General features: G+C 65.7%; 108 protein-coding genes and 1 riboswitch (2 of these 109 only partly in view). Of the genes, 45 read left to right on the top strand and 63 right to left on the bottom strand.

What is annotated here, in order from left to right:
• Positions 1-1,509, bottom strand: partial view of a discoidin domain-containing protein gene (locus FBY31_RS11750; protein WP_160142459.1) — the beginning only. It extends 2,001 nt beyond the left edge of the window; 1,509 of the gene's 3,510 nt are visible here — the first part of the coding sequence; the start codon lies at positions 1,507-1,509; the stop codon falls past the left edge of the window.
• A gap of 285 nt (positions 1,510-1,794) precedes the next feature.
• Here FBY31_RS11750 and FBY31_RS11745 point away from each other — a divergent pair, with 285 nt between their 5' ends.
• From FBY31_RS11745 to FBY31_RS11715, 7 genes are all read left to right on the top strand, one after another.
• Positions 1,795-2,382: a helix-turn-helix domain-containing protein gene (locus FBY31_RS11745; RefSeq protein ID WP_235013031.1), complete on the top strand. Its 588-nt coding sequence runs from the start codon at positions 1,795-1,797 to the stop codon at positions 2,380-2,382.
• A gap of 318 nt (positions 2,383-2,700) precedes the next feature.
• A complete protein-coding gene (gene glnT, locus FBY31_RS11740; RefSeq protein WP_235013030.1) occupies positions 2,701-4,041 on the top strand; it encodes a type III glutamate--ammonia ligase in 1,341 nt (446 codons plus the stop codon).
• A gap of 58 nt (positions 4,042-4,099) precedes the next feature.
• Complete coding sequence (locus FBY31_RS11735) at positions 4,100-5,008, top strand: glutamine amidotransferase (protein ID WP_142040937.1); 909 nt, start codon at positions 4,100-4,102, stop codon at positions 5,006-5,008.
• On the top strand, positions 4,996-5,721 hold the full coding sequence (locus FBY31_RS11730) for a protein glxC (RefSeq protein ID WP_142040934.1): 726 nt from the start codon (positions 4,996-4,998) through the stop codon (positions 5,719-5,721). The genes FBY31_RS11735 and FBY31_RS11730 overlap by 13 nt, the downstream gene beginning before the upstream one ends.
• Positions 5,722-5,729: 8 nt before the next feature.
• The gene (locus FBY31_RS11725) at positions 5,730-7,136 is read left to right on the top strand and encodes an FMN-binding glutamate synthase family protein (protein WP_200833356.1); all 1,407 of its coding nucleotides are present in this window, start codon (positions 5,730-5,732) and stop codon (positions 7,134-7,136) included.
• Positions 7,136-8,323, top strand: coding sequence for an FAD-dependent oxidoreductase (locus FBY31_RS11720; protein WP_142040932.1), 1,188 nt, complete (start codon positions 7,136-7,138; stop codon positions 8,321-8,323). Before FBY31_RS11725 ends, FBY31_RS11720 begins: the two co-directional genes overlap by 1 nt.
• Positions 8,324-8,334: 11 nt before the next feature.
• A complete protein-coding gene (locus tag FBY31_RS11715) occupies positions 8,335-9,621 on the top strand; it encodes an allantoate amidohydrolase (protein WP_142040929.1) in 1,287 nt (428 codons plus the stop codon).
• 71 nt (positions 9,622-9,692) lie between these two features.
• Here the strand turns inward: FBY31_RS11715 and FBY31_RS11710 are convergent, their stop codons facing one another.
• A complete protein-coding gene (locus tag FBY31_RS11710; RefSeq protein WP_142040926.1) occupies positions 9,693-10,238 on the bottom strand; it encodes a dihydrofolate reductase family protein in 546 nt (181 codons plus the stop codon).
• A gap of 326 nt (positions 10,239-10,564) precedes the next feature.
• Between FBY31_RS11710 and FBY31_RS11705 the strand changes: the two genes are divergently transcribed.
• Entirely contained in the window at positions 10,565-11,854 is a 1,290-nt protein-coding gene (locus tag FBY31_RS11705; protein ID WP_142040924.1) for an ammonium transporter, read from the top strand.
• Between the two features lie 134 nt (positions 11,855-11,988).
• Here the strand turns inward: FBY31_RS11705 and FBY31_RS11700 are convergent, their stop codons facing one another.
• The 7 genes from FBY31_RS11700 to FBY31_RS11670 all read right to left on the bottom strand — a co-directional run bounded on the left by FBY31_RS11700 (position 11,989) and on the right by FBY31_RS11670 (position 21,645).
• On the bottom strand, positions 11,989-13,002 hold the full coding sequence (locus tag FBY31_RS11700) for a glycoside hydrolase (protein ID WP_142040922.1): 1,014 nt from the start codon (positions 13,000-13,002) through the stop codon (positions 11,989-11,991).
• 172 nt (positions 13,003-13,174) lie between these two features.
• Positions 13,175-16,702, bottom strand: coding sequence for a DEAD/DEAH box helicase (locus tag FBY31_RS11695; RefSeq protein WP_142045287.1), 3,528 nt, complete (start codon positions 16,700-16,702; stop codon positions 13,175-13,177).
• A 204-nt stretch (positions 16,703-16,906) separates the two neighbouring features.
• The gene (locus tag FBY31_RS11690) at positions 16,907-18,043 is read right to left on the bottom strand and encodes an NAD(P)/FAD-dependent oxidoreductase (protein WP_142040920.1); all 1,137 of its coding nucleotides are present in this window, start codon (positions 18,041-18,043) and stop codon (positions 16,907-16,909) included.
• A 46-nt stretch (positions 18,044-18,089) separates the two neighbouring features.
• Positions 18,090-19,133, bottom strand: coding sequence for a Gfo/Idh/MocA family protein (locus FBY31_RS11685; protein WP_142040917.1), 1,044 nt, complete (start codon positions 19,131-19,133; stop codon positions 18,090-18,092).
• On the bottom strand, positions 19,133-19,906 hold the full coding sequence (locus FBY31_RS11680; protein WP_142040914.1) for an amino acid ABC transporter ATP-binding protein: 774 nt from the start codon (positions 19,904-19,906) through the stop codon (positions 19,133-19,135). Before FBY31_RS11680 ends, FBY31_RS11685 begins: the two co-directional genes overlap by 1 nt.
• The gene (locus FBY31_RS11675; RefSeq protein ID WP_142040912.1) at positions 19,903-20,691 is read right to left on the bottom strand and encodes an amino acid ABC transporter permease; all 789 of its coding nucleotides are present in this window, start codon (positions 20,689-20,691) and stop codon (positions 19,903-19,905) included. The genes FBY31_RS11680 and FBY31_RS11675 overlap by 4 nt, the downstream gene beginning before the upstream one ends.
• Positions 20,692-20,781: 90 nt before the next feature.
• Positions 20,782-21,645 carry an ABC transporter substrate-binding protein gene (locus FBY31_RS11670; RefSeq protein ID WP_142040909.1) on the bottom strand — a complete coding sequence of 288 codons (864 nt, stop codon included), beginning with the start codon at positions 21,643-21,645 and terminating at the stop codon, positions 20,782-20,784.
• Between the two features lie 184 nt (positions 21,646-21,829).
• Between FBY31_RS11670 and FBY31_RS11665 the strand changes: the two genes are divergently transcribed.
• Entirely contained in the window at positions 21,830-22,909 is a 1,080-nt protein-coding gene (locus FBY31_RS11665) for a LacI family DNA-binding transcriptional regulator (protein WP_142040906.1), read from the top strand.
• Here the strand turns inward: FBY31_RS11665 and FBY31_RS11660 are convergent.
• The 8 genes from FBY31_RS11660 to FBY31_RS11620 form a co-directional block, all read right to left on the bottom strand.
• Positions 22,906-23,766: a sugar phosphate isomerase/epimerase family protein gene (locus tag FBY31_RS11660; RefSeq protein WP_142040903.1), complete on the bottom strand. Its 861-nt coding sequence runs from the start codon at positions 23,764-23,766 to the stop codon at positions 22,906-22,908. The two genes, FBY31_RS11665 and FBY31_RS11660, sit on opposite strands and share 4 nt — an antisense overlap.
• A gap of 2 nt (positions 23,767-23,768) precedes the next feature.
• A complete protein-coding gene (locus FBY31_RS11655; RefSeq protein WP_142040900.1) occupies positions 23,769-24,605 on the bottom strand; it encodes a carbohydrate ABC transporter permease in 837 nt (278 codons plus the stop codon).
• Positions 24,599-25,483, bottom strand: coding sequence for a carbohydrate ABC transporter permease (locus FBY31_RS11650; protein ID WP_235013029.1), 885 nt, complete (start codon positions 25,481-25,483; stop codon positions 24,599-24,601). Before FBY31_RS11650 ends, FBY31_RS11655 begins: the two co-directional genes overlap by 7 nt.
• 98 nt (positions 25,484-25,581) lie before the next feature.
• Positions 25,582-26,901, bottom strand: a complete 1,320-nt coding sequence (locus tag FBY31_RS11645) for an ABC transporter substrate-binding protein (protein WP_142040893.1) — start codon at positions 26,899-26,901, stop codon at positions 25,582-25,584.
• A gap of 180 nt (positions 26,902-27,081) precedes the next feature.
• Positions 27,082-28,185 carry a LacI family DNA-binding transcriptional regulator gene (locus FBY31_RS11640; protein WP_142040890.1) on the bottom strand — a complete coding sequence of 368 codons (1,104 nt, stop codon included), beginning with the start codon at positions 28,183-28,185 and terminating at the stop codon, positions 27,082-27,084.
• A gap of 61 nt (positions 28,186-28,246) precedes the next feature.
• A complete protein-coding gene (locus FBY31_RS11635) occupies positions 28,247-29,125 on the bottom strand; it encodes a PfkB family carbohydrate kinase (RefSeq protein ID WP_142040887.1) in 879 nt (292 codons plus the stop codon).
• A gap of 83 nt (positions 29,126-29,208) precedes the next feature.
• Positions 29,209-30,210 carry an SIS domain-containing protein gene (locus FBY31_RS11630; RefSeq protein WP_142040884.1) on the bottom strand — a complete coding sequence of 334 codons (1,002 nt, stop codon included), beginning with the start codon at positions 30,208-30,210 and terminating at the stop codon, positions 29,209-29,211.
• Positions 30,211-31,136: 926 nt separating this feature from the next.
• A complete protein-coding gene (locus FBY31_RS11620; RefSeq protein WP_142040881.1) occupies positions 31,137-31,745 on the bottom strand; it encodes a DUF5655 domain-containing protein in 609 nt (202 codons plus the stop codon).
• A 187-nt stretch (positions 31,746-31,932) separates the two neighbouring features.
• Between FBY31_RS11620 and FBY31_RS11615 the strand changes: the two genes are divergently transcribed.
• The 3 genes from FBY31_RS11615 to FBY31_RS11605 all read left to right on the top strand — a co-directional run bounded on the left by FBY31_RS11615 (position 31,933) and on the right by FBY31_RS11605 (position 34,154).
• Complete coding sequence (locus FBY31_RS11615) at positions 31,933-32,613, top strand: protein tyrosine phosphatase (protein WP_142040878.1); 681 nt, start codon at positions 31,933-31,935, stop codon at positions 32,611-32,613.
• Positions 32,614-32,818: 205 nt separating this feature from the next.
• Positions 32,819-33,397, top strand: a complete 579-nt coding sequence (locus tag FBY31_RS11610) for an RNA polymerase sigma factor (RefSeq protein ID WP_142040875.1) — start codon at positions 32,819-32,821, stop codon at positions 33,395-33,397.
• Positions 33,390-34,154 (top strand): hypothetical protein, encoded by a 765-nt coding sequence (locus FBY31_RS11605; protein ID WP_142040872.1) that lies wholly within the window; start codon positions 33,390-33,392, stop codon positions 34,152-34,154. The genes FBY31_RS11610 and FBY31_RS11605 overlap by 8 nt, the downstream gene beginning before the upstream one ends.
• A 48-nt stretch (positions 34,155-34,202) precedes the next feature.
• On the opposite strand, the gene FBY31_RS11600 is transcribed toward FBY31_RS11605, so the two are convergent.
• Complete coding sequence (locus FBY31_RS11600) at positions 34,203-34,754, bottom strand: COG4315 family predicted lipoprotein (protein WP_142040869.1); 552 nt, start codon at positions 34,752-34,754, stop codon at positions 34,203-34,205.
• Between the two features lie 165 nt (positions 34,755-34,919).
• On the opposite strand from FBY31_RS11600, the gene FBY31_RS11595 reads away from it, so the two are divergent.
• Positions 34,920-35,420 carry a sigma-70 family RNA polymerase sigma factor gene (locus FBY31_RS11595; RefSeq protein ID WP_142040866.1) on the top strand — a complete coding sequence of 167 codons (501 nt, stop codon included), beginning with the start codon at positions 34,920-34,922 and terminating at the stop codon, positions 35,418-35,420.
• On the top strand, positions 35,417-36,079 hold the full coding sequence (locus tag FBY31_RS11590) for a zf-HC2 domain-containing protein (RefSeq protein WP_142040862.1): 663 nt from the start codon (positions 35,417-35,419) through the stop codon (positions 36,077-36,079). Before FBY31_RS11595 ends, FBY31_RS11590 begins: the two co-directional genes overlap by 4 nt.
• A gap of 36 nt (positions 36,080-36,115) precedes the next feature.
• Here FBY31_RS11590 and FBY31_RS11585 read toward each other — a convergent pair whose 3' ends face one another.
• From FBY31_RS11585 to FBY31_RS11575, 3 genes are all read right to left on the bottom strand, one after another.
• A complete protein-coding gene (locus tag FBY31_RS11585; protein WP_142040859.1) occupies positions 36,116-37,003 on the bottom strand; it encodes a DUF1206 domain-containing protein in 888 nt (295 codons plus the stop codon).
• Positions 37,004-37,196: 193 nt separating this feature from the next.
• Positions 37,197-38,120: a tRNA (guanosine(46)-N7)-methyltransferase TrmB gene (trmB, locus tag FBY31_RS11580; protein WP_142040857.1), complete on the bottom strand. Its 924-nt coding sequence runs from the start codon at positions 38,118-38,120 to the stop codon at positions 37,197-37,199.
• 71 nt (positions 38,121-38,191) lie between these two features.
• Positions 38,192-38,590 (bottom strand): hypothetical protein, encoded by a 399-nt coding sequence (locus FBY31_RS11575; protein ID WP_142040854.1) that lies wholly within the window; start codon positions 38,588-38,590, stop codon positions 38,192-38,194.
• 94 nt (positions 38,591-38,684) lie between these two features.
• Here FBY31_RS11575 and FBY31_RS11570 point away from each other — a divergent pair, with 94 nt between their 5' ends.
• Entirely contained in the window at positions 38,685-39,998 is a 1,314-nt protein-coding gene (locus FBY31_RS11570; RefSeq protein WP_442858173.1) for a CynX/NimT family MFS transporter, read from the top strand.
• 67 nt (positions 39,999-40,065) lie between these two features.
• On the opposite strand, the gene FBY31_RS11565 is transcribed toward FBY31_RS11570, so the two are convergent.
• Both FBY31_RS11565 and FBY31_RS11560 read right to left on the bottom strand, forming a co-directional pair.
• Entirely contained in the window at positions 40,066-41,355 is a 1,290-nt protein-coding gene (locus tag FBY31_RS11565; protein ID WP_142040851.1) for an MFS transporter, read from the bottom strand.
• 27 nt (positions 41,356-41,382) lie between these two features.
• Entirely contained in the window at positions 41,383-42,636 is a 1,254-nt protein-coding gene (locus FBY31_RS11560; RefSeq protein WP_142040848.1) for a M20 metallopeptidase family protein, read from the bottom strand.
• 132 nt (positions 42,637-42,768) lie between these two features.
• Here FBY31_RS11560 and FBY31_RS11555 point away from each other — a divergent pair, with 132 nt between their 5' ends.
• Positions 42,769-43,800, top strand: coding sequence for an Lrp/AsnC family transcriptional regulator (locus FBY31_RS11555; RefSeq protein WP_142040845.1), 1,032 nt, complete (start codon positions 42,769-42,771; stop codon positions 43,798-43,800).
• A gap of 62 nt (positions 43,801-43,862) precedes the next feature.
• Positions 43,863-45,269 (top strand): MFS transporter, encoded by a 1,407-nt coding sequence (locus tag FBY31_RS11550; RefSeq protein ID WP_235013028.1) that lies wholly within the window; start codon positions 43,863-43,865, stop codon positions 45,267-45,269.
• 12 nt (positions 45,270-45,281) lie between these two features.
• On the opposite strand, the gene FBY31_RS11545 is transcribed toward FBY31_RS11550, so the two are convergent.
• Positions 45,282-46,043, bottom strand: a complete 762-nt coding sequence (locus FBY31_RS11545; RefSeq protein WP_142040840.1) for an SAM-dependent methyltransferase — start codon at positions 46,041-46,043, stop codon at positions 45,282-45,284.
• Positions 46,044-46,383: 340 nt separating this feature from the next.
• On the opposite strand from FBY31_RS11545, the gene FBY31_RS11540 reads away from it, so the two are divergent.
• On the top strand, positions 46,384-48,294 hold the full coding sequence (locus tag FBY31_RS11540; protein WP_142040837.1) for a DEAD/DEAH box helicase: 1,911 nt from the start codon (positions 46,384-46,386) through the stop codon (positions 48,292-48,294).
• A 126-nt stretch (positions 48,295-48,420) separates the two neighbouring features.
• On the opposite strand, the gene FBY31_RS11535 is transcribed toward FBY31_RS11540, so the two are convergent.
• The 7 genes from FBY31_RS11535 to FBY31_RS11505 all read right to left on the bottom strand — a co-directional run bounded on the left by FBY31_RS11535 (position 48,421) and on the right by FBY31_RS11505 (position 53,554).
• A complete protein-coding gene (locus FBY31_RS11535) occupies positions 48,421-49,071 on the bottom strand; it encodes an MBL fold metallo-hydrolase (RefSeq protein WP_142040834.1) in 651 nt (216 codons plus the stop codon).
• A gap of 37 nt (positions 49,072-49,108) precedes the next feature.
• Positions 49,109-50,104, bottom strand: coding sequence for an aldo/keto reductase (locus FBY31_RS11530; protein ID WP_142040831.1), 996 nt, complete (start codon positions 50,102-50,104; stop codon positions 49,109-49,111).
• Positions 50,105-50,173: 69 nt separating this feature from the next.
• Positions 50,174-50,800: a nucleoside/nucleotide kinase family protein gene (locus FBY31_RS11525; protein WP_142040828.1), complete on the bottom strand. Its 627-nt coding sequence runs from the start codon at positions 50,798-50,800 to the stop codon at positions 50,174-50,176.
• A 95-nt stretch (positions 50,801-50,895) separates the two neighbouring features.
• A complete protein-coding gene (locus tag FBY31_RS11520; protein WP_142045283.1) occupies positions 50,896-51,294 on the bottom strand; it encodes a DMT family transporter in 399 nt (132 codons plus the stop codon).
• Positions 51,294-51,617 (bottom strand): DMT family transporter, encoded by a 324-nt coding sequence (locus FBY31_RS11515; RefSeq protein ID WP_142040825.1) that lies wholly within the window; start codon positions 51,615-51,617, stop codon positions 51,294-51,296. Before FBY31_RS11515 ends, FBY31_RS11520 begins: the two co-directional genes overlap by 1 nt.
• A gap of 9 nt (positions 51,618-51,626) precedes the next feature.
• Positions 51,627-51,693, bottom strand: a riboswitch (guanidine-III (ykkC-III) riboswitch).
• Between the two features lie 74 nt (positions 51,694-51,767).
• Positions 51,768-52,298, bottom strand: a complete 531-nt coding sequence (locus FBY31_RS11510; RefSeq protein ID WP_142040821.1) for a ferritin — start codon at positions 52,296-52,298, stop codon at positions 51,768-51,770.
• A gap of 68 nt (positions 52,299-52,366) precedes the next feature.
• Positions 52,367-53,554 (bottom strand): ROK family protein, encoded by a 1,188-nt coding sequence (locus FBY31_RS11505; RefSeq protein ID WP_142040818.1) that lies wholly within the window; start codon positions 53,552-53,554, stop codon positions 52,367-52,369.
• Positions 53,555-53,681: 127 nt separating this feature from the next.
• Here FBY31_RS11505 and FBY31_RS11500 point away from each other — a divergent pair, with 127 nt between their 5' ends.
• The 6 genes from FBY31_RS11500 (at position 53,682) to FBY31_RS11475 (ending at position 60,612) form a co-directional block, all read left to right on the top strand.
• Positions 53,682-55,010, top strand: coding sequence for an ABC transporter substrate-binding protein (locus tag FBY31_RS11500; protein ID WP_142040816.1), 1,329 nt, complete (start codon positions 53,682-53,684; stop codon positions 55,008-55,010).
• Between the two features lie 125 nt (positions 55,011-55,135).
• The gene (locus tag FBY31_RS11495; protein WP_235013027.1) at positions 55,136-55,924 is read left to right on the top strand and encodes a carbohydrate ABC transporter permease; all 789 of its coding nucleotides are present in this window, start codon (positions 55,136-55,138) and stop codon (positions 55,922-55,924) included.
• A complete protein-coding gene (locus tag FBY31_RS11490) occupies positions 55,921-56,805 on the top strand; it encodes a carbohydrate ABC transporter permease (protein ID WP_142040813.1) in 885 nt (294 codons plus the stop codon). The genes FBY31_RS11495 and FBY31_RS11490 overlap by 4 nt, the downstream gene beginning before the upstream one ends.
• A 22-nt stretch (positions 56,806-56,827) precedes the next feature.
• Positions 56,828-57,916 carry an ABC transporter ATP-binding protein gene (locus FBY31_RS11485; protein WP_142040810.1) on the top strand — a complete coding sequence of 363 codons (1,089 nt, stop codon included), beginning with the start codon at positions 56,828-56,830 and terminating at the stop codon, positions 57,914-57,916.
• Complete coding sequence (ggh, locus tag FBY31_RS11480) at positions 57,913-59,268, top strand: glucosylglycerate hydrolase (RefSeq protein ID WP_142040808.1); 1,356 nt, start codon at positions 57,913-57,915, stop codon at positions 59,266-59,268. The genes FBY31_RS11485 and ggh overlap by 4 nt, the downstream gene beginning before the upstream one ends.
• 3 nt (positions 59,269-59,271) lie before the next feature.
• On the top strand, positions 59,272-60,612 hold the full coding sequence (locus tag FBY31_RS11475; RefSeq protein ID WP_235013026.1) for a Gfo/Idh/MocA family protein: 1,341 nt from the start codon (positions 59,272-59,274) through the stop codon (positions 60,610-60,612).
• Here FBY31_RS11475 and FBY31_RS11470 read toward each other — a convergent pair.
• Complete coding sequence (locus tag FBY31_RS11470) at positions 60,602-61,177, bottom strand: HutD/Ves family protein (protein ID WP_142040805.1); 576 nt, start codon at positions 61,175-61,177, stop codon at positions 60,602-60,604. The genes FBY31_RS11475 and FBY31_RS11470 overlap by 11 nt on opposite strands.
• Positions 61,178-61,281: 104 nt before the next feature.
• On the opposite strand from FBY31_RS11470, the gene FBY31_RS11465 reads away from it, so the two are divergent.
• Positions 61,282-61,896 (top strand): phosphoribosylanthranilate isomerase, encoded by a 615-nt coding sequence (locus tag FBY31_RS11465; protein WP_142040802.1) that lies wholly within the window; start codon positions 61,282-61,284, stop codon positions 61,894-61,896.
• A gap of 103 nt (positions 61,897-61,999) precedes the next feature.
• Positions 62,000-62,401, top strand: a complete 402-nt coding sequence (locus FBY31_RS11460; RefSeq protein ID WP_142040799.1) for a YccF domain-containing protein — start codon at positions 62,000-62,002, stop codon at positions 62,399-62,401.
• Between the two features lie 49 nt (positions 62,402-62,450).
• On the opposite strand, the gene FBY31_RS11455 is transcribed toward FBY31_RS11460, so the two are convergent.
• Together FBY31_RS11455 and FBY31_RS11450 are read right to left on the bottom strand one after the other, a co-directional pair.
• Positions 62,451-63,260, bottom strand: a complete 810-nt coding sequence (locus tag FBY31_RS11455; protein ID WP_142040796.1) for a 2-phosphosulfolactate phosphatase — start codon at positions 63,258-63,260, stop codon at positions 62,451-62,453.
• The gene (locus FBY31_RS11450) at positions 63,257-64,126 is read right to left on the bottom strand and encodes a DUF4031 domain-containing protein (protein WP_142040793.1); all 870 of its coding nucleotides are present in this window, start codon (positions 64,124-64,126) and stop codon (positions 63,257-63,259) included. The genes FBY31_RS11455 and FBY31_RS11450 overlap by 4 nt, the downstream gene beginning before the upstream one ends.
• A 110-nt stretch (positions 64,127-64,236) precedes the next feature.
• On the opposite strand from FBY31_RS11450, the gene FBY31_RS11445 reads away from it, so the two are divergent.
• The 4 genes from FBY31_RS11445 to FBY31_RS11430 are packed head-to-tail and all read left to right on the top strand — an operon-like array spanning position 64,237 to position 67,368.
• A complete protein-coding gene (locus tag FBY31_RS11445) occupies positions 64,237-64,644 on the top strand; it encodes a TOBE domain-containing protein (RefSeq protein ID WP_142040790.1) in 408 nt (135 codons plus the stop codon).
• A 56-nt stretch (positions 64,645-64,700) separates the two neighbouring features.
• Complete coding sequence (modA, locus tag FBY31_RS11440) at positions 64,701-65,441, top strand: molybdate ABC transporter substrate-binding protein (protein WP_142045277.1); 741 nt, start codon at positions 64,701-64,703, stop codon at positions 65,439-65,441.
• Positions 65,441-66,298: an ABC transporter permease gene (locus FBY31_RS11435; RefSeq protein WP_200833354.1), complete on the top strand. Its 858-nt coding sequence runs from the start codon at positions 65,441-65,443 to the stop codon at positions 66,296-66,298. The genes modA and FBY31_RS11435 overlap by 1 nt, the downstream gene beginning before the upstream one ends.
• Positions 66,295-67,368: a sulfate/molybdate ABC transporter ATP-binding protein gene (locus FBY31_RS11430; protein WP_142040787.1), complete on the top strand. Its 1,074-nt coding sequence runs from the start codon at positions 66,295-66,297 to the stop codon at positions 67,366-67,368. The genes FBY31_RS11435 and FBY31_RS11430 overlap by 4 nt, the downstream gene beginning before the upstream one ends.
• 168 nt (positions 67,369-67,536) lie before the next feature.
• Here the strand turns inward: FBY31_RS11430 and FBY31_RS11425 are convergent, their stop codons facing one another.
• Positions 67,537-67,872, bottom strand: coding sequence for a YciI family protein (locus FBY31_RS11425; RefSeq protein WP_142040784.1), 336 nt, complete (start codon positions 67,870-67,872; stop codon positions 67,537-67,539).
• 240 nt (positions 67,873-68,112) lie between these two features.
• On the opposite strand from FBY31_RS11425, the gene clpB reads away from it, so the two are divergent.
• Entirely contained in the window at positions 68,113-70,788 is a 2,676-nt protein-coding gene (gene clpB / locus FBY31_RS11420; RefSeq protein WP_142040781.1) for an ATP-dependent chaperone ClpB, read from the top strand.
• Positions 70,789-70,828: 40 nt separating this feature from the next.
• On the opposite strand, the gene FBY31_RS11415 is transcribed toward clpB, so the two are convergent.
• Complete coding sequence (locus FBY31_RS11415; RefSeq protein WP_142040778.1) at positions 70,829-71,512, bottom strand: septum formation family protein; 684 nt, start codon at positions 71,510-71,512, stop codon at positions 70,829-70,831.
• Between the two features lie 271 nt (positions 71,513-71,783).
• Here FBY31_RS11415 and FBY31_RS11410 point away from each other — a divergent pair, with 271 nt between their 5' ends.
• Positions 71,784-72,017 carry a DUF3073 domain-containing protein gene (locus FBY31_RS11410; RefSeq protein WP_009359485.1) on the top strand — a complete coding sequence of 78 codons (234 nt, stop codon included), beginning with the start codon at positions 71,784-71,786 and terminating at the stop codon, positions 72,015-72,017.
• A gap of 623 nt (positions 72,018-72,640) precedes the next feature.
• Here FBY31_RS11410 and FBY31_RS11405 read toward each other — a convergent pair.
• From FBY31_RS11405 to uraD, 6 genes are all read right to left on the bottom strand, one after another.
• Complete coding sequence (locus FBY31_RS11405; protein WP_142040776.1) at positions 72,641-72,946, bottom strand: hypothetical protein; 306 nt, start codon at positions 72,944-72,946, stop codon at positions 72,641-72,643.
• A 419-nt stretch (positions 72,947-73,365) separates the two neighbouring features.
• The gene (gene purM, locus FBY31_RS11400) at positions 73,366-74,523 is read right to left on the bottom strand and encodes a phosphoribosylformylglycinamidine cyclo-ligase (RefSeq protein ID WP_142040773.1); all 1,158 of its coding nucleotides are present in this window, start codon (positions 74,521-74,523) and stop codon (positions 73,366-73,368) included.
• Positions 74,520-76,199, bottom strand: a complete 1,680-nt coding sequence (gene purF / locus FBY31_RS11395) for an amidophosphoribosyltransferase (protein WP_142040769.1) — start codon at positions 76,197-76,199, stop codon at positions 74,520-74,522. The genes purM and purF overlap by 4 nt, the downstream gene beginning before the upstream one ends.
• A gap of 59 nt (positions 76,200-76,258) precedes the next feature.
• Complete coding sequence (locus tag FBY31_RS11390; RefSeq protein ID WP_142040766.1) at positions 76,259-76,573, bottom strand: hypothetical protein; 315 nt, start codon at positions 76,571-76,573, stop codon at positions 76,259-76,261.
• Between the two features lie 91 nt (positions 76,574-76,664).
• A complete protein-coding gene (gene uraH, locus FBY31_RS11385) occupies positions 76,665-77,003 on the bottom strand; it encodes a hydroxyisourate hydrolase (protein ID WP_142040764.1) in 339 nt (112 codons plus the stop codon).
• Entirely contained in the window at positions 77,000-77,497 is a 498-nt protein-coding gene (uraD, locus tag FBY31_RS11380; protein WP_142040761.1) for a 2-oxo-4-hydroxy-4-carboxy-5-ureidoimidazoline decarboxylase, read from the bottom strand. Before uraD ends, uraH begins: the two co-directional genes overlap by 4 nt.
• 281 nt (positions 77,498-77,778) lie before the next feature.
• Here uraD and FBY31_RS11375 point away from each other — a divergent pair, with 281 nt between their 5' ends.
• Complete coding sequence (locus FBY31_RS11375; protein ID WP_142040759.1) at positions 77,779-78,996, top strand: sensor histidine kinase; 1,218 nt, start codon at positions 77,779-77,781, stop codon at positions 78,994-78,996.
• Between the two features lie 286 nt (positions 78,997-79,282).
• Entirely contained in the window at positions 79,283-79,708 is a 426-nt protein-coding gene (locus tag FBY31_RS23340; RefSeq protein ID WP_235013025.1) for a hypothetical protein, read from the top strand.
• A gap of 194 nt (positions 79,709-79,902) precedes the next feature.
• On the opposite strand, the gene FBY31_RS11365 is transcribed toward FBY31_RS23340, so the two are convergent.
• Positions 79,903-80,478: a GNAT family N-acetyltransferase gene (locus FBY31_RS11365; protein WP_142040756.1), complete on the bottom strand. Its 576-nt coding sequence runs from the start codon at positions 80,476-80,478 to the stop codon at positions 79,903-79,905.
• Positions 80,479-80,534: 56 nt separating this feature from the next.
• Positions 80,535-81,026 carry a hypothetical protein gene (locus FBY31_RS11360; protein ID WP_142040753.1) on the bottom strand — a complete coding sequence of 164 codons (492 nt, stop codon included), beginning with the start codon at positions 81,024-81,026 and terminating at the stop codon, positions 80,535-80,537.
• Positions 81,027-81,210: 184 nt separating this feature from the next.
• On the opposite strand from FBY31_RS11360, the gene FBY31_RS11355 reads away from it, so the two are divergent.
• Complete coding sequence (locus FBY31_RS11355) at positions 81,211-82,707, top strand: MFS transporter (RefSeq protein WP_142040750.1); 1,497 nt, start codon at positions 81,211-81,213, stop codon at positions 82,705-82,707.
• Positions 82,708-82,839: 132 nt separating this feature from the next.
• Here FBY31_RS11355 and bcp read toward each other — a convergent pair whose 3' ends face one another.
• The 8 genes from bcp to FBY31_RS11315 form a co-directional block, all read right to left on the bottom strand.
• On the bottom strand, positions 82,840-83,319 hold the full coding sequence (gene bcp, locus FBY31_RS11350) for a thioredoxin-dependent thiol peroxidase (RefSeq protein WP_142040747.1): 480 nt from the start codon (positions 83,317-83,319) through the stop codon (positions 82,840-82,842).
• An 81-nt stretch (positions 83,320-83,400) separates the two neighbouring features.
• Positions 83,401-84,120 (bottom strand): winged helix-turn-helix domain-containing protein, encoded by a 720-nt coding sequence (locus FBY31_RS11345; protein WP_142040744.1) that lies wholly within the window; start codon positions 84,118-84,120, stop codon positions 83,401-83,403.
• Positions 84,121-84,129: 9 nt separating this feature from the next.
• Positions 84,130-85,473 carry an allantoinase AllB gene (gene allB, locus FBY31_RS11340; RefSeq protein WP_142040742.1) on the bottom strand — a complete coding sequence of 448 codons (1,344 nt, stop codon included), beginning with the start codon at positions 85,471-85,473 and terminating at the stop codon, positions 84,130-84,132.
• Positions 85,466-86,677, bottom strand: coding sequence for a glycerate kinase (locus FBY31_RS11335; protein ID WP_142040739.1), 1,212 nt, complete (start codon positions 86,675-86,677; stop codon positions 85,466-85,468). Before FBY31_RS11335 ends, allB begins: the two co-directional genes overlap by 8 nt.
• Positions 86,678-86,699: 22 nt before the next feature.
• A complete protein-coding gene (gcl, locus tag FBY31_RS11330; RefSeq protein WP_142040736.1) occupies positions 86,700-88,505 on the bottom strand; it encodes a glyoxylate carboligase in 1,806 nt (601 codons plus the stop codon).
• Positions 88,506-88,764: 259 nt separating this feature from the next.
• Positions 88,765-89,643 (bottom strand): 2-hydroxy-3-oxopropionate reductase, encoded by an 879-nt coding sequence (locus FBY31_RS11325; RefSeq protein WP_142040733.1) that lies wholly within the window; start codon positions 89,641-89,643, stop codon positions 88,765-88,767.
• A gap of 130 nt (positions 89,644-89,773) precedes the next feature.
• A complete protein-coding gene (locus FBY31_RS11320; protein WP_142040730.1) occupies positions 89,774-90,574 on the bottom strand; it encodes a hydroxypyruvate isomerase family protein in 801 nt (266 codons plus the stop codon).
• A 252-nt stretch (positions 90,575-90,826) separates the two neighbouring features.
• Entirely contained in the window at positions 90,827-91,324 is a 498-nt protein-coding gene (locus FBY31_RS11315; protein WP_142040727.1) for a hypothetical protein, read from the bottom strand.
• Between the two features lie 451 nt (positions 91,325-91,775).
• Between FBY31_RS11315 and FBY31_RS11310 the strand changes: the two genes are divergently transcribed.
• The 3 genes from FBY31_RS11310 to FBY31_RS11300 all read left to right on the top strand — a co-directional run bounded on the left by FBY31_RS11310 (position 91,776) and on the right by FBY31_RS11300 (position 93,851).
• Positions 91,776-92,174 (top strand): cupin domain-containing protein, encoded by a 399-nt coding sequence (locus FBY31_RS11310; RefSeq protein WP_142040724.1) that lies wholly within the window; start codon positions 91,776-91,778, stop codon positions 92,172-92,174.
• Between the two features lie 356 nt (positions 92,175-92,530).
• Entirely contained in the window at positions 92,531-92,830 is a 300-nt protein-coding gene (locus FBY31_RS11305) for a putative quinol monooxygenase (RefSeq protein WP_142040721.1), read from the top strand.
• A 112-nt stretch (positions 92,831-92,942) separates the two neighbouring features.
• The gene (locus FBY31_RS11300) at positions 92,943-93,851 is read left to right on the top strand and encodes a Rieske 2Fe-2S domain-containing protein (RefSeq protein WP_142040718.1); all 909 of its coding nucleotides are present in this window, start codon (positions 92,943-92,945) and stop codon (positions 93,849-93,851) included.
• A 20-nt stretch (positions 93,852-93,871) separates the two neighbouring features.
• On the opposite strand, the gene FBY31_RS11295 is transcribed toward FBY31_RS11300, so the two are convergent.
• The 5 genes from FBY31_RS11295 to FBY31_RS11275 form a co-directional block, all read right to left on the bottom strand.
• Positions 93,872-95,491 carry an HNH endonuclease signature motif containing protein gene (locus tag FBY31_RS11295; RefSeq protein ID WP_142040715.1) on the bottom strand — a complete coding sequence of 540 codons (1,620 nt, stop codon included), beginning with the start codon at positions 95,489-95,491 and terminating at the stop codon, positions 93,872-93,874.
• 213 nt (positions 95,492-95,704) lie between these two features.
• Positions 95,705-96,922: an N-acetylglucosamine-6-phosphate deacetylase gene (locus tag FBY31_RS11290; protein ID WP_142040712.1), complete on the bottom strand. Its 1,218-nt coding sequence runs from the start codon at positions 96,920-96,922 to the stop codon at positions 95,705-95,707.
• Entirely contained in the window at positions 96,922-97,674 is a 753-nt protein-coding gene (locus FBY31_RS11285; RefSeq protein ID WP_235013024.1) for a copper homeostasis protein CutC, read from the bottom strand. Before FBY31_RS11285 ends, FBY31_RS11290 begins: the two co-directional genes overlap by 1 nt.
• Before the next feature lie 2 nt (positions 97,675-97,676).
• Positions 97,677-98,456, bottom strand: a complete 780-nt coding sequence (nagB, locus tag FBY31_RS11280) for a glucosamine-6-phosphate deaminase (protein WP_142040706.1) — start codon at positions 98,454-98,456, stop codon at positions 97,677-97,679.
• 58 nt (positions 98,457-98,514) lie between these two features.
• Positions 98,515-99,765 (bottom strand): PTS transporter subunit EIIC, encoded by a 1,251-nt coding sequence (locus tag FBY31_RS11275; protein ID WP_142040703.1) that lies wholly within the window; start codon positions 99,763-99,765, stop codon positions 98,515-98,517.
• 232 nt (positions 99,766-99,997) lie between these two features.
• Here FBY31_RS11275 and FBY31_RS11270 point away from each other — a divergent pair, with 232 nt between their 5' ends.
• Together FBY31_RS11270 and FBY31_RS11265 are read left to right on the top strand one after the other, a co-directional pair.
• On the top strand, positions 99,998-100,228 hold the full coding sequence (locus FBY31_RS11270; protein ID WP_050053469.1) for a glucose PTS transporter subunit EIIB: 231 nt from the start codon (positions 99,998-100,000) through the stop codon (positions 100,226-100,228).
• On the top strand, positions 100,228-100,686 hold the full coding sequence (locus tag FBY31_RS11265; RefSeq protein WP_142040700.1) for a PTS sugar transporter subunit IIA: 459 nt from the start codon (positions 100,228-100,230) through the stop codon (positions 100,684-100,686). Before FBY31_RS11270 ends, FBY31_RS11265 begins: the two co-directional genes overlap by 1 nt.
• Positions 100,687-100,701: 15 nt before the next feature.
• Here the strand turns inward: FBY31_RS11265 and FBY31_RS11260 are convergent, their stop codons facing one another.
• Positions 100,702-101,460 (bottom strand): GntR family transcriptional regulator, encoded by a 759-nt coding sequence (locus FBY31_RS11260; RefSeq protein WP_235013023.1) that lies wholly within the window; start codon positions 101,458-101,460, stop codon positions 100,702-100,704.
• A gap of 504 nt (positions 101,461-101,964) precedes the next feature.
• On the opposite strand from FBY31_RS11260, the gene FBY31_RS11255 reads away from it, so the two are divergent.
• From FBY31_RS11255 to FBY31_RS11245, 3 genes are all read left to right on the top strand, one after another.
• Positions 101,965-102,822 (top strand): hypothetical protein, encoded by an 858-nt coding sequence (locus FBY31_RS11255; protein WP_235013022.1) that lies wholly within the window; start codon positions 101,965-101,967, stop codon positions 102,820-102,822.
• 214 nt (positions 102,823-103,036) lie between these two features.
• Positions 103,037-103,297 (top strand): hypothetical protein, encoded by a 261-nt coding sequence (locus tag FBY31_RS11250; protein ID WP_142040697.1) that lies wholly within the window; start codon positions 103,037-103,039, stop codon positions 103,295-103,297.
• A 1-nt stretch (position 103,298) separates the two neighbouring features.
• Positions 103,299-104,231 (top strand): threonine/serine dehydratase, encoded by a 933-nt coding sequence (locus FBY31_RS11245; protein ID WP_142040694.1) that lies wholly within the window; start codon positions 103,299-103,301, stop codon positions 104,229-104,231.
• A gap of 42 nt (positions 104,232-104,273) precedes the next feature.
• Here the strand turns inward: FBY31_RS11245 and FBY31_RS11240 are convergent, their stop codons facing one another.
• Positions 104,274-104,612 carry a hypothetical protein gene (locus FBY31_RS11240; protein WP_142040691.1) on the bottom strand — a complete coding sequence of 113 codons (339 nt, stop codon included), beginning with the start codon at positions 104,610-104,612 and terminating at the stop codon, positions 104,274-104,276.
• Between the two features lie 199 nt (positions 104,613-104,811).
• Here FBY31_RS11240 and FBY31_RS11235 point away from each other — a divergent pair, with 199 nt between their 5' ends.
• Positions 104,812-105,750, top strand: coding sequence for a hypothetical protein (locus FBY31_RS11235; protein ID WP_142040688.1), 939 nt, complete (start codon positions 104,812-104,814; stop codon positions 105,748-105,750).
• Positions 105,751-105,839: 89 nt separating this feature from the next.
• On the opposite strand, the gene FBY31_RS11230 is transcribed toward FBY31_RS11235, so the two are convergent.
• Positions 105,840-106,481 carry an NADPH-dependent F420 reductase gene (locus FBY31_RS11230; protein WP_142040685.1) on the bottom strand — a complete coding sequence of 214 codons (642 nt, stop codon included), beginning with the start codon at positions 106,479-106,481 and terminating at the stop codon, positions 105,840-105,842.
• Between the two features lie 366 nt (positions 106,482-106,847).
• Here FBY31_RS11230 and FBY31_RS11225 point away from each other — a divergent pair, with 366 nt between their 5' ends.
• Positions 106,848-108,845: a rhamnogalacturonan lyase gene (locus tag FBY31_RS11225; RefSeq protein ID WP_142040682.1), complete on the top strand. Its 1,998-nt coding sequence runs from the start codon at positions 106,848-106,850 to the stop codon at positions 108,843-108,845.
• Between the two features lie 124 nt (positions 108,846-108,969).
• On the opposite strand, the gene FBY31_RS11220 is transcribed toward FBY31_RS11225, so the two are convergent.
• From FBY31_RS11220 to FBY31_RS11210, 3 genes are all read right to left on the bottom strand, one after another.
• Complete coding sequence (locus FBY31_RS11220; protein WP_142040679.1) at positions 108,970-109,893, bottom strand: SRPBCC family protein; 924 nt, start codon at positions 109,891-109,893, stop codon at positions 108,970-108,972.
• Positions 109,894-110,030: 137 nt separating this feature from the next.
• A complete protein-coding gene (locus FBY31_RS11215; RefSeq protein ID WP_142040676.1) occupies positions 110,031-110,696 on the bottom strand; it encodes an SRPBCC family protein in 666 nt (221 codons plus the stop codon).
• 112 nt (positions 110,697-110,808) lie between these two features.
• Positions 110,809-110,812 carry the 3' end of an exo-rhamnogalacturonan lyase family protein gene (locus FBY31_RS11210; RefSeq protein ID WP_142040674.1) on the bottom strand. 2,654 nt of this gene lie beyond the right edge of the window, so only the last 4 of its 2,658 coding nucleotides appear in the window; its start codon lies off the right edge, out of view; its stop codon occupies positions 110,809-110,811.

Below are 110,812 nucleotides of genomic sequence, written 5' to 3'. Positions count from 1 at the left end.
GGTGTCATTGAAGTGCACCAGCGTGGCTCCGTTGCCGTCCGCGTCCAGGGCGCTCGCCGTCTTGGCGTTGTCGTTCTGTACCAGGAAGTCGCCGGGGCGGATGTAATGCGTGAAGTTCCGGGTGGTGTTGTACTTCTGGTTGGTCAGGACCTTGCACTTGGCCGCATCGGCGCTGGCGCCGTCGTTGAGCCGGCGGTTGGAGAAGCCCTCACGGCCCGCGTAGTTGCAGTCAAAATCGACGTAGATGGAGCCCCAGCCCTTGTCCGCCTTTTCCTGCTTGTAGGTGTCCTCCACCGGCTGCCAGAACACCCAGGCATCCGGTTCGAGTTCGCGCAGGTCATTGACCATCCGGCCGGCAATCCCCAGGCCGTTGGTGATGTTGGAGCGGTCCCAGCCGCTGGTGGAGTCGCCGAGCGCCGGGTTGCCGGTCCAGAAGCCACCCACTTCGCTCATCCAGAGCGGCTTGTCCGTGGAGTTTGCGAGGTCGCGGACCCGGCGGCGGTCATTGGTGCCGTACGTGTGGACGTTCAGTTGGGAGACGGCGTCCTTGGCCCGCTGACTGTAGCCGTTCCAGTTGGTCATGAACTTGCTCGGGTCGGTCTCGTCCATCGCGGAGATGGCGGCGTCCGTGGTGGTGCCGTCCTTGCCCAATTCGGCGGCGAGCAGCTTGGTGACGCGGTCCTGCGCCGCCGGGTAGATCAGCGCACCCTCCTGCTTCTGCGTGTACGTGGTGGGCGGCTTGCCGGTGGCGGCGTTGATGTCCGTGCCCCAGTAGCCGGAGTTGGGTTCGTTGAACGGATCGATGGTGTCCACTGTGATGCCGCTGCCGTCTTCGAGGAGTTCGACGGCGTGCTTCATGTAGGCGGCGAACTTGGCTTCCGCCTGGGGCAGCAGGTTTTCCCCCTTGCTGGTGTTGACCTGGCCGGAGACGTAGCCGCTCCTGGTCATGAACCAGGGCGGGGAGTTGCTGAAGGCTTCCCAGTGGGTGATCTGCTGGTCCGCCGCCAGGCGTTCCACCCACCAGCGCTGGTTCTGGTCCGCGTCCGGGTTGTAGGATGCGGGGTCCTCCGGGTCCCACTGGTTGAGGAACGCGAGCTTGTTCGCCTGGGCCGGGTCCACGGACCCGTCCGGGTTGTACAGGTTGGACGGGACTTCGCCGGCGCCGGGTTCGGTGACCGGCTTCCACCAGCCCTCCACCGCGCTGCCGTCGTTGAGGTAGTTGGCGACATCGGACGCATTGCCGCCGCCCACGTTGTAGCGGGCAATGTTGAGGTTAAGCCCGTCCTCGCCGAACACCTTCTGGTAGAGCTCCTCGCGAAGCTCAGGGGAGTAGCCCGCCGTCGCGTTGGCAAACCAGACCAGGCTGGTGCCCCAGCCTTCGAAGGCTTCGCCGCGGCTTGCCGGGTTGGGGGTGATGGTCACCGGGGCGGCATCGGTTGCTGCCACCGGCCCGGCCGGCAGCAGCACCAGGCCGGCTGCTGCCGTGACCGCGGCTGCAAGGGCGGCCACCGGCCTTCGCAGTCTTCGTGGTGGTCGGGGGGAGAACATCATTGTTGTACCTCACAGTCTCAGGGAGCGTTGCTGGCGTCGGCGCCCGCGCCCGCGCCGGAAAGCCGGGGGAGTGGAAAAGCTGCGGCACAGCGAGACTATGGGCGGGAGGCAGCCGCAACAAGGCACTCGAACAGGCTCGTTCGTGTTCGAACAGAGCTGTTCCCAGCTGACGCGGTACGAAGCCGCTCGGGCGTGGCTGGGGTGGCCGTTCGTCACCGCAGGGCGCCACCTATGATGGCTGCTATGACAGACCATGCCCGGGAAGAGGTTGCGGGAAAACTCGAACAGGTGATCGCAACCCAGCTGCGGCGGTACCGCACCTCCCAAGGCCTGTCCTCCGCGGAACTTGCTGCCCGCACCGGGCTCTCCAAAGCGATGATCTCGAAGATTGAAACGGCCAGCACTTCCTGTTCGCTGACCACGCTGCAACGCCTCGCCGACGGGCTCGAGATCCCGGTGACGGCCCTTTTCCGCGGTGCGGACACCGACCGCGACGCCACGTTCACCAAGAACGGCCAGGGCAGCCTCACCGTCCGCAGCGGCACCCAGCACGGGCATGAATACCGCGTGCTGGGTACCTTGAAGGGCCGAACGGATGCGCTGGAGCCAACCCTCGTGACCCTGACGGATGCCTCGGACGTTTTCCCGCTCTTCCAGCACCCGGGGACGGAATTTATCTACATGCTCGCCGGCAGGATGGTCTACGGCCACGGCCAGTACGAATACACCATGGAGCCGGGAGACTCGCTCCTCCTCGATGGCGAGGGCCCGCACGGCCCGCTCGAGCTTCAGGAGCTCCCTATCCGGTTCCTGGCCGTCGCCGCGAAGTAGCCACCTGTGGCGCTGCGCGTCCGGGCAACATCCCACTGGGTGGCCCCAATTCCCCAGGCGCTTCGCCAATAATGCACAGGCGGGCCAGGCGTGGGCCGAATGGGCGCGCCCATGCCTTAGCCCTTGGCGATGACCGGCGCCAGCAAAAGCCGGCCCTGAATCCACCTCGCGAAATCCAGAGTTAACAAATCCTGCGCTCGCTTGAAACAGAAATTTGACTACTGTGGTTCAACAAGGTTTCATAACAAGTAACAGTAAGCGAACAGGACAGTTCAGATGACCAGTCTCGCGACACCTGAAGTTCCAACAGAAGTGCCAGTGCCCGAGAGCACCGGCCGTATTTCCCTTGCGGACATCGCCAAGGCACACGACGTCCGCTTCCTGCTGGCCACCTTCGTGGACATGACGGGCAAGCCCTGCGCGAAGCTGGTCCCGGTGGAAGCCGCCGATGAACTTGAAAACGGTGCCATGGGCTTCGCCGGCTACGCCGCGGGTTTGATGGGCCAGAAGCCGCAGGACCCGGACCTGATCGCCATCCCGGATCTCGCGTCCTTCACGCCGGTGCCCTTCATCAAGGAGGGCCTGGCCATCATCCACTGCGACCCCCACGTTGACGGCAAGCCCTGGCCCTACGCCCCGCGCGTCATCCTGAAAAACACCCTCGCCCGCCTGGCAGAGAAGGGAATGCAGGCAAAGGTGGGTGCCGAAGTCGAATACTTCCTGGTGAAAAAGAACGACGACGGGACGCTGAGTACCGCCGACGACAAGGACGATTCGCCCCGCCCCTGCTACGACGCCCGCGGCGTCACCCGGATGTACGACCACCTCACCTCCATCTCCGATGCGATGAACAGCCTGGGCTGGGGCAACTACGCCAACGACCACGAGGACGCCGCCGGCCAGTTCGAGCAGAACTTCAACTACGCGGACGCCCTCACCACGGCTGACCGGGTGGTGTCCCTCCGCTACATCCTGAACATCCTGGCCGGGCAGCGCGGCATGACCGCCACGTTTATGCCCAAGCCCTTCACCGACCGCACCGGCACGGGCCTGCACTTCCACCTGTCCCTGTGGTCGGGTGCCGAGGCGTTGTTCCCGAGTGAGGGCGCGGACGACGGCGGCCGCGGCCTTGGGCTTTCCGGCCTCGCCTGTTCGTTTATCGCCGGCGTCCTTGAGCATGCCCCGGCACTGCAGGCGTTCCTCGCCCCGACCGTGAACTCCTACAAAAGGACCGGCGCCACCACCAGCTCCTCCGGCGCCACCTGGTCGCCGCGGAAGGCATCCTTCGGCGGGAATGACCGCACGCACATGATCCGGGTGCCGGACAACAAGCGGATCGAGCTGCGCTCCGGAGATGGTTCCGCCAACCCGTACCTCGCCATCGCCACAGCCATTGCCGCCGGGCTGGACGGCGTGGAGAAGTCCCTGGACCCGGGCCAGCCGTCCGGGCCGGGGGAGTCCAAACCCGACGCGCACCTTCTCCCGGCCACCCTGCTCCACGCCGTGGAATCCCTGCGGAAGGACCCCGTCATCCTGGCCAGCCTCAGCGGCGATCCGGCCATCGGCAGCTACTACGCGGACGCCAAGGAAGAGGAATTCCTGAGCTGGCACAACCAGGTCAGCGACTGGGAAATCCGCGCGTATTTGACATCCATCTAACCCGTCGTCCATCTAGCCGTCCCCTATCTGACCCACTCCCCACACGTAAAGGACCACCATGTGCGGAATCGCCGCGCTGCAGCTGCGCAACCCCTCGCTGTATCCCCGGATGGGCAGCCTGCTGTCCTCGATGCTCTGCCAGATCGTGGACCGCGGACCGGACTCCGCCGGCCTCGCCGTCTACAACACCCCCGGCCTGGTTTCCCCCGGGACGTCCACACTGAGCCTCCTCGGCAAGGACCAGGGAATGACGACGGCGGCCATCACCGCAGGCGTCGCCGCGCTCCTTCCCTCTGATGCGGCAGCAGCCGTCAAAGTGGCGGGCGACACCACCCTGGTGAGTGCCGCCGTCGGGACTGACCTGCTGGTGAAAGCAGTCAGCGAAACCCTGCCCGCCGCCACCATCATCGGACGCGGCGAGCACGTCGCCGTGATGAAGAGCGTTGGCCACCCGATGGAGATCGCCGCCGGGCATGGACTCCAAGCCATGGCCGGAAGCCAGGGGCTGTCCCACACCCGGATGGCCACAGAATCCGCTGTCACGGCCGGCGGCTCACATCCCTTCTCAGTGGCCGATGACCTGTGCCTGGTCCACAACGGCTCCTTCTCCAACCACGCCACCGTCCGCCGCGAACTCAAGCGCGAGGGCGTGGTGTTCGATTCGGAGAACGACACCGAAGTGGGCGCCCGTTACGTCGCCTCCCGGCTGAAGCAGGGCGACAACCTCGAGGAAGCACTGGTGAACCTGGGCAAGGTCCTGGACGGCTTCTACACCCTGGTAGTCACAACGGCGGACAGCATGGCCGTGGTCCGCGACCCCATTGCCTGCAAGCCGGCCATCATCGCCGAAACGGACGACTACGTGGCCATGGCCTCCGAATACCGCGCCCTGGCCGGCCTGCCCGGCATCAACAACGCCCGCATCTTTGAACCGGAACCCGGAAAGGTCTACACATGGTCACTCTGACAGCTCCCGAAGCCCCCACCGTTGGTGCTCTGACGGAAACCACCACGGTTGACCTCGCCGTCAGCGCCGTCCGCGAACTGAACCAGGCCATCCACGATGCCGCGGACGGACAGTCCTGGACCGTCACCAACCCCGGCGGCAAGCACAGCCTGGCCGCCGGCATCAACGCGGACATCAAGGTGACCATCGAAGGCCACGCCGGCTACTACGCAGCCGGGATGCACCAGAAAGGCGACGTGGTTATCAACGGCAATGCCGGCGTCGGAATGGCCGAGAACATCATGTCTGGCAGGGTGCACGTCACGGGTGACGCCTCCCAGTCCGCCGCGGCGACCGGACACGGCGGCCTGGTGGTCATCGACGGCAACGCCGGTGCACGGTGCGGAATCTCGATGAAGGGCGTGGACATCGTGGTGGGCGGCAACATCGGCCACATGTCCGCGTTTATGGCCCAGGCCGGCCGGCTGGTGGTGTGCGGCGACGCCGGGGACGCGCTGGGCGACTCCATCTACGAGGCGCGCCTTTACGTCAAGGGCACCGTGGCCTCCCTCGGCGCAGACTGCATCGAAAAGCCGCTGCGCGAAGAGCACCTCGCCGAACTCGCGGAACTGCTGGCCGCTGCCGGCCGCACCGACAACCCGGCCGACTTCAAGCGCTACGGATCAGCCCGGAACCTTTACCACTTCCACGTCGACAACTCGACGTCGTACTAGGAGCCCCCATGACCATCACCTCAGTACCGCTCCCCGCTGAAGCACCAACGGCAGCACCCGCACTGGACCCGGCCGCGCAGCGCCCTCCCGCGCAGAACGTGGCCGAACTGGGGCTGCGCGAGTCCGCCACGTTCGACCGCGCCACCATCGCCGACATCCAGCGCGCCGCCGCCACCGGCGTCTACGACATCCGCGGCTGGGGCGCCAAACGCAAGGTCCCGCACTTCGATGACCTGCTCTTCCTCGGCGCCTCCATGTCCCGCTACCCGCTGGAGGGCTACCGCGAAAAGTGCGATACCGACGTCGTCCTCGGTGACCGGCACGCGTCCAGGCCGCTGCACCTGCAGACCCCGGTGACCATCGCCGGCATGAGCTTCGGCGCCCTGTCCGCCAACGCCAAGGAAGCACTGGGCCGCGGCGCCAGCGAGGTGGGCACTTCCACGACCACGGGCGACGGCGGCATGACCCCTGAGGAGCGCGGCCAGTCCAAGCACCTCGTGTACCAGTACCTGCCGTCCCGGTACGGCATGAACCCGGACGACCTGCGCAAGGCCGATGCCATCGAAATCGTGCTGGGCCAGGGCGCCAAGCCTGGCGGCGGCGGCATGCTTCTCGGCCAGAAAATCACTGAACGCGTGGCCGGAATGCGCACCCTGCCGGTGGGCATCGACCAGCGTTCCGCCAGCCGGCACCCCGACTGGACCGGCCCGGACGACCTGGAAATCAAAATCGGGGAACTCCGCGAAATCACCGACTGGAAGACCCCCGTCTACGTCAAGATCGGCGCCTCCCGGCCGTACTACGACACCGCGCTCGCCGTGAAGTCCGGCGCCGATGTGGTGGTGGTGGACGGTATGCAGGGCGGCACCGCCGCCACGCAGCAGGTATTCATCGAAAACGTCGGCATCCCCACCCTCGCCGCCATTCCGCAGGCCGTGCAGGCGCTTCAGGAACTCGGGGTGCACCGCAAGGTCCAGCTCATCGTTTCCGGCGGCATCCGCACCGGGGCAGACGTGGCAAAGGCGATGGCGTTGGGTGCGGACGCGGTGGCCATCGGCACCGCGGCGTTGATCGCCCTGGGTGACAACGATCCCCGTTACGCCGCCGAATACTCCGCCCTGGGCTCCGCCGCCGGCTTCTACGACGACTTCCAGGACGGCCGCGACCCCGCCGGCATCACCACCCAGGACCCGGAACTCGCCTCCCGGCTGGATCCGGTAGCGGCGGGCAAGCGCCTGGCCAACTACCTCCGCGTCCTCACCATGGAAGCCCAGACCATCGCCCGCGCCTGCGGAAAGTCGCACCTGCACAACCTGGAGCCGGAGGACCTGGTGGCGTTGACCATCGAGGCCTCCGCCATGGCCCGGGTGCCGCTGGCCGGCACCAGCTGGATCCCCGGCCAGGGAAGCTTCTGATGCCTGAAGCCCCTTCCGACTCCTCCGACTATGTGATCGTGGGCGCCGGCCTCGCCGGCGCCGCCACCGCCTGGCAGCTCGCGGCCCGCGGCCATCAGGTCACCCTCCTGGAACGCAGCACGCCAGCAGCGCATGACGGCAGTTCCCACGGCTCCGCCAGAATCTTCCGCTACGCCTACCCGGACCCCTTTTACACCCGGGCCGTCCTGGAGTCGAAGGCACTCTGGGACGGGCTGGCCGCGGCCTCCGGAACCACCCTGATCACTCCCTACGGTGCCGTGGACTACGGCCCGCAACGCAATCCGCGGCTGCTGGCCTCGGTGCTGGGTGGGGAAGGCGTCGAGCATGAACTCCTGTCCGCGGCCGACGCCCGCGCACGCTGGCCGCAGATTGCCTTGGATACCGAGGTCCTCTGGCACCCCGGTGCGGGGGTGATCGACGCGGAAGGTGCCGTCAACGCGATGGTAAGCCTCGCCGTCGGGCACGGCGGGCGGCTGCTGACCGGCTGGGAGCTGCAGAGCGTGGAGCGGACGGGCGCCGGTTACCGGCTGCATTCCTCTGCAGGGGAGACGGTGGACGCCGGCAACGTAGTGATTAGCGCCGGCGGCTGGCTGCCGGGGCTGCTGGGACAGCTGTCCCTTCCGGCCGGTTTCCTGGCCGGGCTCCCCGAGATCACCGTCCGGCAGGAGCAGGCCTTCCACTTCAAGTACAAGAATTACGACGGCGGCGCGGCTTCCGGTGCCATGAGCCCGGAAGCCGCGGGCTGGCCCACCTTCATCCACAAGGCCGCCGACATCCAGGCCTACGGCCTTCCCGGCGGACGCGACGCCGGTTTCGCCGGGCAGAAAGTGGCCGAGTACAACGGGGGGAGGCTAATCCCATCCGCCCGGGAGCAGACCGGTGAAGTGGATCCGGCCAACCGCCGCCGGGTGGTGGACTACGTCCGCCGCTACCTGCCAGGCCTGCACCCGGAACCCTATGCCGAAACCACCTGCCTGTTCACTAACACCCCCAACGAAGACTTCATCATCGACCGCGTGGAGAACCTCACTGTCCTGTCGCCCTGTTCAGGGCACGGCGCCAAGTTCGCGCCGCTGATCGGCCAGTGGGCCGCGGACCTGGCAACCGGTGCCGGGACAGTTCCCGGGCGGTTCCGGATGGCGTCCTCAACAGCTGTGACCACATAGAACGGATACCAGTGAGCCTTTCACAGACAGTACCCACGGCGGAGGCCCTGCCTTCCGCCAGAACCAGCGCATCCACGGTTACCAGCCTGCTTCAGGACATCTCCACCATCGGCAGGGACAAGTCGCGGGGCGGCTACTCGCGGGCGGTGTTCTCCAGCGCCGAAACGGACCTGCGGACCTGGTTTATCGAGCAGGCCGAACGGCGCGGACTCGACGTTTATACCGACCACAACGGCATCATCTGGGCCTGGTGGGACACCTCCGCCGGCACGCGGAGGGACGCCGTTGTGACCGGAAGCCACCTGGACTCTGTTCCGGGCGGTGGCGAGTACGACGGTCCGCTCGGTGTCGCCTCGGCCCTGGTCGCCGTCGACATCCTGAAGGCCCGCGCGCTCCGTCCCCGCAGGCCGCTGGCCATCGCCGTCTTCCCCGAAGAGGAGGGCTCGCGGTTCGGGGTGGCCTGCCTGGGCTCCCGGCTCCTGACCGGTGAACTGGACCCGGACAAGGCACGCCGCTTGAAGGACCCGGACGGCAACACCTATGCGGACGTCTCGGCCGCGAAAGGGCAGGACCCGAAGCTTATCGGCGCCGATTACAAGGCCCTCCAGCAGATGGGCCTGTTTGTGGAACTGCACGTGGAGCAGGGCAGGGGACTGATCGACCTGAACCGGCCCGTGGCCATCGGCTCCTCGATCCTGGGCCACGGCCGCTGGAAGCTGAGCATTTCCGGGCAGGGCAACCACGCCGGGACCACCCTGATGGCGGGCCGCAAGGATCCGATGATCGCCGCGGCCAAGATCATGGTCAGCATCCGCGATACCGCCAGGAAGTACCGGGACGCGCGGGCCACTGTGGGCAGGGTCCAACCCGTTCCGGGCGGAACGAACGTGATCGCCTCCCGGGTGGACCTCTGGATCGACGTCCGCCACCCGGACGACTCCGTCACCGCGGCCCTGGTCGAAGCCATCCGGCTGAACGCCGGGATCTTCGCCGCGGAGGAAGGATGTGCCGTCAGCCTGACAACGGAATCGCTCAGTCCCACAGTGCATTTCGACGGCGGCCTGCGGGACCGGCTGCAGGAACTGCTTCCCGCCGCGCCGGTCCTGGACACCGGGGCCGGGCACGATGCCGGCGTGCTCAGCAGCCACATCCCCACCGCCATGCTGTTCGTCCGGAACCCTACCGGCATTTCGCACTCGCCGGACGAACTGGTGGAGGACTGGGACGCGGAGGAAGGCGCCGTGGCGCTGGCGGACTCCTTGGCGGGGCTGCTCGGCGAGGCCCGCACCGTCGGTTAGGGCCGCCGTCGTGCGCTCCTTATGACTCCCCCCGCAGCGCCAACCCGGGGTTTGGGGCTGCGGGTGTTCCCTTAGTGCCGGACCCGGTAGTTCATGAGCACGCAGCCTCCGCCGAGGACGCGTGACTCCTCGAGTTCGAGGATGGTGCGCCGGGGTTGGGGCGGGAAGAACGGAGCCCCGGACCCCAACAGCACCGGATGCACGTTGAGGCTGATCTGGTCGATGACCCCGGCTTCGAAGAAAGCAGACGCGAGCTCCCCACCGCCCATCAGGCAGATACCCTTGCCCGGCTGCTCCTTGAGCTGCTTGACGAACCCTACGGCGTCGGCGGGGACCAGCTTAACTCCAGCTGGAGGTTCCGTCATGGTGCGGGAGAAGATGTACGTGGCCACGTCTGGAATGCCGGTGCGCTCGTTGCTTGCGGACTCGCCGCCCATGCCCTGGGCTGCGGCGAACTCCCAGGTCTTCCGGCCCATCAGGACGGCATCGACGGTCGACCAGTACTCGGCCATCACCTCCTCCACGTCATGGCTGAAGTGGAGCCAGTCGATGGCGCCGCCGCTGCCGGCGATGTAGCCGTCGAGGCTGCACGCCGCACCGTAGGTCACGGTCCTCATCCGTCATTCCTTTCCCTGCCGTCCCCCCGGAAAAACAGTAGGCGTGGGCAGGCAGGTTTGGCTACAGTGGTCCTCCCGCGCCGCACCGGGACCCCTGATACCCGCCTGACTCCTGCTAGTGGTGGGACTGCTGAAACTGGTGTGTGAATGACTGAAACCATCATTTAACGCACCGGAAACCTAGCCCAAAATCGCCGCCATACAGTTGGAGCACGACGGCAATAGCCATCCTCTGCTGAACGCGGTACCTACCCCGCGTCCCTCCCGACGGAGCGGCTCTGACGGCAATTTACCGTTCTCTCTTCGCATCACGAAAGGGGTTTCCCATGGATTCGGGAAATGTCGCTTGGATTCTGGCCAGCTCCGCGCTGGTTTGTATGATGATCCCCGCTTTGGCCCTGTTTTACGGGGGCATGGTGGGGTCGCGCCGCATCCTCAACATGATGATGATGTGCTTCGGCGGCGCCAGCCTGGTGGCCGTCCTGTGGGCGCTCTTCGGCTACTCGATGGCCTTCGGAAACTCGGTGGCGGGCATGGGGCTCATCGGGGACGTCACCGAGTTCCCCGGCATGGCGCAGCTGCTGCCCGCAGATGAGGGGGCATCCATCCCGGTGATCCTCTTCGCCGCGTTCCAGCTGTTCTTCGCCTGCGTTACCACGGCACTGGTTGCCGGAGCCGCAGCCGGGCGGATGAAGTTCGGCGCGTGGATGCTGTTCGCCGGCATCTGGGCCACCATTGTCTACTTCCCCATCGCGCACTGGGTGTTCGCCTTCTCCTCCGCTGACGGCAGCGTGACCGGCGGCTGGATCGCCAGCGGCATCAAGGCAATCGACTTCGCCGGCGGCACCGCGGTGCACATGAACGCCGGCGCTGCGGCCCTGGCCCTGGCATTGGTCCTGGGCAAGAGCTCCGGCTGGCCCAAGGTGGAACACGCCAAGCCGCACAGCCGCCCGCTGGTACTGGTGGGCGCGGGCCTGCTGTGGGTGGGCTGGTTCGGCTTCAACGCCGGCTCGGCACTCTCCGCCGGCCAGTCGGCGTCGGTGGTCTTCCTGAACACCGCTGTTGCTGCTTCCGCAGGCCTCCTCGCCTGGGCCCTTGTTGAGCGGCTCCGCCACGGCGCGGCCACCAGCATGGGCGCGGCATCCGGCCTGATTTCGGCACTGGTTGCCATCACCCCGGCCTGTGGTGCCGTCAGCCCGCTCGGCGCGGTCGCCATCGGCGCGATCGCCGGGGCCGTGTGCTCCCTCGCCATTGAGCTGAAGTTCCGCCTCGGCTTCGACGATTCGCTCGACGTGGTGGGCGTCCACCTCGTGGGCGGCATCCTCGGAACCCTGCTGATCGGCCTGTTTGCCACCGATGCTGCACCCAACGGGGTCAGCGGCCTGTTCTACGGCGGCGGCGTCGAACTCCTGGGTGTCCAGGCGCTGGCAACCGTCTCCGTCCTGGTCTACTCGTTCGGTATCACCTGGGTCCTGGCGAAGATCCTGGACAAGACGATTGGCCTGCGCATCAAGCCGGAAGACGAGCTGCGCGGCATCGACCTCGCCGCCCACTCGGAGCTGGCGTACCTGACGGACGAAGATCCGGTGGAGCTTGGTTCGCCGCAGCGGGCCTAGCGTGCAGTAAGAATTCCGGGTGGGGGCGCCCGGGATACGAGTCAGGCAGAGGGCCAAGCCTTGGACCGGTGCCAGCAGCAGCTGGCTTATAGTTCCAAGGTTTGGCCCTTTGTCGTGCGTGCTGGTTTTGCTGGTTAGGGCTCGATGCAGACCAGGATGCCGTTGCCGACCTCGAGCACCGCCGCCCGGACGTGGCTGAGGCGGGTCTTCGGGTCAGGAGCCATGGTGTCGATGTCCTCGCCGTCCCAGTGCGGGTGGGTGAAGTACACCAGCAGTGCCCGTTCAGCGCCGTCCTCCTGCGGGGGAAGGGGGACCACGTCAGCGTGGCGTCCGACGACGGCCCGTCCGTCCACCGACTCCGGCGCCGTGAGAATGAGGCCGCCCAGGTGGTCCTGCCGGATCCAGCCTCCCGCACCGTCTTCCGAGCGGTAGACGCCCTGGCCGCGCCACTCGTCCACAATCATCCAGAACGCACCGTCCATCCGGAAGGCCTTGGGCCCTTCATGCGGACGGCCCGGGATGGTGAGTCCTTCAAGAGCCCATGAGGACGGATCCTCCGGGCTGTCGCTGACCGCGCTGTAGGTGTTGGACCCGCGGGCTTCGTCTTTGTACCAGAGCCGGTAGCGGCCGTCCCCGCACCGGGCGACGGCGGCGTCGATCACGCGGGGTGAGTCCAGGTCGATCGGGCCCAGGTACTCCCAGCTGGCCAGGTCGCGGCTGGCGAGCTGCACGATGGAGGCCGTGCCGGTCCAGTCTGTCCGCACCCCGCCGAGAACCGTCAGGTACATGATCCACTGGTCGTTGATCCGTACGACGTCGGGAGCCCACAGGGTTGCGGGCAGTTCAGTTTCCGGCGGGACGAGTCCGTCCACAATGCCTTGGTAGGTCCAGCTGAGTCCGCCGTCGGAGGACCGTGCCATACCGATGGCCGTACCGTGCACCCACTCCACGCCTGTGAGGCCTGGTGCTGCGGCCCGGCGCTGGGTGTAGAACAGTACCCACTCGCCGGTCTGGTGGTCCGGCACCAGGACGGGGTCCGTGGGGCCGTCGCAGACGGGGTCGTGGTAGGGGGTGCTGAAGGCGTCCGGGCGCAGGGGAGGAAGGATCGGCGGTGCGGGGGCCTGCTTGCTGGCCTGCTGCTGCGACACGGTTTCTCCAACGTTGTAGTTTTGCCTTGGTCACCAGCATATGTCTATGTTCACGACGCGCAAACGCATTTGCGCTGCGCAGATTCCCGGACGCTGCGCGAATACGGGCCGCACCGGGGAATGTGCGCGTCGAAATTGCCGATCCGTGTCGAAACCGGAAAGGATGCCCGCGCTACTCCTGGAACAGCCCCGCCAGGTCTTCGGCCGTGATGGCGCCGCCGGCCAGGGCGTCGCCCTCCATCACGTCGGCGAACAGCTGCGACTTCCGGGCCTTCAGCGCCATGACCTTTTCCTCGATGGTGTCCTTGGCCACCAGCCGGTACACCATCACGTTCCGCGCCTGGCCGATCCGGTGCGTCCGGTCCACCGCCTGCGCCTCGGAGGCCGGGTTCCACCAGGGATCGAGCAGGAAGACATAGTCGGCCTCGGTGAGATTGAGGCCAAAACCGCCGGCCTTCAGCGAAATCAGGAACACTGGCGCGCTGCCGTTCTTGAACTCACTGACCACGTCGGCACGGTTGCGGGTGCCGCCGTCGAGGTAGCAGTACTCGATGTTCTCTTCGTCCAGCCGCTCCCGGACCTTCCCGAGGAACCCGGTGAACTGGCTGAAGATCAGGGCACGGTGCCCCTCCGCCACCAGGTCCTCCAACTGCTCAAACAGCACGTCCAACTTGCTTGACCGCACCGAGGCAAGTGCCGGGTCCACCAACGAGGCGTCCAGGCTGAGCTGCCGCAGCAGGGTCAGCGACTGGAAAATGGTGAACCGGTTCTTGTTGACGTCCTCGATCAGCCCCAGGATCTTCTGCCGTTCCCGCTGCAGGTGCGTCTGGTACACCTTCTGATGGCGCGGGTTCAGCACCACCTCCAGGATCTGCTCCTGCTTGGGCGGCAGGTCCTTGATCACCTGGTCCTTGGTGCGGCGCATCATCAGCGGACGGATCCGACGGCGGAGCTTGTCCAGCTGCCCCTTGTCGCCGTTTTTCTCCACCGGCTTCTGGTAGTACTCCGCGAAGCGCTTGGGACTGGAAAACAGGCCGGGCGCGACGATGGAAGTGAGGGCCCAGAACTCCATCAGGTTGTTCTCCAGCGGGGTGCCCGTGATGGCGAGCTTGAAGGCCGTGGGCAGTTTTCGGGCACACTGGTACGCCTTGGACTGGTGGTTCTTCACGAACTGGGCCTCGTCCAGCACCAGGCCCGCCCACTTCCGGGACGCGTAGGCCTCGTAGTCGATCCGGAACAGGGCGTAGGAGGTGATCACGATGTCCGCGTCGGCGAGTGCCTCGGCCGGGACCTGGCTGCTCTTGGCGAAGGTCTCGCTGATGGCGTGCACCGTCAGGCCGGGCGCGAAGCGCGCGGCTTCCAGAGCCCAGTTGCCCACGACGCTGGTGGGGGCGACCACCAAAAAGGGGGCACCGGCGTCGGGCGCGGAAGCTGATGCGTCGGAACCGGAATTATCGGAGCCTGGTGCGCCGGAGCCTGGTGCGCTGGAACCGGAACCTTCCGCAGCGGCGGAAAGGGCCAGTTCCTTCGCCGCGCACATCAGCGCGAGCGCCTGCACGGTCTTGCCCAGGCCCATATCGTCCGCGAGGATCCCGCCCAGGCTGTGCTTGTACAGGAAGGTGAGCCAGTTGAAGCCCTCCAGCTGGTAGGGACGCAGCTCCGCGTTCAGGGTGGCCGGCAGGGGCAGGCCGTCCACGCCGCCCTCCAGCAAACCGCCCACGGCCGAGCGCCAGGCCGCCGCCTGCTCGTCCACGATTCCGAGCTGCGCCAGCTCATCCCACAGTCCGGCCTGGAACCGGCTGATCTGCAGCGGCGCATCCTTGTTGTCCTGCAGGGAGCGCGCCTCCTCAATCAGCGCGCGGAGCTGGTGCAGCTCGGGCAGGTCCAGGGAGAAGTAGGCGCCGCTGGGCAGCAGCATTTTGGTCTGGCCCGCCGCGAGCGCCGAGAACACTGCGGCGAAGGACACCGGCTGGCCCTCCAGCGAAATCTGGATGCCGAGGTCGAACCAGTCGCGCTGCTCGGTGGCCTTGGTGGAGATGGAAACCACCGGCGCTTCCTCGGCCTCGCGGTAGTCGGCGATGTCTCCCGCCGTGTCCACGTCCACGTCGGGAGCCTCGCGCAGCCGGGGGAGAACTTCCTCGGTGAAGGCCAGGGTGTCCAGGCCCTTCAACTCCGCGGACGCGGCGAGCCGGGGCGTGCCCCAGCCGCCGGTGGCGGATTCGCCCAAGGCCGGAACCACTTCCCAGGGCCGGCCGATGCCCTCGAGGATGCGGGCCTCGGCGGTGTCGTCGCGGTAGCCGTGGTCGCCGGGGTGGCGCCACAGCGGCTGGGCGGTGACGAGGTTCCCCGTCCTGTAGTGCCACTCCCAGTGCAGCCGGACCGTGTGGTCGGCCCCATAGTTCGCGAGCAGCGAGAGTGTGGGGACGGCCAGGGCGGGCAGCGCAACGGACTCGTCCCTGGCGGTGACGCGGGCAGTCTGCTTGAGCTTGGGATAGAAGCCGGTAAGGAAGCGCGACTCGTCCTGCGCCGGAATGTGCAGGGTGCTCCCGGCGGTGACGAACGCCAGCAACTCCTCGCTCAGGCCGCCCTCCAGCGGTGCCAGCGTGATGGCGCCGTCAGGATCGGGCACCCCAGGCAGAGCGGCCTCCCCGGAGGTGAAGAAGATGCCGTGCGCGGGGCGGCCGATGGTCCCCACGGAGGCCGGATCAACGTCCTCCCCCTCCACACTGATGGTGGGCGCGAGCTCCAGGCCGCCGTCGGACGCCTGTTCCTTGACTGGTGTGCCTTGCTCCGCCTCCGCGGTTTCATTCGCGGGACTTTCATTCCCGGGGGTCCCGTAACGTCCGAGGTTAAGGCCGACGGCGGCGGGGGACTCCGCGAGCCGGACCGGTTCGCTGCCCCGGGAGTGAACGAGGGCCAGGCCAATCTTCCCGGCGTCCGCGAGCAGGCTCCACAGGTTCTTGCCGGAGTAGGTGTTCAGGCCCAGCCACAGGCCGGAGGAGCTCTGCATCCGGCTGGCCGAGGCGGAGTGGGCGGCCAGGAACTCCTGCATCCACTCCACGTGCGATTCGTTGCACTCACGGCGGAAGTTCAGGTAGCTCAGGGTGTTCCAGGAGACGTCACCGCGGATCCACTTGCCCTTCGCCCCCATGATCACGGGGCGGGCCTTGAGCTGGCGGACGCTGCGGAGCGGATCGCGCCGTCCTGTGTAGGAAAAGTGCGGGGCAGGCTCTTCGATCTCGAACTGGAGTGCCAGCGGGACACCGCTGGTGGAGCGTGTGGCGCCGGGCTGGGAGATCAGGGGGCTGAGCGCCTTCTCCCAATCCGAGACGGCCACGGAGGGCTCACGCGAAGTCTGGGTGGCGGTGGCCGGTGACAGCAGCTGGACGCGGGTGGCCGGGTTGTCCTCGGCTGCGAAGAGCAGCGCCGCCACGTGCTTGCAGTCCTTCCGGACCGGGCAGCTGCACCCCCCCACCGTGCAGCTCCAGCCGCCCGCCTTGCGGACCAGTTTGGCGGTGGTGGAATAGGGCACATCGGCACCGCCGCGGACCTTGCCCAGCATGAGCCCGGTGGCGGCGTCGAACGAGATGCCCGAGACGCGGCTGCCCATGGCATATGCCAGTCCGGCCGCCAGGGAACGGTCGTTGATGGCGGGGGTCTGTATTGCCAGTGCCGTACTTTCGTCCGGGTGGGATGGAATGGTGCGCGCTACTTTCAACAGGCCGCGGCGGGGCGGGGCCGGTGGTTGGTTATCTGATCCATCTTAGTTCGACTGGGGGGCAGGGCGTGCCGCCGTTCCCCTGGGGCGGAAGGCAAGCCAGGCAGGGCCTGAACGCAGAACGGCCGTGGTGCTGCCGTCAGGAATCAACAGCGCACCACGGCCGCGCACTCCGCGTAGGCGGGACTAGCGGTTGGACGACTGGGAGAACCGCTCCGGCCGGAAGGTCTCCAGCATCGGGTGGCGGGATCCGGTGAGGATTTCGCCGGCCAGCAGCTCGCCGGCGATCAGTCCGAGCGTGGCCCCCGAGTGGGTGAAGGCCACAAAGCAGCCGGGCACCTTGTCGAGTTCACCGAAGACTGGCTCTCCATCGCCTGGGATGGGTTTGTAGCCGATCTTCCAGGACGCGGGCTTGAGCTCCGGGCTGCCTGCGATGAGCTTGGAAGCTTCGTCGGCGAGTTCCTGCACCACTTCGTCCGGAATGCTGAAGGTTCCGTCCGTGTGCTCGGTGATGTCTTCCTCGTACCAGTCATGGTCTAGGGCAAGGGTATTTCCGGGGTTGGGCCGGACAGCGGCACGGGGCGTGTTCAGCACAGGAGCCAGGCCGTGGTCCGTTGGCTTGGTGATGACCAGCATGGATACCGGCGAGCCGTTGGGGATCTCAACCCCCAGGGGAGCCACAACGGATGGGGTCGCGGCGCCACAGGCCACCAGGACGGCATCGGCATCGTGCACCGCACCCGACGCGACCTGGACGCCGACAGCGCGTCCGTCCTCTACTACTACCGAAGCCTTTCCGGCGTTGAGGACCAGTTCCCCGCCGAGTTCGTGGAACTCTGCCATCAGGAAGTCCACCAGGTCCGGCAGGCTCACCCAGCCTTCGCCGGGGTTGAAGATGGCGTTCTCGGGAACGGCGGAGGCGTCCACGCCGGGAGCAACTGAGGCGATCTCCGCAGGCTCCAGCAGTTTGGAGTCGTAGCTTTTGTTCAGCTCATACCGGTGGCGGGCAACCGTGGCTTCAGCCTGGCCGGCCGGGTTCCACATCAGGCCGCCGCCGAACTGAAGCCACTCCCGGGACGGGTCCGCGGCAAACAGGGTCCGGTACCGGTCCACTCCTGCCATGCGGAGCTGGTGGTAGGGGGTGGAGCGCTCACCCGCGGAGTTCAGCCAGGAGAGCGACCGGCCTGAGGCCTCGCTGGTAAGGCCGCTTTCGGTGAGGAGGACTACGGAAGCGCCTTCGCGGAGGAGGTGGACGGCTGTGGAAACGCCAAGGATTCCGCCACCGATGACGGCGGCTTTCCTGGCGGGGCTGGCGGAGGACATGGGGGACTCGCTTTCCTTTATTGGAAGATGTGCCGTGACGGGTGCGTCAGGCAAGGGCATGGACTTCTTCAATGACTTTCAAGACTTCGACGGCGTCGCGCGGGTCGACGGGGAGTGGCGCGCCGTTCACGAGGGCTTCCGCGAGGAGCCGGTAGAACCGGGGATATGCGCCGCGCAAGGCAGGCACGGCTGCTGATGCGCCGTCCACGCCCAGGAGCCCCCAAGCCTCCTGGGGGTCGATGCCATAAGCAGCATCCGACGGCGTCAGCCCGGCGTCGAGGGCTGCTTCCTGGCCGTCCAGGCCCCACTTGGTGTAGCCCGCTTCAGAGCCCAGGACGTGGAACCGGGGGCCCGCCTGGGCAGCCATGCCGTTCATCCACAGCCGGGTGCGGACCCCGGACTCGTGAAGCAGGGACACAAAGGCTTCCGTCTCGGCCGCCTCCGGGGTTGGTGCGTGGTGTGCCGTTTCGCCATAGCTGCCCGCCACGGGTCCGAACAGCTGCACCGCCTGGTCAATGAGGTGGGCGCCCAGGTCGTGAAGGATCCCGCCGCCCTCGGCTGTGGTGGCAGAGTCACGCCAGTTGCCGAATCCCTCCGGCCGCCACCACTCGAACCTTGACTCGAAACTCCGCACTTCACCCAGCGCACCTGTGGCCAGGAGCTTTTTGAGGGTCAGGAAGTCAGCGTCCCAGCGGCGGTTCTGGAAGACCGTCAGCTGCACGCCGGCGTCGGCAGCTTTGGCCATGAGTTCCTCGCCGTGGCTTGAGGCAGTGACGAACGGTTTATCCACTACAACGTGGAGCCCCTGGGCGATTGCCCGTGCGGCAAGGTCGAAGTGGGTGACGGGAGGGGTTCCAAGGACCACCAGGTCAAGATCCGCGGCCAGCGCGAACATGGCCTCGGGCGTTGGGACAATCCTGGCCGCCGGGTAGCGGAGGGCCGCTTCGGCAGCGCGCTCCGGATCAGCGGTGACAATCACATCAAGTGAAAAGGAGGGGTCTGCCTCGATCAGGGGTGCGTGAAAGACCCGTCCGGAAATTCCAAAGCCGATGACGGCGGTGCGGATGAGGGTGCCGCCTGGGGCCGCCATCACAGCACCTCGGAGAGGAAGCGCTGGAGGCGCTCACTCTTGGGGTTGTCAAAGATGTCGGCCGGCGTGCCCGCTTCAACCACTTCGCCTTCATCCATAAAGACCACCTGGTCGGCGACTTTCCGGGCAAAGCCCATCTCGTGCGTGACCACCACCATGGTCATGCCCCGTTTGGCGAGTGAAGCCATGAGGGTCAGGACGCCCTTCACGAGCTCGGGGTCCAGGGCACTGGTGGCCTCGTCGAAGAGCATCACCTCCGGTTCCATGGCCAGGGCGCGGGCGATGGCGACCCGCTGCTGCTGCCCGCCGGAAAGGTCGCGGGGGCGGTGGTCCGCACGCTCGGCGAGGCCCACTTCGGCCAGCCGGCGGCTTGCACGTTCCCGGGCCTCTGCCTTGGACATCTTCTTGACGCTCCACAGGGCAAGGGCCACGTTCTCCAGGGCGGTGTGGTCCGGGAAGAGGTTGAAGTGCTGGAACACCATCCCGATCCGGCTGCGCAGGATGTCGGGGTTGACCTTCAGTGCACTCTCGCCCGCCAGGAGCACATCCCCGTTTTTGGGTTCATGCAGCCTGTTGACGCCCCTGAGGAGCGTTGACTTGCCGGAACCGGAGGGCCCGATGATGCAGGTGGTGGTGCCCGGAGCCACTGTGAGGCTGACGTTGCGGAGGACCTCGATGTCCCCGTATGCCATGGTCAGGTTCTTGAGTTCCAGGCTGGATCCGTGGAATGTCTGGATGTCAGCCGTGGGGCTGGCGCTGGTGCTGGTGATCATGTGTTGCTCCCGGTAATGAGCGGCGATGCCGCGTCGAGTTCCTTGACTTCATTGAGTCCGCTGGACGGGGCCGTGGGCCGGCGCTTTCCTGCCCGGAAGCGGCTGTCGAAGTAGTTCACCAGGTGCGTGAGCGGCACGGTGATGATGAGGTAGAAGACGCCGGCCATAACCAGCGGGGAGAGGTTTCCGGAGAGAACGGCCGCGTCCTGGCCTACCCGGAAGAGTTCGCGCTCGCTGACCAGCAACCCGAGGAAGTAGACGAGCGAGGAGTCTTTGACGATGGCGATGAACTGGTTCACGAGCGCCGGCAGTACCCGGCGGATGCCCTGGGGGATGACCACGAGTGCCATGGATTTGCCGTAGCTCATGCCGAGGGCGCGGCAGGCCTCGCCCTGGCCCTTGTCTACGCTTTGGATGCCTGCGCGGAAGATCTCACCGATGTAGGCACTGGCGATCAGGCTCAAGGCGATGATGCCCAACGGGTATGGCGAGGGGCCGAAGATGGACTGGCTCAGCCGGGCGAAACCCTGGCCGATGAGCAGGATGGTCAGGATCGCGGGAAGGCCGCGGAACAGGTCCGTGTAAATGCGGGCCGGGATGCGCAGCCACCGGGACGGTGAGATGCCCATAACGGCCACGATCATGCCCAGCGCGACACCGATGATTGTGGCAGCGACGGAGATGATGAGGGTGTTAAGGAGGCCGACGGCCAGAAGCTGGGGCAGGACTTCGGCCATTGCACCGAAGTCGAAGAAGGTGCGGATGATGGTGTTGAGCCAGTCCATGGTTGCTCTCAGACGTTGTTAGCTGGTGGAACGGGGGCGGCACTGCCGGTGGTGATCCTGTGGCGGGCCGCCCCCGCAACCTTTGGAGGGTTACTTGCTGGGCGCCGTGCTGGACGTTTGCTCAGCCTTGGGGAGGTACTGCTCGGGCATCGGTGAGCCCGGGAACCACTTCTGGTAGAGCTTCTTCCAGGTGCCGTCCTCCATGGCTTCGGCCAGGCCTTCGTTCAGGGCCTCCTTGAACTCGGTCTTGCCCTTGGCAATGGCGAAGCCGGCCGGAGCGTCGAAGGAGGGGATGTCCGCGGCGCTGACCAGCCCGAACTGTTCCTGGTAGGACTTGGCGGCCTCGTAGTCAAGGAAGTGCGCGTCCACTGCGCCGCTATTCACCGCGGAGATGGCGGTGTTGTTGTCCGGGAAGCGGACGAGGCTCGCGCTGGTGAAGTTCTTGACGGCGTAGGCTTCCTGCAGCGTTCCCTGGACAACGCCCAGGCGCTTGCCGGAAAGTCCTTCCGCGTCGCTGATGCCGGAAGACTTGCTGGTGATGATGGTCAGGTATCCGGCAAGGTAGCCGTCCGAGAAATCAACGGTTTCCTTGCGCTTGTCCGTGATGCCGATGGCGGCAACGCCGGCGTCGAACTGCCCGTTCGCCACGGCGGAGAGCAGCCCGGAGAAGTCCTGCCCGGTGAAGACCACATTGTCTATACCGGCACGGTGGGCCACGTCCGTGAAGAGTTCGACGTCGAATCCGGTGAACTTACCCTGGGAGTCGGTGAAGGTGTACGGCTTCGAGTCTCCCAGGCTTGCCACACGGATGGTGCCGGGTTGAATGAGGCCGTAAGGGTTCTCGGAAGACGAGGTTGAGGCAGTAGTGGAGGCTCCGCAGCCGGACAACGCGAGGACCGCGGCGACTGCCGCTGCAACGACCGTTGCGGGACGGAGAGTTTTGCGAGTGAACACAGCGAGTTTTCCAATCGAGAGAAGCGGGAGATGGAGGATCGAGATCCGCCGTGGTGGTACTGCTTGGCCGGTGCCTCTTGCTGAGTCCGGTCTCAGTCCCTACGATTGAGACCGGACTCACACCGATTGATAGAAATGTAACCCAAGCCACAAAAGGGCGTCAAGCCCGGCAAGAAAGGCCGAAATGAGTAGTGATGCTTCACGGCGGCGCGACGTCACCGTCGCCGACGTCGCCAAGGCCGCACAGGTATCCAAGGCCCAGGCAGCCCGCGCCCTGGGGAATTACGGCGCGGTAAGCGAAGATGTGCGTGAACGTGTTCTGGCCGCCGCGGAAGAGCTGGACTACCGCCCAAACGAGCTCGCGCGCAGCATGAACACGGGGAAATCGAACACCATCGGCGTGGTGGTGGGCGACATCGAAAATCCGCATTTTGGCCTCGCGACCAGGGGGATCACTGATACTGCAAAAAAGAGCGGTTTCAACGTCATCCTGGTCAACACCGATGAAGACACTGCAGCAGAAGTGGACGCAGTCAAGGTGCTGCTGGACAAGCGTGTTGACGGGCTGATCATCGCCCCGGCGTCGTCCGTTGATACCGGGCACCTGGAAAACGTCCACAAGTCGGGGCGGCCGTTGGTGCTCCTCGACCGCAAGGCCCCGGGGCTGGATGTGGATACGGTGGCCGTGGAAATGGAAGGAATTTCATACGAGTCCACGCGGCATCTGATCCAGGAAGGGCACAGCCGGATAGCCTTCATTTCCACCATTCGAACGGATGAGGCATACTCCGCCGGTTTGCCGCTGGACTCCTCGCAAATCTCGGATCGGCGGGACGGCATGAAGCGCGCCTTCGAGGAAGCGGGTCTTCCCCAGCCCGAGGACCTGGTCCGCCTCAACGCCGGCAGTCCGGAGTCCATCAAGAAGATCACCCGGGAGCTGCTGCAGCAGCCTGATCCTGCCACGGCCATCATCGCCTCAGACGGGCTTATCGGGCTCAGCGTGGTGGAGGCAATCCAGGACCTGGGCCTCTCAATCCCGGACGATGTCTCCTTCCTGATGTATGACGACTTCGCCTGGACCCGGCTTACCACCCCTCCGCTGACGGTCATCGCCCAGCCGGTCTATGAGATGGGCGTGGCGGCCGCTGAGGCCCTTATTCGCCAGATCCAAGGCAGGAAAACGCCGGCGGCGAGGCCTGGATTCTCGGCAACCCTGGTGAAAAGGGGGTCGGTCGGTGTTCCGGCCAGCCGGCCGAACGGTTAGCGACAGTGCGCTTGTTGAAGCTGCGCGGCGCTGTCCACGAATGCATCGAGGCACTTCTGGTAGGAGCTGCGCGGGTCCAGCGAGTACGAGCCATCACCGAACAGTTCAAACGTGATTGATTCCTTGTACTCCAACTGCCCTAAGTCATGCAGGATGGACGTCAGGTCCAGATTTCCGTCCCCCCACGCCAGGTGACCCGCGGGGGAGCCATCTATCAGGTGTATGTGGCGCACCCTCTTCCCAAAAGACTTGCCGTAGTCACTGATGGCATCTCCTGCCACTGCCGATGCCACGGTGTCGATTACCACCCCAAGGTCAGGATGCCCGACGTCCTCGACCATGCGTCCAAGCGATGACAGGTCGGTGACCAAATTCGACTCCAACCGCTGAAGTGGTTCCAATACACAGGAAACGCCCAGTTCCGAGGCCCGTTCAGTGATCGCCTGCAGGGCAAGGACGCTTCGTTCCCAGGCCGGCTCCAACGGCTCGTCCTCGTAGCCGCGCCCGGCGGTGAGGAACAAAAGCGGCGATTCCAGGTCACTGCAAATTTCGGCAGCACGGAGGAAAAGCTGCACACTGCCCTCGCGCAGCCACCTCTCGCCCGATGCGATGTTGACCGGGTAGGCAACCTGCTCAGGGGTCAGGCAGGCCACTGAGAGCTCACGTTCACGCAGCAGGTTCAGAACATTCTTGACCCTGCGCCCGTCTGCGTCCGGGATGTGCAGGTGGGGAGCTATGCCCCACAGCTCCACCTTCGTGCGTCCCAGTTCCACCATGTCGTCAAGGCAACGTTCAAGAGAATGGTGCTGGTAGGCAAAGTTCGAGCCGCAGACCTGGGCCAGGACGGGGTTGCCCATCATTACTTCCCTACGCCGTCAGCCAGTCCGCGGATGAAGTACCGCTGACCCGCGAAGAAGAGGACGATGACGGGCATGGCGGCGATGGCCATACCGGCGAAGACCACGGGATAGTCCGTGCCGTGTTTGGCCATGAGGTTGGTAAGTCCCACCGGCAGCGTCTGCAATGCCCCGCCGCTGGTGAAAATCATGGCGAAAAGGTACTCATTCCATGTGAAGAGAACGTTCAGCAGGATGGTGGAGATGATGATCGGCCGGCACATGGGCAGGATGACCTGCCAGAACGCCCTTGCCTTGGAGGCGCCGTCGACGGCAGCGGCCTCATCCACCTCGAAAGGCAAATCCAGCATGTAGGCCCGGATCAGGAAAGTGGTGAACGGAACCCGGAAGGCGGTGTACAAAATCAGGAGCGCCCAGAAGCTGTTATAGAGACCCAGGGCCTGGAACATCTTCACCAGGGGAATCAGGGCCACAGTCGGCGCAAGCATCAAACCGGCCAGGATCAGAATGAGGATGGTCCGGTTGAAGGGAATCTTGACCCTGGTCAGACCGTAGGCCGCCCAGGCGCTGATCAGCACGGTGGCGACGGTGGAAGCCACGGTCACCAGGACGCTCGTAGTGAGGTAGTCACCTACGCCCCGGTTCCAGGCTGTTACGTAGTTTTCCCACCGCCACGCGTGCGGAAATGCAAACGGATCGGCGAACAGTTCCGAATTCGATTTCACCCCGTTCAGCAGCATCCACAGCAGGGGGTAGATGACCACGATAGCCAGGGCCACCAGGAAGGCCTGCACAAAAACCCGTCCCAGGACCATCAGTACTGAAGTGCGCGTCACCATTCCACCCTCCTGCGCCTGGCCAGCCAGAGTTGGAGTACCGCGAGGACCAGTGTGATGACGAAAACAGCGGTGGCAATGGCCGCGGCATAGCCGAAGTCATTGCGGACAAAACCGCTGCGGTAGAGCCAGGTCCCCAGGACCTGGCTGGAATTGTTGGGGCCGCCTGTGGTCATTACCATCACCTCGTTGAAAACCTGGAAGGCCCCTGAGACCGTCACGATCATCATCAGGCTGCTCATCTCGCGGACCAGGGGCAGGGAAACAGAAAAGAACCGGCGGACGGGACCGACGCCGTCGATTGACGCCGCCTCGAAAAGCTCGGAGGGAATACGTTGCAGCGCCACTGCGAAGAGCAATGTGCAGTAGCCGAAGCCCTGCCACTGGCTCATGGCGATGATGCCGAAGATCGCGGTGTTTTCCTGGCCGAGCCAGGCTTGTGCGAAGTTTCCAAGGCCCAGGGTCTCCAGCGCGGCGTTCAGGATGCCCATCCGGGGCTCATAGATGAAATAGAACAGGAGCCCGGCCACAGTGAGGGATATTGCCGAGGGAACGAAGTAGATCGCACGGAGGGTGCCCCGCCAGCGGGAGCTGGGCAATCCCTCCACGAGGGCTGCCAGAACCAGCGCTCCGAACACCTGGAAGATAATTGAGATTCCGGCATAAAGCGTGTTGTTGAGGAGTGATTTCCAGAAGATCGGGTCATTGACCATCTTGACGTAGTTGTCGGCGCCAACGAAGGCCTGCCGACCGCTGTAGATGTCCCACTTGAGCAGGCTGAAGCCCAGATTCTGCACGAGGGGCAGGTAGCAGAAGACACAAAGCAGCAAAACTGCAGGCAGGACCCACACCAGGTTGCGCCACCGGGCGGCCTTCCTCATGGGCGCCTGCCCACCGCGGGGGAGATCCTTGACATCCGATCCGGAGGCTGAAGACGCCGGCCTCCGGATCGCGTTTGAGACTGTCATGGCAGCATCCGCTACTTGGCTGCGTTGGAAGCGGAACGGACGGCGTCAAGGACCTGTTGCGGGGACTGGCTTCCGGCCACAAGGGCTTCGCCGCCTGCCAGCCAGGCATCGGCGACATCTGGAACGGTGACTGAGTCCAGCCAGATGATGGCCTCGGACGCCTCATTCACCTGCTTGATGCCTTCGACCACCGGTCCGGTCGAGTTCTGTTCCGAGACCACGCCCTTGACCGCGCTCGGCTGACCGTACGGCGGAGCTGAAAGCTTTGTGGCATTTTCCTTGCTCGTGGCGAACTTCATGAAGTCAACCGCCAGTGCCGCGTTCTTCGATTTCGGATTAATCAGGTATCCCTCCGGAGAGCCTTCAATTGCCTTCGTATCGCCCTTCGCCGCGGCCGAGGCGGGCAGCTTGAAGATGCCCAGGCCGTCGTTTTTGAGTTGGGATCCCTCTGACGCCGTAGTGTCGAATTCGAGGACCTCCTGGTAGTACATCCCGGCGGTGCCCGTAGCCAGTGCCTGCTGGGCGCTGGTGTAAAGGACGCCGTTGGAATCTTTACCGCTCCCCGTGCATTCGTTGATCAGCCCGGTGAACTGTTGCATGGCCCGGAGGTAACCCGGGTCGTCGAGTTTCGCAGTTTCAGGGTGGAAATCCGCTTCCAGCGCCTCAGCCGGCACCTCATAAGCGAACAGTTGCTGCAGGTAGTGCAGGCCTGGCCAGCCGTCCTTGTTGCCGAAGGCGATTGGCTCGTAGCCGGCACCCCGGAGTACTGAGCACGAAGAGATCAGTTCCTCGAGGGTGGATGGCGGATTGAGGCCCAGATCCTTAAAGACTTTCTGGTTATAGCCCATGAATTTGCCGTTGTTGTAAAGGGGGACGGCAAAGTACTTACCGTCTTTCTCGAAGGCCTTGAGTGAAGACTCGCCGAAGGTGCTTCCCCATTCAGTGCCGGGGGCAATGGCTTGCGTCAGGTCCGCAGCCAGGCCGCCGTCGATGAAGTTGTTCGCCCAGTTCCCCGCCCACGTGAAGTAGATGTCGGGCAAGGCCTGGGACGCAGTGAGGGTCTTGGTTTTGTCCTTGATGCTCTGGTCAGTTTCCTGGATGAGCTCGAAGGAAACCTCCGGATGGAGTTTGGTGTACTCGGCCGCCAAATCCTCAAAGTAGGGCTCAAGGGGATCCCCGCCGAATTTGGTGAGGATACTTACAGTCCCCGAGTACTCGGGCTCTTTCTGTAGATCCAACTGCGCCGCAGTCTGGCTCCCGCCGGTGCAGCCGGTCAAGGCAAGGGCTGTGCCAGCCAGCAGGGCTGTCATCATGTGCGTGCTTTTCCGCATCGTGTTCTACTTTCGCTCGGATGGCTGAATAGCCGAGGGTCCAGGGGACGAAGAGTGCCGCCCTCCGTTGGATGGCACCTGCGTCAGGTCGCAATTTTGGGAATGTTTGATACCGGTACCACAGTGAATCATGATTCGTCGTCCCGGGGAAGGGTTCAGAAAGAAATACTTACCAGCGGTTCACTGCGCCGCGCGGGAAGGAGCGGGGCCATCGGAAGAGCGGGCAATGAGGGTGGACGGCAGTACCTGCTTTTTGGGTGCGGAGGTATCTCCACCGGTGCGGGCCAGGAGTTGTCGCGCTGCGGCGGCTCCCAACTCGCGCATCGGTTGCTGGATCATGGTCAGGGGAGGCTCCATGACCGCAGCCCAGGGGCTGTCGTCGAACCCGATCAGGGCAACGTCCTTGAGGATCCTCCGGTTGTGATTCCGCAGTGCATGCAGGGCTCCCACGGTAGCCTCGGTTTCCGTGGTGAAAATGGCTGTTGGCGGATCGGCCAGAGCCAGCATCCCGCCGATGGCCCTGGTTGCCTGTCCTTCATTCTTCAGCACGTGAGTCACCAGGGCGGTGTCAAAAGGTATACCGGCCTCTTCCAGGGCATCCAGATATCCGCGAAGACGCTCGCCGTCGCTCCAGAGTGCCTCGTCGAGAATCTTGTGCATCTGCTGCAGATCGGTTGCAGGGCTCAGGGTCACCGGACCCCAGGCGAAGGCTATCCGGTGGTGACCGTTTGCAATCAAGGACGCGACGGCGGAGCGGGCGGCTTCCCGGTTGTCGATGACCACCGAGTCGATATCCAGGCCATCCACCAAGCGGTCGATCAGTACCACCGGTATTCCGCGTTCGATGGCGCTGGAAAGGTGGGAGACGTCGTCGCTCCTGCCCGCCGCCGAAGCCACCACCAGGCCATCAACCTGCTTGGCCAGCAGGACCCTGATGGCGTCGCGCTCCAGTTCCAGCTTCTCGTCTGTACTCAGGATGATGGCATCGTAACCGGCCTGTTTGGCCGTTTCGGAGATGCCCCTGAGGACCCCCGAAAAGAAGGGGTTGGCCACGTCCGCCAGAACAATTCCCAGGGTTTTGGTGACGCCCGTGCTCATGCTGCGAGCCAAGGTGTTGGCTTGATAGCCCAGCCGTTCCGCGGCCTGCAGCACCTTCGCGCGGGTGGCGTCGCTGACGGACCCGTAGTTGCCCAGGGTACGTGCCACCGTTGCCCTGCCAACCCCAGCGGCAGCGGCTACTTCCGAAATGGTCGGAGCGCCACCGTGCTGATGATCTGGCGACATAGCTTCCCTTCCGGGCCCGGGATCGCGCTGGCGCGCTTCAGATGAATGGACAACTCGTGCTTCAGATCCTAGTTGCTGCAGCCGCAGGGCGGCCGTGTCCGAAGGCAGCTTCAACATAGCACTGCTCTGCGGCCGTTTCGGCGGCAAAAAGGAGGGCCGGGCGCAGGGAATCCAGACTCGGCGGGGAATCCCGGGTCCATCCGGACCGCAGGAGGCTCACTGCCAGGCCGGTGACGAAAGCGTCTCCACAGCCCATCGTATCGGCGAATCTTCGCGCGTTCGTTGGCGCTGCTCCTTGCGTAACGAACCGCTCGCCGTCGTACAGAACTGCCCCCGCGGCCCCCCTGGTGGCAACGGCAAGCGAGGCGCCTGCCCCAATTACCCTCGCGAGCTCGTGTTCAACGGCTTCCAAAGGAGCGTCACCGAGGGACAACAGGGCCAGGTCCACGTACGGGGCAGTGCGTCCGAGGTAGAGGTCAGTCCGGCGCTCCGGCTCCCACGAATAGTCAAAGCTGACTAGAGTTCCGGCCGCCCGCACTGACGGGAGCTGGTCCTCCGAAGCGGAGTAAACGCTTGAATGGACAAGGGCTGCGGCGGCCAGGTAGTCCTGGTGCTCCGGCCCGAGCACGAAGGGCTGACTGATGGTGACGCCCCCTTCGTTCCAGCCCAGGAAGACGCGGTCGCCGTTGATAACCTCGATTTCGGTGACGCCGTTAGGGCCTTGACGAATCTGGCACCTGCTGGTGTCAACTCCTTCCGCCGTTATCGCGGAACGGACAAAGGCGCCCAATGGATCGGAACCGAAGACGCCGACATAGGCTGACTCCAGGCCGAGCCGGCGTGCCAGGACCGCGAAGTTAACGCAGTTTCCACCCGGATACATCACCCCCCGGTCCAGGAAACGGTCCACGATGTTGTCCCCGAACCCTATTACTTTCATGCTCATCCTGTCTTGACGGCGGTGTCTCCGGCACGCAGCCGAAGCTGCCGCGCCCCGGGCAGGGGCGCGGCCAACGGTTTTTGTCAGTATTCAACGACCCGGTAGTAGCGGCGCAGGTCCAGCGGGTGGTTGCGGACCCGTTCCAGGTGCTTGCTGATCCGGTCCGCCACCATGTCCAGGACCAAAGGTGCCAGCAAGCCCCGGAACCGGGGGCTGATTCCCGCCAGTTCGTAGTCTCTGGTATCCAGGATGGTGGTGTTCTTGTTGTAGTTCTCGGCGAACTTAACCACCCGTTCCATAAGCGGCCGGCTTTCGTCTTCGCCCAGGAAAAGCACCAGGCTGGTGTCCTCTTCGATGAGTTCCAGGGACCCGTGGAAAAACTCAGCACCGTGGACACGCGTGGTGCGCAACCACTGCATTTCCTCGAGGATGCACATTGAGTACAAATAGGTGAAGCCCCAGAGATTGCCGGCGCCGACGAGGAAGTGGTAGTCCGCATCCTTGTTCCGTTCCGCAAACGCTTCCGCCACTGGCTCCGCCTGGCGTGCCACCTCAACGAGGACTTTGGGGATGCCCTGGAGTTCACCGGCAAGTTCTTCGTATCCCTCAAACTCTCCCCGCACAGCGAGGAGGCGGGTGGCCAGGAGGAGCAGGGGGATGTCGAACGGCCAGGTTTTGGGTTCGGTGATCAGGGCGACATCCAGGGACTTGGCAAAAGGGCTCTCGCTGAAACCCGTGAAGCCTATGGTGTAGGCACCTTTGGCTTTGGCGAATTGGATCGCCTCGATGATGTCCTCCGTTGTTCCGGAAACGGACGCAAAGACCGCGATGGATCCGGGCCCGAACGCAGGGTCCCCGGTCAGCATCAGCTCCTTGCCGATTGCTGCGCGTACGGGAAGGGTGGAACGTGAGCGGATGAAGTGTTCGTAAGGCAGCATCGCGGCGTAGGTGCCACCGGCGCCGATGAGGAAAAGGTTTTCAAAACCCCGCTCCTGGATGGAGTCCACGAACTGTTCGATCTGTCCCTGCAGCGCGAGTGCACTACCGGTCTGGGCGAGGAATTCCTCTTCTTTGAAGCCGAGCACAAGCTGTCCTTTCGTCTTTGGAAACAGTTGCGGTTGATACTCTTGGTACCGGTATCACAACTGCCCATCATGTTTTCACGCCGTCTCGAAATGGTCAATAGACGGCTGAAAGGAATTTGACTAAAAGCTGCCCTCCCGGTTGCCAGGAGCCAGAGCCACGAGCCACGAGCCACCAGCCAGCAGCCCGTCGTCCTGACCAGCAGCAGCGTTGCATCGATCGACGAGGACGTCGTAGAAGCCAATGCCAGCATCGTTGATGCATGCATAGCGCCCTGCTCTACGCGGAGGAGATGTCGTCAGTGGCGGTGCGGAGCTGCTTTGTGGACTTCTAACTGCCCCAGGCACTCGAGGGAGGGTTTGCGCAGTACAAGTTCACCGCCGTCGACCGTTCCGCAGCGCACACCTTGGTCCGGGAAGGCGTGGCGGGGATGCGTGCTACCCCTCAACTCGGCATGGCTCGGCGGCCAGGCCGAACTGCTGGTGCTGGACGACGAGGAGATCGGCGTACATCGAGGCCGGTGGCACGGATCCGGACCTGCGTGAACGGCAGGCGCGGGCGGACGCCGAGGCGCTGGAGTTCAGGAAACCGACGCCGGGATAGTCGGCGCGTAGCCGGCTGCCGCAGCTGTACCCGGCCGACTGTGACGGCGCCTTCCACCGAGCAAAAGATGCGGCTGATGCCCTGTTTGCAGATGGCCGCTGCGGAAGCCGATGCGGAGGCCCCTCATGCGTCCGCTGTTTATGGAGTTACCCGGGGATCCCGGCTCCGCACAGGACTGGCAGTGCACGCTGGGTCCGGGAGGGAGCCGTGTTGCCGCGCCGGACGGGACGTGCCGGAGCACTGGGCCGGCCACGAATCGTTCCGCTGGGTCTTCGCGGTGACGGTCAGGGGAGGTGAGGTGTCCGCCGTCGCGGTTTGACGGGGGTCAGCTGTTCTGATCCAGGGCCGTTGCCAGGATCTCCAGCAGTTCGTCATCCACCTGGTCCTCTGACGTGAGCCGGACGCGGCGCGTGAACGGATCATCGGCGCGGGTTTTGACCGCGTCGATCCTGCCCTCCACAGGGTAATCCAGCCCAGTGGCGTCGAGCCGGAGTGTCACGTCCACTGCCTTGTTGGTGGTCCTGGTGACCTGGGCGAACTTCCGCCGCCGGCTGTGGAGTGACACGTAGCCCTTCCGCATCTGGATCTCCACCCCATCAGTGGCAGAGGCCCACGCCAGGAGCGCATCGGCGATGGGCCTCAGATGAGGGTGGTTGGCGTACTGGCCGTCGATCAGTTCGTCAGCGTCGCGGAGCATGAAGTCCGGGTAGCCGAACATTTCCCAGGACACTGCGTATTGGGCGTACCCGGTCACCCCGAATTCCTCCCGCATCCAGGTGCGGAGCTCGCCGTCGTTGTGGATGCCGGCGGCGCGGGCCTTCCGGACCCAATGTGCGGTGTCCTTGCCGGTCTTCCGGATCAGGAGGGCCTTGTTGTTGTCCACCATCAGCTGCCAGGTGCCGGCTTTCTCCTGCGGCTCGGGGGTTGTAGGCATGCCTCGATCGTAGCGCCGGCCGGACCCGTTTCGTGGCCGGCGCCGGTAACGCCGGCTGCAGGGCCCCGAAAAAAGATTCTGCACGTCCGTAACCTTTCCGCCGTCCCCTGCGATGTAGGAGGTGATGGGTCCGCCCGCCGGGCCCGAATCGCGAATCGAACGTGTTGTCTAGGTTTTGGAGTGTCTAATGTCGTTGTTCACTGTTCTCGCCACCAGCAAAGTCGCCGCCGGAGTACTGGCAGCCGGCACCCTTGCCGTCGGCGGAACCGGAGCCGCTGCTGTTTCCGGCGTTCTCCCCACCGAAGCACAGCAGAGCGCCCACGACCTCTTCGGCGCACCGGCCCCGAAGCTTGCGGCAGAAGCAGCCACCGAAGGCCAGGCTACTGCAGACTCCGCCGCAGACGCGGCAGCCAACGCTTCCGCTGACGCGGACGCAGACGCCGCTGGCGACGCCACCGTTTCTGACCGGAACATCGCTGCCCAGGCCTCTGTCTCCGCTGCAGCCGGCACCGCCGTTGATGCAGCCGGCGCCGCATCCCTCGGCCTCTGCACCGCCTTCACCAACGGCGGCCTCAACGCTTCCTCCGAAGGCTTCTCCTCCCTGGCCATTGCGGCGCAGGGCGAGGCAAACATCGGCAGCTTCTGCACCGACGTCACGGCCCAGGCCGACGCCGCCGCGACGGCCGGAGCCGAAGCAACCGGTTCTGCCGCTGTTGACGTGGTGCGTCCTGAGTTGCCTGCTGTTCCGGCAGTCCCCGCCGTCCCGGATGTCGACGGCGAGCCCGCAGTTCCTGCCGTACCTGCAGTTCCCACCGTGCCCGGCGAAGCCGGCACCGTCGTTGACGCACCCTCCGTTTCGGTCCGCTAACCGGCCTTAGCTAGTGTGTACTGCGGGAAGCGGGACAAAATCCGCTTCCCGCAGTAAGGCAGTCCCGATCCGTAAGATCATCACCCGCACCCGGAAACTGCGCCCGGAAATACAGTCCGGAGACGCCCGCCACGAGGCAGCCGGGCAGTCCGGGCGGGACCCGCAGACCGCCGCGTAAACCGGAACTGGCATTGCCCGTCCCGGGATGGAGGAGCCGCTGGTGCCAGACACTTTGGCCCAAGAAGAGACCGACATATTCGACGACGCCGCCGGAACCGACCCGGCAGCGCTCTTCGGCGTCGCCTACCGGACCTTCGCCGGTCCGGTGCTGGGCTATCTCAAGGCACGCGGCGTGGACGATCCCGAGGCGGTCACCCAGGACGTGTTCCTGGCCTTCTTCCCAAGGATCAGAGGCCTCACCGGCGGACTGCAGGGTGCCAAGTCGCTGCTCTTCTCCATTGCCCACGCCCGGATGGTGGACCACTACCGGCGGCTGGAACGCCGGCCCCAGCTGACTCCTTACGACCCGCAGGAGGACAACCGCAGCACGCCCTCCGCGGAACATCACGCAGTGGAGCTGAACGGCGCGGCCGAAGCGCTGCTGGAGGGGCTCAGCGACGAACACCAGGAAGTGCTGGCGCTGCGCGTGGTGGCGGACCTGTCCATCGAACAGGTGGCCGGCATCATGGGAAAAAGCGAGGGAGCCGTCAAACAGCTTCAACGCAGGGCCCTTCACAACCTCAAGGCACAGACGCTCAAAAGAAACCAGGCAAACCATGAGTGACACCGCAGGATCCCGCCGCGACGGGGCAGTGGATCAGCTGCTGCTGGAAGCAGAGCTTGGCGGTGACAGCCAGCTCCGCCCCGTCCTCCTGGAGCTCCGGGCTCTGGGCACAGTGGCACCGGAGCCTTCTGCCGACCTGTTGGCGCTGATGGCGGGCGCCAACGGGTCCTGTGCCATTGCATCGCGCGCTGCTGAAACAACACCGGTCCCCGCCGTGGAAGCAAGTCCGGCTCCCCGGGACGAACTCGCGGCCCGCCGCAGGGCCAAGCGCCGGATTGTCCTCACCACCTTGTCCGTCGCGGTATCACTCGGCGCCGGAAGTGCCGTTGCCGCAGCATCGGACCAGGGCATCCGCGACTCGTTCACGCGGCTGAACCAGGCTGTTACGTCCTTCATCACCGGTTCCGCCGGAGCTCCCGCCGGCGATCAGGCGGGGCAGCCCGGCACTCCTGTGCCCACGGCTCCCGCCGGTACAGTGCCCGCGGGCTCTGCAGCCGGGGACCCGGCGTCGATCCCGGCGGACTCAGCCGCAGCTGCCCACCCGACAGCCACGCCGCCGTCGGACGCTCCTGCCGCGGCGGAGGCTACCAATGGCCAGCGAACTTCCCCGGGGCGGCCCGGGGAAGTTCCCGCTTCAGAAACCCTGCCCGGGGCGGTTCCCGGGCAGATCACCGACGGCCTGGGCATGTCACCGGAGGTGCCAGTCCCTGAGCAGGTTCCCCTGCCGGGGACGCTGCCGGCCGTTCCGCTGCCCTGACGTCCCCTTTCCTGACATCACCCACGCGCCTGCCTCAAACGCCGGCGGTCAGTAGCCGGAAGCGGCCATCTTCGTGATCATTTCGCCGGACGGATCCGCAAGGTACCAGACATTGTTGACCCCCTGGCCCAGGATGTCGCCGGCCTTGGTGTCTTTTTCGAAGTAGTACAGCGGCATGCCGTTCAGGGTCACCTGCTTTGTGCCTTCCGGCGTTGTGATGGTGCCTACGGTCCCGGTTACCCCTTCGACCTTGGGTGTAGCAGAAGTGGTGATGAGGGGCGGCCACGCGGTCAGGCATCCACCCGTGCAGGCGCTGGTGCCCGAGTCCTTGACATCCTTGGTGAAGTAATAGAGGCTCATGCCTTTGGCGTCCACCACGATGTCGCCCAAACTTGAGGATGCTGTCTTAAGGTCAACGCCTGCGCTCGCCGTTGAGGTTGACGTGGCCGGAGCCGGGGCGGTTGTCGAGGCGGCAGGTGTACCTGCCGTGACAGCGGGGCTGGTGGCCGCAGGAGTGGTTCCGCTGCCGCCGGCGCACCCGCTCAGGGCCGCTGTCAGGGCCAAGATGGCCAGGCCTGCCCCAAACACATGCTGTTTCATGGGTTGCTCCTTTGGTAGTGCCCGGCGCCGATCGCCGGACGCTAACCAATACGACGCACCAGGGTGAACAATGGTTCACGATGAACCAAATCCGGGCTGCGGACGTCGTACCAGCAGGGAAGCGCGGAACGGCCGTGCCGGAGGCTGGGACAGGAGGTCCGCCGAATGCCGCTTGACGAGGACGTGGTGGAGTCCATTTACCGGGAACACGGCCCGGCCCTCCGCCGCTTCGTGCTCAGTGCCTCCCGAGACCCCCAACTTGCCGAGGACGTGGTCCAGGAAACCGTGCTCCGGGTCTGGCAGCACGCGCCCGAGGTCACCGGCAGCCTCCGCAGCTACCTGTTCCGGACCGCGAGGAATATCATGATCGACAATTACCGCCGCGCCCAACGCCGGCCGGCCGAGGCGCTGGACGACGGGCTCAGCGGTCACGCCGAAGTCGTGGAGCGAGTGGACGAACTGTTGAACCGGGTGCTGATCGAGGAGGCGCTGCTCCGCCTCAGCACTGAACACCGGGACGTCCTGGTGGCCCTCCACTACCGCCGCTTCACCGTGAACGAGGCGGCCGTGCTGCTGAACATCCCCAGCGGAACGGTTAAATCCCGCGCTTACTACGCCGTGCGGGCACTGCGGACCATCCTGGACGAAATGGGGGTCGAACGGTGAACGCTTCCGGGCCGCACCAGCTGCTGGGCGCCTACCTGCTGGGCGGGCTGGATGCCGTGGACCTTAAGAGTTTTGAAGACCACCTCCGTGAGTGTGCGCAGTGCCGGGAGGAACTGGGCCGGCTGGAGAAGCTGCCCGCACTGCTGGACGCCATTCCAGTACCGGACGCGGTGGCGCTTACCGTTGTTCCGTCCGCCCCGATTGCCGCGCCAACAGCTGCGGCCCCGGTGACCCTCCTCGCCGAACTGGCGCACCGCCGTCGTAAAGTACGACGGCGGTGGGCGGCGCTGGCGGCCGCAGCCGCCGCTGCCTGCCTCGCCGTGGGCCTGGCCGCAGGTCCGCTCCTGGGCCGGGCTCCACAGCCAGACGCCACGTACTCGGTCCAGTCCGGCGGCGGCCTCCAGTTCAGCGTCGACCTGGCCCGCAAAACCTGGGGAACTGAGCTGGCAGTGAACGGCAGCAGCCTCCCGGCCGACGGAACATTGTCGCTGTGGGTCCGGGACCGTGCCGGTGGGGAGGACCGTGCCTGTGCCTGGACGGCCACCCCCAGCGGCCGGGTCAAGGTCACCGGGGCAACACCCATCCAGCTGGCCCGCATCTCCAGCGTGGAACTGCGGGACGGCACGCAGCAAACCGTCGCCGTGATCGCCGTGCCGTAGTTTACGGTGCCGTGCTTCAGGCCACCCGTTCCGCCGCTACTGGATCATCTTTGCCAGGCGCCCGCGGACAACCATATAGACGCCGTAACAGATCAGTCCCGCGCCCACGGCTGCCAGGACATACAGGCCAAAGGGCTGGTCGCGCAGTGCCCTGAGGGCGCCATCCAATCCCGTGGACTCCTCGGGATGTGCCTCGAGGGTGGCGATAGCAATGAGCAGGCCGGTCAGCAGGAGCACCATTCCCTTGGCCACGTACCCTGCCACGCCCAGCACCCTGACGGCGTTCCTTGCCACAGGGGATGCGGGCATAGCCAACTGCTTCTCGAACGATTTCCGTACACCGCGGATGCCGTACGCCACCCCGGTCACGGCGATGCCGGCACCCAGCAGGACCAGCAGCGCCACGCCGCCCGGTGCCTTCATCATTGAGACGGTAAGGTCGCTGGCTGTCTGCCGGTTGTCCCCGCTTGAGCCGATGCCCCGCGCGAAGGACATCAGCGTCAGGGCAAGCCCCGCGTACACGAGGGCCTGCGCCGCCGCTTTGGCCTTCTTCCCCGCCTTTTTCTTGGTTTGCAGGTTGTTGTAGTCGAAAAGTGCGTCGCTGGCCTGCCACAGGGCAAGGGCGGCGCAGGCGGCGAAGCTGGCCCACAACAGGAAGGGTCCTGCGGGCTGGGTGGCAAGCTCGGCCACGGCACCGCTGAAATCGGCACTTCCGGTGCCACCCCTGGCCAGTCGGATGGCGATGGCGCCCACCAGCAGGTGCAGGATGCCACTGGCCGCAAAACCTGCCCTCGCCAGCAGCTCCAGGGTGCGGGAGTTCGTGACATTCTCTGCCGCGTCCGCGGCCTGCTTCAGTTCTCTTTTGATGGCTGTTCCTTTATGCCGGCGCCAAAGCGCGAACGGTATGGGCCCGTACACCGCCATCGTGCCACGCCGGGGTGGTCCCGGCCCAGCGGCGGGAGAACTGTGTGGAATAGCGTGTGGGGCATGCGGCTTGGGAATTTGATATTCCGGAGCGTGTGAAATTGCCGGGTCCATCAGCGCGGGCTGACGGGCTGAGCCAAGGCCGAAGTGGTTGTCGTTGGGTTCGAGGGCGGTGCTTCGCCGCCGTGGGACTTTACCGCCGGCGGTAGCAGAGGTCGAAGATCAGCCGCCCCGCTTCGTGGGCCTTGGCCTCGAAGCTGGTCCGGATCCGGCCCTCAAAGCGCGGCGCCCAGCCGCCCGTTTCATCCACACCCTCGTTGGGCCCGGTGTGTTCCGTGCTGACCGGTGCGCGGCCTTCCCGGACAGGCGCTCCTCCCACCACTGATTCCACACCCGACTGCCACACCTGGGTCAGCGGGCTTTCGGGTCCGCGGCGCTCGCCGGTGTGCAGGTTCTCAAAGTCCTCGGAGTCCGCCAGGACGTCGCGGACGTGGACCGCGTAGTTGGACCAGTCGGTAGCAACCCGCCAGAGCCCGCCCTTTTTCAGCGCACGCGCGGCCAGCTCCGCGAACTCGGGCTGGATCAGGCGCCGTTTGTGGTGCCGCGACTTGTGCCAGGGGTCCGGGAAGAAGACCCACAGTTCGCTGACGGAACCCTCCGGAAGCATGGTGGCCAACACTTCCGGAGCGTTGGCCTCAACCACCCGCACATTGCTCAGGCCGCGGCTGTTGATTTTGATGAGGGTGTTTGCGAGCCCGGGGGTGTAGACCTCCACTGCGAGGAAGTCGGTCTCCGGATTCTGCTCGGCGGCATGGCAAATGGCGTCGCCCAGGCCCGAACCGATCTCGACGATAAGGGGTGCCGTGCGGCCGAATTCCGCCTCGGCATCGAATGTGTAGTCCGGGTGGACGGATGTATTGGCTACATGCCGGGGGACGTTCACGGCCCAGCGCTCGGCATGCAGTTCCCAGGCCGCCTGCCGGCGTCCCTGGAGGCGGGTTCCCCGGCGGACGAAGCTGACCGGCCGGCCGCCGTACGTGCCGTAGGAAGCCTGCGTGCCGGGGGTCACCGGCCTGGGGACATGCTGCGGCTGGGGGGTTTCTGGGGATTCACTCATCCTTTCCAGAATACCGGCGCGGGAGGGCTGAAAGTTAAGGAAGGCGTCGAGGAGTCAACCGGTGGGGCGTCTCAAAAGAAGCCTGCTCCAACGAGGAATCGCAGCGTGTAGATCAAACTCACGACGAAGAAGATCGTCATCAACGACAGAGATATCACGGCCACCACCCAGCTGCTGGATCGTGGCCGGCACTTCCGCAGGGAGGAACGGGCCAGTGAGACAGAGCTGATACCGACGAGCAGGGGGAGGCTCCAGAAGATCACAGGTGCCAGCCAAGTTAGCGCAGTATGCCGGGAAGGGCCCGCAGTCAGCAGCATGGTGAACATGCCGATGGGGCCAGTGATGCCGATGCTAATGGGTGCAAGAAAAGCAAGGACCAGGCTTCCGATGGCCCCGCGGTCCATCCCGGTCGTTGACGGCACCGGAGCCTGCAGGGACGGGGCCGGGTTGGGTGGTTGGACGTCGCTCATGCCTCCAAACCTATGGCCCGGGGGGCAAGGCCGGCAGGCGTTCACCGCACTATGTGGATAACTTCGTCCGCCGCCCTCCTGCAAGAATGGGCAGGTGACGGAAGCGACGAACGCTGCGGCGAAGAGGCAGCGCCCGGAAAGGCATGCGGCGAGGCCCCAGCAGGCAAAACAGGCCCGGCCGGACAACCTGGTGGACGCGGAGATCGATGAACTGCCTGCCCCGGAGCCCACACAGCTGGGCAGCCGAAGGGCCCTCGGTTACCTGGGGCTCTGCCTGGTCCTGATCGGGCTGAACCTGCGCACCGTCTTCTCCAGTTTCTCCGCCGTGCTTCCCGAAATCACGTCGCAGGCCGCCTTGCCCGGGTGGGCCGTGGTAGTCCTGACCACCGTCCCGGTGACACTGCTGGGCGTGTTTGCGCCCCTGGCTCCGGTCCTGGCACGCCGCTTCGGCGCCGAACGCGTCCTCCTCGGTGCGATGGCGGTCCTCACGGCAGGACTCCTGCTCCGCCCTGTCGGACCAGGGCACCTGCCCGCCCTGCTGGCCGGAACCGCGGCCTGCGGCGCTGCCATCGCCCTGTGCAACGTGCTCCTGCCGGGGCTGGTCAAACGCGATTTTCCGCACCGGCTTGGCCTCATGGGCGGCCTATACACCACCGCCATCTGTGCTTCTGCCGCCCTGGGAGCCGGCTTCACCTACCCTGTCTACGCGGCGACGGGGGAGTGGACCCAGGCCCTGTGGTTCTGGGCGCTGCCCGCCGCCGTCGTCCTTTTCCTCTTCCTTCCGGTGGCTCTGCGGCAGCGCCCCGTGCGGCACCAGAAGGTGAAGGACGGCGTGAACGTATGGCGCTCGCCGGTTGCATGGCAGGTCACCATCTTTATGGTGCTGCAGGCGATGATGTCCTTCAGCGTGTTCGCCTGGCTGGCGCCCATCCTGCGCGAGCGGGGCGTGGACGGCGCCACGGCGGGGCTGATCGTTTCGGTGAGCATTGTGCTGCAGATGTTCGGCTCGCTGTTCGCGCCGGCGCTGGCTGCGAGGTTCCGCGACCAGCGTGGCATCAACACCCTGGTGGCGCTGATGACCGGCGGCGGCTTTGCGCTGAGCATCTTCGGTCCACCTGAGCTGATCTGGGTGTGGGCAGGACTTTTGGGACTCGGCCAGGGCAGCCTCACCGCAGTGGCCCTGACCATGATCATGTTGCGCACCCGTGACGGGCACACAGCAGCCCACCTTTCGGGAATGATGCAGGGCGTGGGGTACGGCCTGGGTTCAACGGGAACCCTAATGGTGGGCCAGTTGCACCAGGCCACCGGATCCTTCACCGCCGCCGGCGTCCTCTTCCTGGCCGTGGGGCTGCTCGCGGCCATGTTCGGATACCGGGCGGGACGGAACCGCTTCGTCGGTGACTGAAACCAGCTGGCAGCAGGTGTCGTTTTGAGCGTTCAAAACGATACCTGCTGCTACCGACTTGGGAAAGCTAGCGGGTGAGGTCCTTGCCCTTGGTCTCGGGGATGGTGAAGACGAATGCGGCGCTGACCACGAGCAGCAGGACGGCGTAGACGTTGAACAGGTCCGGCATGTGGAGGGTGGTGCCGAGCCACTGCTGCAGGTACGGGGCGGTGCCGCCGAACAGCGCCACGCAGATGGAGTAGGGGACGCCCACGCCCACGGTGCGGATGCTGGTGGGGAAGAGCTCGGCGTACACGGCCGGGACAATCGCGGCACTCGCTGCGATGAAGACCAGCATCACGGACATACCCACGGCCAGTTGCCACGCAGAGTCCTTCAGCAGCCAGGTCATAGGGAAGTGCATCACGGCGGACCCGATGGCGCCGGCCCACAGCACCTTCTTGCGGCCGATCTTGTCCGACAGTTTGCCCCACAGCGGCAGCGCCGCGATGAAGACGATGTTCCCGATGACGCCGGCCCACAGGGCTTCGCCGCGGTCGATCTTCAGTGCCGTGGTGGCGTAGCTGGGGGCCACCACGCCCCAGATGTAGTAGATCACCGTGAGGCCGACGGTCAGGCCGACGACCTGCAGGGCCTGTTTCCGGTGGCGGACAATCTGCGGCCAGATCGGAGCACGCTTCGCGCCGGCGGATTCGCTTTCGAACGCCTCGGTTTCGTGCAGCCGGGACCGCATGATCAGTGCGTACAGCCCCAGTGCGGCGCCGATCAGGAACGGGATGCGCCATCCCCAGGCGTTCATGACCTCGGTGCTGAGTGCCATGTTCAGGACGGCGCCCAGGAGCGTGCCGAACAGGATGCCCACCGTCCCCGAGGTGTAGATCAGGGTGGCCCAGAAGCCGCGCTTTTCCTTCGGCGCCATCTCGGACAGGTACGTTTGCGACGACGGCAGCTCGCCGCCGTGCGCCAGGCCCTGCACCAGCCGGGCCACCAGCAGCATCAGTGACGCCCAGGCCCCGATGCTGGCGAAGGTGGGGGCGATCCCGATCATGAGGCTGCCGAGCGACGCCAGCCCCACCGCGAGGGTCATGGACGTCTTGCGGCCCACGCGGTCGCCGATCCAGCCGAACAGGAAGCCGCCGAAGGGCCGGGCGACGAAACCGACGGCGAAGATCGCCAGGGTGGACAGAACGGCCGACGCCGGGTCCGCCTTGCTGAACAGCTGGCTCGCTATGAAGGGGGTGAAGGTTGCATAAATCGCCCAGTCGTACCATTCGACGGCATTGCCGATCCCGGTGCCGACGATGGTTTTCCGCAGTGCCGTGCGCGCGCTGCGCGGCGGGTTGACGGTAGTGGTCATCTGAGTTCTCTTCCTGGAAAGGGTGGATCAGGAGGTGCTGCGGGTGGACGAAAGTGCGGCCAGGCGCTGCATGGCCAGTTCGGCGTAGAGGGCGGCGCCGTCGGCCAGCACGCCGTCGTCGAACGTTGCATACGGTGAGTGGTTGAAGGGTGAAACGGTATGGTCGGCGCCGCGCGGGACGGCGCTGAGGCCGATGAAGGTGCCGGGTACTTCGGCCAGCACCCTGGAGAAGTCCTCCGAGCCGCTCAGGGGAGTTGCCCAGCGGGAGAGCCGTGAATCGCCGAACATTTCGGTGATGATGTTCTCGGCAGTACGGGTTTCATCGTCGTCAGTGATGGTGAGGGGGTACTCCTGCTGGTAGTCGACGTCAACCTCCAGGCCGTGTGCTGCCGCGATGCCTTGCAGGAGGCGCGGAATCGAATCCATCAGTTTCTGGCGGGAGGCCTCGGAGAAGGTCCGGATGGTGGCTTCGATCCGTGCCGTCTCCGGAATGACGTTCCGCTTGGTGCCGGCATGGAGGACGCCGACGGACAGGACCACGGGATCGAACATGTTGAACTGGCGGGTGATCATCACCTGCAGCGCGGTGACCATCTCGGCAGCCGCCGTTACCGGATCCTTGGCGGTGTGCGGGGCGGAGCCGTGGCCGCCTGCGCCGAGCACCGTCACCACCAGGCCGTCGGACGCGCTGAGCATCACGCCGGGTTTGGTAGCGAAGGTGCCGTGCGGTTCGAGGGCGGAGAACACATGCATGCCGTACGCCGCGTCCACCCGGCGCCCGGGCGCGTCCAGCACCCCTTCGCGGATCATGTAGCTGGCGCCGTCGAACCCTTCCTCTCCGGGCTGGAACATCAGGACGACGTCGCCGGCCAGGCGGTGCCGGTTCTCCGCCAGCAGTGTGGCGGCGCCGGTGAGCATGGCGGTGTGGAGGTCGTGGCCGCAGGCGTGCATGGCGCCGTCCACGCGGGAGGTGAACTCGACGCCGGTTTTCTCCTGGACGGGGAGGCCGTCCATATCCGCGCGCAGGAGCACCGATGGCGCCGCCGGCTGATCCTGCCCTGCTTCGCCAGTTGCTGCTGCCCCGCCGGTGCCGCGCAACACTGCCGTGACCGACGTCGTCTCCTTGCCGAGGGTGATTTCGTAAGGCAGCCCGTCCAATGCCCGGAGGACTTTTTCCTGTGTCCGGGGCAGGTCAAGGCCGATTTCGGGCTCCTGGTGCATGGCGTGGCGGAACCGGGTCAATTCGTGCTGCAGTTCCTTGGCCGGGGATGCGATGGTCATTGCTGCTCCTTCAAAGAATCAGTTGCCTTAAGTCTGGGGTGACTTGGTTCACATCAGCTAAAACTGCTCGAAAGATGCACTCCCACTCTTTTTCTTCCACGTTTTATGCATCACTGCGGAAGAATGGGGAGCATGGAACTGAGTGAGGAGGACCTCGCCCTCATTAACGCGCTGGAGGTCGCGCCGAGGATCAGCTGGGCGGACGCAGGCGAAATTCTTGGTGTTCACGCCACTACGCTTGCGGCGCGGTGGGAACGGGTCCGCGGTGCAGGAGCGGCGTGGGTGACCGCCCACCTGATGGGCGACCCCAAACAGATGTGCCTGGCACTGGTGGACGTTGACTGCGACATGCACCGCCGCGCCGAGGTGACGGAGTCGCTGGCCGCCGTCCCCGAGATTGTCACCATTGAGGAGGCGGCCAGCAACCGGGACCTGATGCTGACGGTCCTCACCCAGTCCCTCGAGGAGTTCACTACGGCCGTGGCGTCCCGGCTCCAGGACATCGAGGGTCTGCTGAAGTACCAAACCGCCCTGTGCACCAGGCTGCACTCGGGCGGTTACGCCTGGCGCCTGAATGTGCTGGACCGCGCCCAGATCGCGGCCCTGCAGGCGAAGGCGGGTCCCGAAGCGGCGGGGTCGTCGCCTTCGGATTCCGTCACCGAGCCCCTGCCCAAAAGCCACCTGGCCCTGCTTCCCTTCCTTGCCAGGGACGGGCGGGCGACGGCGGCCGACATTGCGCGGGAGTTGGGCCGCCACCCGGCAACGGTGCAGCGCCAGCTGAACCGGGTCCTGGCCAGCAGGGTGCTTTCCTTCCGCTGCGAAGTGGCGCAGAAGTTCTCCGGCTACCCCGTGACCTGCCAGTGGTTCGCCAACGTCCCGCCGGGGCAGCATGAGGCTGCCGCGGCCGAGCTTAGGGGCCTCCGCAACGTCCGGCTCAGTGCCTCCACCACGGGCCGCACCAACTTTGTGATCATCATGTGGCTGCAGTCGCTGGCCGACGTTATGAACGCCGAGCTTGCCCTGCAGCAGCGGATCCCAGGAATCGAACTGGTGGAGAGCGTGGTGATGCTGAGTACGGTCAAGCGGGTGGGGTGGATGCTGAACCGGGACTCGACGGCCACCGGACGCGTCATCGTTCCTGCTGCGGTGGCGGGCGCCGGGTAGGGGCGTCGTACCCTGCGGCTATGCTGTGGAGCACGTCCCTAACAACCGATCGGGCCAGAAGCGTGCGCGACACAACCCTTCCACCGGCAGGCACCCATTCCGGCATCCTGCAGCGGCCGTACCTGTGGGTGACAATCGGCGCGTCCGGGCTGGTGTTCCTGGCCGCGTTCGAATCCCTCGCGGTGACCACCATCATGCCCGTGGTGAGCCGCGAACTGCACGGCGCGGACCTGTACGCCCTGGCCTTCGCAGGCCCGCTGGCCACCGGGGTGATCGGGATGGTTGCAGCCGGGAACTGGTCCGACCGCCACGGCCCCACCGTCCCCCTCTATGGGTCCGTGGTGCTGTTCGTAGCGGGACTGCTGATCGCGGGCACCGCTGTGTCCATGCCGCTGCTGGTGGCGGGCCGGCTGGTGCAGGGGCTGGGCGGCGGTGCCCTGACAGTGGCGCTCTATGTGTTGGTGGCCCGGATCTACCCCGGGCTGCTGCACCCCAAGATCTTCGCCGCGTTCTCCGCGGCCTGGGTGGTCCCGTCCCTGGTGGGGCCGTTTGCCGCCGGCATGGTGGCGCAGGTGTTCAGCTGGCACTGGGTGTTCCTGGGCGTGGTGGGGCTGGTCATTCCAGCCCTTGTGATGATCGTGCCGGTGCTGCGAAACATGGCGCCTGCCGAGGAGCAGGGCGCCGCCTCGGGGAAGCCACCCCCGCCGTGGGCCCTGGGCCGGCTCGCCTGGGCCAGCCTGGCCGCGCTTGCCGTGCTGGGCCTCAACCTCTCGCGGGAGGTCCGGCTCCCGGGCTTCGCCGCCGCGCCGACACTGCTGGCGGTGGCCGCCGTCGTCACTGCCCTGGTGGCCGTGCGGCCGCTGGTGCCGATGGGGACGCTCGCCGCCCGGCGCGGCCTGCCGAGCGTGATCCTGGTGCGCGGACTCGTGGCGGCCGGGTTCTTCGGCGCGGAGGTCTACCTGCCGTATCTGCTGATTGAGCAGTACACCTTTTCGCCCACCTTTGCCGGCCTCACCCTCACCGGCGGAGCGCTTGCGTGGGCGGGAGCCTCGGCAGTCCAAGGCCGGCTCGGCACCCGGTTGTCCCACCGCGGTGCCGTCCGCACCGGCTCATTCATGGTCCTCGCAGCTGTGCTCCTCGCGCTGGCAACCGCCGCGCTGCACTGGCCGCCCGTCGTCGTCATCGCCGGGTGGGTCCTCGCGGGCGGCGGCATGGGCCTGCTTTATCCGCGGCTGAGCGTGATGACGCTGGCGCTTTCGAGCAAGGAGAACGAGGGCTTCAACAGTTCGGCCATGTCCATCTCGGACTCACTGGGCGGTGCGCTGGCGCTGGCCGCCACGGGTATCGTTTTCGCCGCGTTCACGACGACGACCGAATCCTTCGCCGGGGTCTTTGCACTGTGCGCCGTGCTCGCCGCAGCCGCGGTGGCAGTGGCGCCGCGGGTCACCAGCCGGGCGGCTGCCCGGTAGCCCTCGCAGGACTCAGGGGAGCCGGCTGGCCCGGACCACCACATCCGCGATGGTGGCCTGCTGGCCGTCCGGTCCGGTCACCGGCCGCTCCCGGCTGGTCTGCACTTCGAGCTGCCATTCGGGGCCGTCCAGTCCCAACTCCCGGACCAGTTCATCAGCCGTGTAGAACATGTTGTGGTGGGGGTGCGCTCCTCCCCACGGCGGCAACCGGTCCGGGTGGTGGCCCACCACCAGCAGGGTTCCGCCTGGTTTGACGGCCGCGGCGGCCGCGCGGAGCGGTCCCTGCCAGGCCAGCTCCTGGGAGTGGAGGAACTGCGAGGTCACGAGGTCGTAGGAGTCTTCGGGCTGCCACTGCTCGAGGTCGGCCTGCTGCCACTGGATCCTGCTGGCGATGGCGCCCTCTGCCGCGTGGACGCTTTCCCGCGCCAGGGCTGCCTTCTCGTGTCCGTGCGCCCGTGCCAGTGCAACGGCGGAAACGTCGACTGCGGTGACCGTCCAGCCGTGCTGCGCCAGCCAGATGGCGTCCGCGCCTTCGCCGCAGCCCAGGTCGAGGGCATGTCCAGGCCGGAGGCCGCCGGCTTCCCGCACCAGCTGGGGGTTCGGCTTGCCACTCCAGACCTGAGGCTTGCTGCGGTACCGTTCGTCCCACAGGGACGCCGCGTCCCTTATTCCCTGACCACCGCTGTCGCCCGAAAGGCCGGGGCCGCCCGGAAGGCCGGGGCCGCCGTCGTGCGCTGCTTGGTGTTCCTGAGGGTGGGCCGCGTGTTCAGTCATGCCTCCACCCTGCCCCGCACCGCCGGTGTTGGCAACGCCCCAACCAGGCAGCGGCCGGTGGGGAAACCGTGCCCGCGACGGGAGCGGACGCGGGGGATGGTAGACTGGTGGAACTTGATGTGCAGTGATGCCCGCTTAGTCCCGAAGTTTGGGGAGTGGGCTTTTTTCATGTGAGAGGCACATCCTGCGTCGATGAACGCGTTCCATTTGGTCCCGGCCGCCGTTTTGTATAAGCGGCAGCAGGCTGGTTGACCACCTGAATTTTCTTCGGCGAACCCCCTGGGCCAACCGGCGTCGGGGGCCGATATCCGTACGGATACCGCCTGAAAGACCTTTGACTTTGACTACTTTTGCTGCCCTCGGCACGCCCAAGGCCCTTGCCGACACCCTCACCGCCCAGGGAATCGAAACCCCGTTCCCCATCCAGGTGAAGACCCTCCCCGACACACTGGCAGGACGAGACGTCCTGGGCCGTGGCCGCACCGGCTCCGGCAAGACCATCGCGTTCGCCATCCCGCTGGTGGCACGCTTGGCCGAGCGTGAAGCTCCGTACTTCCGCAAGCCCGGCCGCCCCATGGGCCTGGTGCTGGCGCCTACCCGCGAACTGGCCACCCAGATCAACGCCACCATCGAGCCGCTCGCCAAGGCCGCCGGCCTGAACACCACCGTCATCTACGGCGGCATCTCCCAGGCGCGCCAGGAAAAGGCCCTGCGTGCCGGCGTCGACATTGTGATTGCCTGCCCCGGCCGCCTGGAGGATCTGATCCGCCAGCGCATCCTCACCCTCGAAGCCGTGGAAATCACCGTCCTGGACGAGGCCGACCACATGGCCGACCTCGGCTTCCTGCCCGTGGTGAAGAAGCTCATGGACATGACCCCCAGCCAGGGCCAGCGCCTGCTCTTCTCCGCCACCCTGGACAACGGCGTGGACAAGATCGTCCAGCGTTACCTGTCCAACCCGCTCACCCACTCCGTGGATGACCCGCAGGCCGCGGTGACCACCATGGAGCACCACGTCCTGGTGGTCAACGACCAGACCGTCAAGAAGCAGCTGATCGTGGAGCTCGCCTCCGGCGCCGGCCGCCGCGTCCTCTTTATGCGGACCAAGCACCACGCCCGCAAGCTGGCCAAGACCCTCACCGACGCCGGGATCCCCGCCGTGGACCTGCACGGCAACCTCTCGCAGAACGCCCGTGACCGCAACCTGGCCGAGTTCTCCTCCGGTGAGGTCCGCGTCCTGGTGGCCACCGACGTCGCCGCCCGTGGTGTGCACGTGGACGACGTCGAGCTGGTCATCCACGTTGATCCCCCCACCGAGCACAAGGCGTACCTGCACCGGTCAGGCCGTACCGCCCGGGCCGGTTCCGACGGCACCGTGGTCACGCTGACCCTCCCCGAGCAGCAGACCGACGTGAAGAAGCTGATGAAGGCCGCCGGCGTCGAGGTTAACTTCGAGCGCGTGACCGCCAGCTCGCCCATCGTTGCCGAGCTCGTGGGCGACATGGCGGACAAGGTCGACCCGCGGACCCGCGCCGCGCTACTGGCTGCCAAGGCTTCCAAGCAGGGCGGCGGCACCTCCACGGGTGCCAACGCCGAGCGCAAGCGGGCACGCCGCCAGGCTGCACCCACTGCCGGTGGCCGTGGCGGCCGCGGTGGACGCGGCAAGGTTGGGGCGGAGCCCGTCCGCACCGATGTTCCCCGTGCCGAGCGCCGGGCAGCAACCTTCGAAGGCCGCACCGAAGCCCGTGCAGCATTCGACCGCAATGCCGAGCAGAACGAGGACCGCGCGATCGCCGCAGCGGCTGCCCGCCGCAACACCCGTGGCCGCGGCACCGCTTCGACGCACCGCAACGACGTTCCCGCGGCAGGTGGCCGGTCATCGGCCGGCCGCGGTTCAGACGGTCGTGCAGAGTCACGCGTAACCCGCAGCGACGCTCCCCGGGGCGGCACCGGCCGTCCCGCTTCCTCAGGCCGTCCGGCTTCCTCCGGCGGACAGCGCAGCGGACGTCCGGCAACAGGCCAGCGTGCCGCAGCCGGCGCTGGTGCAGGTACCCGGACCGGCGGACAGCGCTCCGCAGGTGCAGGTGCGGCTTCTTCCGGCGGCAACAAGGCCGTCTGGTCCTCCAACACCGGCGGGACCTCCGGCGGATCCTACAGTGCTGGCAACGGCGGCGGTTCCGGCCGTCCCGCCCGCAGCGGCGGCCCGCGCCGTGCCTCGGCTCCGGCGTCGAACGAACGCCGCGGACGCTAAAGTTACGGATTTCCGCTACGCAAAGTAGCTGGCGACACGCAAAATGCCGGCCGCTACGGGTATATCCCTAGCGTCCGGCATTTTGCGCAGCGCAAACGACGAAGCGCAGCGTCAGCTGCCCGAGCGTCACCAGCCGCGGGCGCGCCACTCCTCCAGGTGCGGCCGTTCGGCACCCAGGGTTGTGGGTTTCCCATGGCCCGGGTGCACAACGGCGGAGTCCGGGTAGGCATCAAACAAGCGCTCGCTCACATCGCTGAGAAGCTGGGTGAACCGCTCCGGATCCTTCTGGGTGTTGCCCACTCCGCCGGGGAACAGCGAGTCGCCCGAGAAGATGTGGGTGGGCCCTTCAGGATCCGCATACACAAACGCGATCGAGCCCGGCGTGTGCCCGCGCAAGTGAACTGCCGTCAGCTCGAAGCCGTCCACGGCCACAATGTCCCCGTGCCCAAGGCGCCGGTCAACCGCGACGGGCAACGCATCGGCGTCGTCCTTTCCCGCAGCAGTGGGCGCACCCGTGGCTTCCACCAGCCCCTTCAGCGCCCGGACGTGGTCCCAGTGCTGGTGCGTGGTGGCGACCAGGGCAAGCGTGGGTGCAGCGGAGGTATCCGCTGCGGAACCCTGCAGCAGCTGCTGGATGGCCGGAAGGTCGTCGGCGGCGTCGATCAGCACCTGCTCACCGCTGGCTTTGGCGGACAGCAGGTACACGTTGTTGTCCATCTCGCTGACGGAAATCCGGCGGATGGTCAGCGCCGGCAGGTCGTAAAGAAGTGAGTCCATAGGCTTCAGTCTAGGGACGCCTGCTCCAGGCCCCTGGCTACTCACGGCCTTGGGACACCCAGTTGGGATCCGCGGAGCGGGAGCCGACGACGGCGTTCGATGCTCCAGCGAGTGCGTCCAGTTGCGCCGGGGTCAGCTCCAATGCCACGGCGCCCAGGTTCTCGTCGATCCGGTGCGTCTTGCGCGTGCCGGGGATGGGGACGACGGCCAGGCCCAGCCGCTTGCCTTGGGCCAGCAGCCACGCGAGGGCCACTTGGGCAGGCGTTGCACCAAGCTCGTCTGCCACGGCGCGGACGGTGGCCACCACCGCCTGGTTGGCACTCGCTGCGTCAGGGGTAAAACGGGGGATCCGGCGTCGGAAGTCGTTGTCCCCCAGGCTGGAGGCGTCAACGGTGCCGGTGAGGAATCCCCGGCCCAGCGGCGAGTACGGCACAAAGCCCACCCCCAAGGCGGCCGCGGCAGGAACAACGTTGCGTTCCACGTCGCGGCTCCAGATGGACCATTCGCTCTGGACGGCTGCAATGGGGTGGACGGCGGAGGCTTCCTCCAGCTCCTGGGCCGTCACCTCCGACAGCCCCAGGTGCTTGACCTTGCCCTGCTGCACAAGCTCCGCCATGGCCTCCACGGTTTCCACAATCGGAACGCGGAGGTCACGGCGGTGCATGTAGTAGAGGTCAATCACGTCCGTGCCCAGCCGTTGCAGGCTGTGGTCCAGCGCCTGCCGGATATGGGCCGCGTCGCCCCGGATATCCGTGTACCCGTCAGCAGGCGAGCCCACCAGGCCGAATTTGGTGGCCAGCTGGACCTCGTCCCGCCGCTCCCGCAGCAACCGGCCGATCAGTTCCTCATTGCTGCCTCCGCCGTAGATATCCGCGGTGTCAATGAAGCTGACACCGGAGTCGACGGCGTGATGCAACGTCCGGAGCGCATCCTCCGGATCAACGTCCCCGTACACCGGTGTGAGGGCCATTCCGCCAAAGCCGAGCGGGCTGACGTGGAGGCCATCGCCGAGGTGGACAGTTGCTGCAGTCATGAACGTGCTCCCATCATTGAAGTTTTCCAAGCCAAGAACTCCGTACCGGGTTGCTGTATTCCGCCGGTCCTAGTGCCAGGGGATGATTCTGTCCGCTGCCGGACTGGTTCCCTGGATCAGCACCGCGTTGGCCTCGTCCGGGCCGGTTGCCCAGGCAATTGCTGCCGCCGGGTCCATCCCGAATGACACATGCCGTTCCACCAGACGCTTAAGCCGCATGCCCGGGGGAGTGTCCACAAACCACACCTCGTCCAGCTGGGCGCGGACCTCTTTCCACGGGTCCGGCTCGGCAAGCAGGTAGTTGCCCTCGGTGATCACCAGCGGAACCTCGGCGGGGACGGCGATGGACGCGGCCACGGGCTCGTCCAGGGTGCGGCGGAATTCGGGCGCGTAGACGACGGGCTCATCCCGGCGCACCAGGCGGCGCAGCAGCGAAAGGTACCCGCCGGCGTCGAACGTGTCGATGGCGCCTTTGCGCTTCCTCAATGGCGTGCCGTCAATGATGGCGTTGCCCAGGTGGAAGCCGTCCATGGGGACCACCACAGCCAGTCCGGGTTCGAACTGCTCTTGGATCCACGCCCCGAAGGTGGATTTGCCGGAGCCCGGCGCACCCGCGATGCCCAGGATGATCCGCGTTCCGGGAACAAGCCGGCGCCGGAGGGCAGCCATGGCCTGGGTAATCTCAGCGGAGTCCATGGCAAAAGCCTAGACTGCCCGCTGAATCTCCCCACCTTTCATTTCAAGAACGTGAGGTACGACGGCGATTCGTGGGGACACGCCGTCGGCCTGCCTTAAACGTGGGGAGATTCAGCGGCGGAGGCTTCAACGTGGGGAGATCCGGTGGCGGGCTGGCCAGTGCCTGCGGGCAGCGCCTTCAGCCCGGCCGCGCAGGCCACGATTCCGGCGATGAACAGCAGTTTCAGCACGCTGAAGGGCTCCACGCCGGTGGCCATGGCCCAGCCCACCGTCAGTGCGGCACCCACGCCCACCCAAATGGCGTAGGCAGTACCCAGCGGGATGTGCCGGACGGCCATCCCCAGGCCCGCCATGCTCAAGGCGGCAGCCACGGCGAAGACCTGGGTGGGCAGGGGCTTGCTGAAGCCGTCGGACAGGCCAAGGGCTGTTGCCCACACCGCTTCCAGGACGGCCGAGGCCAGGAGGACCAGCCAGGGAATCGAACGCCGCAGCATCACGCCACCACCTTCAAGCCAACCACGCACACGGCGATGCCGGACAGCAGGAGGAGGCGTGCCGCCGTCGGGCGCTCCACCTTGGTGACGATGGCGTATGCGGAGGTCAGCACCACGCCTACCCCCACCCAGACGGCGTAGGCCGTGCCGGTGGGGATGGACTGCATGGCGATGGCCAGGCCGCCCGTGCTGGCCACGACAGAAACCAGGAACAACGCAGTGGGGGCCAAGCGGCGCCAGCCGGAAGCCCGGAACGCGCGGTGCAAGGCGGCGGCCCACACGGCTTCCAGGGCGCCGGAGAGAAGAAGGATTAACCACGGCATGACAGATCCTTTGGCCAGTCTTGTCGCGTGCCGGGTACTGAACCGTCGTCCGGAGGCCCGGGGTGCCAGGCCTTGGCTTCCAGCGTAGCAACGCCCGACGGCGGGCGGCCACCGATGGTGCCAGACCTCACCAGGTGGGCAGAGCGGCGGCTAGAGGGTCCCGCCGGCAGCTTCCGGAGCGGCGGTGTCACGGCCGCCATTGCCGATGGTTTCACGGGCGATGAAGTTCTCGATGTCGAACAGGTTGTCCGCACGCTCGGCGATGTTCAGGAGCGTGGTCATGGAGGCCACCTCCTCCACCTGCTCCTTCAGGAACCAGAGCATAAACTGCTCGCCCAGGGCGTCGTTTTCACCCCGTGCGGCCCGGAACAGGTCTTCGATGTTCCGGGTAACCTCTTTTTCCTGCTGCAGGGCAAGCGCCAGCGGCTCCGTGACGGAGGCGAAGTCGTTGCGGACGGCAGGAACACCCGGAATGGTGAACGTGATGTCCCGGTCCAGCATGTACTGCACCATCATCATGGCGTGGTTCCGCTCCTCCACCGATTGCCGGTAGAAGTAGCGGGCCAGTTGGGGGAGGTCCTGGTTGGCGAACCAGGTGGCCACCGCAATGTACTGCTGCGATGCCGTGAATTCGTTGCCGATCTGGGTGGACAGGAGCGCATTGAACGATGATGTGGTCATAGCCCGAGTCTAGGGACGGCCGCACGGAGTGGCCAGAGCCGTCTGGCGCTTCCCGCGGCACGACGATTTCAGGGCTGGCTAGTGTGCTGGGACAGCAGCTGTTCGACGCGCTCCGGCGCGTAGAGGCTCTCCTCTACCAGTTTGCAGAGCCCCACAGCCGTGGCAGTACGGCTGTCCGCCGGAACGATCTCCAGGTCCACGAGGGAGGGCTCGAAGGCGTCGTCGAGGATCTGCTGCCGGCAGGCGTCCAGGAACTCGGGAAGTATGCCAATTAGGCCGCCAACAGCAAGCCGGCCGGGGTTCAGCGTTCCCACCGTGGCCGCGAGCGCGCGTCCCAGGACCCGTCCGGCTTCTGCGACCGCGGCGCGAACTGCAGGATCAGTGCCGTACGCATCAACGAGCTGGCGCAATGACCTGTAGGCGGTGAACCGACGGTCGGCCAGCAACGCCCGCCCCGAAGCTACGGCTGCAAGGCACCCGTCCCTGCCGCAGCGGCAACGCCTGCCCGCGGCTTCCGGAATGCGGACGTGCCCGATGTCCCCGGCAGCGCCGTGGGCGCCACGGACCAAGGCGCCGCGAACGATGATGCCGGAGCCCAGGCCGGTGCTGACTTTGACCGCCACGAGCGACTCCAACGGGTCCCGTACCTCACCGACGGCCATTGACCGTGCATCATTCTCCAGCAGCACCGGACAGTCGAGCTTGGCTTCCATCAAGTCCTGCAGCTGCTGAAGGTCCCAATGTGCCAGGACGCTGCGTTCCAGCCCCAGCCGGTGGAGCGGGTCCACCGGGGCCGGGAGGCCCACGCCGGCTCCCACCGGGTGCCGGCCGTCAAGCAGCCGGAGGGACTCTTCGATGATCCGGCTGACGACGGCCTCCTGGGGCTGCTTGATGTCGATGGGCAGCCGGGCGTTGGCCACGATCTCCCGGCCCAGGGATAAGAGGTGGATCCCGGCGTGTGTATGCCCGACTTCAATGCCAAGGACCAGCTTGTCGCGGTCATCGAAGCGCAGGGCGCGCGGGGGTCTGCCGCGTTGGGCGCTCAATGGTGTGGCTTCGTAGACGAGGCCCGCCGCAAACAGTGCATCGAGCCGCTCGTAAAGGGTTGACCGGGCCATCCCCGTCATATCCAGCAGGGCTGCCCTGCTGTACCCGGCCGCGTTGGAGCGCAGCAGCTGGAGGAGGTGGCCGGCGCTGGTGGCAAGCCCCACCGGCGGCTGTCCCGAGCCCCCTACGAGCGTTCTCTGCTGGGTCATGCGCCTTGCTTTCTATGCACGGGAACGAAGCCGTCGGGCTGGCGTGATCATTGACGTGGTTTGGATCACACAATTATGATCGGTCATCAGACAAAAATACTATCTGCCCTCGCAGCAGGAGGCTCACATGTCCGATCTTGCTCACAATGACGTCAGCCGGCGGGCCTTGCTGAAGGGAGGTCTGATGGCCCTCGCCACCGGGCCGATCCTGGCAGCCTGCGGTGTGAACACCAGCGGAAGCGGAGGCAAGGGCTCCGTCAACTTCCTGTCCACGCAGTTCTCCCCGGTGGAGGAGCGGCAGAAGTACGAGGCCACACTCAAGAAATTCTCAGGGGACACCAGCGTCGCTTACAACCCGGTGGACACGGGCGTCTTCAACACCACCCTCAAATCCCAGCTCTCCGCCGGAAAGGTGGAAGTGGGCATGGTGGGCGGCCTGCACGGCGATCTGGTCCCCTTCGCATCGCAATTGGAGGACCTCAGTTCCCTCATGAATGACCTGTCTTCGGCCGGTTATTCTGACGACCTGAAAGAGTTGGCCAAGCTTGGCACCGATGTTCCGCGTTACATCCCCTGGATCCAGGCGACCTACGTTTTGGCCATCAACAAGAAGGCGCTCGAGTGGCTGCCTTCCGGAGCAGACGTCAACAAGCTCACCTATGACCAGTACCTGGCATGGGCGGAGGCCGCCAAAGCAGCCAACGGACGGCCCGTATTTGGAATTCCGGCCGGACCCAAGGGCCTCCATCACCGGTTTTACCAAGGCTTCCTCCTTCCAAGCTTCACCGGTGGACAAATCACCACCTTCCGCAACGCTGATGCCGTCACTGCCTGGACCTATATGCGCGACCTCTGGGCCAACACAAATCCCGCCTCCACCAACTACGACTTTATGCAGGAGCCACTGGGCAACGGCGAGGTCCTGGTGGCCTGGGACCATGTGGCCCGCCTGATCACCGCCGTCAAGGACAAGCCCGATGATTGGCAGATGGTTCCGGCACCGTCCGGCCCCAAAGGCAAGGGCTACCTGCTGATCGTCGGCGGGATGGCCGTCCCGCAGGGTTCGCCGGAGAAGGACAAGGCCTTTGAACTCATCAGGGCATTGTCCAAGCCTGAGGCACAGATCGAGACCCTGAAGTCCAACGCCTTCTTCCCCGTGGTCAAGACGAATATCGGCGGCGATCTTCCAGGCGGTACCGCCCTTGAGGCCAAAGCCGTCAAGGCGCAGCAGGAGGCCTCTGATGCGCTGCTCGCACTTCCCCCGGTCGGCCTTGGCGACAAGGACCCGCAGGTTTCCCAGCTGTTCAAGAACTGCTTCCAGGAAATCTGCCTGAACAACGCCGACGTCAAGGCCACCCTCGACCGCCAGGGAGCGGAACTCGCCAAGATCATGGACACCCTGAATGTCCCCTGCTGGGCGCCGGATCCTAAAGCGACACCGTGTAAGGTCGCCTGATGGCTGCCCCGGATGCTCCAGCGGCGGCCCGGCCGAAGGTCCCTCCTGCCGGCCCGAAAGGCCCTCCGCCGAGGAGGAAGGGAAACTCCGCGGCGCTGCTCCTGATTGCCCCGTCGATTGTGTTTATGACGCTTCTCTTCGGCTGGCCCATGGTCTCGGGCATCCTGCAGGCATTCGGGGGCCCCGAGGGGCTGACCACCGCGAACTTCACCCGCATGACGCAGGACCCGTACTTTTGGTCCTCGGTGGGCAACACCCTGCTTCTCATTGTGGTGATGATCCCAATCCAGTTCGTCCTTGCCCTCGCCATGGCCCTGCTGATCAGGGCAAAGCCAAGGGGAGCCTCGGCGTACTTCTACATCTGGGCGATCCCGCTGGCGGTCAGCGATCTCGCCGCCGGCCTGGTCTGGCTGACCGTCTTCACAGACCGGGGTTACCTCAACTCCCTCCTGGCCTCCCTGGGCATTGACCCCGTGTCGTGGCTTGCCTACGACAACTACGCCTCGATGTTCGGGGCGGTGCTGATCGCGGAGGTCTGGCGGGCCACCTCGCTGGTGTTCGTGATCGTTGTGGCAGGGCTGCAGTCCATCCCGAAGGATTACGAGGAGGCCGCCGGCGTCTTCGGGGCCAACTCCTGGAACCGCCTCTGGCACGTGACCCTTCCGCTCCTGCGGCCGAGCCTCCAGACGGCGCTGATCCTGCGGACCATCCTGGCCTTCCAGACCTTCGCCGTGGCACTGGCCCTCACCGGCCAGAACTTCCCGCTGGTGGTCGGTGAGACATACCGCTGGTACACCGGGCTCCAGGATCCCAACGTGGCTTCGGCGCTGGCGCTGGTGGTCATGGCTGTGTCCATGGTGACGGCGGTCGGTTACCTGAAACTCCTGAGAGACCAGTCGGAGGCGCCGCGATGAGCCACGCAACCACGTCCAAGGCCACTGCCGCTGCTGCCGGCCCGCAGCCGGAGGTGGACCGCAGGCCCCTGGCGCGCCAGCGGCGCAACCGCGCGCTGCTTCAACTGGCGTGCATCCTGATCACCCTCTTCATGGCATTGCCGATCTACCTGATCGCGCTGGCCGCCATGTCCAGCCGGCAGTCCCTGCAGAAGTTCCCGCTCAGCTTCATCCCGGACAACTTCTCCACTGAGACCATGCAGACGTTCCTGCAGTCGACGGGGATCCTGGGCGGGCTGATCAACTCCGTCCAGGTGGGCCTGTTCACGCTCGTGCTGTCATTGATCATCGGACTTCCGGCGGGGTATGCTGTCGCCCGCTTCGCCTTCCGCGGCAGGGAGCCCTACCAGCTCTTCCTGCTCTTCACCAGGGCCCTGCCCATTGTGGTGCTCTCCGTGCCCCTGGCCCAGCTTTTCCTCCAGACGGGCCTGTACGACAGCGTCCTCGCCGTCGTCCTGCTGCATTCGGCGCTGGCGCTGCCCACCACCATCCTGATCACGGCCTCGGTGTTCCTCGGTGTTCCGCGCGACGTCGAGGAGGCGGCGCGGATCTTCGGCTGCAGCCCGTTGCAGGCCTTCCTCAAAGTTGTGTTGCCCATGGCGATTCCTGGCATCGCGGCAGCATCGATCTTCACCTTTGTCATGTCCTGGAACGAAGTCCTGGGCGCCTCGATCCTCACGCTGAACCAGCGCACCCTCCCGGCGCAGGTCCTTAGTTCACTGGCGGAATCACCGTTGGCCTACCGCTTCGCCGGAGGCTTCCTCCTGGTGGTCCCGGCACTGATCTTCATCTTCTTTATGCGTCGCTACCTCACAAACATGTGGGGCTCCACCATCCGCTGATCGCTTTCAGAGAGGCCGTCCCATGGCTGATATCTCCATCAAGGGCCTGCACAAGACCTACCCCGGCAGCACGGAGCTGGCCACGAACAACGTCTCCCTCGAGGTTGCGGAGGGCGAGTTCATGGTGCTGCTCGGGCCCTCCGGGTGTGGGAAGACCACCTTGCTGCGCATGGTGGCCGGGCTGGACTTCCCGGACGAGGGAAGCATCTCCATCGGGGGGAGGGACGTGACGTATCTTCCCCCGCAGGAACGGAACCTCTCCATGGTGTTCCAGTCGTACGCCGTCTTCCCGCACCGGAAAGTGCGCACGAATATCGGCTTCGGCCTGGTAATGAAAAAATTCGCCCGGGATGAGATCGAGCGGAAGGTGGCCTGGGCAGCCGACCTGCTCCAGCTCACCCCATACCTGGACCGTTATCCGGCCCAGCTTTCTGGGGGGCAGCGGCAGCGCGTCGCCGTCGCGCGTGCGATTGTTATGGACGCTGACGTGCTGCTCATGGACGAGCCGCTGTCCAACCTTGACGCCCTCCTGCGCCTGGACTTCCGGGCCGAGCTGAAAAAGATCGTCCAGCAGCTGGGCTCCACCACCCTTTACGTCACCCACGACCAGGTCGAGGCGATGAGCCTCTCGGACCGGGTCGCGGTGATGAAAAAGGGACAAATTGCCCAGCTGGGGCAGCCCATCACTGTCTACGACGAGCCCGCGGACCGCTTCGTTGGCGGATTCATCGGGTCTCCACCCATGAATTTCCTGGACGGCCGGGTCACGCAGCAGGGCGCCCTGGAAGTAGGCGGCCAAAGCACGGATGCGCCTGAATTCCTGGCCCGCGGTGCAGCGAGGAGCGGCGGTCTTCCCGTGTTGGTGGGTATCCGTGCCGAAAACATCCTCCTCGAGCAGCGGGGAGCGGCAGGAACGCTGGATGCCACCGTGGAGGTGGTCGAGCCGCTCGGCCACGCCACCCTGCTGACAGTGGACCTTGGCGGGCAGATCATCAAGGTGCAGGTTCCCTCCACCGTGCGGGTCTCCTCCGGGGACAAAGTTGGCCTGCGCTTTGACCAAGCGGCCGTCCGGTTCTTCGACACCGAGACCCAGTTGGGACTCACCGCATGAGCCAGGCGGCTGGCGGACATATTTACCCCATCCAGGACCTGGAGGAGCTCGGCCTGCGTGCCAGGGACGTCCTGGCGGCCAATGACCTAGGCACCATGGTGACGGCGGCCCCGAACCTGTATCCGCACATGTGGAGCTGGGACGCCGCCTTCGTCGCCACCGGATTGTCCACCGTGAGCGTCGCACGGGCTTTACGGGAGCTCGACTACCTGGTGGCCGCACAGTGGAAAAGCGGGATGATCCCGCACATCGTGTTCTCCGACGTCCCCGGCTACTTCCCGGACGTCGAGAGATGGGGGACCCGGGGCGCTTCTCCGGAGGGTGTGCAGTCCAGCGGTATCTGCCAGCCGCCTGTGCATGCCACGATGTTGCGGCGCATCGTGGAACGGGCGACGGCGGCGGGAGGCGAGGATGCGAGGCTCGCGGATGAATTCACCCGGCGGACGCTGCCGCAATGGATCGACTGGCACGCCTGGCTGCGGAGCGCCCGCGGTGGGGACGACTCGGCCCTGCTCACCATCTATCACGGCTGGGAGTCCGGGATGGACAACTCGCCGCGCTTCGACGGCCCGTACTCCAGGGTCCAGCCGGGGGAGATGGAGCCGTTTGTCCGCACAGACACCCTGAAGGTCACGGATCGCAGCCAGCGTCCCAGCGACGAGGAATACAGCCGCTACCTTTGGCTGGTGCAGCAGATGGCTGACGTAGCCTTCGACGACGCCCGGCTGCCCGGCGTGATGGCCTTCCAGGTCAAGGATGTCTTCATGTCTGCGATCTTTGCCGCGGCTAATGAGGACCTCGCCGTGCTGGCGGAACAGTTCGGCCTGCCGGAGGAGGCACCCCAGCTGCGGCAGTGGGCCCGGGAATTCCGCGACGGCGTCGACGCAACCGTGGATGCACGGACCGGGCTTGCGCGGGACCGGGATGCGCTGACCGGGGAATGGATCGGACCGCCCACCATGGCCGGCTTCGCGCCCCTGATTTCGACGACAAACCAGGCCCTCCTTGACCGGCAATTGGAGCTCTTCGAGGGGCCGGACTGGACCGGCGACCCACGCCTGGCCTTCCCGCTGCCCGCCTCCACATCCACCACATACGAGGGGTTGAAGCCCCGCCAATATTGGCGGGGACCGGTATGGCCGGTGATGAACTGGTACCTGGCCCACTGCCTGCGGAGACGCGGCGACGAAAAGCGCTATCGCCAGCTGCGCGAGGCCTCCCTCGCCCAGCTGATGGAGGGCCACTTCGGTGAGTACTACGAGCCCTTCACCGGTGAACCGCTGGGCAGCATGGACCAGTCGTGGACAGCTGCCGTGGCGCTGGAATGGCTTTCCGATCCTGAGAACGGTTGATCCGTGGGCGCCCTGCCGCCGCCGGGCATACCCGTGGACAGCGGCGTCGCCAGCCAGAAGGCGCACCCGGTGCGCCTCCTCGTCGCCGGCGCCGGTGCCAGGGGCTCGGCCTATGCCCGGCTCGCCGCCGCCACCAACCAGGCCGTCGTGGTGGGCCTTGCCGAGCCGCGCGCTGTGCTGCGCGACCGCCTGGCGGCGGAGTTCGGGGTTCCGGATCACGGACTTTTCGAGGACTGGCAGGCGATGCTTGCTACCCACCTGCCTGCCGATGGCATCATCATCGCCACACCTGACCGTGATCATGGAGGCCCATTCTCAGCAGCCGCCGCCCACGGTTACTCGATCCTCCTCGAGAAGCCCGTCGCCGTCGACCCCGCCGGCTGTGCCGAACTGGAACGCCTGAGCCGTGAAACCGGTGCCAGCACAACTGTCTGCCATGTGCTCCGGTATAGCCCGCTGACGGCGCTGCTCAAGCAACTCTTGTCCGGTGGAGCGGTGGGCCGGACCATCTCCATTCAGCACCTGGAACCCGTGGGTTTCTGGCATTACGCGCATTCCTACGTCCGCGGGAACTGGCGCCGGGAGGAAGAATCGAGTCCGTTCCTGCTGGCCAAGTGCACGCACGACATCGATTGGCTGTCGTTCATTATCGGAAGCCGGCCCCTGCGTGTGTCCTCCTTCGGCCGGCTGTCACACTTCCGTCGGGAGGAGGCGCCGGAGGGCGCCTCCCTGCGCTGCACAGACTGCCCGGCAGAGCCCCGCTGCCCCTATTCGGCGCTGCGGATCTACGGTGCGGGCCGGCCCCCGAACGGCAGTAAGGCCGACCCCGCGCGAGCCTATTTCGCCGATGTTGTGGATCCCGGCGGGACTCCCGAGTCGCTCCTGCACGCCCTGGCCACGGGCCCCTACGGCCGCTGCGTATATTCGTCGGACAACGACGTTGTGGACCACCAGGTGGTGAACATTGAATACGAGGACGGCACAACAGCCGCCTTCACCGCCACGGCTTTCACTGCCGCAGGCCCGCGGCGGACCCGGATCTTCGGCAGTCATGGGGAAATAACCGTCGAGGCCGGAGCCATCTCGGTCTTCGACTTCCTGACCGGAGCAACCACAGTCCACCCGGTCCCCGCTGCCGTGCAGCAGGTGCGGGGCGAAAAGCATGACGGCGGTGACCGCGGCCTCGTCCAGGCGTGGGTGACGGCCCTGGCCGCAGGTGACTGGTCAGGAGTTGTGTCCGGATTGGAGGAATCCCTCGTCAGTCACGCCGTAGTCTTCGCCGCCGAGGAAGCCCGCCGCAGCGGATCGGTTGTGCAGGTGAGGCCGCTCAGCCTCAGTTACTGACCTGGTCGATGGATACAACGGCCAGGAACCCGCGGCCCAGGATCTCCGGAGAGTCAGTGTCCGAGCCAACCACGGCGTCGTACCGGTTCAGGACCTCCGGCTCATGTGTTTCATCAGCGGCAGTGGCCTGCCCCTGCAGAAGGATCCCGAACGAGCTTGCGAAAATGGGCTGCGCCCGTTTCTTGGAGAGCTCGATGATGGACGTATAGCCCTTGAAACTCCCGGTGCGCGTGATGACGTTCAGGTCACGGATATCGCCCGTGGGCAGGGAAGCGTGCGTGGCCGCCCCACCCGGGAAGCGGAAGGGGCGGTACTTTTCCAGCGGTTGTTCAGCGCCGTCCACGGTCAGCAGCAGGAGCTCGCCCTCCACCACAGTCAGCACCCGCTCCATCCCGGGAAAAGGGGAGAAGTCGCCGGCCTTGCTGACGTCCGCGATGCTGACCCGCCAGTCCCAGCTCCCGTCCAGTGCGGATCCGGCCGCGGGCCGGCTGGCGAGCTGGCGGGTGACACCGCCGCCATTGCGCCAGGGCTCGGGCTTGAGACTTGCAAAGCGGATAATCTCCATGCGCCCAGCCTAGTTCCCGGCCGGACGTCCCGGCGTCGCGGGTTGGGCCCTTCCCTGCTACTCTCCTCCGGGGGGACAACACGAAAACAGCCAAGGAGCCGGGAATGTTCGTCAAAGTGTGTGGTCTCAGCACGCCTGAATCAGTCCGCGAGGCAGTTGATGCCGGGGCTGACGCTGTCGGCTTCGTCCTCACCGCCAGTCCCCGCGTGGTTTCGCCGTCGCAGGCATCCTCCTTGCTGGCAGGTGTTCCGGCGGGGGTTTTGCCGATCGGCGTGTTCCGGCACGAACCGGTGGCCGATGCTGTCGCCATCGCCCGGGCCGCCGGGCTGGAATGGATCCAGCTTCACGGCCCGCGGTCCCGCGAGGATGTGGCCATGGTGCACGACGCCGGCATGAAGCTCATCAGGGCTATCACCATGGCTGCCACTCCAGAGGAGTTTGAGGACTGGGGCGAGGACCTTCTGCTGATCGACGCCGCTGTGCCCGGCTCGGGTGAAGCCTGGGACTACGCCTCCGTTGCCGCGCTGCCTGCACTCCAAGGACGCCACTGGCTGCTGGCCGGGGGACTGGAGCCGGCCAACGTGGGCGGGGCGTCAGCAGCAGCCCATGCCTGGGGTGTAGACGTCTCCTCCGGTGTCGAAGCGTCCCGCGGCGTCAAGGACCTGGCCAAGATTCGCGCCTTTGTGCATGCCGCAAAGGGTGCTGCCGGGCCGGCCTAGCCGCAGTTCACAATGCGCCGCAGTTCACAATCCGGCAGAGTTCAGGGGCCGGTCAGGGCAGGCCCCCATCCTTTTGTCAGACCCTCCGGGGGACAATGGGTGGATGAAGACACTGCTCAACATCATCTGGCTGGTTTTCGGCGGCTTCTGGCTCGCGCTGGGCTATTTCGCGGCCGGTGTGATCTGCTGCCTGCTGATCATCACTATCCCCTGGGGCATCGCCTCGTTCAGGATCGCGGCCTACACGCTGTGGCCGTTCGGCCGCATGGTGGTGGACAAGCCCGGCGGTAGCGGGGTGTTCTCGCTGCTGGGCAACGTGATCTGGCTGCTGGTGGCCGGCATCTGGATCGCCATCGGCCACGTGGTCACCGCGTTCGCGATGGCCGTCACCATCGTCGGCATCCCGCTGGCCATCGCCAACCTGAAGCTCATCCCTGTGTCATTGATGCCGCTGGGCAAGCAGATCGTCCCCACCAGCGCGCCGTTTGTGGCGACGTACCGTTGATGGGTGCGCCTGGCGCCGAGCTCCTCAAGCCTCCGCAGGCAACTTTCGCTCAGCGGGGACGGAACACCCCGTTCGCCAAAATGGCCACGGCTTGGCTGTCGTCCAGCTCGGCGGCGATATCGACGTCGCCGGCATAACCCGCGCCGCACAACTCGAGGCCACTGGAACACCCGTGCAGCATCTCCCGGAGCCGCGGCTCGGCGGCCTCAAAGACCGCCGCGGCGGCGATGGCCTCCGGTGAATAGCCGTGCCTGCCCACCTCGGCCTCGTAACCGCCCTTGCCCGCCGCCGCGAGGCCGGCGATAAACGCTCCCGCCCCGATCTGGTCCTCCACGGCCGCGCGGAGGGTGCCGTCCGGCCACCGCTCGCCGGCGGCAATGACGGCGATCACTGCGTCAGCCGGGAGGTTGGCTGCCACCCACTCCGCCGTTGCCCCCGCATTGCGCAGGCACACGGCGGCCACCAGCGGGACTTCTCCGGCCAGCTCGTGGCAGAGCGCGGAACCGTTCGGTGAGGGCAGCACCACGCGCTCCAGGGATCCCGCGGCCCGGAAGCTGGCGGGCGAGAGGCTGAGCCCGCCGCCATCGCGGGGACCGGCAAGCTGGGCGTGGTGGTGCGCGGCGAAGTCCTCCGCCCCGGTGTCCTTCCAAGGAAAAGGGAAAACCTCGGCCCCCCGGTCGAGGGCCACGCTGACGCAGGTGCCGAAAGACAGGACGTCAACCACCACGGCGAGGTCGGCCCCGGACGTGACTGTCCGGGCGCCGTCGAGCCCCCAGTCCATCCGGACGGTGTAAGGCAGTTGCCGGTGGGCGGCACTCGCGGTGATCGTGTGGCGCGGGTTGGACCTGGGGGCGTTCATGCCAGTTCGCCCAACAGGTTCCGGTGTGCGGCATCCTGCCACAGCTCTTTTGCCCGCCCTGTGTGGAACAGGGGGTCAAGTTCCAGCAGTTGACGTACGACGGCGGTGCGTCCGGCAGCGAAGTCAGCGTCGCCGATGTGCGCATAATCCTGGCGGACGTCCGCCACATACCGGGCATATTCGCCAGGTTCCCCGCCGAGGACGGAAAGATCTGCGTCGCAGAGGAGGGCGCCGCCGTTGTCCCCCGGTTCCGGGCGGTGGTCGGACGTCAGCCGTACCAGCCGTGCCACCTCGTCAACTTCCGCCTCGGGAAGGCCGGCAGCCTCCAGGCGCTCCTCCGCCAGGCGGGCCGACTCCTCCTCATCCTGGCCCGCTACGCCGCGGTAGACGGCGTCGTGGAACCAGGCCGCGAGCAGCACGGTGCGAGGGGGGTCGGCGGGGTCGGTGAGCAGATCGAGGGCTTCCAGTACTGATAGCAGGTGTGTGCAGCCGTGGTACTTGCGGTGTGGTTCGCTCCAGCGGTCCAGGAGGTCCAGGAAGAGTGCGTCGTGGCCCGGCATGATGGCGTCCCAGCGGTTGAACAGCGGCACCTTGAGCGACTTGTTCCGCTGGCGTGCCGGGATGCGCAGGCCGCTGGCTATCAGATTCCGGACCAGGATCCGCGCCTCAACGGGGACGGCTCCGGCCGCCACGAGATCGTCGTAGCGGCGCTCCGCCACGTCATAGTGGTCGCCGTCGAAGGCCCGCTCCGGGATACCTGCCGCCGCCGCGAAATCGTGAAGTTCTTCCAAGGACGAGTCGGACACCAGGTGCGAAAAGTGGGTTCCGTGGGCAGGCCAGAGTGGCGGGTCGATGTATACGGCCATGGAGGAAGTCTAGTGGTGCCGGTCTAACGGGCGGATCCAGGATCGTAGCCAGGCCGAAGATGCGGTGCATTTTTGCTGTTCCTACCGCACATGCACCCTACACTGGGCCTATGACGATCATCCGCGTTTCCGAGGCCGCCCGTTTCCTCGGCGTCAGCGACGATACTGTGCGCCGCTGGATGGACAACGGATCGCTAACGCCGGTGAAGGACGACGCCGGCCGCCTCGCCGTGGATGGCCTGGAGCTCGCCCGGCATGCACAGAAGCTCGCGCAGCTGCCCGACGATCCGCACCGGACCGGAAGTTCGGCGCGGAACCGCTTCGTGGGCCTGGTTACCGGCATCACCGCGGACAAGGTCATGGCACAGGTGGAGCTCCAGTGCGGGCCCTTCCGGGTGGTGTCCCTGATGAGCAGCGAGGCCGTCCGCGAACTGGGGCTGGAACCCGGCTCCGTGGCCACCGCCGTGGTCAAGGCCACCACCGTGATCATCGAAACACCGCAGGGGAAGGCGCTGTGAACAAGGTGCTGTTGACGACGAGCCAAAGACTCACCGGGCTGTTGGCCATCTCCTTGATGGCCGGGCTGGCCGGATGCTCTACTGCCGGTGGCTCATCCGCCGGAAGCAGCGGCGCCGGGCAAACCCTGACTGTGTTCGCCGCCGCTTCCCTCAAAGCCAGCTTCACCGAGCTGGCAAAGACCTACGAAGCCGGGCACCCGGGCAGCACCGTGACCCTCAGCTTCGCCGGCTCGGCTGACCTGGCCACCCAAATCAGCCAGGGTGCCCCGGTGGACGTCTTCGCCGCAGCGGACACCAAGAATATGGACAAGCTGCAGCAGGCAGGCCTGGTGGACGGTGAACCGCGCATTTTCGCCACCAACACCCTCGCCATTGCCGTCCCGCGGGGGAATCCGGCAGGCATCCGTTCCTTCGCCGACCTCGCAAAACCCGGAATAAGGCTGGTCCAGTGTGCGCAGCAGGTCCCCTGCGGGGCCGCCACGGCCGCCGTCGAACACCAAACGGGAACGGACCTGTTCCCGGTCAGCGAGGAAAACTCCGTGACGGACGTGCTCGGAAAGGTCATCTCCGGTGAAGCGGACGCCGGGCTGGTCTACGTCACCGACGTCACGTCAGCAGCAGGAAAGGTGGAAGCCGTGCCCTTCCCTGAAGCTGCAGCTGCCGTCAACAGCTACCCCATCGCAGCGCTGGCTAACGGCAGGAACAGCGTTGCCGCGCAAGCCTTCCTGGACCTCGTGACCGGCCCGGAAGGCCAACAGGTGCTGGCAGAAGCCGGTTTTGGCAGTAGCCGGCCTTGATGCGGCACGACGTGAGCCACGCCTACCGGGGCATTCCGCGCTGGACCTACATGGTGGCGGTCCTTGCCGCGTTGCTGGTGATCCTGCCTCTGTTCGCGATGCTTGCCAGGGTGAAGTGGGCGGACTTCCTTCCCCTGGTCACCTCGGCCCCGGCGTTGTCGGCCCTGGGCCTGAGCCTGCGCACCTCTGCGGCCAGTACGGTTCTGTGCATCGTCCTTGGGGTGCCGTTGGCCCTGGTCCTGGCCCGGGGCAGGTTCCGGCTGCAGGGCCTCCTGCGCTCCCTGGTGCTGCTCCCGCTGGTGCTGCCGCCGGTGGTGGGCGGCATCGCACTCCTCTACACCTTTGGCCGCCAGGGCCTCCTGGGCCGGAGTCTCGAGATCCTGGGCCTGCAGATTGCCTTTTCCACCACCGCCGTGGTCCTGGCACAGACGTTTGTGGCCTTGCCGTTCCTCGTGGTCAGCCTGGAGGGTGCGCTGCGGACCGGGGGTGAACGGTATGAAGCGGTGGCGGCGACCCTGGGGGCCTCGCCCGGCCGGGTTTTCCGCCGGGTCACGCTGCCGCTGGTGCTGCCCGGGCTGGCCTCCGGAGCGGTACTGTCCTTCGCCCGAAGCCTCGGTGAATTCGGTGCCACGCTGACTTTCGCGGGCAGCCTCCAAGGGGTGACCCGGACCCTGCCGCTGGAAATCTACCTGCAGCGTGAAACAGACCCGGACGCCGCCGTTGCCCTTTCCCTGGTGCTGATGGCCGTGGCAGTCGGCGTGGTGGCACTCGCCTACCGGCGGCCAGCCGGCGAAGGCGCGGCTTTCTGGACCCAACGGACGACGACGGCTGCGGCAGCGGGAAGGGACGGCCCGTGACGTTTGCGCTTGAGGCAGCCGTGGCCGCGCGGGGATTCGATGTGGCCCTGGCGCTGGGACCCACCGAGACGGTGGCCGTGATGGGCCCGAACGGCGCGGGCAAATCCACGCTGCTGTCCGTGATCGCAGGCCTGCTTCGGCCCGACAGCGGCCGGGGCGAGCTCAACGGGCGGACCCTGTTCGAGCTCTCGGCCGGCCGGGGCACGTGGACGCCCCCGCATCACCGGGGCACTGCGCTGCTCGCCCAGGAGCCCCTGCTGTTCCCGCACCTTAGCGCAGTGGACAACGTGGCTTTCGGGCCGCGCAGTGCAGGTGCATCGAGGAAACAGGCCAAAGCAGACGCGTTGGGCTGGCTCGCCGAGGTGGAAGCCCTTGATCTTCAGGCCAGGCGTCCCGAAGGGCTCTCCGGCGGCCAGGCCCAGCGTGTTGCCATTGCCCGGGCGCTCGCCGCGGATCCCGGGCTGCTTCTCCTGGACGAGCCCATGGCGGCGCTGGACATCCACTCGGCGCCGCTCCTGCGCCGCCTGCTCAAGCGGGTCCTCGCCGACCGGCAGGCGATCATCATCACCCATGACGTCCTGGACGCCCTGATGCTGGCCGACCGCGTTGTCATTCTCGAGAACGGCAGGATTACGGAGGAGGGCCCCACCCGGGAAGTGCTCCAGCGGCCCCGCAGCAGGTTCTCAGCAGGGCTGGCGGGGTTGAACCTGGTGCCCGGGACCCTCGCCGGCGACGGGATCAGGACTGCGGAGGGCTGGTCTGTTTCCGGCCATGTGGAGGGCCGGCGGGTGGATGGCAACTCTCCCGCAGCCGAAGGGAACGCGGCAGCGGTGGCCGTGTTCCCGCCGTCGGCCGTGTCCGTGTTCCTTGATGACGCGCATGGCAGCCCCCGCAATTCATTCAAGGTGGCAATCACCGATCTTGAACCGCACGGTGATTTCATCCGGGTCAGGGCAGGAAGCCTCGCTGCCGACATCACTCCCGCCGCTTCGGCAGACCTGGGACTCGCCCCGGGCCTCGCCGTGCACTTCGTGGTGAAAGCAACGTCGGTCACTGTCTACCCGGCTTGAGCAGGCAGGCCGGGCAGGCGACATTTACAGAATTAGTCACATCTAGTGACAACCATCGCAAAGCCCGGTAAAATCGGCGCGGGGCGGATAAAGCAACCGGCGGGCGGCGTCTGGGGGGAATCACCCGCCGGTTGCTTTGCGGTCCTGTTGACTTGATGTGCCGAAGGTTTACATGCCCGGCAGGTCGAGGGATTCGTACACCTGGATGCTCGCGCCAGGCATCATGAGGTGCGGGTGCCCCTCCAGCAATGCCTGGGCGCTGTCCAGATCCTCGGCCTGGAGGATCGTGTAACCGGACACCCCGGTATTGGTCTCTGACGAGCCGGTTGCATTGATGTCCCTGCCGGCCCCGAGCGGGTTCCCCAGGTCCACCATGCCTTCGCCGACCCGCTCAGCCCAAGCCATCCAGGCCTTCATCCCCTCCTGGGCGGCTTCCGGCGAGCTCTCGGCCATTTGCGCCTGCGCTGATTGAGCTGCGATGTAGAGAACAACAAATTTCTTCATTGCCTGTCCTGTCTCCCGTCTGCCGGCGGCACCATCCGCCCCGGTCACAAGGTGATCCTAGGGCGACCGGCGCCGAAGGGGAACCGCAATGGTGCCAGTCCAACAGGGTCAGTCGCCTCTATCGCTGGTGTTAGCGAAGTGTTTCGCTTTAGGCAAACAGCCAACAGAAGCGGCATCAAATTAAAGTTGAGCGTAGTAGACTCAACCCAAGAATCCGGGCAACCCCGAAAGGAGCTCTCTTTGGACGTCAAATTCACCACCAAGAGCCAGGAGGCTCTCTCGGCTGCGGCCATGAACGCCTCCACGGCCGGCAACCCGCAGGTGGAACCCGCCCACCTGCTCAAGGCGCTGATGGACCAGCGTGAGGGGGTCGCGGTGGCGCTTCTGCGCGCCACCGGCGCCGACCCGGATGCGGTCAGCGTCCAGGCCAGCAGTGCCATCAAGGCTCTGCCGGCTACCTCCGGCGGCTCCAGCCAGCAGGCGCAGCTCTCCCGGCCTGCACTGCAGGCGATCCAGAACGCCAAGGAGGAAGCCGACCGGCTTGGCGATACGTTCGTCTCCACCGAGGTCCTCCTCCTCGGCCTCTCCGGCGGAAATGATGCCGCGGCCCGGGTGCTGCGCGACGCCGGCGCCTCCCATGAGGCCCTGCTCGCCGCCTTGCCGGGTGTCCGCGGGGACCGGAAGGTCACCAGCCCCGACCCGGAGAACACCTTCCAGTCCTTGGAAAAGTTCGGCACTGATCTCACCGCCATGGCCCGTGCCGGCAAGCTGGACCCTGTGATCGGCCGGGACTCTGAAATCCGGCGCGTCGTCCAGGTCCTGAGCCGCCGCACCAAGAACAACCCGGTGCTCATCGGTGAACCGGGCGTGGGTAAGACGGCCGTCGTGGAGGGGCTGGCCCAGCGCATGGTGGCGGGCGACGTCCCGGAAAGCCTGCGTGGCAAGACGCTGATCTCCCTGGACCTCGGCTCCATGGTTGCGGGTGCGAAGTACCGCGGTGAGTTCGAGGAGCGGCTCAAGGCTGTCCTGGAGGAGATCAAGGGCTCCGAGGGTCAGATCGTCACCTTCATCGACGAGATCCACACCGTTGTAGGGGCCGGCGCCACCGGTGATTCCTCGATGGACGCGGGCAACATGCTCAAGCCCATGCTGGCCCGCGGTGAGTTGCGGCTGATCGGTGCCACCACGCTGGACGAATACCGCGAGAACATCGAGAAGGATGCGGCCCTCGAACGCCGTTTCCAGCAGGTGTATGTGGGGGAGCCCAGCGTTGAGGACACCATCGGCATTCTCCGCGGCCTGAAGGAGCGCTACGAGGCGCACCATAAGGTGACTATTGCCGACTCGGCACTGGTGGCCGCAGCAACCCTGTCCAACCGCTACATTTCCGGCCGCCAACTGCCGGACAAGGCCATCGACCTGGTGGATGAAGCCGCGTCCCGATTGCGGATGGAGATCGACTCTGCCCCCGAGGAAATCGATCAGCTCCGCCGCGCCGTCGACCGGCTCACCATGGAGGAGCTGGCCCTGGAGGGGGAGACGGACGCAGCCTCCGTGGAACGCCTCGCGGCGCTCCGTGCGGACAAGGCGGACAAGGAAGAGCAGCTGGCAGCCCTGAACGCCCGCTGGGAGGCCGAAAAGGCGGGCCTCAACCGGGTGGGCGACCTCAAGGCAAAGCTGGACGAATTGCGCTCCACGGCGGACAAGGCACAGCGCGAAGGCGACCTGGAGACGGCGTCACGGATTCTCTACGGTGAGATCCCCGCCCTGGAGCGTGAGCTGAATGCTGCCGCGGAAGCCGAAGCCGCCGTCACGGACAAATCCGGGCAGATGGTGGCCGAACAGGTGACCGCGGACGACATCGCCGAGGTCATTTCCGCCTGGACCGGGATCCCCGCCGGCCGCATGCTGCAGGGTGAAAGCCAAAAGCTGCTTCACATGGAGGAGGAGCTGGGCAAGCGGCTCATCGGCCAGAAGAAGGCCGTCACGGCCGTGTCCGACGCCGTCCGGCGCGCCCGCGCAGGCATCAGCGACCCCAACCGGCCCACCGGTTCCTTCCTGTTCCTGGGCCCCACCGGCGTCGGTAAGACCGAGCTGGCCAAGGCCCTGGCGGACTTCCTGTTCGATGACGAACGCGCCATGGTGCGGATCGACATGTCCGAGTACGGCGAGAAGCACTCGGTGGCCCGGCTCGTTGGTGCGCCTCCCGGATATGTGGGCTACGAGGAAGGCGGCCAGCTCACCGAAGCCGTCCGCCGGCGCCCCTACTCGGTCATTCTGCTGGACGAGGTGGAGAAGGCGCACCCCGAGGTCTTCGATGTCCTCCTGCAGGTCCTCGACGACGGCCGCCTCACCGACGGCCAGGGCCGCACTGTGGACTTCCGCAACGCGATCCTGGTGCTGACCTCCAACCTGGGCAGCCAGTTCCTGGTGGACCCCTCGCTGGATGCGGAGGCCAAGCGGAATGCCGTGCTGGCCACGGTGAACGCCTCCTTCAAGCCGGAGTTCCTGAACCGGTTGGACGAAGTGGTGCTGTTCGATCCGCTGTCAGTGGAGGATCTGGCCCGCATTGTGGAGCTGCAGGTGGCTGAGCTGGGCCGGAGGCTGCACGAGCGTCGGCTCACCTTGGACGTCACCGAGGCCGCCCGCGCTTGGCTGGCCATGTCCGGCTTCGACTCCGCCTACGGCGCCCGGCCGCTGCGCCGGCTGGTCCAGCGGGAGATCGGCGACCGCCTGGCCAAGGCCATCCTGTCCGGCGATATCAGCGACGGGGACAGTGTGCTGGTGGACACGGCAACCGATGTGGACGAGCTCACCATCGAGGGGCTCGAGGCGCTGGCTGCTTCCGGCGGCGGTTCCACGCCGGGAACCGGGCTGGTGGTCCGCCGGAAGGACCAGGTCCGCAGGCAAGGCTAGGTCGGACGAAGCGGGGCGTGCTGCCGGGTGCTGCAAAGCACTAGGGCAGCACGCTCGCGTTAACGTTGTTCCCGCCCGGGGACGTCACGTAGCAGTCCAGTCTTCGGTCCCCTGAGTCCCAGCTGGTGGAGCTGGGAAAGCTCCGCTCATAATTCAGCGTGAACTGCTCCGCGGCAGGCCCCAGCCTTGCCGCCTGGCAGGCTTCCAGGGCTTTGGCCTTGAGCGCTTCCGCACCGGGATAATCGCCTTCTTCCGGGTAGCGGAACACCGCCACCAGTTGGGCGGAGTGGCCAGTATCGCAGGGCACCACCGTGGATCTCAGGGCTTCCGGGTCAAAATCCGTAAAGCAGTCGCCCAGCGCATAGCCGGCAGGCTCCACCTCCCGCGGCAGGGGCAGCGGGCTTGCCGGGGGCGTGACGGTCGTCTCCAGGACTCCCCGGGCGGCACCTTCTGACGGCTGCGGATCCCCGTTGGAGTTCAGCCACAGGGCGAGCCACACCAGCGATCCGATGACTGCGAGCAGGACGACGGCGAAGAATGCCTTCCAGAGGATCCGCCGGCTTCCCTGCCTCCGGCCATCGCCCCGCCCGTGGGGGTGGTCAACCTGGCCCTGGTTCCGTACCGGCGGCTCTGCCGCCGGTACGCCGTACTCCGCGGCAGGGACCCGGGGAAGGCCGGCGGTAGGCGGCGAGCTCGGTTTTGGCGGGACATCCTGGTGGTTCACGGGTGCATCCTCCTGTAATTGTCCGCGCGGGCAGCCTGGTTGCCGGCTGGTACCAGCAGTTGCTTAAGCGACTCTACCCAAGAAAAAAGCCGGATTCTGGCCTTGATGGAGCCGGAAGGGTAGCGCATGTGACTGCCTCGAGCCCCAACTGGCAAGCGGGGGCAGTCGAAAGCATGTAATCTAGGTGTACGACAAATTGACCAAACATTCCGGGGCCTCACCGATAGCCAAGGTGACCACCTCCGGTCCAAGTACAAAAGGGGGTCACGCCATGGGGCGCGGCCGTCAAAAGGCAAAAGCTACCAAGCAGGCTCGGGATATTAAGTACTACTCCCCGAACACTGACTATTCGGCACTTCAGCGTGAGCTGACGGGCCCAAGCAGTCGTGCCACGAGCCATTACGCGAATGAGCCGGTTGAACCGGATTATTCGGCTTATGTGGATAAGTACGCGGATGATTTGGAAGAAGACGACGACGAGGTAGACACCCGTCGCATCGGCTAGTTGTCGCAAGGCGCTGTTGCCGCACCTGGCAGCCCTGTGACGCCGCAGCACTAACGGATCCAGTCTGGAATCCGGGTCTCTTGATCGGACCAGTGCAGCGCTTCTTTTTTGGCACCCGGATCCGGGCGGATCACGGGTGCTGACCTCAGTTACAAAGCCCGCTGCCCGCACCGTTACCGGTGCAGGCGGCGGGCTTTTTGGTGTCTGTGCAGGACTACGGCGTCCTTGCCGGTTTAGGGAGGGTGCCCGGATCGAGGCCGGCTGGAGCTCCTGGGTTCCCTCGGCGCTGCGTTCCCTCGACGCTGCGCCCCCGGTAGTCGTTCCAGCGTCGGCGAGTCCCACGGCCAGGACCGACGCCAGGACCAGTGCCGACGCCGGTGCCAGGGCCGCCCACGGTGCGCGTTCCACATAGCCGATGCCCTCCGCCAGGATGAGTCCCCACCCTGACGGCTGTTGCGGGCCGAGTCCGAGGAGCCCGCACCTGAGAGCGGGAGTTCCAGGATCTTTGTGTGGTCCGTGTACGCGAAAGAGCCCCGGCCGGCGGCCAGGGCTCTTCACGCGGAACTCGGAAGGGGGGCGACTAAACGCGTGGTCGCTTGTTCCTCATCGAGTCCGCTGCTCTGCTAGTTATTAATTATGCGGACTGGACCGGTTGCGGTATCGCAGACGGTTACCGCGGTGCCGGTGGCATCCACTGCTTCGCCGAGAACCGCGATCGAGCCGATGTCCGCGACATCGCAGAGGGTTGCTGCGACACTGGCGGCCACATTGACGTCAACGGCATCCTCGACGGTGATGTCGCCGACGGTGACACTAACGAGGCCATCATTCAAAGTGTTGTTGTTTGCCGCCTGCGAAGGTCCGGCAACGGCGCCCATCAGGAACAGGCTTCCAGCGGCTGCGGCGGTGGCTTTCTTCAGAACTGACATAGTTTCGCTCCCTTGATATCTGCCCTGGTGCCCCTATCCGGCAGTCCGCAATTAGCTCTTGGGCTGCCTGAAAGCCGTGCTGATGCATGGCGCAGGGGACCGGGCGTCTCTGTGGTTGCTTCTTCTGGCTTCCGCCGGTTCGGCGGGGAAGGCGGTTCAACCGGCTCGGCGCCCAAGCGCCGGTTTAGTCGGGCTGGGCATTAGGCCTTGGGAAGGCTCCGGGTTGAACATCTGTAGTGCGCTTCCATTTACAAGCCTAAAGCTAAGTATGCTTAGTAGTCAAGGGAGGCAAGTGCCCTAATTTATATTGCCGGTTCTTGCGGCCTTCCATGAGCAAGTGGACTGCCAAGCGATCGAGTGCTCCGTAACCGCCCTTATGGAGCTTGAAAAGGGCAGTTATAGAGCACTCGATGGAGTAGCTAGGCGTAGGCGTTGACCAGGCGGACGGCGCCGCCGTCCACGCCCTTCGCGCCCTGCACGTAGTCCGGGCCGGACTTGAGGATGGAATCCGAGTCCTCTGTGACGGTGCCCATGACCCAGGATGGCAGGCCCCGGTCGTTGAGGCGTGAAACCGCGGCGTCAGCGGCGTCGGCCGAGACGATGGCGACCATGCCCACACCCAGATTTAGGGTGCGCTCGAGGTCTGCCAGCGGCACGCTTCCCAGCTCGGACACCAGCTTGAAGATGGCCGGCAGTTCCCAGGTGGAGCGGTCCACGGTGGCCACAAGGCCCTGGGGGAGTACGCGGGCCAGGTTGGCTGCGAGGCCGCCGCCGGTGACGTGGCTGAAGCCGTGCACAGCCGAAGTTCCCGTGACGGGGAAGGCCCGGGCCAGGTCCAGGCAGTCTGCGGCGTACACGCGGGTGGGCTCGAGGAGTTCCTCGCCCAGGGTACGGCCGAGTTCCGACACCTGGCGGTCCAGGGCCCAGCCGGCATGGTTGATCACGCGGCGGACCAGGGAGTAACCGTTGGAGTGCAGGCCGGAGGAGGCCATGCCAATAACCACATCTCCTGCACGGACACGGTCCGGTCCCAGGAGCTGGTCAGCTTCAACCACGCCCGTGGCTGCGCCGGCGACGTCGTACTCTTGCTCGCCCAGCAGGCCGGGGTGCTCCGCGGTTTCGCCGCCCACCAAGGCGGTGCCGGCCACGGAGCAAGCGGCGGCGATGCCGCGGACGATATCGGCGATGCGCTCGGGCACCACCTTGCCACAGGCAATGTAGTCGGTCATGTACAGCGGCTCTGCACCAACCACCACGATGTCGTCCACCACCATCCCCACCAGGTCGAACCCGATGGTGTCGTGGATGTCCATGGCCTGGGCGATGGCAACCTTGGTGCCCACGCCGTCGGTGGAGGTGGCCAGCAGCGGCTTCTTGAAGGTCAGGAGCCGGGAGACGTCGTAGAGGCCGGCGAAGCCGCCTACCCCGCCGATCACCGAGGAGTTGTGGGTTGCCTTGACGGCACCCTTCATCAGCTCGACGGCGCGGTCGCCGGCTTCAACATCGACGCCTGCGGAGGCGTAGGTGATGCCGGCAGTGTTCCCGGCGGCGCCGGAGGCGGGGGCAGCGGAAGTCATACGGACTCTTTCTTGTCAGCGTCGGGGGTGGTGACTGCGTGATGAATCTCTGGCACGAGGTCGGCGTCGGTCAGCAGGTTCTCGAATTCGGAGTCCGGTCCCGGATCGCAACCGGTGGCCCCGGACTTCTCTGACGGGTCCTCGTTGGGGTCCACGGCCAGGGCGGCGGTTTCACCGGGAAGGGCCGAAGGCGCAGGCTTCAGGCCGCCGAGGTCCGTGCGCTCCAGCAGGTTCTTGCCCAGCTTGTGCGCGTCCGGAAGTTCGATGGGGTATTTGCCCGTGAAGCAGGCGGTGCACAGGCGATCCCGCGGCTGGCGGGTAGCACCGATCATGCCGTCCTCGGAGATGTAGGCCAGCGAGTCGGCGCCGATGGCCTGGGAGATCTCTTCGATGGTGGCACCATTGGCGATGAGTTCCGCGCGGGAGGCGAAGTCGATGCCGTAGAAGCAGGGCCACTGCACCGGCGGGGAGGAAATTTTGACGTGGACCGCGGCGGCACCGGCTTCGCGGAGCATCCGGACGATGGCGCGCTGGGTGTTGCCGCGGACGATCGAGTCATCCACCACCACCACCCTCTTGCCGCGGATCACGGACTCGAGGGCGTTGAGCTTGAGCCGGATACCCAGCTGGCGCAGCGTCTGTGAGGGCTGGATGAAGGTGCGGCCCACGTACGAGTTTTTGACGAAGCCGTGGGCAAACGGGATGCCGGACTCTTCTGCGTAGCCCACGGCGGCAGGGGTGCCGGATTCGGGAACGGGGATGACGATGTCCGCCGCCTGCGTGTTTTCGCGGGCCAGTTGGCGACCCATCTCCACGCGGGACTCGTAGACGGAGCGGCCGGCAATGGCGGCGTCCGGACGGGCAAGGTAAACGTATTCGAAAACGCAGCCCGCCGGCGTCGGCTCGGCAAAGCGCTGGGAGCGCACGCCCTGCTCGTCGATGGCGATGAACTCGCCGGGCTCGATTTCGCGGATGAAGCTGGCGCCCACGGTGGCGAGGGCTGACTGTTCGGAGGCGACAACCCAGCCGCGTTCCAGCCGTCCGAGGACCAGCGGGCGGATGCCGTAGGTGTCCCGCGCGGCGTAGAGGGTGCCTTCGTCCATAAAGACGAAGCAGAAGCCGCCCTTGATCTTGGGCAGGAGCTCGATGGCCGTCTCTTCGAGGGTCTTGCCCGGCTCGCCCTCGAGCAGGGCCGTGACCAGTGCGGTGTCAGAGGTGTTGCCCTGCTTCATTTCACCGGTGAGCTGGCCACCGTGGCGTTCCCGGATCATGGCGTTGAGCTCAGCGGTGTTGGTGAGGTTGCCGTTGTGCGCCAAGGCTACGGTGCCGGTGCTGGTGGCGCCGAGGGTGGGCTGGGCGTTCGCCCAGTGGCTGGCACCGGTGGTGGAGTAGCGGCAGTGTCCCACGGCGAGGTGCCCGGTGAGGGTGTTCAGGGTGGTCTCGTCGAAGACCTGGGAGACGAGTCCCATGTCCTTATAGACGTTGATCCGCTTGCCGTCGCTGGTGGCTATGCCAGCCGACTCCTGACCGCGGTGCTGCAGTGCATACAGCCCGTAATAGGTAAGTTTTGCTACTTCTTCGCCTGGTGCCCAGACCCCGAAAACGCCACAGGCGTCCTGCGGGCCTTTTTCGCCAGGGAGAAGATCATGGGAAAGTTTTCCATCGCCGCGTGCCACTGGTCGATTATCTCACGATATGCGGTATGACTTTTCCCGCCGTCCGTTTGTGACCGGCGCTACTGCTGGTTATCCGAATCGGGCTCGGAGTCGGGAACCGCTTCCACTACTGCCCGCTGCTGGCGTTTGACGCTCCGGCGGTCCAGGACCAGCGCCAGCGCGGCACCCAGGATTGCGCCTGCGCCGGCGAACAGGACCAGGAAGAATCCGAACACCGAGGCGGGGTCGAAGCTTGGGGTTGCGGGGAGGCCGTAAGCCACCAAGGCGGCTACCGCCACGCCCACCAGTGCGCCCAGGATCAGGAACGGCACGTACTTGGGGGCGCGCCGGACGGTTACTTCGCGGCGCTCTGCGGCAGGTTCTTCAGGAGGCATGCATCAAGCCTACATTTCCGCCGTTGCCCTATCATTTACGGTTGCCAAAACCCCGGTTTGGGGACCGTAAGTGACAGGGCAACGGGGAAGGTCAGCTGCCGCGGTAAGTGGAGTACGCGAACGGGCTGAGCAGGAGCGGGACGTGGTAGTGCTCGGTGCCGGTGACTTCGAACACCAGGTCAACCTCCGGGAAAAACGTGGCGGTCTGCAGTCCGGCGTAGTAGCTGCCGGTGGCGAAGTTCAGCTTGTAGTGCCCCGGCTCCAGCCGCTCCGGACCGAGGTCCTTTGCCCGCCCGTCAGCGTCCGTGGTGGAACCGGCCAGTTTCTGCCAGGTGCCGCCGTCGTTTTTGTAAAGCACGACGGCGACCCCCGCCGCCGGGCGCCCGGCGCCTGTGTCGAGGATATGGGTGGTGACGTGGGAGACGCTCATTCGGTGATCAGTCCTTCAAGCCGCAGAACGGCAATCTCACGCAGCTGCTGGGCCACGATGGTGTCTTCCTCGGCGGGGGAGTTGGCAAGCCGGTCATTCAAAGCCTGCAGGATTTCGGGGGCGGTGCGTCCGGCGGCCCGGATTAGGAACACCCGGCCGAACTTTTCCTCGTAGTCCCTGTTGCCCTGCGCCAAAGCCTGAGCAGCGTCAGCGTCCGCGGGGTTGACGCCCGCCTGTTCAGAACGGGACATGGACGCTTCGGTGGTGGCCGCCGTCGGACGCTCCCCGATCCGCGGGTGATGCGCCATGGCGGACTCAACCTCGGCGGACGTGAATGGATTGGCGGCTTCTGCGGCAAAGGCCAGGAGCGCACCCTTGGACTGGAAGGGCCGGGCGGCGGCCACGGTGTCCACCCAGCGCCGGACGTCGATGCAGGGCTTGAGGGTTTCCGCGGCCCGGGCGGGATCCGCAGTGTTAAATTCGGCAAGCTTCATGCTGGCTGCTTCCTCGGTAACAAATGCTGGCATCCATGGTGACGGCTATGCGGAGGCCGGACTTCCGGCACCCGATCGCCGGCAAAGCCCCTCGGGAGCTTTCCCCTTCGGGCTTCCGCATCATGGAACTGTTATTTCAGCATACGTAATATTCAAGTGGAGCGTGCGGGTGGTGTCAAGAGACTACAGCAGCAGTCCGGCCAAGCCGGTATCATCACGGGAGGGCCACAGGCTCGACCAGGCATACTGGGGGACGCAAAATGAATACGGACGGGACGGCTATGCAAACGCTGACCGATCAGGACGCCGCGCGTGAGCTTGAGCTGCGGGAATACGGGCTGATACCTGCACCCGGTGAGACGCCGGCGCTAAGGGACGCCCGGGCAAGGGGCGCTCTGGACAACCTGGTGCGGCTGGCCGCCTCGTTGTGCGGGGTGCCCTTCAGCGTGGTCAACATCATCACCTCGAACCAGCAATTGCAGATTGCCGCCGCCGGCATCGATCCGCGCATCTGCCCGCGGGAGGACTCGATGTGCGCGAGCGTCTTCCTCAGTCCAGGGACAACCGTGGTGCGGGATGCCTCCCAGGACCCGCGCTTTGCTGCCAACCCGTTTGTGACAGGGGAAATCGCACAGATCCGCTTTTATGCGTCGGTGCCGCTCAAGACTTCCAGCGGCCTGGTACTCGGCACACTCAGCGTGTTTTCCGATGCCGCCGAACTTCCCACGCGGGGACAGATTGAGCTGCTGGAAGTGCTTGCGCACCAGGTTGTGGAGCTTCTTGAGCTCCAGCACCGCACATTGCAGCTCAACGAGGCCCTCGCGGAACTCCAACACAGTAACGCCATGCTGTCTGAGTTTGCCGGCCGGGTCAGCCGCGACCTTCGCGTTCCCCTCACCACCATCCTTGGTTACGTGGAGTTGGCGGAAGAGGATCCCGGGATTCTGCCTAACCACCCGGCCAAGGAGTACCTGGAACATATCGGCAGCGGCGGGCAGCGTATGTTGAGCACCCTGGAGGATGTGCTGGACTATTCCCGGGCGGACGGACAGCTGAACCGTGAGCGGGTATCCCTGCTGGGGGTGACCGCAGAGGCAGCGCGGGACCTTGGATTGGACCTTGGGCTGAGCAGCGGAATCCTGTGCGAGGACGCGGAGCTGTACGCCGACCGGGCCCAGCTGCGCACCATGGTGCAGAACCTGCTCGCCAACTCCCTGAATTACCGGGATCGGCAGCGGGACCCCAAGGTGACCGTGACGGCCACCAGATGCACCCGCGGGGTTACCATCCACGTTGCCGATAACGGCAGGGGCATCCTGCCATCCGAGCGCAGGAAGGCCGTGGAACCCCTGATGCGGCTGAACCGGCCCGGCGACGGTTCAGGGACAGGGCTGGGCCTGGCCACCTGCCTCCGGATAGCCCAGGCGCACGGCGGCGAGCTTTCCATCAGCGATACCCCTGGCGGCGGAGCTACGGTGTCGGTGACATTCCCGGACTAGCCCTGCGGCGTCCCGGACAGGATCCAGTACTTCGTCAGTATTAACCGCGGCAGGGGCGTGTCGCAAACTTTCAGATGTGATGGAGGTACCCCTGCCGATTCCGGGGCGACGGCGGGTCGCGGCAGGCCTTGGGGCGGCCTTGCCGGATCTTGCGTAAATCTTGGGACCTGCTTGCCCGGACGTTGAGGAAGGCCCGGGACACTCATGGGTAGGGACCAGCTTCGCGGGGACGAGGGTCAAGGACGATCCGTCCGGGGGCTGGCCGGCTTGCAGGAAGGCGCAGCCAATGGGACAGATCAACATTTCAAACCAGACGACGGCGGCTGCCGCTGTCTGTGCGGAACCGGCCGGTGTGAAGCAGGCCTGTGCTGATCCGGCGGCCTGCGTGAAGAAGGGCTGCGCGCGGCATGCCGCAGCACGGTCAGCGGGGCCACACGACCTGCTGCGCGCTTCCTTGAACAAAGGCAGGGCGCTGCTGCGTGTCTACTTCCACTCGCGGAAGGTGCGTGCCGCGGCCAATGCCCTGGCACAAGCACTGGCCGAGTCGCGGGAGTCATCCAGTTGGCCCGGCGACCGGCTTCCAGTGGGTGAGGAGATGTCCGCCCAGGTGGAGAAGCTGACGCGCCGCCTGAAGCTGGAGACCGAGGCGCATAACAGGTTCGAGGCACTTTTCAGGAGTGTGGATTTGGGGCGTTCCGCAGCGGCGGTTTAGGTGCCACACTTGGGAGCAATCGAGTGGCTGGGGGATACAGTCAGGAGATTGCAATGGCTTGGTATACCGGGTGGGCGTACCTCATCGCGGGGCTTATGACAGTGGATGCCCTGCTCCTGGCCTTGTGGGCCATTGACGAGGGCTGGCCGGGCAGTTGGTGGAAGAAGCCCTGACTCCTGGTTTTGGAAAGCCGGCTAGCGCCGCAGATCCAGCCGCATCAGTACCCGCGGGAAGCCATTGAGTATTGAATCCGTGTCCGCCGCTTTGGTGAAACCGGCGTCCTCGAAGAGCTTCCTGGTGCCCACGTAGGCCATGGTGAGGTCCACCTTTTGTCCGTGGTTGTCCACCGGGTAGCCCTCGATGGCCGGCGCCCCGTAGCTCCGGGCCATGTCTACGGCGCCTTTCAAAAGCTGGTGTGAGATGCCCTTGCCCCTGTGCGCGGGCCGCACCCGGATGCACCACACTGACCAGACGTCCAGATCGTCCACATGCGGGATCTTCCGGTTGCCTGCGAAACTGGTGTCCGCACGGGGGTGAACCGCTGCCCACCCCACTGGCTCGCCGCCGTCGTACGCCAAAACCCCCGGTGGCGGATCCTCGGCCACCAACTGCTTCACCAGCTCTGCGCGCTCCGTGCCGCGCAACGCCTGGTTCTGCTTGGACGGGATGCGGTAGCTCAGGCACCAGCAAACATTGGCGTCGGGCCGCTTGGGTCCCACCAACGCCCGGACGTCCTCAAACCCGGTGGCCGGACGGACCTCGATCAGCATGCGGCCATCCTGTCATACTCCGGAAGGCCCGGACCCTGTTCCCTTAGCCTGTTCTCTCAGTCCATGGTTATGCGTCCGATGCTCCAGGCGGCCACCTTGCGGAGGTCAACCCTGGTAGCTGGCATGCGTACATGGACTCCGCCCGAAAGCAGCGCCGGGGCAAGGAAATGAATGTACCGGTCAGGCCCCTGCGGAAGGTTTGCTTCGGCTTTTTCCGCTGCCTCCGGCTTTGGTTCCTCGCTTTTCGACTCCACGGCGGCGAGGGCGTCTGCGATTGCGGGGCTGCCGATGCGGATCTGGTCATTTTGCCGTTGCTTCCAGGCGTTCTCAGAGACCACAGAGCCGGAAATGATGGTGCCGTCAACCACTACGGTGAGCTCTATTGTTGAGTCGTCGCCCATCCTGAAGAGAGGGGCCAACAGCAGCATCAGGCGGTGGTCAATCTCGTGCCAGGTTTGGGCCTCGAAGTGTTGCCGGTTCGCGCTGGTCTTCGCGTGGTGCTCTGAGACCACCTTCGTGATTGCTTCTTCCGCAGAGTCGTGCGCCATGGCTCGTCCTTTCACGGTTCCATCCGGCCGAATACGCTCCCCTATGAGCTTAGTTTCCGGTGCCCGCAGCGCAATCGCCCGGGCTTCATAACGGAGGGTCCGGTTCGGGGCTAAGCAGGAGGTCGCCTGTTCCACCCTGTTTCCACCCTGTCAGCTACCGCTGGCCGTCACTACACTGGGACGCATGACCGAGCAGGAACCGGGCCGGGGCAGGGCCGCTGCGGCTCCCGACGGCGGGACGGGGTTGAGCGAGGACGTCACCCTCACTTCCACACCGGCTGAGGAGGCCGAACCAACGCGCCTTGCCGATCCTGACGCCGTAGACACCTCGCTGCGCACCCCGGCGGAACGGTCCCGGACCTTCGCCGGGATCCTGGTGAACACTGCCCTGGCCAACATCACCACCAGCTACCTGTGGTTTGCCCTGACGTTCTGGGTGTACCTGGAGACCCGCAACGTGATCGCCACGGGAGTGGTGGGCGGCGCTTACATGCTGCTGATCGCCCTGTCCAGCATCAGCTTCGGCACCTTCGTGGACCGCTACCGCAAGCTGGCCGTGATGCGCTTTGCTGCCGGTTTCACCCTGGTGATGTTTGTGCTGTCCGGAGTGATGTTCCTCCTGACGCCCGCGTCGTCGCTGCTGGACCTGACCCGGCCGTGGTTCTGGGTCTTCACCGTGGTCATCCTGATCGGCGCGGTGGTGGAGAACCTGCGGAATATCGCGCTGTCCACTACCGTCACCATCCTCATCGAGCCGGACCGGCGGGCCAACGCTAACGGGCTGGTGGGGATGGTGCAGGGGTTGATGTTCCTCATCACTTCCGTGCTCTCTGGGCTGTCGGTGGGGCTGCTGGGCATGGGTTGGACCATTGTGGCCGCACTCGTACTCACGGCGCTCGCCTTCGCGCACCTGCTCACCCTTCGCATGCCTGAGGAAACGCGTGTGGCGGACAGTGATGCGCACGGCGGATTCGACCTTCGCGGCTCCTACGCCGCTGTGCTGGCCATTTCCGGGCTGTTCGCCCTGATCCTGTTCTCCACGTTCAACAACTTCATTGGCGGTGTCTACATGGCGCTGATGGACCCCTACGGCCTGGAGATGTTCCCAGTGGAATTGTGGGGCATTTTCCTGGCTGTCGGCTCCAGCGGGTTCCTGATCGGCGGGGCGCTGATTGGCAAGTTCGGACTCGGGGCCAACCCGCTGCGCACCCTGCTCATTGCGGTGGTGGCCATGGGGGTCCTCGGCGCGGTGTTCACGCTGCGGGAGTGGGCATGGCTGTACGTTGTCGGGATCTGGCTGTACCTGACGCTGGTGCCCGTTGTGGAGGCCGCCGAACAGACGGTCATCCAGCAGGTGGTGCCGCTGGCACGGCAGGGCCGGGTGTTCGGCTTCGCCATGGCCTTTGAGTCTGCAGCGGCGCCCATCACGTCCTTCCTGATTGCGCCGATCGCCCAGTTCTGGATCATTCCCTACGCACGTTCGGCCGACGGCGCGGCCCAGTTGGCTCCGCTGCTGGGCGAGGGCACCTCCCGCGGCATTGCCCTGGTGTTCCTGATTGCAGGGCTCATCATGGTGGCCGCCGCGCTGCTGGCTTTCCTGACGCCGGTGTACCGCCGGGTGTCGGCCGAATATCAGCAGGCGGCCACAGAGGCGAAGGCGGACAGAGCAGCAGCAGGATGAGTTGCAGCCGCCGGATGACTTGCACCGCGATGGGGCCGTTAAATGCCGGACGCTCCCGCCGTATGAACTGGTCCATAAGTGCGAGAGCGTCCGGGGAAAACGTGCGTTATGTGAGAGAGCGTCCGGGGGAAGCTAGATTCCCAGGGCTTCTTTCAGCGCCGCCACGTGGCCATCGGCCTTCACCTGGTACTGGACGAGCGTGACGTAGCCTGCGGGGTCCACCACCACGGTGGAGCGGACGATGCCTTCAACGATCTCGCCGTCCACCAGCTTCTCGCCCCAGGCGCCGTAGGCCAGTGCGACGGTGTGGTCCTCATCGGAGAGCAGCGGGAAGGTGAGGGAGAAGTCGCCGGTGAAGCCTGCCAGCGCCTCGGGGGCGTCGGGGGAGATGCCGATGACCTCGTAGCCTTTGCCCTGCAGGGAGGCGAGGCTGTCGCGGAAGTCGCAGGCCTCGGTGGTGCAGCCGGGGGTAGCGGCCTTGGGGTAGAAGTACACGATGACGTTCTTGCCACGGTAGTCGGCCAAGGCAGTCTCCCGGCCCTGGGCGTCCTGAAGGGTGAAATCAGGGGCCTGGGTTCCGGGCTGAAGCTTGGTGGTCAGGGTCTGGCTCATGGCGTTCCTTTGGAAGTCTTTGTCAGTGAATGGCAAAACATCAAGTGAAGCGGGTTCCCGCTTAGTCATACAACTCCGGCGTCATATGCAGTATTCCGCCGGACCCCGGACAGTTGCGCAGGCGCCGGGCACAAACCGGTATCCGCCGCCGCGGACGGTAACCACGGCATGGCGCGCCGTGCCGAGTTTGCGGCGGATCCGGCCCACGTAAACATCGATGGACCGGGCCGAAGCGCCGGGGGTTTCAAACGAATCCAGGAACTCCTGGAGTTCCTCCCTGCCCACCGGGCGGGACAGGTGGGTCACCAGGTACCGGAGCACCTTGAACTCGACGCCGGTCAGCGCCACAGGCGTGCCGTCCAACAGGACCTGGTCGGCCGCCAGGTCCACGGCGACCCGGCTCACAGGGCCAGCCGACGGCGGCAGCCGCGTGCCGCCGTCGTCCTCGCAAAGTGCATCATCAGGTGCGCTGTCAGGTACGTGGCCAGGTGCACCGTGAGGTGCCTGCTCAAGTGCGCCGGGGTTCTCCGCCGCGGAAGGAGTGCCAGAGGAGTGGTCTGCGGCTCCTTCCGCCGCGGCGGAGGCCCCGGACGTGGGGGCTCCGGCGGCAGGCCAGTGGACTTCCGCCTCCGGAGCAGTTTTCAGGGCCCGGGCAAGGACGAGTTTGGCGGCGCGGGCCAGCAGTTCGGGGCTGGTGCTTTTCTCGGGAACCACCCATACGGCAAGGCCGCGGGCAGCAGCCTTCTGTGCACCAAATCCTGGTCGCGTCCCCGCCCCCGGACAGTGCGCTTCCACTGCCACGGCTCGTCCCTAGACTCCGCCGCGGCGGATCAGCTTGCCCGTGGGGGTCTGGCCGTCCACCATGGCGCCGCGCAGGAACGTCTTCCGGACCACGCCGGAGAGGGCCTTGCCGTCGTACGGGGTGATGGGGTTCTTGTGCTTGAGCTTGGAGACGTCCACCACGAAGGCCTCGTCCGGGGCGAAGATGGCGAAGTCGGCGTCGTAGCCCAGCGCCAGCCGGCCCTTGTTCGAGAGCCGTGCAAGCGCTGCCGGCTTCTCGCCCATCCACGAGACAACCTGCTCCAGCGGGATGCCGCGGTGCCGTGCCTCGCTCCAGATCAAGGACAGGCCCAGCTGCAGCGACGAGACGCCGCCCCAGGCCACGGCGAAGTCACCGTTCTCCAGGTCCTTCAGGTCCAGCGTGGAGGGGGAGTGGTCCGAGACGATGCAGTCGATGGTGCCGTCCAGCAGTCCCTGCCAGAGCAGCTCGCGGTTGGACGCCTCGCGGATGGGCGGGCAACACTTGTAGGCGGTGGCGCCGTCCGGGATTTCCTCGGCCATCAGGGTGAGGTAGTGCGGGCACGTTTCCACGGTGAGCTTCACGCCGTCGCGCTTGGCGGAGGCGATCATGGGCAGCGCGTCCGACGACGACAGGTGCAGGATGTGCGCCCGCGCACCTGTCCAGCGGGCCCGTTCGATGACCTCGGCGATGGCCTTGTTCTCGGCGCCGCGGGGGCGTGAGGCCAGGAACGTGGAGTAGTGGTCGCCGCCGGGGTGGGGGGCGCGGTCGATCGCGTGCGAGTCCTCGGCGTGGACAATCATCAGCGAATCGAAGGACTTCAGCTCGGCCATGTCCTCCTCCATCTCGTCCGCGTCCAGGTGCGGGAAATCGTCCACGCCCGAGTGGAGCAGGAAGCACTTGAAGCCGAAGACGCCCTCGTCGTGCAGGGGGCGCAGGTCAGCCTTGTTGCCGGGGATGGCGCCGCCCCAGAACCCGACATCGATGAACGCCTGGTCCTCGGCCACCTCGCGCTTGAGCTTCAGGTTTTCCACCGTGGTGGTGGGCGGAACGGAGTTCAGCGGCATGTCGATGATGGTGGTGACGCCGCCCGCGGCTGCGGCCCGGGTGGCGGAGGCGAAGCCCTCCCACTCGGTGCGGCCGGGCTCGTTGACGTGGACGTGGGTGTCCACCAGGCCGGGGATCAGGGTTTCGTCGCTGGCCAGTTCGATGACCTCGGCGCCGGCCAGGCTGTTGCCCAGCGGCTCAAGCGCTACGATTTTTCCGCCACGGACACCCACTTCACGGGGTGCCAGGCCGGCGGTGGTGAGGATGCGCTGGCCGCGGATGACCAGGTCGTAACGTTCTTCAGACATGGAGGTCCTCCTTGGTGGCGGTGCGGGCCAGCGTGTTCGCCGCCAGCCTTCCGCTGATCTGCGTGCCCAGCTGTTCGAGAAGCTGTGCAGCCTCTGCTATGCACCTGTTTACATTGCTTTCCAGCTCGGTCAAAGCGTAAACGTCCTCGAATCCGGCGGCGCTGGCCTGGCCAGCCTCAAGGGTGGTCCGGCCGCACACCGCGATCACCGGGACACCCTGGGCGGCGGCAGCCCGGGCTACACCCATGGGCGTTTTGCCCAGCAGGCTCTGCTCGTCCAGGCTGCCTTCGCCGGTGATCACCAGGTCAGCGCCCGCCAGTCTCTGCCTCAATTTGGTGAATTCCAGGACGACGTCGATCCCCGGCCGGCGGGTCGCGGCGAGGACGGCGATCGCTGCGTAGCCAACGCCTCCCGCCGCTCCGGCGCCCGGGGCTTCCGCCGCTTTGATGGCCCTGTTGTTCGGGCCAACAGGTCCGATTTCCCTGGCCAGGACTTCGACAAACCTGGCCAGGGCGGCGTCGAGCACGTCGACGTCCTGTTGTGCTGCGCCCTTCTGCGGGGCGAAAATCGCCGCGGCGCCCTGGGCGCCCACCAGGGGATTGTCGACGTCGGACGCCAGCACAAAGCGTGTGTCCTTCAGCCGGGGTTCGAACCCGGTGAAGTCGATCCGGTCCAGGTGGGCCAACGCGGCACCGCCGACCGGAAGTTCGTTGCCCCTCGCATCGAGGAACCTTGCCCCAAGCCCCTGCAGGAGCCCCGCACCGCCGTCGGTATTGGCACTGCCGCCCACGCCCAGGATGATGCGGTTGCTGCCGGCGTCGAGGGCGGCGCGGATGAGCTGGCCGGTGCCCAGGCTGGTGGCGGTGCGCGCCACCGTCGGGCCTGGCAGTCCCCCAACCAATGCTCCGGCGGGGAGCAGGGCCAGGCCCGAGGCTGCCGCCATTTCGATGACTGCCTCATTGCCCCGGACAGCGAAATCGGCCGTGACACGTTCGCCTGTCGGTCCCGCCACCAGGGCGCTGCGGCGCGTGAAGCCCGAGCCGACGGCGGCGTCCAGGGTGCCCTCACCACCGTCGGCTACCGGGATGCGGAGGACCTCAAGGTTCCCGCCAGCTCCTCGCTGCAGTCCCTTTTCGAGGTGCGTGCAGACGTCCGGGGCTGACAGGGATCCCTTGAACTTGTCCGGGGCAATGACAATGCGCATGGCAGTGTTTGTCTTTCTTGTTCTAGGCCTGCAGGTTCCAGCCCTGCAGGGCCAGGATGGCAGTGGGGGCGTCGGTTGCGGTCTCGGCCAGCTCCTCGAACTCATTCACGGCGTTGATTTCCACACCCATGGAGATGTTGGTGACCTTCTCCAGGATCACTTCCACCACCACGGGAACCTGGAACTCGCCCATCAGGGCCTTGGCCTTGTCGAACGCGGCGGCGAGGTCGTTCGGGTCCTCCACACGGACAGCTTTGCAGCCCAGGCCCTCGGCCACCTTCAGGTGGTCCACGCCGTAGCCGCGTGCGTTTTCGGACAAGTCCGCGCTGTTGACGTTGTCGAACGCCAGGGACACGTTCTGCTCCATCTTGAACCCGCGCTGGGACTGCCGGATCAGGCCCAGGTAGGAGTTGTTGACCACCACGTGGATGTACGGGAGGTTGAACTGCGCGCCAACGGCCAGTTCCTCGATCATGAACTGGAAGTCGTAGTCGCCGGACAGGGCCACCACGGTCTCGTCCGGCTTGCCGCGAACCACGCCAAGCGCAGCTGGGGCGGTCCAGCCCAGCGGACCTGCCTGGCCGGCGTTGATCCACTTGCGCGGGCCGAAGACGTGCAGCATCTGCGCGCCGGCGATCTGGGACAGGCCGATGGTGGACACGTAGATGGTGTCGCGCCCGAAGGACTTGTTCATTTCCTCGTACACGCGCTGTGGCTTGATGGGGATGTTCTCGAAGTGGGTCTTGCGGTGCAGGGAGGCCTTGCGGTCCTGGCACTCGGCAACCCAGGCGCTGTAGTCCGGCAGGGACCCTGCTGCCTTGCGCTCCCTGGCGAGCTCAACCAGCCCGGCCAGCGCCGCGCCGGCGTCGGACGCGATGCCCAGGTCCGGCGAGAACACGCGGCCGATCTGCGTGGGCTCAATGTCAATGTGCACGAACTTGCGGCCGGTGGTGTAGGTCTCCAGGCCGCCGGTGTGGCGGTTGGCCCAGCGGTTGCCGATGCCGATCACGAAGTCGCTCTGCAGGTAGTTCTCGTTGCCGTAGCGGTGGGAGGTCTGCAGGCCCACCATGCCGGCCATGAGCCGGTGGTCGTCCGGGATGGTGCCCCAGCCCATCAGGGTGGGGATGACCGGGATGTTCAAGGTCTCGGCAAGTTGCACCAGCTGGGCGGAAGCGCCGGCGTTGATGATGCCGCCGCCGGCCACGATCAGGGGGTGCTTGGCCGCGGTGAGCATGTCCAGGGCCTTTTCCAGCTGCTTCCGGCTGGCCCTGGGCTTTTCGATGGGCAATGGCTCGTAGGTGTCAATGTCGAATTCGATCTCGGCCAGCTGCACGTCGATGGGCAGGTCCAGCAGGACCGGGCCGGGCCGGCCGGAACGCATCAGCTGGAAGGCCTTCTGGAAGGCACCCGGAACCTGGCCGGGCTCCAGGATGGTCATGGCCATCTTGGTGACGGGCTTGGCGATGGACTCGATGTCCACGGCCTGGAAGTCTTCCTTGTGCAGCTTGGCCACGGGGGCCTGGCCTGTGATGCAGAGCATGGGGATGGAGTCGGCCCAGGCGGCGTACAGGCCCGTGATCATGTCCGTGCCGGCGGGGCCGGAGGTGCCGATGCAGATGCCGATGTTGCCGTCCTTGGCGCGGCTGAAGCCGTCCGCCATGTGGCTGGCACCTTCAACGTGGCGGGCCAGGGTGTGGCGGATGCCGCCGTGGGCGCGCATTGCGGAATAGAAGGGGTTGATCGCGGCGCCTGGCAGGCCGAACGCCTCGATGGCGCCTTCCTTTTCCAGGATGGCCACCGCTGCATCTACGGTACGCATCTTGCTCATGGTGTGCTCCTTGGGAAAGTCTGTTTTTGGGCGTGTCGAAGCTCGGTGGTTGAGCCTGTCGAAACCTGTTTTTGGGTGTGCTGGAGGAAGGCCCGGCGGTGAGGGCGTTATCGGTTGGTTGGTTGGTTTAGATGGTCTAAACCGGGCTTGTCGTGGCTTGGATTTCGACAGGCCCAATCACCGGTGGCTGAGCCGGGCCCACGCCCGCCGGGTTCCCTGACCGAGCTTGCGAGGTTAGGGGGCGGGTGGGGAGCGAAACTTACTCCCGGCCGCTGAGCTGGAGGACCTGCTTGAAGAGTCCGGAGTGGTCCAATGCGCCGTCGCCCTGGTTGACGGTGGCGGCGACGAGCTGTGCGACGACCGCGCCGAGGGGGATGGCGACGTTTGCTTCGCGGGCGGCGGAGGTGACGATGCCCAGGTCCTTGTGGTGCAGGGCGAGTCGGAAGCCGGGCTCGAAGTTGCGGTCCAGCATCTTCTGGCCCTTCTGGACCAGGACCTTGGAGCCGGCCAGGCCGCCGCCGAGGACCTTGAGGGCGGCGTCCGTGTCCACGCCGTAGGCCTCGAGGAAGGCTATGGCCTCGCCGAGGACCTCTATGTTGACGGCGACGATCAGCTGGTTGGCTGCCTTGACGGTCTGGCCGGAGCCGGAGGGGCCCACGTGGACGATGGTTTTGCCCACAGCGTTCAGGACATCCTGTGCGTCCTCGAAGTCCTTCTTGTCACCGCCCACCATGATGGACAGGACAGCGTCGATGGCGCCCTGTTCGCCGCCGGAGACCGGGGCGTCGAGGGGGCGGATGCCGGCGTCGCGGGCTTCGTCCGAGAGGCGCTTGGCGACGTCGGGGCGGATGCTGGAGGCGTCGATCCACAGGGTGCCCTGCCTGGCGTTGGCAAAGACGCCGTCTTTGCCGCTGACCACGCCCTCGACGTCGGGGGAGTCCGGCACCATGGTGATGACGACGTCGGCATCCTTGACAGCGTCCGCGATGCTGGTGGCGCCCTTGCCGCCTTCGGAGACGAGCTTGTCGATCTTGTCCTGGCTGCGGTTAAAGCCGGTGACGCTGTGGCCGGCTTTGACCAGGTTGATGGCCATGGGCAGGCCCATGATTCCGAGTCCGATAACTGCAACATTGCTCATGATGGTTCTCTTTCTGAAGTCTGTGGTGTGGCGGTGGTTGAGGCTGTCAGGATTTCGCTCCCCACCCGCCCCCTCGCCTCGCAAGCTGGCCAGGGAACCCGGCGGGCGTGGGCCCAGGCTCAATCACCGGTTACTGGGAGACGTGCTGGCGGATGGCCCAGCTGAAGGCCTTTTCCTGCGGTTCCTTGTACTCGAGGCCGATGTAGCCCTCGTAGCCGAGCTCGCGGCTGCGGGCGATCCATTCGCCAAGCGGAAGGGTGCCGGTGCCAGGAGCGCCGCGGCCGGGGTTGTCGGCGATCTGGATGTGGCCGAAGTCTTTGGCGTGGTTTTCGATGACGGAATCGACGTCGTCGCCGTTGACGGAGAGGTGGTAGAAGTCCGCGAGGAGCTTGATATTTCCGACGCCGGCCTCCGCCTTCACTCGGGCGATGACTTTGAGTGCGTCATCAGCCGTGAGGAGCGGGTACTTGGGTGCGCCGCTGACGGGCTCGAGGAGGACGATACCGCCGATCCTTGCCACGCCTTCTGCCGCCGCGGCAACGTTCCTGACTGCGAGTTCGTCCTGCTCCTCAGGGGTGACGCCGTCCTGCCGGTTGCCGTAGAGGGCATTGAAGGCCTTGCAGCCCAGGTGCTCGCCGATGCCGGTGACAACCTCGATGTTGTCCTTGAACTCGGATTCGCGTCCCGTCCAGGACACCAGGCCGCGGTCGCCGCCGGGCATGTTGCCGGCATTGAAGTTCAGGCCCGTGAGCTGTACGCCGGCATCCTTGATGGCGTTTTCAAATTCGGTTACCTGTGCGTCGGTGGGGACGGAGCTTTCGAAGGGCCACCAGAATTCCACGGCGTCAAAGCCGGCTGCCTTGGCTGCGGCGGGGCGCTCGAGCAGGGGCAGCTCCGTGAGGAGGATGGAGCAGTTCACTGTGTACGTCATCGTAGGTCCTTCCGAGGAGGGCTTTGATCTATCTTCCCTTGCTTCCCGGTTTTCTTACCGTTTCCGCTTTGTGGAATTTAGATTCTGCTTTATGAGAAGTCTAGGGAAGGAGGGCGGGGCGCGTCAAGGGGCTGGCGCGGCCTGGAGCGCCTACTGGGGCAAAGCTGCCGGGGTCCATGAATCGCTGCAGAGGAAGGAGCCAGGGGCTTATGGCCCCTGGCTCCTGGCAGCATCGGTTTTTTGCTGAACCGACTAGTGGACGTTCACGTCCCTCAATACTTCGCTCTTTTCCCAGTCGGACCAGCCAGACAGGTCGCCATTCCTGTTTTCAACCGCGAACGAAACCTTGTGATAGACCTCTTCGCTGTCGCGGTGATCCAGGTTCTGTCGGACATGGTCAAGGCTGTCTATGATTTTGTAGTGGTCGTCACGGTCTAGATGGCGCACGAAGTAGTCGTCGCCCAGGCGAGTATCGCGGCCGCGGTCAGCCTCGTACCGTATCTGCCTGATATGGACGGTCCGTTTCCCGTCTTCACATTTCACTTTGATACTAAAGTTCACCCAGTTGCCTCGTTCGTCCGTTGGCTTCAGGGGCTTGACGGTACAGCCTCTAATTGAGTCGTCGTCATCGTGGGCTTGGGCCGGGGCAGCCAATGCCGCGGAACCCACGAACAGGCCCAGCGAGAGAGCCGGAATCAGGGCGATCTTTGCCCGGGTTGTACGGCTTTTCATGGTTGGAGTGATGGACATTGCTTTTTGCTCCTATAAGGACGCGATTCACCATTTTTTGGGCGCGATTCCGCAATATTGGGTAGAGCAAAGACGCGACTGACAGTTGCAGTTGATCAGTGTGGCGGCCGCAGCCTGCAGTCCCATTCTTCAATCAGCACGCCCCGGTTGAGCGGGGGCCTGACGTTGCCGGATTCAGTCTGGTGTGGGATCCGATAGTTCAATCCTGCGCCTGCGCTTCGCCCCGCGCTAGGGCCAGGGCTACCTATTACCGGCGGGTTTTCCCATTGACTTCAAGGGCGGTAAGGCTAGGGTTAGAGATACGCTGGCACTGCCCGGTGAACGCGTGTCCGCCGGGGACAAAGGCGTAGACGGCTACAGGTCTCGCTTATACTTCACCGCTCGTCGGTATCCGAACCCACCGTCTGGTTCGAGCCAGGCGTCCTCATCACGATCAACAGGCTGTGTCCACATGAGCGCAAATTTCATCAGAGCGTTGGCAGTGAAGTCATTTGATGATCCCGATAGGAAGCGTTGCCCGGACAAGGCGGAATTCGACCTTGTCACTGTTGATGACTACTCGGTGGCGCGGCTTATCCTCGCGCCCGGCTGGCGGTGGTCCGTCTCTGCGAAGCCCGATGAGCTGACCGCCTTCTGCGAGCACCACCACCTCGGCTACTGCATCTCCGGGCAACTTGAGGTTGAAACGGTCGACGGCGTGAGGTCCACCATCCGCGCCAACGATACCTACGCGCTTCCTCCCGGCCACGATGAGTGGGTGATGGGGGAGGAGCCGTTCGTCGGCGTCGAGTTCCTCGGTGCCGCCTCCTTCGGCAGGCCCCGCAGCTTCGGGATGCACGCGTTGATCTGAGTTATTCCTGCTTGCGATGGCGAGCGGGATGAGCCGTCCTGCCTGTCGGCCGGGCCCAGGGTGGCTGCCATGATATGCCGTCCCCGTAGCTGGCCTTCACATCGTCTGGGCCCCGGCGCGAGGCAGGGTGATGGAGCGCGACAAAGTGCCGTAGCGCTTGGAACGGCATCGTCCTTGCCCTTGTGCTCCGACTTCTTCTTGTGCCGGACTGTAATCCGCAGTTGGGCTGGGGGCGACGCGGATTCCGCTCTATGAAGTACCCGAACGCTGGTGTGCATCACGACCAAGGGGACCTTTCCCGCTGCAGTCGTGCGGTAGCTTCCCCATCCTGTCGCCCCATCCTGCACACTGTCCCCATGACCTTTGCGAATGTGGGAACTCTCGGAACCAAGCCCGGCCAGCGCGACGCCGTCGCGTCCATCCTTCTTCGGCCCATGCCGGGGCTGAAGGAAGCCGGGTGCCTGCTGTACGAGGTTGGCGTGAATGACGAGGCGCCGGACAGGGTGTTCGTGTGTGAACTGTGGGAATCGCCCCAAGCGCACCGGGCGTCGCTGCAGCTGGACAGCGTCCGGGCAGCCATTGCCGAGGCGATGCCACTGCTTTCCGATGAAATGGGCGGCACCCAGTTCACGGTTCTGGGGTCCCCGCTTCGCTGACCTGCGCTTCTGCCAAGCGGTTTGTGTCCTGTCCACCCCTGTGCCTTCTGGTCCCCAGCAGCTAGGCTGACCGGCATCGACTGCACACCGACCAACGGGGTAAGGGAGTCACATGAGACCGCTGCCTGCACTTGAGCTTGTTGCCCGACTGGAAGATGCCGATTGGCTGGATCCCTTGGCCAAGAAGGTCCGGAAGATCGTCAAACGCACTGTTCGGCCTCAGTGGGCCCGGGACATCCTGCACGGAGTGCCCATCGGGCACCCGGTTCATCCGCTGGCCGTCCAGGTTCCGCTGGGTTCCTGGCTTTCGGCGGCAGTCCTGGACGCGCTCCCCGGCAACGACAGGGCGGCCAGTGTCCTGATCGGCGTGGGAAGCGCGTCCGCCGTGCCTGCTGCGGTGGCCGGTTTTATGGATTGGTCGCAGCTGCACAGCCAGCAGCAGAGAGTGGGGCTGGTCCATGCAACCGCCAACATCACCGCCGTCAGCCTCTACACAGCGTCGCTGGTGGTGCGCGCGCAGGGGCAGCAGGGTGCGGGCAAGGTGCTCGCCTATCTGGGCCTGGGGGTAGTCAGTTTTGGCGGCTTCCTGGGCGGCCACCTCAGCTACCGGCAGGCCGCCGGCGTAAACCATAGCGAGGATATTCCGCACCGCTTCCCGAGCGGATGGCAGTCCCTCGCACCCTTGGAGGACCTGCCCGACGGGAAGCTCCACCAGCGAGTAGTCGCCGGAATTCCGCTGCTCGTGTTCCGGGAAGCGGAAACAGTTAACGTGCTATCCGACGTCTGCAGCCACCTCTCCGGACCGCTGCACGAGGGAAAGCTCAAGGGCGGCAGTGCGGTGGGTGCGGTGGACGGGTCGGCTGGTAATGACGAACCGTGCGTCGTGTGCCCGTGGCACGGCAGCACTTTCTCCCTGCGGACGGGCGAGGTGCAGGCCGGGCCCGCCACGTCCAGGCAGCCACGGTTCGAAACCCGAGTCACCGCCGGGCTCGTGGAAGTGAACCTTCCCGGCGCCGACTGAGCGTTTCGGCCGCTGCTGCCTCAGCCGGTCAACAAGTCCATAAGGGCGTGTTCTAAGAGGCTCTGTTCCGCGGGCAGGAAGCTGGGCGTTTCAGCGGGCTGGAACTTGGGCGTTTCGGCGGGTAGGAGTCCGGGCGGCCATTGTGGTGGTTCCCTGTCGGGTTGTTCGCTTTTGTAGTGTCGGCCCGTGGGTGAGGTCCAGCCGGGTGGTTCGTTGTGGGTGGCTGGGGTGGGTGTCCAGCCGGTGGCGTGTTTGAGGCGATGGTGCTTGGGGCAGAGTTGGGCAAGGTTGCTGATTCCGGTGGTTCCGCCATGTTGCCAGGCGGTGAGGTGGTCGGTGTCGTTGTCGAGGGAGGGGTTGTTGCAGCCGGGGAAGGTGCATTTTCCGTCTCTGAGGCGGATGGCTTGTTTCATGGCTTTGGTGAGCCGGTAGTGGGTGCGCCCGATTTCCAGTGGTGCCCCGTCCCGGGGGTCGACGAGCACCCGGTGGAAGGAGCTGGCCCCGTCCGTGACGAGTTTGCGTGCCATGGAGGCGGGGATCGGGCCGAAACCGTCCAGCAGAGCGGGTTCATCCGTGAGGCCCAGCAGCGCGAACACCGGGACCGTGACCAGGACGTCCACCTTTGGTGCAGGGACCTGTCCGACGCCCGCAACGTTCCCGTCTGCAGGGTCGCGTTCTGCGATGGCCTCTTTTGCAACGTCACCACTTCCAGTGTCCCCTTCTGCAGTGTTCCGTTCTGCGATGCCCCTGTTTGCAGTGTCCCTTCCCGCAGTGCCCGCTTCTGCAAGATCATCGTTGCGGGCGCTGCCCGTAATAGGAGCGTTGAGCAGTAGGCCGGCGGCGATGTCGGGGCGTAATTGTGTCATTGTCCGGGGCTCTTCGGGGCCTTGGAGGCCGCGGGCGAGGGCGGTGGTGCGGTTCCAGATAGCGCAAGCGGTGTCGCCGGGCATGTACAGCGAGACCCATCCCATGCCGTCCCGGTCCGGGGTGTACTCCATCCGCCGGTCCGCGGCACTCTTGGCGTGGCGTTTTTCCAGGGTTTCGGGGTGGTGGCGTTCGCGCCAGCCACGCACCCTGGTGCGGAACCGTGCGGGCACCAGGTCACCGGCGAAGGCTCCCCGGGCCGGGTTGGGCGCGTCCGGATCCAGGAAATGCGCGACCAGGGCGGCGGCGCCGGCTGGGGCAAGCCCCTCGGTTTCGTCGGCGATGATCCTGGCGTGCATCCAGGAGATGGTCCCGGCGGACAAGGCCTCCATGGCCGGCGGCAGGGAACACAATTGGCGGGACTGGCTGACGAGCGCTCCCGCTGCGGCGGAGCTGATGGTCAGGACACCCGCGATTTCCTCAACCGCGGACATCTCGGCATAGGTCCGCTCGTGCAATGGTGCTTCCGGCGGGGTCATGGCGAGCTGGATTTCAACGGCCTCGGCCACGTCCTGGGCCTTGAGCGCAGAAACCTGGGCATCCAGCCGCGACAGCAGCTCAATCCTTTCCAGCCGGATCTCATACTGGCGTTCCAGCACATCCACCCCTGCGTCGGCACCGGCCAGAGAAACATCCTCGAGGAACAACGCATTCACGCCGGCAACAGAGGCATGAATGCCCTCCATCACTGCTGCCGTGCCCGCGCCGTTTCCCATACCAACATCCTCCATCGAGGCACTGACAATTTGAGTAGGAGCGGCTGAAGGGCGCATCGGAGCAGCCGGTGCGGCAGCAAACAGCGTTGCCGCACTTACCGCCTTGCCACCAATTCCCTTGTCCGGTCCCATACCAACATCATCGCTGGGGGGGTCTGACAATTTTGTGTGGGGTGCATGGTGCCTGGTGCGAAATACAGATGGGGGCAAGGGCTAGTCAGGCAGCTGCGGCTCAGTCACCCACTCGCCCCGCCGCAAGACCCCGGCCAGATTCAGTTCGGTGTCGACGACGACGACGTCGGCCGGCATCCCTGCGACCAGATCACCCGCCTGCCGCGACAGTCCCAGGACCGCCGCCGGGACTGCGGTCGCTGACGTGACGGCGTCCTGCATCGGGACGCCGGCTGCAACCGTGGACCGGACAACGTCCAGCAACGTCGACGTTCCGCCGGCGATGGCACCAGTGTTGTCCACCCGGGCTACACTTCCGTCAACTGTCACTGCCAGAGTGCCGAGCCGGTAATGGCCATCCGCCAGGCCCGTCGCGGCCATGGAGTCCGTGACCAGTGCGATGTTGTCCGGGCCCACCAGTTCGAAGACTGTCTTGACCGTTTCCGGGGCGAGGTGGACGCCGTCGGCGATCAGTTCCACCACGGCATTGCCGGCGCGCGCTGCGCTGAGGCAGGCGGACACGGGACCCGGGGCTCGGTGGTGCATGATGGGCATGGCATTGAAGAGGTGGGTGGCCGTAGGCCTCCGCCCCTTGACCGAATCCTCACCGTTGAATGCTTCCGCAAGCCCGACGGCGGCCCGCTCCAGGAAGGCAGCCGCGCCGGAGTGATCAGCTGCGGTGTGCCCAAGCGAAGGCAGCACGCCGCGGTGAGTGAGCAAGTCCACCAGTTCGGATGCACCCGGCAGTTCGGCGGCCAGAGTCATGGAAGCCAGAGTGGACCCCGCCGCTTCGAAGAGTTCGCCCATGAGGCGGGCATCCGGTTCCAGCAGCAGCGCGGGGTCGTGCGCGCCGCACTGTTGGCCGGAGAGGAAGGGGCCTTCAAGATGTGAGCCGGCAACCATCCCCTCCTCCGCCACCGAACGCAGCACCTTGAGGTTCCGGACGAGGTCCGCCGGCGCTCCGGTGACCAGGCTGGCCAGCAGCGTGGTGGTGCCCCGGCTGTGCAGGTAGCGGGCAGCAGCCCGGGCGCCCTCCAAAGAACCTTGGGCGAAGTCCGAGCCATGGGCGCCGTGGCAGTGGAGGTCCACCAGGCCCGGCAACAGAATGCGCCCGGGCTCTGGGGCATCACCGGGGCTGCCAGGGAATTCCGACGCCGGCCCTGCATAGGTGATTCGGCCGCCCGCCACCGCGATGAGCCCGTCGTCGATGTCCATGCTTGCGGACACGATCCGGCCCCGAAGTATGAATTCCTCGCCCATCATGCGGCCTTTCGCAGAGCCGCTGCCATGCCGGCAGCGAGTGAGGGGTCCGCGGCACGTGCCCTGGACCCGCTGGAAGGATCCAGTCCCCGTGCCGACGTGTGAACGGCATGGACGCCGCTGCGGACCAATTCTGGCAGCAGTTCCAGGCGCACTCCGCCGCCGGCCATGATCTGTACCGACGGCGCGTGGTTCCGTCCCAGCTCCACCAGCCGCGCCAGCATGGGGAGTCCAGCCGTGCAATCGGGGCTTCCGCCGCTGGTCAGCACGCGGTTAACGCCGGCCCGCTCCAGCCTGGCCAAAGCATCAGCAGGATCGACGCCCGCCGCGAGGGCGGCGTCGAACGCCCGGTGGAACGTTACTTCAACAGCGGGATGACGACGGCGGGCCACCTCGGAAAGTCGCTGAAGCGCCGGAACGTCCGGTCCGCCGTCGGCCGCTAAAACCCCCACCACGATGCCCGCCGCCCCTGCGTCCAATGCCGCCTCCACGTCACGCTCCACCACCTCAAGCTCTTCAGCCGTGTAGGTGAAGCTACCGGGGCGCGGGCGGACCAGAACGTGGATGGGCAGGCCCACCCGGCACGCCTGCTCCACCGTGCCGATGCTCGGTGTGATCCCGTCCGTTTCGGCGAGGGCGGCGCACAGTTCCACCCGGGCAGCGCCGACAGAGGCTGCAAGCCGTACGCCCTCGGCACTCTCCACCGCCAGCTCGAGCTGCGGCTGCGCCACGTCGCTTCGAATCCCTGCCACCCTCAGAGCCCTTGCCAGGCGGGCTTCCGCCCGAACGTGTCCTGGTAGTACTCCCGGTGCGCGAGCCTGGACGCCGCAGCCTCGTCCACGAGAACCGTGACGTGCGGATGCAGCTGGAGCGCTGAGGCGGGGCAGACGGCCGCAACCGGGCCCTCAACCGCCGCCGCAATAGCCTCTGCCTTGGCCTCACCCATGGCCAGCAGGAGAACGTGCCGCGCCTCCCGGATGGTGCCCAGGCCCTGCGTCAGGACATGGTCGGGAACACTCGCGGAATCTTCAAAGAAGCGGGCGTTGTCCTGGCGGGTCTGCTGGGTCAGCGTCTTGATCCGGGTCCGGGAAGCCAGCGAGGACATGGGCTCGTTGAAGCCCACGTGGCCGTCGGTGCCGATTCCCAGGATCTGGATATCCACTCCACCGGCGGCTGCAATAGCCGCCTCGTACCGCCCGGTCTCTGCTTCGAGGTCCTCGGCCACGCCGTCCAGCCCATGCACTGCCCCCGCCGCGAAGTCCACACTGTCCACGAATTCCTCCCGGATCACCCAGTGGTAGGACTGCGGATGCCCGCTTGGCAGGCCCACGTACTCATCGAGGAGGAAGGCCTGTGCCCCCGCAAAGCTAAGCCCGTCATTGCGGTGCCGCCCTATGAGTTCCTGGTAGGTGCCAAGGGGCGTTGACCCGGTGGCGAGGCCAAGGACTGACGGGCCACTGCGGACCTGCTGCTCGATGGCGTCCGCTGCCGTGCGGGCCACGTCTGCAGGGGTGGGGAGGATGACGATTTCCATGGGTGAAGGCGCTTTCGGTTGCGGTGTTCTGTGTACGGGGCAGGCAGGTGCTGGGTTCCTACTTCGCGGCTTCGGTCTCCACGGTGACCTCGTCGTCCTCCCGGCCAGGGGTGCGCAGGTTCCAGCGCTTGATCACGAAGGAGAAGAGGAAGTAGTAGACCACGGCGTAGCCCAGGCCGATGGGGATGAGCAGCCAGCCGTTCTGCGATTTCCCGAAGTTGAGGATGAAGTCGATCAGGCCTGCGGAGAACGTGAACCCGTGATGGATGCCCAGCGCGTTGACCAGTGCCATGGAGGTTCCGGTCAGGGCGGCGTGGACGATGTAGAGCGGGAAAGCCACGAACATAAAGGAATACTCAAGCGGTTCAGTGATGCCGGTGAAGAACGCGGTCAGGGCTGTGGAGAGCATGATGCCGCCCACGATTTTCTTCTGCGAGGGCTTGGCGTGGCGCCAGATGGCAAGCGCTGCTGCCGGCAGGCCGAACATCATGATGGGGAAGAAGCCGGTCATGAAGATGCCCGCGCTGGGGTCGCCGGCGAAGAAGCGGCTGAGGTCACCGCGGACCAGGTGGCCCGAGGCGTCGGTGTAGTCGCCGATGAGGAACCAGACGCCGGAGTTCAGGATGTGGTGCAGTCCGGCGGGGATCAGCATGCGGTTGGCGAAGCCATAGATGCCGCCGCCGGCTACGGCGTTACTGGCCACGGCCTGGCCCACTGCAGAGAGGCCGGCGTTGAACAGCGGGTAGGCCAGGGCAAGGACGACGCCGGCCGCCAGGCTGGCGACGGAGGTCAGGATGGGCACCAGGCGGCGGCCGCTGAAGAAGCCCAGGAAGTCCGGCAGTTTGGTGCGGTAGAACCGCTGCCACAGCGTGGCGGACAGCAGGCCCACTACGATGCCGGCGAGGACGCCGTAGTTGATCATCGCCGGCTTGCCGACGGGGTCAACCTGTCCGGCCAGTACCAGCGGGGACATGGCCTTGAAGACGCCGTCGATCACCATGTAGCCCACCACAGCGGCCAGTGCGGTTGACCCGTCGGCCTTTTTGGCCCAGCCGATGGCAATGCCAACTGCGAAGATGAGCGGCAGCCAGGTGAAGACGGCACTGCCGGCTGCGGAGATGACGGCGGCGCCGCCTTCGAATCCAGGTATGGCGCCGAGCAGGTCGGCCTGGCCGATGCGCAGGAGGATGCCTGCGGCGGGAAGAACAGCGATGGGCAGCATCAGGGTGCGGCCCAGGCGCTGCAGGGTGGCAAACGCCTTGTTTGGCTTCTTCTCGGGAGCCAAGGCGGCGGTCTCGGATGTTGACATGGTTGCACCTCTGCGGGTTCGGATGGGGCTTGTAAAGGAGGGGTTCCAGCCGGTACTGTCTGGTTATGACCAGCTCAGTGTGATCCATCCCACGAGTGCCTGTCAAGGCAATTGCAAATGCTGCCGGACTATCCAAATGGCCGGCGGTGGAAGCCATAATTGGTCGCACTTGGGCCGCCGGCCCCGGTGAGGAAGCAGTGCTCGCCAGCGGGCACCGTCAGAAAGGGCAACCATGTCCAAAGCAGAAAAGATCATTGAAGGCCTGGGCGGAGCCGGCAACATCGTGGAGATTGAAGCCTGCATCACTCGCCTCCGCACTGAGGTCAAAGACGGTTCCCTGGTGAACGAAGCCTCCCTGAAAGCCGCCGGAGCCCACGGCGTACTGGCGTCCGGCACGGCCGTCCAGGTCATCGTTGGTCCCGAGGCCGACACCCTGGCCGAAGACATCGAGGACCTCCTCTAGTGGCGCAGTCCCTCGTGGTCCTCGCACCCATGTCCGGTACCGTGGTTCCCCTCGCCGAGGTCCCGGACCCTGTTTTCGCCGGCCAGATGGTGGGTTCCGGCGCCGCGGTGGAACCCCCGGCAGGCGAGATGTTCGACGTCGTGTCCCCGGTGGCGGGGAAGGTGATTAAGCTCCTGCCGCACGCCTTTGTGGTGGTGGAGGGGTCAGGGCGCGGCGTCCTGACGCACGTGGGCATCGATACGGTCAAGCTCAAGGGCGAAGGCTTCAAGCTGCTCATCGCCCAAGGCGACACGGTCGACGCCGGTGCCCCCGTGATGCGCGTGGATCCCGCCGCCGCGCTGGCTGCCGGTTACTCAATGGTGAGTCCCGTCGTCGTCCTCGACACCAAGCCGGACACCGCGACCCTGGTTGGAGCCGGCACTGTCGCCGCAGGTGAGGAACTGTTCTCGCTGGACTAGCGAGGGGAGCCGCTCCTAGAGCCGGACTTCCATGTTCAGGGAGTAGCGGTCGGAGCGGTACCAGGAGCGCGAATGCTCGATGGCCAGGTGGCCTGAATAGGAAACGCGGTCGAACGCGAGCACCGGCGCTCCTGTTCCGGTGCCGAGGAGCGCCCCGACGTCTGCCGGGGCGCCCTCGGACTTGACGCTCTGCCGGGCGCGGTCAATCTGGTGCCCGAACTGTGCCGCCAGGGCCTTGTAAACCGACCCTGTCAGGTCGATATCCAGCAGGCCGGGTGCATGCTCGGGGTTGTACCAGGCATCATCAACACTGACCGGCCGTCCGTCCGCCAGCCGGAGGCGCTTGAGGTGGATGGCCTCCGAACCCGGAGCCAGGCTGAGCGCCTCGGCTGTATCGTCCGGGGCCGCGGCGGCCTCCGCCACCAGCACCACGGTGCTGGGAACGTGCCCCATCGACTCCATCTCCTGGGTAAAGGAGGCCAGGTGCAGGGTGGACTGCACGGGGGAGTCCGCCACGAACGTGCCCTTGGCCGGAACCCGTACCAGGTGCCCCTCGTTGACCAGCCGTCCAATCGCGGCACGCACGGTGATGCGGCTGACGCCGTAGGAGTCCATGAGGGTGCGCTCGCTGGGGAGCCGAGCGCCGGGCTCCAGATCCTCCTTGGCCAGCTTGAGGATGATCAGGCGCAGTTGCTCATGCTTGGGGACCTGGGTGTTGTTGATGGTCGCGCTCGCCGTCGGAGCGCTGCTCCCTGATGGTGCTGTGGCTGGCACGAAAGGCCCCTTCGATCCGTGGAGCGGTCCGGTGAGGACCACTGATTCGAATTATTTCACACGGGCCGGTCCGGCAAGCGGCAGGTCAAGCCACGAGCTCCGCTTCCTGGGCTATGGAACGCCTGGCCACCCGCCTCCGCAGGCAAGGTGCCCCTGCGCACCACCGCCCTCGGGCAGGTCCTGCGGGCCTGCTCCGCTCCCGACGCGCTGGAGGAGTTGCTCGCGCAGCCTGCCGGGATTCCCGGATGTGGAGGCCCCCGCCCATGAATTGGTTCCTTGGTGCGCGCCGCAGCCCGCGCCATCTCCCGCAGCCTGGGCCATCAGGCGACGGCAAGCGGGGCGTGGCGGCATCCCTCCCGTGAGGCGGGAGCCCGGCCGGCCTGATATCGCTGCCTGGATTAGGGAAAAGTAAAAAGTCAGGCTTAGTTATTTCCCAAGCCCCGGACATAGCCTTAAGCTGGAAACGCTAAGCATGCTTTCTAGTTTCAAAAGGGGTTGTACCTGATGCGAAAAGTTCCTGCGCTTGGAGTGATGGCGGCGGCAATGATTGCCCTGGCGGGCTGCACGGGCGGCGGCGGGGGCACGGCAACTCCCTCTGCTACGGCCGCGCCCACCTCCGAAACGGCGCAAGCCAAGGTCTACACCGAGGATGAGCTCCGCGGGATCATCTCCGGAATGAAGGATGACGACGGCAACGAACTGAAGCTCTACTCCAAGGAACAGGTGGACCAGGGAGGCAACCTCGCTAACCTGCTCCTGAGCACGGCAACTGTGGACCCGTCGGACTGCAAGGACATTGCCACGGCGGGACTGCTGGACAAGGTGGAAAGCGGCGAAGTCGCTGTCGCGCTTTCCGAGGGCGACCAGCCGCGCACCCTGTCCGCGCAGTCGGGCAGTGACGGGCCGGACGCCGTCGAGCTCCTCAACAGGATCAGCGGCAAGATGGGCCAGTGCGACAAGTTCTCCGTGACCGCGCTGGGCCAGACGTATGAGGTCAACAGCGAGGAGCTTCAGGCTGACACGGACGCCGAAAAGACCTTCGCCACCCTCAGCACACGCAGCGGCGAAAACCAGCAGAAGCTGATGCAGGTCTCCGCAGCCGAAGGCAGGCTGCTGGTGGTGGCCACCAAGAGCGGCGCCAACCTGGGGGACCCTGACCAGAAGGAGCTCGAGGACCTGGTCAATGACGTGCTGAAGCAGGCCGAGAGCGGCACCGGAACTTCCAGTCCCACGTCCGCCAGCACCTCCGGCTCCACGAGCACATCTCCAGCGAACCGGTCGGCGTCGCCTGCCGCCACCCCAACGGCGACCGAGACTGAGGACAGCGAGATGTCGTCGGCAACACCGACCCCTTCGCGTTAGCTCCTGAGGCAGCAGAAACGCGGGCAGCAGAAAGGCGGGCGGGACCTGATGGTCCTGCCCGCTTTTCTGACCGGTTTGCCGTTATTCGGCAGGGTGCTGCCGGTCCGCGGCTAAACAAATCGATTGCGACCGTGGTAACCGTAGGCTGGAGTCCTGGCCCGGGCACATGCCCGCGGCAGAGTACGACCGGTATCCATTGAAAGGCAGGACCCCAATGACCACATCCAATGAAGAGCCTCGGAACACCGCCGATCTTCGCGGCCCGGGTGACCCCGACGAAGCCAAGCAGGCGGCGCAGGCGCCGCAGAGCGGCCAGCATCCGGAGCTCCCGGGCGCCAGCAACATCCGCGAGGAGCAGCAGGCCCACGCGGCCGGAACCGTGCCGGCGTCCTACACCGGAAGTGGTGAGCCGCCGCAGGAGCACAAGCCTGAGGAAGCCATTGATGAGCCGGGAACGTGGGACGACGAAGTCTGACATGATTACCCGTGCCGATGTTGATGACGCGGCCCAACGCATTGCCGGGCTTACCCGGCTGACGCCGATGCTAAAAGCGGACGCGGACGCATTCCCCGGTGAAGTGTGGTTCAAGTGCGAGTTCATGCAGCACACCGGCACTTTCAAGGCCCGCGGCGCACTGAACCGCATCCTGGCCAGCAAAGAGCGCGGTGAGCTGGACTCCACCTCGGGTGTGGTGGTTGCTTCGGGCGGCAACGCCGGTTTGGCCAACGCATACGCGGCAGCCCAACTGGGCGTGCCGGCCACGGTGTTCGTACCTGCTGCCGCTCCGGCCGTGAAGGTTCGAAAGCTCGAGGCGATCGGTGCCACCGTGATTCAGGGCGGGGCTGAATATGCCGAGGCGTACCAGGCCGCAGTGGAATATGCCCAACGTACCGGAGCTGTTTACTGCCACGCCTATGATCAACCTGAGATCGCAGCCGGTGCCGGGACGGTGGGTACGGAACTGCTGGAGCAGATCGCCGGCGTGGACACCGTGCTGGTGGCGGTGGGCGGCGGTGGACTGATGGCTGGGATCGCGGCCGCGGTAGAAGGCCATGCCCGGGTGGTGGGTGTGGAGCCCGACAACGCGCCGACGCTTCATGCCGCCCTGGCCGCGAAGGAACCCGTTGATGTCGCAGTATCGGGCGTCGCGGCAGACTCCCTGGGAGCCCGCCGCATCGGCGACATCGGCTTCTCCGTCGCGGTCCGCACCGGCGTCGAAAGCGTCCTGGTGTCCGACGACCACATCATCGCCGCACGCGCGCTCCTGTGGAACGACTACCGGCTGGTGGTGGAACATGGCGCCGCTGCGGCGTTCGCTGCCCTCACCTCGGGCGCCTTCGTGCCAACAGCGGGGGAGCGCGTGGCCGTCATTCTCTGCGGAGCGAACACGGACCCGGCCACCTTGTAGGCAGCCGGGTCCGGTCAGCAGAAAACGGCACGCGAATGAAGGCTAGCTGCAGAACTTGCTGTAGGTGCTGCCGGCTTCCTGGTAACCGGCCTGCAGTTCTGCGAGCTTGCCTTCGTCCGGCGTTTCCTTGGCCTGCTCATCCGTGTATTCAAGGATGGACTCGAGGGCGGGCTTGAGGTCATCGGACGCAACCTCGTGAATGGGGCGGATCTGGTTGGCGAGGCGGTTCATGCCCGTCTTGCCTGCGTTGTTGGCCGGGTTGGATACCACGCTCTGGATCCGCTCGCACGTTTCGGCGGTGGTGAGCTGGTTCGAGGCGGTGCATGCCGTGGCGGAGACTACGAGTCCGGCGGCGATCAAGGCTGTGGCGAGTTTCTTCATGGGTCCCTCAGTAGTTGATTGAGGTTTTGATTGTAAGCAGAACCCCGAGGCGAATGCCGTTCCGGGTGCGATGCCCCCTCCTCTATGAAGGGGGCCTCAGGCTCTGGCGGGGCTTCCTGCAGCTACTTAAACTGGCAGCACCATGGTGCGGAGCTGCCGCAGTTTGGCCCCGCGCATTAATCCACATCTAGGAAGCATCATGCGCCAAGCAGTGCAATGCCGTACAGCCGTCGGATTCATCGCTCTTCTGACCTTGTTCTTACCCTCAGCACTGCCGGCAGCGGCCTCGTCGACTTCCAATGACGACGACATCATTGTCCTCCAGGGCGCCACCTCCGCCGAGGGCATCGCGGCGGGAGAAGGGAAGACCTTCTATGCCGGGGACCTGATGACCGGCGATATCTTCCGCGGCGACATCCGGGAGGACAAGGCCAAGCGTTTCATCGACGCGCCGGAAGGCCGGATGGCTGTCGGAATGAAGGCGGATGTCAGCAATGATCTGCTTTTTGTGGCGGGCGGTGCCACGGGCAAGGCCTACGTCTACAACACCGACACCCGCAAGCCGGTGAAGGAATACCGCCTGGCCCCCGGCTTCATCAATGACGTGACCCTTACCGACGACGGCGCCTGGTTTACCAATTCCGCTGCTGCCGAGCTGTACTTTGTCCCCGTGGGCAGCCACGGGAAGCTGGGAGAAGCCAAAGACGTCAAGACCCTGAAAGTCTACGGGAGGGCAGCCAAACCCTTGCAACCGGGCGAGTTCGGATTCAACGGGATCGCAGTAGCCGAAGACGGAGACACGCTCATTGTCGCCCACACACAGCAACAGGCCCTCTTTGCCGTGGACCCCGAAACAGGAAAGAGCGACAAAATCAAAGGCCGGGACCTGGAGTTTGTGGACGGGATCCTGGTAAAAGGCCACACGCTATGGGCGGTCCAGAACATCTCCAACCGGATCAGCCGGCTCAAGCTTTCCGATGACCTGTCCAGGTTCACGGTTGAGGACGTGATCAAGAGCGGGCGCTTCGACGTCCCGACGACGGTGGCCAGGTTTGGGAACACCCTCGCCGCGGTCAACGCGAAGTTCGGCAAGCAGGCACCCCAATATGAAGTGGTCCTGGTCCCGGCGCGTGACTAGTTAGGGCCAAACTGGCTGGCAGGTAGCGTCGTCAAAATACCGTTTCGCGACGTCAGCTGCCAGCCGGTTTCTTGCGTTCGGGGTAAGGGTTAGACGGTCCTTGGCGCCTTGGCCAGGTTGTCCTTCAGCTCCTGGGCGTTCTGCCGCACCACGTAGGCCGGGCGATCGCGCTCCACGCGCCAGCTCTCCTCGAGGTCGCCGATGTTTATGGTGTCGAAGCCGAATTCGTCGTACAGGCGGGTGACCAGTTCCGCCGCTTCCGGGTAGTCGCTTGCTGTTGCCAGGGCGCGCCGGTTTTCGGTCCCGGAGGGGGTTCCGTCAGTGGCGATCTGGGAGGCCATGATGTGGTTGAAGCCCTTGGCCACCTTCGAATCAGGCAGGTGCTCCTGGAGCAACCCCGAGGTGGTGGCCTCGCCATTGTCCAGCGCCGGGATGCGCCCGTCACGTTCCCAGTAGTAGTTGTTGGTGTCGATCACGATCTTGCCGGCCAGCGGCTCCACCGGGACGTCCCTGTAGTTCTTGAGCGGCACAGTGACGACGGCGAAATCGCCGGCCTTGGCCGCTTGCGCAGCCGTGGCCGCCCGCGCGTTCGGGCCCAGTTCCGCAACAAGGCCCGCCAACGTTTCCGGACCGCGGGAGTTGCTGATGACCACGTCGTAGCCCAACTCCACCGCCTTCCGGGCAATTGCGCTTCCAATGTGTCCTGCACCGATGATTCCGATTGTTGTCATATCGGCCCCAACAGCCGCGCCTCCGCAGATATTTCAGGTGGATTCCGGGAATAAAGGCTGCTCGAAAAATGTACGACGGCGTCCTGCCGCCTACGTGCGTGGCGGCAGGGCGCCCTCGTGGTTCCGTCAGCCGGTGAACTCCCGTTTTACCAATAACGAAACGCAATAGAACAAATACGCCCACTTTGTAACGGAAAATCCTTGACCCGAACATCAGCACGCTGATAAACCTAAAGGGCAGAAAGCGTTTTCCCTCCTGCTTCACACCGTCCGAACCCCCAGAAAGGTTCGATTGCGACGAGGAGTGAAACGTTCCAACTGTCGGACGGCGGACTCAGCTGCCGACGCATCAAAGGAGATGTTCTTTTGGTTTATCACTCGAAATGTTCCCCCTCATCCCGGGCCGGCCGTGCCTGGAAAGCGGCTCCCTTCGCCGCAGCAGCATCACTGACGGCCGCCGCACTCGCTTTTACCGGCGTCCCACTGGCGCAGGCAGAACCCGGAACCACACCCGGGCAGTCCGGCGTAGAGCTCAAGCGCCAGGTGGAGAACCTGGACCGAGCCCCGGTGGCAGTGCTGACGGACCAGGGCGTTACCCTGGGCTGGCGCATGCTTGGCCTGGACAAGGACAGCGTTGGCTTCCATGTGATCCGCGACGGCGTCCAGCTCACAGAAGAGCCCATCCGCCAGACCACCACATACGTTGACCCGGAGGGCACTGCGGCGTCGAAGTACGTTATCCAAACGGTGGGCAACGGCAACGGCCAGGACAAGCTCAGTTCCGAGTTCACGCCGCTGGCCCAGAATTACCTGGCCATCAAGCTGGACAAGCCGGCCGACGGCGTCACCCCAACCGGGCAGGCCTACAGCTACACGGCCAATGACTCAAGCGTCGCGGACCTGGACGGCGACGGCACCTACGAAATCATCCAGCTGTGGAACCCCACCAACGCACAGGACAACTCGAAGTCCGGCTACACCGGCAACGTGTACGTGGACGCCTACAAGATGGACGGCACCAAGCTGTGGCGCATCGACTTGGGCCGCAACATCCGGGCCGGAGCCCACTACACCCAGATCCTCGCCTACGACTTCGACGGCGACGGCAAGGCCGAGGTGTCCATGAAGACGGCGGACGGCACCACGGACGGGGCAGGGACCGTGATCGGCGACCCGGCGGCGGACCACCGGACCAACGCCGGCTATGTCCTGTCCGGGCCGGAATTCCTCACCGTGTTCAGCGGCGCCACCGGCACCATCATGGACACGGTGCCCTACGAGCCGGCTCGCGGTTCCGTAGCGGCCTGGGGCGATAGCTACGGCAACCGCGTGGACCGCTTCCTCGCCGGCGTCGCCTACCTCGACGGCGAACACCCCTCCATGATGTTCAGCCGCGGCTACTACACCCGCACCGTCCTGGTGACCTACGACCTGGTAAACGGCAAGCTGGTGAAACGCTGGTCCTTCGACTCAGACATCACCGGTGCCGAATACAAGGGCCAGGGCAACCACAACCTCTCCGTGGCTGACGTGGACCAGGACGGTAAGGACGAGTTCGTCTTTGGTTCGATGACCATCGACGACGACGGCAGGCCGCTCTACAACACGAAGCTGGGCCACGGCGACGCCATCCACACCAGCGACTGGGATCCGTCCCGCCCGGGCCTGGAGACCTTCGCCGTGCACGAGAGCATGAGCCAGAGCGGCAATCGCGGCGCCACTTTCCGGGACGCTGCTACCGGTGAAATCCTCTGGAGCATTCCCGCCACCCGGGATACCGGCCGCGGCGCTGCCGGGGACATCGACCCGCGCCATTCCGGTGCTGAAGGTTGGGCTGTTGGCGGGGATGCCGCCTGGAACTCCCCGGTGGGATACCTGATGTCCGCCAAGGGGGAACGGATTGCCGAGAAGATCCCGGCCGCCAACTTCCTGGCCTGGTGGGACGGCGACCTTCTCCGGGAAATTGTTGACCACGACTTCGACGCTGCAGCCGGTGTAGGTGTGCCCACCATCTCGAAGTGGAACTGGGAAACCGAAGCCAGCGACAGGCTCCTGACCGCCACCGGTGCAAAGACCAACAACGGCACCAAGGGCAACCCGTCGGTCCAGGCGGACCTGCTGGGTGACTGGCGCGAGGAACTGGCCTTCCCGTCGTCGGACAGCACTGAGCTGCGGATCTACACGAGCACCTCGCCCACCGAGGTCCGGCTCCGCACGCTGATGCACGATCCCATGTACCGCACTGGCGTTGCCCGCGAGGCCGTCGCCTACAACCAGCCGCCGCACCCGAGCTTCTTCATCGGCGAGGGCATGGAAACCCCCGCAGCGCCGGCTGTCTTCTACGCCGGCGCGGACCAGCAGTAACACCAGGCAGCAACGGCAAAGCGCCGCCCGCCTCGGGGGAGAGGCGGGCGGCGCTTTGCTTTCCTGCGAACGTCTGACGCGGAACGTCCGACGCCGGAACGTTCCTCAGGCGGTCAGGTTCCGGTCAGTGCTGGCCGAGGTTGCCGCCAACGGGCGGCAGGCCGCCGTCGGGCCGCCGTTCGTTTTCGCGGCGTTCGCCGGCGCTCAGGTTCTCGCCCTCCAGCGTCTCGTCCGACTCGCCGGTGGTGTCCACCAGGCCGTTCGTCTGGTCAAAAGCATGTCCGATCCGGTCATCGCCCAGGTCAGCCACCGAACCGGTGGACCCGGCTGCCGCCGTCGTTCCGGCCGTGGTGGTGTCTGTGGTGGTGTCCGTCGTCAGCGGCGTGACGGTGACGGGCTCACCGGGAACCACCGGAGTTATCGTCTCATCAGCACCCTCCGCTGTTTCCTTCTTGCCCCCGGCCATGGCCGCCGCTGCACCCGCGGCCGCGGCAACGCCCAGCCCAGCCGCCACCTTGCCGGATACGCCGGCCTTGCCCGAGTCGCCGCGCGATCCTGCCGCATCCTCGACTCCCGGCGTGCCGGCAGGGGCCCCGGAGCTGACGCTGCCGCGCCAAGCGCCACTGGCGTAGCCCTCAGCCTCGATGAATTCCTTGAACCGCTTGAGGTCTGCCTCAGCCTGGCGGTCCACCACGTGGAGCTTGTCGCCCACCTTTTCGATGAGTCCTTCGGGCTCGTAGTCGAGCGTCAGCTGGATGGAGGTCTGGCCTCCCCCGATGTCCTCGAACTCGACGGCACCGGCGTTGGTGGCGCCTTCCGTGGCCGCCCAAGCGACCTTGCGGTCCGGGATCTGCTCCAGAATCCTGGCTTCCCACTGCCTGCGGACGCCGCCGATCTCGGCTACCCACTGCAGCCGGTCATCACTGAGCTGCGTAACGCTCTTGACGCCGCCCATGAAGTGCGGAAATTCCTCGAACTGGGTCCACTGGTTGTAAGCGGTGCTTACCGGTACGTTCACCAGAATGCGTTTTTCCACCTTCGTGCTCATAACGTCTCCTTCGCTTTGTTACCGGAAGCTGATGAGTCGGTAAAAATCATCAGCATGCTTACCAACATACCTTTTGGGCGGGCGGGTTTCCAGAGCCGGAAGTGCGATGGCGGCGCTGCTTATGCTGTGGCGTCCTGTCAGTGCTGTCCCAAGGTGCCGCTGAAGGGTGGAAGGTTGCCTTCATCATGCCGGCGGTTCCGGCGTTCAGCGGAGCTGTAGTTCTCGCCGTCAGCCGTCTCGTCCGACTCTCCTTCGAAGTCCACCAGGCCGCCGGTCTGGTCGAACGGGTGCTCGAACCTGTTGTAGGGGCGCGGCGCTGCAGCAGGCTCTTCCGTTCCGGCCGCCGCCGTCCCCGGAATTGCTTCACGCCAGGCCCCGGTGGCGTGGCCCTCGTGCTCGATGAACTCCTTGAACTTCTTCAGGTCGTGTTCCGCCTGCCGGCCCACCACGTGGAGCAGGTCGCCAACCTTTTCCACCACGCCTGCCGGCTGGTAGTCCAGCGTGAGTGCCAGTTCGGTCTTGTTCGCACCAGCATCACGGAATTCGACTTTTCCGGAGTTGGTTGCTCCTTCGGTGGATGCCCAGGCCACCCTGCGGTCCGGGACCTGCTCAAGGATCTTCGCTTCCCACTGCCGGCGGACCCCGCCGATGTGGGCCACCCACCTGAGGCGGTCGTCGCTGAGCTGCGTCACGCTCTCCACGCCCCTCATAAAGTGCGGAAAATCCTCGAACTGGGTCCACTGGTTGTAGGCGGTGTTGACCGGTACATCGACCACAATCCGTTTCTCCACTTTCGTGCTCATCATGTCTCCTTCGACTGCACTGAATTGATGGGAAAACTGAGGTCATCAGTAGCTTCACGATAGTCCTGGCACCACCCCCAAACCACCCCAACCGGGTAGGACGAAGTGGCGTTTAA

The sequence above is a fragment of the Arthrobacter sp. SLBN-100 genome (genome assembly GCF_006715305.1).
GTDB lineage: Bacteria > Actinomycetota > Actinomycetes > Actinomycetales > Micrococcaceae > Arthrobacter.
This window is presented reverse-complemented; position numbering and strand designations above follow the sequence as displayed.

What these genes read in the sequence shown, in the direction of transcription:
- FBY31_RS11240 (WP_142040691.1), bottom strand. Translation starts at nt 104,612, where the DNA reads ATGAAGAAACTCGCCACAGCCTTGATCGCCGCCGGACTCGTAGTCTCC.
- FBY31_RS11230 (WP_142040685.1), bottom strand. Translation starts at nt 106,481, where the DNA reads ATGACAACAATCGGAATCATCGGTGCAGGACACATTGGAAGCGCAATT.
- FBY31_RS11470 (WP_142040805.1), bottom strand. Translation starts at nt 61,177, where the DNA reads ATGGAGATTATCCGCTTTGCAAGTCTCAAGCCCGAGCCCTGGCGCAAT.
- FBY31_RS11685 (WP_142040917.1), bottom strand. Translation starts at nt 19,133, where the DNA reads ATGGCGGCCCCAGGCGGCACCCTCATCCGCACCGCCGTCATCGGCTTT.
- FBY31_RS11705 (WP_142040924.1), top strand. Translation starts at nt 10,565, where the DNA reads ATGGATTCGGGAAATGTCGCTTGGATTCTGGCCAGCTCCGCGCTGGTT.
- FBY31_RS11615 (WP_142040878.1), top strand. Translation starts at nt 31,933, where the DNA reads ATGTCGTTGTTCACTGTTCTCGCCACCAGCAAAGTCGCCGCCGGAGTA.
- nagB (WP_142040706.1), bottom strand. Translation starts at nt 98,456, where the DNA reads ATGGAAATCGTCATCCTCCCCACCCCTGCAGACGTGGCCCGCACGGCA.
- FBY31_RS11305 (WP_142040721.1), top strand. Translation starts at nt 92,531, where the DNA reads ATGACCTTTGCGAATGTGGGAACTCTCGGAACCAAGCCCGGCCAGCGC.
- FBY31_RS11605 (WP_142040872.1), top strand. Translation starts at nt 33,390, where the DNA reads ATGAGTGACACCGCAGGATCCCGCCGCGACGGGGCAGTGGATCAGCTG.
- FBY31_RS11745 (WP_235013031.1), top strand. Translation starts at nt 1,795, where the DNA reads ATGACAGACCATGCCCGGGAAGAGGTTGCGGGAAAACTCGAACAGGTG.
- FBY31_RS11595 (WP_142040866.1), top strand. Translation starts at nt 34,920, where the DNA reads ATGCCGCTTGACGAGGACGTGGTGGAGTCCATTTACCGGGAACACGGC.
- gcl (WP_142040736.1), bottom strand. Translation starts at nt 88,505, where the DNA reads ATGAGCAAGATGCGTACCGTAGATGCAGCGGTGGCCATCCTGGAAAAG.
- FBY31_RS11465 (WP_142040802.1), top strand. Translation starts at nt 61,282, where the DNA reads ATGTTCGTCAAAGTGTGTGGTCTCAGCACGCCTGAATCAGTCCGCGAG.
- FBY31_RS11290 (WP_142040712.1), bottom strand. Translation starts at nt 96,922, where the DNA reads ATGGGCGAGGAATTCATACTTCGGGGCCGGATCGTGTCCGCAAGCATG.
- purM (WP_142040773.1), bottom strand. Translation starts at nt 74,523, where the DNA reads ATGACTTCCGCTGCCCCCGCCTCCGGCGCCGCCGGGAACACTGCCGGC.
- FBY31_RS11455 (WP_142040796.1), bottom strand. Translation starts at nt 63,260, where the DNA reads ATGAACGCCCCCAGGTCCAACCCGCGCCACACGATCACCGCGAGTGCC.
- FBY31_RS11515 (WP_142040825.1), bottom strand. Translation starts at nt 51,617, where the DNA reads ATGCCGTGGTTAATCCTTCTTCTCTCCGGCGCCCTGGAAGCCGTGTGG.
- FBY31_RS11735 (WP_142040937.1), top strand. Translation starts at nt 4,100, where the DNA reads ATGTGCGGAATCGCCGCGCTGCAGCTGCGCAACCCCTCGCTGTATCCC.
- FBY31_RS11320 (WP_142040730.1), bottom strand. Translation starts at nt 90,574, where the DNA reads ATGACGTACACAGTGAACTGCTCCATCCTCCTCACGGAGCTGCCCCTG.
- FBY31_RS11545 (WP_142040840.1), bottom strand. Translation starts at nt 46,043, where the DNA reads ATGACTGAACACGCGGCCCACCCTCAGGAACACCAAGCAGCGCACGAC.
- FBY31_RS11435 (WP_200833354.1), top strand. Translation starts at nt 65,441, where the DNA reads ATGCGGCACGACGTGAGCCACGCCTACCGGGGCATTCCGCGCTGGACC.
- FBY31_RS23340 (WP_235013025.1), top strand. Translation starts at nt 79,283, where the DNA reads ATGGGACAGATCAACATTTCAAACCAGACGACGGCGGCTGCCGCTGTC.
- FBY31_RS11270 (WP_050053469.1), top strand. Translation starts at nt 99,998, where the DNA reads ATGTCCAAAGCAGAAAAGATCATTGAAGGCCTGGGCGGAGCCGGCAAC.
- FBY31_RS11315 (WP_142040727.1), bottom strand. Translation starts at nt 91,324, where the DNA reads ATGTCCATCACTCCAACCATGAAAAGCCGTACAACCCGGGCAAAGATC.
- FBY31_RS11325 (WP_142040733.1), bottom strand. Translation starts at nt 89,643, where the DNA reads ATGAGCAATGTTGCAGTTATCGGACTCGGAATCATGGGCCTGCCCATG.
- FBY31_RS11645 (WP_142040893.1), bottom strand. Translation starts at nt 26,901, where the DNA reads ATGCGGAAAAGCACGCACATGATGACAGCCCTGCTGGCTGGCACAGCC.
- FBY31_RS11710 (WP_142040926.1), bottom strand. Translation starts at nt 10,238, where the DNA reads ATGAGGACCGTGACCTACGGTGCGGCGTGCAGCCTCGACGGCTACATC.
- modA (WP_142045277.1), top strand. Translation starts at nt 64,701, where the DNA reads ATGGCCGGGCTGGCCGGATGCTCTACTGCCGGTGGCTCATCCGCCGGA.
- FBY31_RS11560 (WP_142040848.1), bottom strand. Translation starts at nt 42,636, where the DNA reads ATGACCATCGCATCCCCGGCCAAGGAACTGCAGCACGAATTGACCCGG.
- FBY31_RS11565 (WP_142040851.1), bottom strand. Translation starts at nt 41,355, where the DNA reads ATGACCACTACCGTCAACCCGCCGCGCAGCGCGCGCACGGCACTGCGG.
- FBY31_RS11245 (WP_142040694.1), top strand. Translation starts at nt 103,299, where the DNA reads ATGATTACCCGTGCCGATGTTGATGACGCGGCCCAACGCATTGCCGGG.
- FBY31_RS11410 (WP_009359485.1), top strand. Translation starts at nt 71,784, where the DNA reads ATGGGGCGCGGCCGTCAAAAGGCAAAAGCTACCAAGCAGGCTCGGGAT.
- FBY31_RS11215 (WP_142040676.1), bottom strand. Translation starts at nt 110,696, where the DNA reads ATGAGCACGAAAGTGGAGAAACGGATTGTGGTCGATGTACCGGTCAAC.
- uraD (WP_142040761.1), bottom strand. Translation starts at nt 77,497, where the DNA reads ATGAAGCTTGCCGAATTTAACACTGCGGATCCCGCCCGGGCCGCGGAA.
- FBY31_RS11500 (WP_142040816.1), top strand. Translation starts at nt 53,682, where the DNA reads ATGTCCGATCTTGCTCACAATGACGTCAGCCGGCGGGCCTTGCTGAAG.
- FBY31_RS11375 (WP_142040759.1), top strand. Translation starts at nt 77,779, where the DNA reads ATGCAAACGCTGACCGATCAGGACGCCGCGCGTGAGCTTGAGCTGCGG.
- FBY31_RS11610 (WP_142040875.1), top strand. Translation starts at nt 32,819, where the DNA reads ATGGAGGAGCCGCTGGTGCCAGACACTTTGGCCCAAGAAGAGACCGAC.
- FBY31_RS11690 (WP_142040920.1), bottom strand. Translation starts at nt 18,043, where the DNA reads ATGTCCTCCGCCAGCCCCGCCAGGAAAGCCGCCGTCATCGGTGGCGGA.
- FBY31_RS11525 (WP_142040828.1), bottom strand. Translation starts at nt 50,800, where the DNA reads ATGGACTCCGCTGAGATTACCCAGGCCATGGCTGCCCTCCGGCGCCGG.
- bcp (WP_142040747.1), bottom strand. Translation starts at nt 83,319, where the DNA reads ATGAGCCAGACCCTGACCACCAAGCTTCAGCCCGGAACCCAGGCCCCT.
- FBY31_RS11360 (WP_142040753.1), bottom strand. Translation starts at nt 81,026, where the DNA reads ATGGCGCACGACTCTGCGGAAGAAGCAATCACGAAGGTGGTCTCAGAG.
- FBY31_RS11220 (WP_142040679.1), bottom strand. Translation starts at nt 109,893, where the DNA reads ATGAGCACGAAGGTGGAAAAACGCATTCTGGTGAACGTACCGGTAAGC.
- FBY31_RS11530 (WP_142040831.1), bottom strand. Translation starts at nt 50,104, where the DNA reads ATGACTGCAGCAACTGTCCACCTCGGCGATGGCCTCCACGTCAGCCCG.
- FBY31_RS11535 (WP_142040834.1), bottom strand. Translation starts at nt 49,071, where the DNA reads ATGGACTCACTTCTTTACGACCTGCCGGCGCTGACCATCCGCCGGATT.
- FBY31_RS11450 (WP_142040793.1), bottom strand. Translation starts at nt 64,126, where the DNA reads ATGGCCGTATACATCGACCCGCCACTCTGGCCTGCCCACGGAACCCAC.
- FBY31_RS11250 (WP_142040697.1), top strand. Translation starts at nt 103,037, where the DNA reads ATGACCACATCCAATGAAGAGCCTCGGAACACCGCCGATCTTCGCGGC.
- trmB (WP_142040857.1), bottom strand. Translation starts at nt 38,120, where the DNA reads ATGAGTGAATCCCCAGAAACCCCCCAGCCGCAGCATGTCCCCAGGCCG.
- FBY31_RS11640 (WP_142040890.1), bottom strand. Translation starts at nt 28,185, where the DNA reads ATGTCGCCAGATCATCAGCACGGTGGCGCTCCGACCATTTCGGAAGTA.
- FBY31_RS11655 (WP_142040900.1), bottom strand. Translation starts at nt 24,605, where the DNA reads ATGGTGACGCGCACTTCAGTACTGATGGTCCTGGGACGGGTTTTTGTG.
- FBY31_RS11295 (WP_142040715.1), bottom strand. Translation starts at nt 95,491, where the DNA reads ATGGGAAACGGCGCGGGCACGGCAGCAGTGATGGAGGGCATTCATGCC.
- FBY31_RS11235 (WP_142040688.1), top strand. Translation starts at nt 104,812, where the DNA reads ATGCGCCAAGCAGTGCAATGCCGTACAGCCGTCGGATTCATCGCTCTT.
- FBY31_RS11445 (WP_142040790.1), top strand. Translation starts at nt 64,237, where the DNA reads ATGACGATCATCCGCGTTTCCGAGGCCGCCCGTTTCCTCGGCGTCAGC.
- FBY31_RS11600 (WP_142040869.1), bottom strand. Translation starts at nt 34,754, where the DNA reads ATGAAACAGCATGTGTTTGGGGCAGGCCTGGCCATCTTGGCCCTGACA.
- FBY31_RS11355 (WP_142040750.1), top strand. Translation starts at nt 81,211, where the DNA reads ATGACCGAGCAGGAACCGGGCCGGGGCAGGGCCGCTGCGGCTCCCGAC.
- FBY31_RS11620 (WP_142040881.1), bottom strand. Translation starts at nt 31,745, where the DNA reads ATGCCTACAACCCCCGAGCCGCAGGAGAAAGCCGGCACCTGGCAGCTG.
- FBY31_RS11335 (WP_142040739.1), bottom strand. Translation starts at nt 86,677, where the DNA reads ATGCGCATTGTCATTGCCCCGGACAAGTTCAAGGGATCCCTGTCAGCC.
- FBY31_RS11505 (WP_142040818.1), bottom strand. Translation starts at nt 53,554, where the DNA reads ATGACCCAGCAGAGAACGCTCGTAGGGGGCTCGGGACAGCCGCCGGTG.
- FBY31_RS11510 (WP_142040821.1), bottom strand. Translation starts at nt 52,298, where the DNA reads ATGACCACATCATCGTTCAATGCGCTCCTGTCCACCCAGATCGGCAAC.
- FBY31_RS11425 (WP_142040784.1), bottom strand. Translation starts at nt 67,872, where the DNA reads ATGAAGAAATTTGTTGTTCTCTACATCGCAGCTCAATCAGCGCAGGCG.
- FBY31_RS11675 (WP_142040912.1), bottom strand. Translation starts at nt 20,691, where the DNA reads ATGGACTGGCTCAACACCATCATCCGCACCTTCTTCGACTTCGGTGCA.
- FBY31_RS11300 (WP_142040718.1), top strand. Translation starts at nt 92,943, where the DNA reads ATGAGACCGCTGCCTGCACTTGAGCTTGTTGCCCGACTGGAAGATGCC.
- uraH (WP_142040764.1), bottom strand. Translation starts at nt 77,003, where the DNA reads ATGAGCGTCTCCCACGTCACCACCCATATCCTCGACACAGGCGCCGGG.
- FBY31_RS11460 (WP_142040799.1), top strand. Translation starts at nt 62,000, where the DNA reads ATGAAGACACTGCTCAACATCATCTGGCTGGTTTTCGGCGGCTTCTGG.
- FBY31_RS11665 (WP_142040906.1), top strand. Translation starts at nt 21,830, where the DNA reads ATGAGTAGTGATGCTTCACGGCGGCGCGACGTCACCGTCGCCGACGTC.
- FBY31_RS11575 (WP_142040854.1), bottom strand. Translation starts at nt 38,590, where the DNA reads ATGAGCGACGTCCAACCACCCAACCCGGCCCCGTCCCTGCAGGCTCCG.
- FBY31_RS11390 (WP_142040766.1), bottom strand. Translation starts at nt 76,573, where the DNA reads ATGCCTCCTGAAGAACCTGCCGCAGAGCGCCGCGAAGTAACCGTCCGG.
- FBY31_RS11275 (WP_142040703.1), bottom strand. Translation starts at nt 99,765, where the DNA reads ATGTCAACATCCGAGACCGCCGCCTTGGCTCCCGAGAAGAAGCCAAAC.
- FBY31_RS11485 (WP_142040810.1), top strand. Translation starts at nt 56,828, where the DNA reads ATGGCTGATATCTCCATCAAGGGCCTGCACAAGACCTACCCCGGCAGC.
- ggh (WP_142040808.1), top strand. Translation starts at nt 57,913, where the DNA reads ATGAGCCAGGCGGCTGGCGGACATATTTACCCCATCCAGGACCTGGAG.
- FBY31_RS11310 (WP_142040724.1), top strand. Translation starts at nt 91,776, where the DNA reads ATGAGCGCAAATTTCATCAGAGCGTTGGCAGTGAAGTCATTTGATGAT.
- FBY31_RS11495 (WP_235013027.1), top strand. Translation starts at nt 55,136, where the DNA reads ATGACGCTTCTCTTCGGCTGGCCCATGGTCTCGGGCATCCTGCAGGCA.
- FBY31_RS11650 (WP_235013029.1), bottom strand. Translation starts at nt 25,483, where the DNA reads ATGAGGAAGGCCGCCCGGTGGCGCAACCTGGTGTGGGTCCTGCCTGCA.
- FBY31_RS11555 (WP_142040845.1), top strand. Translation starts at nt 42,769, where the DNA reads ATGGAACTGAGTGAGGAGGACCTCGCCCTCATTAACGCGCTGGAGGTC.
- FBY31_RS11725 (WP_200833356.1), top strand. Translation starts at nt 5,730, where the DNA reads ATGACCATCACCTCAGTACCGCTCCCCGCTGAAGCACCAACGGCAGCA.
- FBY31_RS11720 (WP_142040932.1), top strand. Translation starts at nt 7,136, where the DNA reads ATGCCTGAAGCCCCTTCCGACTCCTCCGACTATGTGATCGTGGGCGCC.
- FBY31_RS11635 (WP_142040887.1), bottom strand. Translation starts at nt 29,125, where the DNA reads ATGAAAGTAATAGGGTTCGGGGACAACATCGTGGACCGTTTCCTGGAC.
- FBY31_RS11730 (WP_142040934.1), top strand. Translation starts at nt 4,996, where the DNA reads ATGGTCACTCTGACAGCTCCCGAAGCCCCCACCGTTGGTGCTCTGACG.
- FBY31_RS11405 (WP_142040776.1), bottom strand. Translation starts at nt 72,946, where the DNA reads ATGTCAGTTCTGAAGAAAGCCACCGCCGCAGCCGCTGGAAGCCTGTTC.
- allB (WP_142040742.1), bottom strand. Translation starts at nt 85,473, where the DNA reads ATGTCTGAAGAACGTTACGACCTGGTCATCCGCGGCCAGCGCATCCTC.
- FBY31_RS11660 (WP_142040903.1), bottom strand. Translation starts at nt 23,766, where the DNA reads ATGGGCAACCCCGTCCTGGCCCAGGTCTGCGGCTCGAACTTTGCCTAC.
- FBY31_RS11255 (WP_235013022.1), top strand. Translation starts at nt 101,965, where the DNA reads ATGCGAAAAGTTCCTGCGCTTGGAGTGATGGCGGCGGCAATGATTGCC.
- FBY31_RS11585 (WP_142040859.1), bottom strand. Translation starts at nt 37,003, where the DNA reads ATGGCGGTGTACGGGCCCATACCGTTCGCGCTTTGGCGCCGGCATAAA.
- FBY31_RS11520 (WP_142045283.1), bottom strand. Translation starts at nt 51,294, where the DNA reads ATGCTGCGGCGTTCGATTCCCTGGCTGGTCCTCCTGGCCTCGGCCGTC.
- FBY31_RS11490 (WP_142040813.1), top strand. Translation starts at nt 55,921, where the DNA reads ATGAGCCACGCAACCACGTCCAAGGCCACTGCCGCTGCTGCCGGCCCG.
- FBY31_RS11680 (WP_142040914.1), bottom strand. Translation starts at nt 19,906, where the DNA reads ATGATCACCAGCACCAGCGCCAGCCCCACGGCTGACATCCAGACATTC.
- FBY31_RS11365 (WP_142040756.1), bottom strand. Translation starts at nt 80,478, where the DNA reads ATGCTGATCGAGGTCCGTCCGGCCACCGGGTTTGAGGACGTCCGGGCG.